General features: G+C 76.9%; 108 protein-coding genes, 1 tRNA gene and 3 pseudogenes (1 of these 112 running past the window's edge). 79 read left to right on the plus strand and 33 right to left on the minus strand.

Features of this window, described 5'->3' with window-relative positions:
* Positions 1–126: 126 nt before the first annotated feature.
* On the minus strand, positions 127–1,014 hold the full coding sequence (locus tag ACRYMN_RS02550; protein WP_432491660.1) for a hypothetical protein: 888 nt from the start codon (positions 1,012–1,014) through the stop codon (positions 127–129).
* Positions 1,015–1,146: 132 nt separating this feature from the next.
* A complete protein-coding gene (locus ACRYMN_RS02555; RefSeq protein ID WP_432491662.1) occupies positions 1,147–2,097 on the minus strand; it encodes a hypothetical protein in 951 nt (316 codons plus the stop codon).
* Between the two features lie 218 nt (positions 2,098–2,315).
* Here ACRYMN_RS02555 and ACRYMN_RS02560 point away from each other — a divergent pair, with 218 nt between their 5' ends.
* From ACRYMN_RS02560 to ACRYMN_RS02595, 8 genes and pseudogenes are all read left to right on the plus strand, one after another.
* Positions 2,316–3,245: a hypothetical protein gene (locus ACRYMN_RS02560; protein WP_432491664.1), complete on the plus strand. Its 930-nt coding sequence runs from the start codon at positions 2,316–2,318 to the stop codon at positions 3,243–3,245.
* Between the two features lie 67 nt (positions 3,246–3,312).
* Complete coding sequence (locus ACRYMN_RS02565; RefSeq protein WP_432491666.1) at positions 3,313–3,927, plus strand: hypothetical protein; 615 nt, start codon at positions 3,313–3,315, stop codon at positions 3,925–3,927.
* Between the two features lie 19 nt (positions 3,928–3,946).
* On the plus strand, positions 3,947–4,723 hold the full coding sequence (locus tag ACRYMN_RS02570; protein ID WP_432491668.1) for a YcnI family copper-binding membrane protein: 777 nt from the start codon (positions 3,947–3,949) through the stop codon (positions 4,721–4,723).
* 142 nt (positions 4,724–4,865) lie between these two features.
* A complete protein-coding gene (locus ACRYMN_RS02575; protein ID WP_432491670.1) occupies positions 4,866–6,137 on the plus strand; it encodes a protein-glutamate methylesterase/protein-glutamine glutaminase in 1,272 nt (423 codons plus the stop codon).
* A gap of 1 nt (position 6,138) precedes the next feature.
* Complete coding sequence (locus ACRYMN_RS02580; protein ID WP_432491672.1) at positions 6,139–6,957, plus strand: CheR family methyltransferase; 819 nt, start codon at positions 6,139–6,141, stop codon at positions 6,955–6,957.
* A 13-nt stretch (positions 6,958–6,970) separates the two neighbouring features.
* Positions 6,971–7,351, plus strand: a complete 381-nt coding sequence (locus ACRYMN_RS02585; protein WP_432491674.1) for a response regulator — start codon at positions 6,971–6,973, stop codon at positions 7,349–7,351.
* Entirely contained in the window at positions 7,348–7,836 is a 489-nt protein-coding gene (locus ACRYMN_RS02590) for a chemotaxis protein CheX (RefSeq protein WP_432491676.1), read from the plus strand. The genes ACRYMN_RS02585 and ACRYMN_RS02590 overlap by 4 nt, the downstream gene beginning before the upstream one ends.
* Positions 7,837–7,838: 2 nt before the next feature.
* A pseudogene (locus ACRYMN_RS02595) lies at positions 7,839–8,198 on the plus strand (response regulator); the annotation flags it as partial.
* 616 nt (positions 8,199–8,814) lie between these two features.
* Here ACRYMN_RS02595 and ACRYMN_RS02600 read toward each other — a convergent pair.
* The 4 genes and pseudogenes from ACRYMN_RS02600 to ACRYMN_RS02615 form a co-directional block, all read right to left on the minus strand.
* On the minus strand, positions 8,815–9,798 hold the full coding sequence (locus tag ACRYMN_RS02600) for a diguanylate cyclase domain-containing protein (protein WP_432491678.1): 984 nt from the start codon (positions 9,796–9,798) through the stop codon (positions 8,815–8,817).
* Positions 9,799–9,854: 56 nt separating this feature from the next.
* A complete protein-coding gene (locus ACRYMN_RS02605) occupies positions 9,855–10,991 on the minus strand; it encodes an EAL domain-containing protein (protein ID WP_432491681.1) in 1,137 nt (378 codons plus the stop codon).
* 151 nt (positions 10,992–11,142) lie between these two features.
* The gene (locus tag ACRYMN_RS02610) at positions 11,143–11,898 is read right to left on the minus strand and encodes a polyprenol monophosphomannose synthase (RefSeq protein WP_432491683.1); all 756 of its coding nucleotides are present in this window, start codon (positions 11,896–11,898) and stop codon (positions 11,143–11,145) included.
* Positions 11,899–12,021: 123 nt separating this feature from the next.
* Positions 12,022–12,216 (minus strand): annotated as a pseudogene (locus tag ACRYMN_RS02615) (DUF1737 domain-containing protein); the annotation flags it as partial.
* A gap of 116 nt (positions 12,217–12,332) precedes the next feature.
* On the opposite strand from ACRYMN_RS02615, the gene ACRYMN_RS02620 reads away from it, so the two are divergent.
* The 7 genes from ACRYMN_RS02620 (at position 12,333) to ACRYMN_RS02650 (ending at position 16,057) form a co-directional block, all read left to right on the plus strand.
* Positions 12,333–12,650 (plus strand): hypothetical protein, encoded by a 318-nt coding sequence (locus tag ACRYMN_RS02620; RefSeq protein ID WP_432491685.1) that lies wholly within the window; start codon positions 12,333–12,335, stop codon positions 12,648–12,650.
* A gap of 112 nt (positions 12,651–12,762) precedes the next feature.
* Positions 12,763–13,593: a DUF892 family protein gene (locus ACRYMN_RS02625; RefSeq protein ID WP_432491687.1), complete on the plus strand. Its 831-nt coding sequence runs from the start codon at positions 12,763–12,765 to the stop codon at positions 13,591–13,593.
* 208 nt (positions 13,594–13,801) lie between these two features.
* Positions 13,802–14,122, plus strand: a complete 321-nt coding sequence (locus ACRYMN_RS02630; protein ID WP_432491689.1) for a hypothetical protein — start codon at positions 13,802–13,804, stop codon at positions 14,120–14,122.
* The gene (locus ACRYMN_RS02635; RefSeq protein WP_432491691.1) at positions 14,119–14,715 is read left to right on the plus strand and encodes a type II secretion system F family protein; all 597 of its coding nucleotides are present in this window, start codon (positions 14,119–14,121) and stop codon (positions 14,713–14,715) included. The genes ACRYMN_RS02630 and ACRYMN_RS02635 overlap by 4 nt, the downstream gene beginning before the upstream one ends.
* A gap of 162 nt (positions 14,716–14,877) precedes the next feature.
* A complete protein-coding gene (locus ACRYMN_RS02640) occupies positions 14,878–15,201 on the plus strand; it encodes a DUF4244 domain-containing protein (protein WP_432491693.1) in 324 nt (107 codons plus the stop codon).
* A gap of 71 nt (positions 15,202–15,272) precedes the next feature.
* A complete protein-coding gene (locus tag ACRYMN_RS02645; protein WP_432491695.1) occupies positions 15,273–15,602 on the plus strand; it encodes a TadE family type IV pilus minor pilin in 330 nt (109 codons plus the stop codon).
* Positions 15,599–16,057, plus strand: coding sequence for an Rv3654c family TadE-like protein (locus ACRYMN_RS02650; RefSeq protein ID WP_432491697.1), 459 nt, complete (start codon positions 15,599–15,601; stop codon positions 16,055–16,057). Before ACRYMN_RS02645 ends, ACRYMN_RS02650 begins: the two co-directional genes overlap by 4 nt.
* A gap of 38 nt (positions 16,058–16,095) precedes the next feature.
* Here ACRYMN_RS02650 and ACRYMN_RS02655 read toward each other — a convergent pair whose 3' ends face one another.
* The gene (locus tag ACRYMN_RS02655) at positions 16,096–18,480 is read right to left on the minus strand and encodes a DEAD/DEAH box helicase (protein WP_432491699.1); all 2,385 of its coding nucleotides are present in this window, start codon (positions 18,478–18,480) and stop codon (positions 16,096–16,098) included.
* 131 nt (positions 18,481–18,611) lie between these two features.
* Here ACRYMN_RS02655 and ACRYMN_RS02660 point away from each other — a divergent pair, with 131 nt between their 5' ends.
* The 10 genes from ACRYMN_RS02660 to ACRYMN_RS02705 all read left to right on the plus strand — a co-directional run bounded on the left by ACRYMN_RS02660 (position 18,612) and on the right by ACRYMN_RS02705 (position 33,047).
* A complete protein-coding gene (locus tag ACRYMN_RS02660; protein WP_242128081.1) occupies positions 18,612–18,980 on the plus strand; it encodes an STAS domain-containing protein in 369 nt (122 codons plus the stop codon).
* 7 nt (positions 18,981–18,987) lie between these two features.
* Positions 18,988–19,407, plus strand: coding sequence for an ATP-binding protein (locus ACRYMN_RS02665; RefSeq protein ID WP_432491701.1), 420 nt, complete (start codon positions 18,988–18,990; stop codon positions 19,405–19,407).
* 132 nt (positions 19,408–19,539) lie between these two features.
* Positions 19,540–21,999: a sodium-translocating pyrophosphatase gene (locus ACRYMN_RS02670; RefSeq protein ID WP_432491703.1), complete on the plus strand. Its 2,460-nt coding sequence runs from the start codon at positions 19,540–19,542 to the stop codon at positions 21,997–21,999.
* A 19-nt stretch (positions 22,000–22,018) separates the two neighbouring features.
* Positions 22,019–23,530, plus strand: coding sequence for a DUF7059 domain-containing protein (locus ACRYMN_RS02675; protein WP_432491705.1), 1,512 nt, complete (start codon positions 22,019–22,021; stop codon positions 23,528–23,530).
* Positions 23,531–23,750: 220 nt separating this feature from the next.
* Complete coding sequence (topA, locus tag ACRYMN_RS02680; protein ID WP_432491707.1) at positions 23,751–26,663, plus strand: type I DNA topoisomerase; 2,913 nt, start codon at positions 23,751–23,753, stop codon at positions 26,661–26,663.
* A 94-nt stretch (positions 26,664–26,757) separates the two neighbouring features.
* Positions 26,758–28,986: a dTMP kinase gene (tmk, locus tag ACRYMN_RS02685; RefSeq protein ID WP_432491709.1), complete on the plus strand. Its 2,229-nt coding sequence runs from the start codon at positions 26,758–26,760 to the stop codon at positions 28,984–28,986.
* Complete coding sequence (locus ACRYMN_RS02690) at positions 28,983–30,158, plus strand: DNA polymerase III subunit delta' (protein WP_432491711.1); 1,176 nt, start codon at positions 28,983–28,985, stop codon at positions 30,156–30,158. Before tmk ends, ACRYMN_RS02690 begins: the two co-directional genes overlap by 4 nt.
* Positions 30,159–30,218: 60 nt before the next feature.
* Positions 30,219–31,751, plus strand: coding sequence for an alpha/beta hydrolase (locus ACRYMN_RS02695; RefSeq protein WP_432491713.1), 1,533 nt, complete (start codon positions 30,219–30,221; stop codon positions 31,749–31,751).
* 76 nt (positions 31,752–31,827) lie between these two features.
* Positions 31,828–31,904 (plus strand) — tRNA-Thr (locus tag ACRYMN_RS02700).
* Positions 31,905–32,021: 117 nt separating this feature from the next.
* Positions 32,022–33,047 (plus strand): Fic family protein, encoded by a 1,026-nt coding sequence (locus ACRYMN_RS02705; RefSeq protein ID WP_432491715.1) that lies wholly within the window; start codon positions 32,022–32,024, stop codon positions 33,045–33,047.
* 9 nt (positions 33,048–33,056) lie between these two features.
* Here the strand turns inward: ACRYMN_RS02705 and ACRYMN_RS02710 are convergent, their stop codons facing one another.
* On the minus strand, positions 33,057–33,344 hold the full coding sequence (locus ACRYMN_RS02710; protein ID WP_432491717.1) for a helix-turn-helix domain-containing protein: 288 nt from the start codon (positions 33,342–33,344) through the stop codon (positions 33,057–33,059).
* A gap of 91 nt (positions 33,345–33,435) precedes the next feature.
* Here ACRYMN_RS02710 and ACRYMN_RS02715 point away from each other — a divergent pair, with 91 nt between their 5' ends.
* Entirely contained in the window at positions 33,436–36,573 is a 3,138-nt protein-coding gene (locus tag ACRYMN_RS02715; protein WP_432491719.1) for a BPTD_3080 family restriction endonuclease, read from the plus strand.
* Positions 36,551–39,247, plus strand: coding sequence for a site-specific DNA-methyltransferase (locus ACRYMN_RS02720; protein ID WP_432491721.1), 2,697 nt, complete (start codon positions 36,551–36,553; stop codon positions 39,245–39,247). The genes ACRYMN_RS02715 and ACRYMN_RS02720 overlap by 23 nt, the downstream gene beginning before the upstream one ends.
* A 440-nt stretch (positions 39,248–39,687) precedes the next feature.
* On the opposite strand, the gene ACRYMN_RS02725 is transcribed toward ACRYMN_RS02720, so the two are convergent.
* Entirely contained in the window at positions 39,688–40,287 is a 600-nt protein-coding gene (locus ACRYMN_RS02725) for a TetR/AcrR family transcriptional regulator (RefSeq protein ID WP_432491723.1), read from the minus strand.
* A gap of 144 nt (positions 40,288–40,431) precedes the next feature.
* Here ACRYMN_RS02725 and ACRYMN_RS02730 point away from each other — a divergent pair, with 144 nt between their 5' ends.
* Complete coding sequence (locus tag ACRYMN_RS02730) at positions 40,432–41,490, plus strand: amidohydrolase family protein (RefSeq protein WP_432491871.1); 1,059 nt, start codon at positions 40,432–40,434, stop codon at positions 41,488–41,490.
* A 40-nt stretch (positions 41,491–41,530) separates the two neighbouring features.
* Here ACRYMN_RS02730 and ACRYMN_RS02735 read toward each other — a convergent pair whose 3' ends face one another.
* The 3 genes from ACRYMN_RS02735 to ACRYMN_RS02745 all read right to left on the minus strand — a co-directional run bounded on the left by ACRYMN_RS02735 (position 41,531) and on the right by ACRYMN_RS02745 (position 45,841).
* Positions 41,531–44,206: a putative bifunctional diguanylate cyclase/phosphodiesterase gene (locus tag ACRYMN_RS02735; protein ID WP_432491725.1), complete on the minus strand. Its 2,676-nt coding sequence runs from the start codon at positions 44,204–44,206 to the stop codon at positions 41,531–41,533.
* Between the two features lie 230 nt (positions 44,207–44,436).
* Positions 44,437–45,450, minus strand: a complete 1,014-nt coding sequence (locus tag ACRYMN_RS02740; RefSeq protein ID WP_432491727.1) for a zinc-dependent alcohol dehydrogenase — start codon at positions 45,448–45,450, stop codon at positions 44,437–44,439.
* Positions 45,451–45,460: 10 nt separating this feature from the next.
* Positions 45,461–45,841, minus strand: a complete 381-nt coding sequence (locus ACRYMN_RS02745) for a hypothetical protein (protein ID WP_432491729.1) — start codon at positions 45,839–45,841, stop codon at positions 45,461–45,463.
* A 390-nt stretch (positions 45,842–46,231) separates the two neighbouring features.
* Between ACRYMN_RS02745 and ACRYMN_RS02750 the strand changes: the two genes are divergently transcribed.
* On the plus strand, positions 46,232–47,557 hold the full coding sequence (locus ACRYMN_RS02750) for a bifunctional o-acetylhomoserine/o-acetylserine sulfhydrylase (RefSeq protein ID WP_432491731.1): 1,326 nt from the start codon (positions 46,232–46,234) through the stop codon (positions 47,555–47,557).
* A 130-nt stretch (positions 47,558–47,687) separates the two neighbouring features.
* Positions 47,688–48,851 (plus strand): homoserine O-acetyltransferase MetX, encoded by a 1,164-nt coding sequence (metX, locus tag ACRYMN_RS02755; protein ID WP_432491873.1) that lies wholly within the window; start codon positions 47,688–47,690, stop codon positions 48,849–48,851.
* A gap of 97 nt (positions 48,852–48,948) precedes the next feature.
* On the opposite strand, the gene ACRYMN_RS02760 is transcribed toward metX, so the two are convergent.
* The gene (locus ACRYMN_RS02760) at positions 48,949–50,337 is read right to left on the minus strand and encodes a cation:dicarboxylate symporter family transporter (protein WP_432491733.1); all 1,389 of its coding nucleotides are present in this window, start codon (positions 50,335–50,337) and stop codon (positions 48,949–48,951) included.
* Between the two features lie 152 nt (positions 50,338–50,489).
* Between ACRYMN_RS02760 and ACRYMN_RS02765 the strand changes: the two genes are divergently transcribed.
* Positions 50,490–51,362, plus strand: coding sequence for an SMP-30/gluconolactonase/LRE family protein (locus ACRYMN_RS02765; protein WP_432491735.1), 873 nt, complete (start codon positions 50,490–50,492; stop codon positions 51,360–51,362).
* Positions 51,363–51,397: 35 nt separating this feature from the next.
* Here ACRYMN_RS02765 and ACRYMN_RS02770 read toward each other — a convergent pair whose 3' ends face one another.
* Together ACRYMN_RS02770 and ACRYMN_RS02775 are read right to left on the minus strand one after the other, a co-directional pair.
* Positions 51,398–51,859, minus strand: coding sequence for a MerR family transcriptional regulator (locus ACRYMN_RS02770; protein ID WP_432491737.1), 462 nt, complete (start codon positions 51,857–51,859; stop codon positions 51,398–51,400).
* Between the two features lie 64 nt (positions 51,860–51,923).
* Positions 51,924–52,430, minus strand: a complete 507-nt coding sequence (locus tag ACRYMN_RS02775) for an inorganic diphosphatase (protein WP_432491875.1) — start codon at positions 52,428–52,430, stop codon at positions 51,924–51,926.
* Between the two features lie 213 nt (positions 52,431–52,643).
* On the opposite strand from ACRYMN_RS02775, the gene dacB reads away from it, so the two are divergent.
* The 8 genes from dacB (at position 52,644) to ACRYMN_RS02815 (ending at position 58,582) form a co-directional block, all read left to right on the plus strand.
* Complete coding sequence (gene dacB, locus ACRYMN_RS02780) at positions 52,644–54,083, plus strand: D-alanyl-D-alanine carboxypeptidase/D-alanyl-D-alanine endopeptidase (protein ID WP_432491739.1); 1,440 nt, start codon at positions 52,644–52,646, stop codon at positions 54,081–54,083.
* 73 nt (positions 54,084–54,156) lie between these two features.
* Positions 54,157–55,290 carry a zinc-dependent metalloprotease gene (locus ACRYMN_RS02785; protein WP_432491741.1) on the plus strand — a complete coding sequence of 378 codons (1,134 nt, stop codon included), beginning with the start codon at positions 54,157–54,159 and terminating at the stop codon, positions 55,288–55,290.
* A gap of 9 nt (positions 55,291–55,299) precedes the next feature.
* Positions 55,300–56,298, plus strand: a complete 999-nt coding sequence (gene tilS, locus ACRYMN_RS02790; protein WP_432491743.1) for a tRNA lysidine(34) synthetase TilS — start codon at positions 55,300–55,302, stop codon at positions 56,296–56,298.
* Positions 56,299–56,334: 36 nt separating this feature from the next.
* Positions 56,335–56,886 carry a hypoxanthine phosphoribosyltransferase gene (gene hpt, locus ACRYMN_RS02795; RefSeq protein ID WP_432491745.1) on the plus strand — a complete coding sequence of 184 codons (552 nt, stop codon included), beginning with the start codon at positions 56,335–56,337 and terminating at the stop codon, positions 56,884–56,886.
* A gap of 61 nt (positions 56,887–56,947) precedes the next feature.
* Complete coding sequence (locus tag ACRYMN_RS02800) at positions 56,948–57,484, plus strand: Uma2 family endonuclease (RefSeq protein WP_432491747.1); 537 nt, start codon at positions 56,948–56,950, stop codon at positions 57,482–57,484.
* 67 nt (positions 57,485–57,551) lie between these two features.
* Positions 57,552–57,758, plus strand: coding sequence for a helix-turn-helix domain-containing protein (locus ACRYMN_RS02805; protein ID WP_432491749.1), 207 nt, complete (start codon positions 57,552–57,554; stop codon positions 57,756–57,758).
* A gap of 18 nt (positions 57,759–57,776) precedes the next feature.
* Complete coding sequence (locus ACRYMN_RS02810; RefSeq protein ID WP_432491751.1) at positions 57,777–58,175, plus strand: nucleotidyltransferase domain-containing protein; 399 nt, start codon at positions 57,777–57,779, stop codon at positions 58,173–58,175.
* Positions 58,176–58,243: 68 nt separating this feature from the next.
* The gene (locus tag ACRYMN_RS02815; protein WP_432491753.1) at positions 58,244–58,582 is read left to right on the plus strand and encodes a hypothetical protein; all 339 of its coding nucleotides are present in this window, start codon (positions 58,244–58,246) and stop codon (positions 58,580–58,582) included.
* Between the two features lie 217 nt (positions 58,583–58,799).
* Here the strand turns inward: ACRYMN_RS02815 and ACRYMN_RS02820 are convergent, their stop codons facing one another.
* From ACRYMN_RS02820 to ACRYMN_RS02830, 3 genes are read right to left on the minus strand one after another with little or no spacing between them, the layout of a single operon-like run.
* Entirely contained in the window at positions 58,800–60,530 is a 1,731-nt protein-coding gene (locus ACRYMN_RS02820; protein WP_432491755.1) for an acetyl/propionyl/methylcrotonyl-CoA carboxylase subunit alpha, read from the minus strand.
* Between the two features lie 8 nt (positions 60,531–60,538).
* Complete coding sequence (locus tag ACRYMN_RS02825) at positions 60,539–62,101, minus strand: 5-oxoprolinase subunit B/C family protein (RefSeq protein WP_432491757.1); 1,563 nt, start codon at positions 62,099–62,101, stop codon at positions 60,539–60,541.
* Positions 62,098–62,895 carry a LamB/YcsF family protein gene (locus ACRYMN_RS02830; protein ID WP_432491759.1) on the minus strand — a complete coding sequence of 266 codons (798 nt, stop codon included), beginning with the start codon at positions 62,893–62,895 and terminating at the stop codon, positions 62,098–62,100. Before ACRYMN_RS02830 ends, ACRYMN_RS02825 begins: the two co-directional genes overlap by 4 nt.
* Positions 62,896–62,919: 24 nt before the next feature.
* Between ACRYMN_RS02830 and ACRYMN_RS02835 the strand changes: the two genes are divergently transcribed.
* The 7 genes from ACRYMN_RS02835 (at position 62,920) to ACRYMN_RS02865 (ending at position 68,683) form a co-directional block, all read left to right on the plus strand.
* Complete coding sequence (locus ACRYMN_RS02835) at positions 62,920–63,246, plus strand: hypothetical protein (protein ID WP_432491761.1); 327 nt, start codon at positions 62,920–62,922, stop codon at positions 63,244–63,246.
* Positions 63,247–63,813: 567 nt separating this feature from the next.
* Positions 63,814–65,781 carry an ATP-dependent zinc metalloprotease FtsH gene (gene ftsH, locus ACRYMN_RS02840; protein ID WP_432491763.1) on the plus strand — a complete coding sequence of 656 codons (1,968 nt, stop codon included), beginning with the start codon at positions 63,814–63,816 and terminating at the stop codon, positions 65,779–65,781.
* 59 nt (positions 65,782–65,840) lie between these two features.
* Positions 65,841–66,407 (plus strand): GTP cyclohydrolase I FolE, encoded by a 567-nt coding sequence (folE, locus tag ACRYMN_RS02845; RefSeq protein WP_432491877.1) that lies wholly within the window; start codon positions 65,841–65,843, stop codon positions 66,405–66,407.
* On the plus strand, positions 66,404–67,273 hold the full coding sequence (folP, locus tag ACRYMN_RS02850; protein ID WP_432491765.1) for a dihydropteroate synthase: 870 nt from the start codon (positions 66,404–66,406) through the stop codon (positions 67,271–67,273). The genes folE and folP overlap by 4 nt, the downstream gene beginning before the upstream one ends.
* Before the next feature lie 47 nt (positions 67,274–67,320).
* A complete protein-coding gene (folB, locus tag ACRYMN_RS02855) occupies positions 67,321–67,683 on the plus strand; it encodes a dihydroneopterin aldolase (RefSeq protein WP_432491879.1) in 363 nt (120 codons plus the stop codon).
* Positions 67,680–68,222: a 2-amino-4-hydroxy-6-hydroxymethyldihydropteridine diphosphokinase gene (gene folK / locus ACRYMN_RS02860; protein ID WP_432491767.1), complete on the plus strand. Its 543-nt coding sequence runs from the start codon at positions 67,680–67,682 to the stop codon at positions 68,220–68,222. The genes folB and folK overlap by 4 nt, the downstream gene beginning before the upstream one ends.
* Positions 68,219–68,683, plus strand: a complete 465-nt coding sequence (locus ACRYMN_RS02865; RefSeq protein WP_432491769.1) for a DUF3180 family protein — start codon at positions 68,219–68,221, stop codon at positions 68,681–68,683. Before folK ends, ACRYMN_RS02865 begins: the two co-directional genes overlap by 4 nt.
* Here the strand turns inward: ACRYMN_RS02865 and ACRYMN_RS02870 are convergent.
* The 5 genes from ACRYMN_RS02870 to ACRYMN_RS02890 form a co-directional block, all read right to left on the minus strand.
* Complete coding sequence (locus tag ACRYMN_RS02870) at positions 68,635–70,179, minus strand: diguanylate cyclase domain-containing protein (protein WP_432491771.1); 1,545 nt, start codon at positions 70,177–70,179, stop codon at positions 68,635–68,637. The two genes, ACRYMN_RS02865 and ACRYMN_RS02870, sit on opposite strands and share 49 nt — an antisense overlap.
* A 97-nt stretch (positions 70,180–70,276) precedes the next feature.
* Positions 70,277–71,230 carry a manganese catalase family protein gene (locus tag ACRYMN_RS02875; protein WP_432491773.1) on the minus strand — a complete coding sequence of 318 codons (954 nt, stop codon included), beginning with the start codon at positions 71,228–71,230 and terminating at the stop codon, positions 70,277–70,279.
* Positions 71,231–71,333: 103 nt separating this feature from the next.
* Positions 71,334–72,956 (minus strand): methyl-accepting chemotaxis protein, encoded by a 1,623-nt coding sequence (locus ACRYMN_RS02880; protein WP_432491775.1) that lies wholly within the window; start codon positions 72,954–72,956, stop codon positions 71,334–71,336.
* Between the two features lie 107 nt (positions 72,957–73,063).
* Positions 73,064–74,086 (minus strand): endonuclease/exonuclease/phosphatase family protein, encoded by a 1,023-nt coding sequence (locus ACRYMN_RS02885; protein ID WP_432491777.1) that lies wholly within the window; start codon positions 74,084–74,086, stop codon positions 73,064–73,066.
* Positions 74,087–74,093: 7 nt separating this feature from the next.
* Positions 74,094–75,308, minus strand: a complete 1,215-nt coding sequence (locus ACRYMN_RS02890) for an ABC transporter ATP-binding protein (RefSeq protein WP_432491779.1) — start codon at positions 75,306–75,308, stop codon at positions 74,094–74,096.
* Positions 75,309–75,364: 56 nt separating this feature from the next.
* Between ACRYMN_RS02890 and ACRYMN_RS02895 the strand changes: the two genes are divergently transcribed.
* Both ACRYMN_RS02895 and ACRYMN_RS02900 read left to right on the plus strand, forming a co-directional pair.
* Positions 75,365–75,937, plus strand: a complete 573-nt coding sequence (locus ACRYMN_RS02895) for a PH domain-containing protein (protein WP_432491781.1) — start codon at positions 75,365–75,367, stop codon at positions 75,935–75,937.
* Positions 75,934–77,487: a PH domain-containing protein gene (locus tag ACRYMN_RS02900; RefSeq protein WP_432491783.1), complete on the plus strand. Its 1,554-nt coding sequence runs from the start codon at positions 75,934–75,936 to the stop codon at positions 77,485–77,487. Before ACRYMN_RS02895 ends, ACRYMN_RS02900 begins: the two co-directional genes overlap by 4 nt.
* A 22-nt stretch (positions 77,488–77,509) precedes the next feature.
* Here the strand turns inward: ACRYMN_RS02900 and ACRYMN_RS02905 are convergent, their stop codons facing one another.
* Together ACRYMN_RS02905 and ACRYMN_RS02910 are read right to left on the minus strand one after the other, a co-directional pair.
* On the minus strand, positions 77,510–77,689 hold the full coding sequence (locus ACRYMN_RS02905; RefSeq protein ID WP_432491785.1) for a hypothetical protein: 180 nt from the start codon (positions 77,687–77,689) through the stop codon (positions 77,510–77,512).
* Between the two features lie 158 nt (positions 77,690–77,847).
* Positions 77,848–78,558 (minus strand): methyltransferase domain-containing protein, encoded by a 711-nt coding sequence (locus tag ACRYMN_RS02910; protein WP_432491787.1) that lies wholly within the window; start codon positions 78,556–78,558, stop codon positions 77,848–77,850.
* A 329-nt stretch (positions 78,559–78,887) separates the two neighbouring features.
* On the opposite strand from ACRYMN_RS02910, the gene rfbF reads away from it, so the two are divergent.
* The 6 genes from rfbF to panC all read left to right on the plus strand — a co-directional run bounded on the left by rfbF (position 78,888) and on the right by panC (position 84,460).
* Complete coding sequence (gene rfbF / locus ACRYMN_RS02915; RefSeq protein WP_432491789.1) at positions 78,888–79,700, plus strand: glucose-1-phosphate cytidylyltransferase; 813 nt, start codon at positions 78,888–78,890, stop codon at positions 79,698–79,700.
* A gap of 25 nt (positions 79,701–79,725) precedes the next feature.
* Entirely contained in the window at positions 79,726–80,775 is a 1,050-nt protein-coding gene (locus ACRYMN_RS02920) for an NAD-dependent epimerase/dehydratase family protein (RefSeq protein WP_432491791.1), read from the plus strand.
* Positions 80,772–81,317, plus strand: a complete 546-nt coding sequence (gene rfbC / locus ACRYMN_RS02925) for a dTDP-4-dehydrorhamnose 3,5-epimerase (RefSeq protein ID WP_432491793.1) — start codon at positions 80,772–80,774, stop codon at positions 81,315–81,317. Before ACRYMN_RS02920 ends, rfbC begins: the two co-directional genes overlap by 4 nt.
* Positions 81,314–82,603, plus strand: coding sequence for an NAD(P)H-dependent oxidoreductase (locus ACRYMN_RS02930; RefSeq protein ID WP_432491795.1), 1,290 nt, complete (start codon positions 81,314–81,316; stop codon positions 82,601–82,603). The genes rfbC and ACRYMN_RS02930 overlap by 4 nt, the downstream gene beginning before the upstream one ends.
* Before the next feature lie 95 nt (positions 82,604–82,698).
* Positions 82,699–83,610 carry a Rossmann-like and DUF2520 domain-containing protein gene (locus ACRYMN_RS02935; protein ID WP_432491797.1) on the plus strand — a complete coding sequence of 304 codons (912 nt, stop codon included), beginning with the start codon at positions 82,699–82,701 and terminating at the stop codon, positions 83,608–83,610.
* Position 83,611: 1 nt separating this feature from the next.
* Complete coding sequence (panC, locus tag ACRYMN_RS02940; protein ID WP_432491881.1) at positions 83,612–84,460, plus strand: pantoate--beta-alanine ligase; 849 nt, start codon at positions 83,612–83,614, stop codon at positions 84,458–84,460.
* 83 nt (positions 84,461–84,543) lie between these two features.
* Here the strand turns inward: panC and ACRYMN_RS02945 are convergent.
* Positions 84,544–85,188 (minus strand): annotated as a pseudogene (locus tag ACRYMN_RS02945) (endonuclease domain-containing protein); the annotation flags it as partial.
* A gap of 110 nt (positions 85,189–85,298) precedes the next feature.
* On the opposite strand from ACRYMN_RS02945, the gene lysS reads away from it, so the two are divergent.
* The 10 genes from lysS to ACRYMN_RS02995 all read left to right on the plus strand — a co-directional run bounded on the left by lysS (position 85,299) and on the right by ACRYMN_RS02995 (position 95,322).
* Entirely contained in the window at positions 85,299–86,825 is a 1,527-nt protein-coding gene (lysS, locus tag ACRYMN_RS02950; RefSeq protein ID WP_432491799.1) for a lysine--tRNA ligase, read from the plus strand.
* A gap of 64 nt (positions 86,826–86,889) precedes the next feature.
* Positions 86,890–87,054: a hypothetical protein gene (locus ACRYMN_RS02955; RefSeq protein ID WP_432491801.1), complete on the plus strand. Its 165-nt coding sequence runs from the start codon at positions 86,890–86,892 to the stop codon at positions 87,052–87,054.
* Between the two features lie 109 nt (positions 87,055–87,163).
* Positions 87,164–87,532 (plus strand): histone-like nucleoid-structuring protein Lsr2, encoded by a 369-nt coding sequence (locus ACRYMN_RS02960; protein ID WP_432491803.1) that lies wholly within the window; start codon positions 87,164–87,166, stop codon positions 87,530–87,532.
* Positions 87,533–87,657: 125 nt separating this feature from the next.
* The gene (locus tag ACRYMN_RS02965) at positions 87,658–88,689 is read left to right on the plus strand and encodes an ABC transporter ATP-binding protein (RefSeq protein ID WP_432491805.1); all 1,032 of its coding nucleotides are present in this window, start codon (positions 87,658–87,660) and stop codon (positions 88,687–88,689) included.
* Positions 88,686–89,543 carry an ABC transporter permease gene (locus ACRYMN_RS02970; RefSeq protein WP_432491807.1) on the plus strand — a complete coding sequence of 286 codons (858 nt, stop codon included), beginning with the start codon at positions 88,686–88,688 and terminating at the stop codon, positions 89,541–89,543. The genes ACRYMN_RS02965 and ACRYMN_RS02970 overlap by 4 nt, the downstream gene beginning before the upstream one ends.
* Positions 89,544–89,729: 186 nt before the next feature.
* Complete coding sequence (locus ACRYMN_RS02975) at positions 89,730–90,371, plus strand: bifunctional 4-hydroxy-2-oxoglutarate aldolase/2-dehydro-3-deoxy-phosphogluconate aldolase (protein WP_432491809.1); 642 nt, start codon at positions 89,730–89,732, stop codon at positions 90,369–90,371.
* Positions 90,368–91,315 (plus strand): carbohydrate kinase family protein, encoded by a 948-nt coding sequence (locus ACRYMN_RS02980; RefSeq protein ID WP_432491811.1) that lies wholly within the window; start codon positions 90,368–90,370, stop codon positions 91,313–91,315. Before ACRYMN_RS02975 ends, ACRYMN_RS02980 begins: the two co-directional genes overlap by 4 nt.
* A gap of 254 nt (positions 91,316–91,569) precedes the next feature.
* Entirely contained in the window at positions 91,570–94,074 is a 2,505-nt protein-coding gene (locus ACRYMN_RS02985; RefSeq protein WP_432491813.1) for an ATP-dependent Clp protease ATP-binding subunit, read from the plus strand.
* A 118-nt stretch (positions 94,075–94,192) separates the two neighbouring features.
* Complete coding sequence (locus ACRYMN_RS02990) at positions 94,193–94,747, plus strand: amino-acid N-acetyltransferase (RefSeq protein ID WP_432491815.1); 555 nt, start codon at positions 94,193–94,195, stop codon at positions 94,745–94,747.
* Positions 94,748–94,830: 83 nt separating this feature from the next.
* Positions 94,831–95,322 (plus strand): gluconokinase, encoded by a 492-nt coding sequence (locus ACRYMN_RS02995; RefSeq protein WP_432491817.1) that lies wholly within the window; start codon positions 94,831–94,833, stop codon positions 95,320–95,322.
* A 46-nt stretch (positions 95,323–95,368) separates the two neighbouring features.
* Here ACRYMN_RS02995 and ACRYMN_RS03000 read toward each other — a convergent pair whose 3' ends face one another.
* Positions 95,369–96,289 (minus strand): HhH-GPD family protein, encoded by a 921-nt coding sequence (locus ACRYMN_RS03000; protein WP_432491819.1) that lies wholly within the window; start codon positions 96,287–96,289, stop codon positions 95,369–95,371.
* Between the two features lie 160 nt (positions 96,290–96,449).
* Here ACRYMN_RS03000 and ACRYMN_RS03005 point away from each other — a divergent pair, with 160 nt between their 5' ends.
* The gene (locus tag ACRYMN_RS03005) at positions 96,450–97,136 is read left to right on the plus strand and encodes a hypothetical protein (RefSeq protein ID WP_432491821.1); all 687 of its coding nucleotides are present in this window, start codon (positions 96,450–96,452) and stop codon (positions 97,134–97,136) included.
* Positions 97,137–97,190: 54 nt separating this feature from the next.
* Here ACRYMN_RS03005 and disA read toward each other — a convergent pair whose 3' ends face one another.
* The 3 genes from disA to ACRYMN_RS03020 form a co-directional block, all read right to left on the minus strand.
* Positions 97,191–98,384 (minus strand): DNA integrity scanning diadenylate cyclase DisA, encoded by a 1,194-nt coding sequence (disA, locus tag ACRYMN_RS03010; RefSeq protein WP_432491823.1) that lies wholly within the window; start codon positions 98,382–98,384, stop codon positions 97,191–97,193.
* Entirely contained in the window at positions 98,308–99,783 is a 1,476-nt protein-coding gene (gene radA, locus ACRYMN_RS03015; protein ID WP_432491825.1) for a DNA repair protein RadA, read from the minus strand. The genes disA and radA overlap by 77 nt, the downstream gene beginning before the upstream one ends.
* A gap of 146 nt (positions 99,784–99,929) precedes the next feature.
* Positions 99,930–100,295 carry a hypothetical protein gene (locus ACRYMN_RS03020; RefSeq protein ID WP_432491827.1) on the minus strand — a complete coding sequence of 122 codons (366 nt, stop codon included), beginning with the start codon at positions 100,293–100,295 and terminating at the stop codon, positions 99,930–99,932.
* 144 nt (positions 100,296–100,439) lie between these two features.
* On the opposite strand from ACRYMN_RS03020, the gene ACRYMN_RS03025 reads away from it, so the two are divergent.
* Positions 100,440–101,642, plus strand: a complete 1,203-nt coding sequence (locus tag ACRYMN_RS03025) for a GGDEF domain-containing protein (protein WP_432491829.1) — start codon at positions 100,440–100,442, stop codon at positions 101,640–101,642.
* A 9-nt stretch (positions 101,643–101,651) separates the two neighbouring features.
* Here ACRYMN_RS03025 and ACRYMN_RS03030 read toward each other — a convergent pair whose 3' ends face one another.
* Positions 101,652–102,353, minus strand: a complete 702-nt coding sequence (locus ACRYMN_RS03030) for a class I SAM-dependent methyltransferase (RefSeq protein ID WP_432491831.1) — start codon at positions 102,351–102,353, stop codon at positions 101,652–101,654.
* Positions 102,354–102,357: 4 nt separating this feature from the next.
* Positions 102,358–103,188 carry a DUF3109 family protein gene (locus ACRYMN_RS03035; RefSeq protein WP_432491833.1) on the minus strand — a complete coding sequence of 277 codons (831 nt, stop codon included), beginning with the start codon at positions 103,186–103,188 and terminating at the stop codon, positions 102,358–102,360.
* A gap of 113 nt (positions 103,189–103,301) precedes the next feature.
* On the opposite strand from ACRYMN_RS03035, the gene ACRYMN_RS03040 reads away from it, so the two are divergent.
* The 6 genes from ACRYMN_RS03040 to ACRYMN_RS03065 all read left to right on the plus strand — a co-directional run bounded on the left by ACRYMN_RS03040 (position 103,302) and on the right by ACRYMN_RS03065 (position 107,782).
* Positions 103,302–104,276, plus strand: coding sequence for a Ppx/GppA phosphatase family protein (locus ACRYMN_RS03040; RefSeq protein WP_432491835.1), 975 nt, complete (start codon positions 103,302–103,304; stop codon positions 104,274–104,276).
* A gap of 10 nt (positions 104,277–104,286) precedes the next feature.
* Positions 104,287–105,111, plus strand: coding sequence for a sugar phosphate isomerase/epimerase family protein (locus tag ACRYMN_RS03045; protein WP_432491837.1), 825 nt, complete (start codon positions 104,287–104,289; stop codon positions 105,109–105,111).
* A gap of 41 nt (positions 105,112–105,152) precedes the next feature.
* Entirely contained in the window at positions 105,153–105,920 is a 768-nt protein-coding gene (gene proC / locus ACRYMN_RS03050; RefSeq protein WP_432491883.1) for a pyrroline-5-carboxylate reductase, read from the plus strand.
* Positions 105,921–106,071: 151 nt separating this feature from the next.
* Positions 106,072–107,187, plus strand: coding sequence for an acetoin utilization protein AcuC (locus ACRYMN_RS03055; RefSeq protein WP_432491885.1), 1,116 nt, complete (start codon positions 106,072–106,074; stop codon positions 107,185–107,187).
* Positions 107,188–107,354: 167 nt separating this feature from the next.
* Entirely contained in the window at positions 107,355–107,555 is a 201-nt protein-coding gene (locus tag ACRYMN_RS03060; protein WP_432491839.1) for a helix-turn-helix domain-containing protein, read from the plus strand.
* 128 nt (positions 107,556–107,683) lie between these two features.
* Positions 107,684–107,782: a 30S ribosomal protein bS22 gene (locus ACRYMN_RS03065; protein WP_012085056.1), complete on the plus strand. Its 99-nt coding sequence runs from the start codon at positions 107,684–107,686 to the stop codon at positions 107,780–107,782.
* Positions 107,783–107,872: 90 nt separating this feature from the next.
* On the opposite strand, the gene ACRYMN_RS03070 is transcribed toward ACRYMN_RS03065, so the two are convergent.
* Positions 107,873–108,679 (minus strand): HAD family hydrolase, encoded by an 807-nt coding sequence (locus ACRYMN_RS03070; protein WP_432491841.1) that lies wholly within the window; start codon positions 108,677–108,679, stop codon positions 107,873–107,875.
* A gap of 69 nt (positions 108,680–108,748) precedes the next feature.
* On the opposite strand from ACRYMN_RS03070, the gene ACRYMN_RS03075 reads away from it, so the two are divergent.
* The 7 genes from ACRYMN_RS03075 to ACRYMN_RS03105 all read left to right on the plus strand — a co-directional run.
* Positions 108,749–109,018 (plus strand): glutaredoxin family protein, encoded by a 270-nt coding sequence (locus ACRYMN_RS03075; protein WP_432491843.1) that lies wholly within the window; start codon positions 108,749–108,751, stop codon positions 109,016–109,018.
* A 195-nt stretch (positions 109,019–109,213) separates the two neighbouring features.
* Positions 109,214–109,987, plus strand: a complete 774-nt coding sequence (locus ACRYMN_RS03080; protein ID WP_432491845.1) for a redox-sensing transcriptional repressor Rex — start codon at positions 109,214–109,216, stop codon at positions 109,985–109,987.
* Positions 109,988–111,322: a glutamyl-tRNA reductase gene (locus ACRYMN_RS03085; protein WP_432491847.1), complete on the plus strand. Its 1,335-nt coding sequence runs from the start codon at positions 109,988–109,990 to the stop codon at positions 111,320–111,322.
* Positions 111,319–112,359, plus strand: coding sequence for a hydroxymethylbilane synthase (gene hemC / locus ACRYMN_RS03090; RefSeq protein WP_432491849.1), 1,041 nt, complete (start codon positions 111,319–111,321; stop codon positions 112,357–112,359). Before ACRYMN_RS03085 ends, hemC begins: the two co-directional genes overlap by 4 nt.
* 185 nt (positions 112,360–112,544) lie before the next feature.
* A complete protein-coding gene (locus tag ACRYMN_RS03095) occupies positions 112,545–114,179 on the plus strand; it encodes a bifunctional uroporphyrinogen-III C-methyltransferase/uroporphyrinogen-III synthase (RefSeq protein WP_432491887.1) in 1,635 nt (544 codons plus the stop codon).
* Complete coding sequence (gene hemB, locus ACRYMN_RS03100; protein ID WP_432491851.1) at positions 114,176–115,186, plus strand: porphobilinogen synthase; 1,011 nt, start codon at positions 114,176–114,178, stop codon at positions 115,184–115,186. Before ACRYMN_RS03095 ends, hemB begins: the two co-directional genes overlap by 4 nt.
* A 48-nt stretch (positions 115,187–115,234) precedes the next feature.
* Positions 115,235–115,343, plus strand: partial view of a hypothetical protein gene (locus tag ACRYMN_RS03105; RefSeq protein WP_432491853.1) — the beginning only. The gene runs 1,160 nt beyond the window's last position; only the first 109 of its 1,269 coding nucleotides appear in the window; the start codon lies at positions 115,235–115,237; its stop codon lies beyond the right edge, outside the window.

Genomic DNA, 115,343 nt, shown 5'->3' on the forward strand with positions numbered 1-115,343 from the left:
CCGCACTACCCCCCCCCCCCCCCCCCCCCCCCCCCCCCCCCCGCCCCCCCCCCCCCCCCCCCCCCCCCCCCCCCCCCCCCCCCCCCCCCCCCCCCCCCGTCCCCGGGCGCCGCGCGCCCGGCGGGCTCAGGACGGGCGCCGGTACAGCGCCAGCTCCTCGGCGCGCACCCGCGGCGGACCCGCCGCCGCACCGTCGTCCGCGGGCAGGTCGGGGGACGCGCCGGCGTCGCCGGCCCGCTCGGCGGCGCTGCCGGCGGCCCCGCGAGCTGAGGCGGCGGTGTCCGCGGTGTCCGCGGCGGCCCTGGCGCCGGCTGGCCGGCCGTCCCCGTGCCCCTCGCCCTCGGTCTCGTCCCCGGCGTCGTCGGCGTCGTCGGGGTCGGCGGCGTCGTCGTCCAGCGCCCCGGCGGGCGCGCGCAGCAGCGCCCACGCGGCTGTCGCGGCCAGCGCGCCGGCCAGCACGACCACGCCCGCCTGCGGCCCCAGGGCCAGGAACGTCGAGACGGCCAGCCACTGCGTCGGCGGCAGCAGGTCGGTGGCCACGGCGGCGAAGCCGGCCAGCGCCACCAGCGACGCCAGGGCGACCGCCACCGCCACCGCGGTGGCGGCCCACCGCGCCCCCGCCCGCGGCACCAGCGGCGCCGGCCGCCCCGCCACGGCCACCGCCGCCAGCACCACCGCTCCCAGCGCCGACGCCAGCAGGGTCGTGTGCGGGGCCTGCCACTGCCACAGCAGCGCCCACCGCTCGGCCAGCAGCTCCAGACCGCCCGGCTCGCGCGGCAGCCCGTCCCCCGGCCCGCCGCCCAGGCCGAAGACCTCGTCCGACTCGCCGCTGAGGAACCGCCGGGCCACCTCCAGCACCAGCACCAGGGGCGCGGCGGTGGCGACCGTCAGCGCCCACCCCCCGAACGCCGAGGTGCGCCGCGCCCGCCGGGGGGCCGCGCCGTCCGGCGGCCGCGGGAGGGCCTTCGGGAGGACCTTCGGGAGGACCTGCGGCTCGACCCCGGGCGCGCTCACGCCCCGACGCTAGCGCCGACGCACCCGCCGCGGCAGGCCCCGCACCAGGTCGGGGCGGCGGGCTGGGGGTGCCGGGCCGGGGGTGCCGGGCCGGGGGCGCCGGGCCGGGGGCGCCGGGCCGGGGGCGCCGGGTCAGGGGCGCCGGTACAGGGCGCGGTCCTCCGCCCGCAGGCGCGGAGGCCCGTCCGGCACCGCCGGGGGAGCGGGTGCGCGGTGCGCGCCGTTCGCCGTTCCGTCGGTGCCGCCGTCGACCGCTCCGTCCACGGCGCCGTCGACCGTTCCGTTCGCGTGGCCGTTCACCGTGCCGTTCGCGTGGCCGTTCGCCGTGCCGTTCGCGTGGCCGTTCGCCGTGCCGTTCGCGCCGCCGCCCCGGGGCGGGCCGGGCTGCGCCGTCGCCGCGCGCGCGGCGGTGCCCGCACCGGCGGGGGAGGGGGAGGCGGCGGGGGAGGTGGGCGTCGTCCGCTGCCCGGGCCGCACCAGCACCACCGCGCACGTCAGCGCCGCGACAGCCGCCAGCAGCGCGGTGCTCACCGGCACGGCCGCCTCCAGCCAGCTCCAGGTGTCCAGCACGAAGAACGGCAGGTCGCGCTCCTCCTGCGGGCGGGCCACCGTGGCCAGCGAGCCGGCCACCAGGCCCGCGGCGACCAGCGCCACCAGCGCGCCGGTGCCCGCGCCCGCCCACCGCTGGGCGCGCCCGGGCACCAGCCGGGCCGGCCGCCCGGCAAGGGCCAGGCCGGTCAGCAGCAGCAGCCCCAGCACCGACGCCAGCAGCGCCGTGCCCACCGGCACCACCGAGAGCATCGTCGACCAGCGGTCCGTCAGGGCCAGGCCGTCCTCGCCGCCCAGCACCTCCCCGCCGCGCAGGCCGAAGCGCTCGCGGTCGCGCGCGCCGCCCAGGAACCGCCGGCAGCTCTCGGCGGCCGCCAGCACCGGCGCCGCCGCCACCACCACGAGCAGCCACCCGGCCGCCCCGCCCCCCTCGTCGTCGTCACCCGCCGCGTCCCCGGCCGCGTCCTCCTCGGAGTGCCCGTCCGGGTCCGCGCCGACGCCCTGCCGATCCTCGTCCTCGCCCCGCCCCGCCATGACCCCGACGGTACGTCCGCCCCGTCCGGCGGGCCCCCGGTGGAGCAGCGCGAGCACGCCGCGTGCGCCGTCCGGCGGGGCCGACGCACCCGTCCGTGTGACGCTGCGTGGTGAGGGACGACACGCGGTGCCAGGGTGTCGGGACACCGCCCGCGCCAGGGTGGGACCCACCGCCCGCGCGCGCGGGTGGCGCCGCGGCAGCCAGGAGGCCCGACCCCATGCACTACTCCCTCGTGAGCTCCCCGGTGCTCGGCTTCGACCTGGTGCGCCTGGCCGCGGGGGAGTCCGTCGCCGAGGTGCTGCTGCGCGCGCTGGACGCCGGGCCCCGCGAGCTCGACGTGCTCGCCGCCCAGCACGACGCCGGGGAGCGCGCCGCGGCGTGGGGGGCGGTGCGCGAGGCCGCCCGGGCCGTGCCGCGCCTGACGGACGTGCTCGGCCAGGTCGCCGGCGGCCTGGTCGACGGCGTCATGGGCGACGACGTGGCCGGCGCGCGCGTGGAGGCCGGCGTGCTGCGCGTGCTGCAGGGCTCCACGGTCGCCGACGCCGACGCGCTGCTGCGCCTGGTGCACCACGACGTGCTGGACTGGACGTGGAGCGCGCCGCTGGAGGGCGGCCCGCGGCTGCGCACCGAGACCGCCGGGTGCGCCGCCGACGTGCTGGCCGACGCCGCCGTCTCCGCCTACCTGGGCGAGCGCCTGCCCGCCGCGGTGCGCCACGTGCTGGTGCGGCCCTACCTGCACGCCTGCCGCGACCTGGCCCCGCTGCCGTCCGTGCCGCGCGACCTGGGCCCGCAGCAGGCCGGGGTGGCCGCCGTGCTGGAGCGCCTGACCCGCCTGGACGGCACCGACCGCGCCTGCCTGCGGGCGGTCTCCGACGCGCACCGCCCCAGCGGCGGGGAGTGGGCGAGCGCCGTGCACGACGCCTCGTGGGCGGTGCACCTGTCCGGGCGGGTGCGCACCGCGGCCGTCGCGCAGCTGCTGGCCGTGCGCGCCTTCCGCGCCGGGGGCCTGGACGCCGCCGACGGCGCGAGCGGGGTGTGGAACGCCGTCAGCGGCGTCGTGCACGCCGAGGTGGTCGCCGACCTGCTCTCCTCCGACGCGCGCGCGGTGCTGCTGCGCCCCTGGGCCGCCGCCTTCGGCGAGGACTGACACCCCGCCGCCCCCGGCCGGGCCCCACCGGCCCGGGCCCGGGCGCGGCGGTGGGTACGGTGGCGCGGTGCGGTCGCCGGACGGGGGTGCCCTGCGCCTGGTCCGCGCGGCGGTCCTGGCGCTGAGCGTCGTCGCCCTGGCCGCCGGCGCCCACGCGGCCTCCGACGAGCGGCTGCCGCCACCGCTGGTGCTGCTGGCCCTGGTGGTGCTCACCTGCTGCGGCGCCGTCGCGCTGACCGGCCGGCGGCTGTCCGCGCCGGCCCTGCTGGCCGTCCTGGGCGGCGGGCAGGCGCTGCTGCACGAGGCGCTGCTCGCCCTCGCCGTGCAGACCGTCGACGTGCCCGCGCACGGGCACCACCAGGTGTGGGTGCCGCTCGCGCCGGCGGTCGACGGCGCGGTCGGCGGCGCGGCCGGCGGCTCGCCGCCGGTGCTGCTCACGCACGCCGCCGCCACCGTCGCGGCGGCGCTGCTGCTCGCGCGCGGGGAGCGCGCGGTGTGGTCGCTGTGGGCGTGGCTGCAGCCGCTGCGGGTGGTGGTGCTCGCGGTGCTTCGGGTGCCGGTGCTGCTGCCGGTGGCGCCGGTGCCGGTGCTCGTCGGGGTGCGCCCGCGCTCGGTCGTGGGGCGCCGCCCGGCGCGGCGGGGTCCGCCGGCGGGGTCCGCCCCCGCCACGACCACCCGCTGAACCACCCCGGAGGACCCCGATGCGTTCCACCCTGCGTTCCACCCTGCGTTCCACCCTGCCCGCCCGCGCCGCCGCGGCCACCGCCGCCAGTGCCGCCGCGCTCGTGCTCACCGCGGCGCCCGCGTCCGCGCACGTGCGCGCGCTGCCCGACTCCACCGCCGCCGGCTCCTACGGCGTCGTGACGTTCCGCGTGCCCAACGAGTCGAACACCGCGGCCACCACGTCCCTGCGCGTCACCCTGCCCACCGGCACCCCCTTCACCCACGTCGCCGTCGAGCCCGTGCCCGGCTGGACGGCCGCGGTGCAGGAGGGGGCGCTGCCCGCCCCGGTGGACGTCGCCGGCGCCACCGTGACCGAGGCGCCCCTGGTCGTCACGTGGACCGCCGCGCCCGGCGCGGGCGTCGGCGTGGGGCAGTTCCAGGACTTCGCCGTGCAGGTCGGCCCGATGCCGGCCGCGGGCACGCGCGTGCTGCTGCCGGCGGTGCAGACCTACGCCGACGGCGAGGTGTCCGACTGGTCGCAGGTCGCCGGCCCGGACGGCGCCGAGCCCGACAGCCCCGCGCCGGGGTTCACGACCACCGCCGCCACCGGCGAGCACGGCACCGCCGCCGGTGGTGGCACCGCCGGCACCGGCACCACCGCGGGCACCGGCACCACCGCCGCCGCCGGTGGCACCGCGGGTGCGGCCCCGGGCGGTGACGGCACCGCCCGCGCCCTGGGCGGGGCCGGGCTGGTGCTGGGCGCCGGGGCGCTGGTCGTGGCGCTGCGGCGCCGCCGCACCCCCGCGCTCGGCTGAGCGCCGCGCCGGTGGGTCCCCGCGGGGCCCCACCGGCGCGTCCGCGCGCGCCACGCCGACCAGGCTTCAGGGTTCCGCCGCTGCCGCCGATGGAGTGGGGAGCCGCCCACCGGGGGCGTGCCGTGGAAGGGTCGGGTGCTTCGTGCGGGAACGGATCCGCGTCCTCGTCGTCGACGACTCCGTCGTCGTGCGGCGCATCGTCACCGACGTCCTCTCCTCCGACCCGGCCGTCGAGGTCGTCGGCACCGCCGCCAACGGCAAGATCGCCCTGGAGAAGATCCAGCAGCTCGAGCCGGACGCGGTCACCCTGGACGTCGAGATGCCCGTCATGGACGGCCTGGAGACGATCAAGCAGATCCGCCGGATCGACCGCCGCCTGCCGGTGGTGATGTTCTCCACGCTCACCGAGCGCGGCGCCGGCGCCACCCTGGAGGCGCTGGCCTCCGGCGCGTCGGACTACGTGACCAAGCCCGCCAACGTGGGCAGCGTCGCGGAGTCCATGGAGTCGGTGCGCGCCCAGCTCATCCCCAAGATCAAGGCGCTGGTGCCCGGTGCCGGGCGCCCGCCGGCCCCCGTGGCCCCGGCGCGCGCCGGTGCGCCCGCCGAGCCGGCCGCCACCCAGCACGCCCACCCCGCCGCGGCGCCCGCCGCCGCCGGGACCCCCGCCGCCGCGGCGCCGGTGCGCCCGCGCGGCGGTGCCGTGCGCACCCCCCGCGCCCTCGTGGTGGGCTGCTCCACCGGTGGCCCCGAGGCGCTGTCCAGCGTGCTGACCCGCCTGCCCGCCGGGCTGGGCGTGCCGGTGCTCGTCACCCAGCACATGCCGCCGGTGTTCACCCGCCTGTACGCGCAGCGCCTGGACAAGGTCAGCCCCCTGACCGTCGTGGAGGCCGTCGACGGCCAGCCCGTCGAGGCCGGCACCGTGTACGTGGCGCCCGGCGACTTCCACATGGAGGTCGTGCGGCGCGGGACCGCCCTGGTCGTCAAGCTGCAGCAGGGTCCGCCGGAGAACTTCTGCCGCCCCGCGGTGGACGTCATGTTCCGCTCGGCCGTCGCCGCCTTCGGCGGCGACCTGCTCGCCCTGGTGCTCACCGGCATGGGCTCGGACGGCAAGCTCGGCGCCAAGGCGATCGCCGCCGCCGGCGGGCAGGTCGTCGTGCAGGACGAGGCCACCTCCGTGGTGTGGGGCATGCCCGGCGCCGTCGCCCGCGAGGGCGTGGCCGACGAGGTGCTGCCGCTGGGCGCGATCCCCGACGCCCTGCTGCGCCGCCTCGGCGGCGCGCGCCCGGCCGCCGCGCCCGCGCGCACCCCCCTGCCGCCGGCCGAGTCCTTCCCCGGCCGCACCCCCCTCCCGGCGGCGACGCCGGTGACCCGCACCGCCGCTGCTGCGGCCCGACCCACGACTGGCAGGTGGTGACATGGCGCTGACCCCCACGACGTTCGAGTGGGTCTGCACGCTCGTCCGCAGGGAGAGCGCGATCGTGCTCGAGAAGGGCAAGGAGTACCTCGTCGAGTCGCGCCTGGTGCCGCTGGCGCGCGCGGCCGGCGCGCCCGACGTCAACGCCTACGTCGACGGCGTGCGGCTGCGCCCGGACCGCCGGGCGCAGACCGCGATCGTCGAGGCGCTGACGACGAACGAGACGTCGTGGTACCGCGACGGCGCCCCGTTCCAGGCGTTCTCCACGACGGTCGTCCCGGCCCTGAAGCAGGCGCGCGCCTCGACCCGCTCGCTGCGCCTGTGGTCCGCGGCCAGCTCCACCGGCCAGGAGGCGTACAGCCTGGCGATCGCGCTGCAGGACTCCGTGGTCGCCGAGGGCTGGCGCGCGGAGATCCTCGGCACGGACATCTCCACGGAGGTGCTGGAGAAGGCCAAGGCCGGCACGTACTCGCAGCTGGAGGTCAACCGCGGCCTGCCGGCCCCGCTGCTGGTGCGCCACTTCACGCGCGCCGGCATGAACTGGCAGGTCAACCCGAACATCCGCCAGATGGTGCGGTTCCAGCAGCTGAACCTCACCAGCAGCTACGCGGCGCTGGGCCAGTTCGACGTGGTCTTCCTGCGCAACGTGCTCATCTACTTCGACCTCCCCACGAAGCGGGACATCCTCGGGCGGGTGCGCAGGGCGCTCCGTCCCGACGGCTACCTCTTCCTCGGCGGGGCCGAGACGACGCTCGGCGTCGACGACAACTGGGAACGGCAACTCATCGGGCGGGTCTCCGTCCACCGGCCGAAGAACTGAGAGGACAAGGGACATGAAGGCACTGGTCGTCGACGACTCCCGCGCCATGCGGAAGATCATCGCGGGTGCGCTGCGCAAGCTGGGCTACGAGACGGTCGAGGCCGCCGACGGCGCCGAGGCGCTCAAGGCGCTGCAGGGCGGTCCGCTGCCCGAGCTGGCGACGGTCGACTGGAACATGCCGGTGATGGACGGCCTGACGTTCGTCACCCAGGTGCGCGCGATCCGCGAGTACCGCTCGATGAGCATCATGATGGTGACCACCGAGGCCGAGCACGGGCAGATCGTGCGCGCCCTGGCCGCCGGTGCGCACGAGTACCTGATCAAGCCCTTCACGGTGGAGGCGCTGGAGGAGAAGCTGGCCCTGCTGGGGCTGCTGCCGGAGGTGACCGCGTGAGCCAGGACACGGGTTTCGAGGCGCAGGAGGCCGTCGACTACGTCGAGGACGAGGCGCTCGCCCAGATCGTCGACCAGATGTGGCAGTCGTACTTCGGCCACGTCGAGCCGCTGCTGCCGGCCTTCGAGCCGCAGGAGGTCCCCGCGCCGGTGCTGTGCGCCAGCGTGGGCATCTCCGGTGCGCGCCCGGGCCTGGTGACCGTGCTGGTGCAGAAGGCCGCGGCGCAGCCGCTGGCCGCCGCGCTGCTGCAGGAGGACGGCGAGCTGACCGACGAGGACGTCTACGACGCCCTCGGCGAGATGGCCAACATCATCGGCGGCAACATCAAGGCCCTGGTGCCCGACGCCGGCGCGCTCGGCCTGCCCGCCATCGCCGAGGCCCCGCCGCTGCCGCGCACCAACAGCCGCTGCGCGGCGCGCCTGGACGCGAACTGGCAGGGGCACTGGATGACGTTCGTGGTGTGGCTGTCCGGGACGGGGGCCTGACGGTGAAGGCTCTGGTGGTCGACGACTCGCGCGTGATGCGCCAGATCGTCATCCGCACCCTGCGCCAGGCCGGTTTCGACTGGGTCGAGGTCGTCCAGGCCGAGAACGGCCGCGAGGGTTTCGAGGCCGTGCGCGCCGAGAACCCCGACATCGTCCTGTCGGACTGGAACATGCCCGAGGCGTCCGGCTACGAGATGCTGCAGAACCTGCGCGGCTCGGGCCTGGACGTGCCCTTCGGGTTCGTCACCTCCGAGGGCTCCGAGGAGATGCGCGAGAAGGCCGCCGCCGCCGGCGCGCTGTTCCTCATCGCCAAGCCGTTCACCCCCGAGGCGTTCGCCGAGGCCCTCTCCCCGGTCCTCGCCGGCGGCACCGTCAAGGCCGCCGCCGCGCCCGCCGCCCCGGCGGCCGAGCGCCCCGCGGTGACGATGGACAAGAGCCCGCTGCCCTCGAACCTGGCGATCCGCAACCTGCTGGAGGACCTGCTCGGCCGCGAGGTCGAGGTCTCCCCGGGTACCCCGTGCCCGGTGGGCGGCAAGCCCGGCGCGGCCGTCGGCCTGTACGTCGACGACCGCCTGCGCTCGGCGGCCGTGGCGGTGTTCGACTTCGCGCTGGCCGCGCACGCCGGCGCCGCGATCGGCCTGCTGCCCCCCGGGGCCAGCGAGGCCGCGATCGAGGACGGCGAGCTGTCGGAGTCGCTGCGCGTGAACGCCAACGAGGTCCTCAACATCATGGCCTCGCTGTTCAACGTCGAGGGTGCCCCGCACCTGAAGCTGCACGCGGCGTACGCGCCCGGCGAGACCCTGCGCCCGGACGTGACCGCCTGGGCCACCGGCACCGGCAGCCGCCTGGACCTGGACGTGCAGGTCGCCCGCTACGGCAAGGGGCGCCTGAGCATCGTCACGCTCTGAGCCGTCCCGCCCCCGGCCCCCGTCGCGCCCGCGCGACGGGGGCCGTCGGCGTCCCGGGGGACCGGCCCGCTCAGCGCGCCGCGGCGCCCGGGCGCTCGTCCACCACCACGACGCTGCCGCGCCCGGTGCGCTTGGCGCGGTACATCGCCTCGTCCGCGGCCCGCAGCAGGCCGGCGCCGGTGCCGGTGCCGCGCAGCACCACGCCCACGCTGGCGCTGAGCACCGCGTCCACCTCCCCGCCCGCCCCCGGGCGCGCCCCGGCGCGCGCGTCGCGCAGCCGGAAGGGGCGGTGCAGCGCCGCCAGCACCCGCTGCGCCGCCGCCAGCGCCTCGCCGGGCGCGGCGACGTCCTCCAGCAGCACCGCGAACTCGTCGCCGCCCAGGCGCGCGAGGGTGCCCGCCCCGCCCAGGCACACGCGGAACCGCGCCGCCACCTGCACCAGCAGGTCGTCGCCGGCGGCGTGGCCGAGGTCGTCGTTGACGGCCTTGAAGCCGTCGAGGTCGGCGAAGAGCACCGCCGCGGCGCCGCCGGTGCGCCCCGCGCGCGCCACGGCCTGCTCGAGCCGCTCGGCGAACAGCCGCCGGTTGGGCAGCTCGGTCAGCGGGTCGTGCAGCGCCGCGCGGGCCAGGCGCGCCTCCAGCTCCCGGTGCTGCGTGACGTCGCGCACGCACACGATCGTGCCCAGCCGCTCACCGCCCGGCCCGAGCAGCGGCGAGACCGTCACGTGCGCGTCGAAGCGGCCGCCGTGCAGGCGGCGGCTGCTCAGCTCCAGGTGCACCACCGCCTCGCCGCGGGCCTCGGCCTCCGCGCGCTCGCGCACGGCGTGCTCGGGCGCGTCGACGAAGGCGCCCAGGTGGTGCCCGAGCAGGTCCGAGGGGGCGCAGCCGTGCAGCGCCGCCAGGGCCGCGTTGGCGTAGACGACGACGTCGGCGGCGTCGAAGACCGCCACCCCCTCGCCCACCTGGTCGGGCACCTGCGCCAGCAGCTCCGGGCGCAGCGGGGCGCACCCCCTCGCGGGGTGAGGGGCCCCGGTGCTCGCCGCGCTGCTGTGCACGTGGTCATCCTGGGTGCGCGCGCTCGCGCACCTCAAGCGGTTCGGCAGGGTCCGGCTCAGGCCCCGCGCCGCACCACCACCGCGGTGGTGTCCGTGGAGCCCGTGCCGGGGCCCGCGGCGGGAGCGGCCAGGAGCAGCGGCGGCGGGGCCGGGCGACCCAGCAGGTAGCCCTGCGCGCAGTGCACGCCCAGGTCGCCCAGCACCGCCAGCTCCGCGGGCCGCTCCACGCCCTCGGCCACCAGCGTGGCGCCCACCTCGGAGACGAAGCCGACGAGGGCGCGCGCCACCGCCCGCCGGGCGGGGTCGGCGTCGATGCCGCGCACGAACGCGATGTCCAGCTTCACCACGTCCGGCGACAGGTGCAGCACGTGCTGCAGGCTGGCGAACCCGGAGCCGGCGTCGTCCACCGCCACGCGCACCCCCGCGGTGCGCAGCGCCCCCGTGCGCCCGGCCAGCGCCGGGTAGTCCAGCACCCTCTCGTGCTCGGTGACCTCCACGACCACCCGCCCGCGCGGGGCGCCCAGCAGCACGTCCAGCGTCTCCTCGTCCAGCAGCGCCTCGGCGGAGGCGTTCACGCTCAGGTACGCCCCCGGCGGCACCGCCGGCAGCAGCTGCAGCGCGGAGCGCACCGCGGCGCGCTCCAGGCGCACCCCGGCGCCCGCCGAGCGGGCGTCGGCGAAGACCTGCTCCGGCGCCCGCGCGAAGCCGTCCTCGCCGCTGAAGCGGCTGAGGGCCTCGGCGCCCACGACCAGCCCGGTGCGCAGGTCCACCACCGGCTGCAGGACCGTGCTGCGCCCGCGCCCGGCGACCATCGCCTCCAGCGACGCCAGCCGCCCGCGGCGCTCGGCGCGCCGGCGCTCGCGGTGGTGCAGCACGCCGGCGACCAGGGCCGCCACCACCCGCAGCGCCTCCACCTGGCGCGGCTGCAGCGCCTCGCGCCCGTCGGCGGGCACCCCCAGCAGCCGCCCGCCGGGCCCGCCGCCGGGCAGCGGCACGTCCACCCCCAGCGTCCCGCGCACCAGGTCCGCGCCGTCCAGCAGCCGGCCGGTCGCGCACGCGTCCAGCGCGCTGGAGGCCTGCTCCACGACGGTGCGCTCGCCCTCGCGCTGCAGGGCCAGCGCCGCCACCGGGGTGCCGAAGATGTCGCGGGCCAGGTCGAGCAGCTGGGCGACGGCGTCCTCGTCCTCGGACACGACGTGCCTCTCCCCTCCTGCCGCCACGGCGCGCGGTCCGCTCCCGCGCGCGGCCCGCTGGGCGCGCGTCGGTGCGCGCGCCCGCGTCCCCCGGCCGCCGGATCCGACCTTGGCAGACGCCGCCGGTCGGGGCAACGCCGACGCGCGCCGCTCAGCGGCGCGCGTCGCGCCCGGTGGGGCCGTGCCGGCGCATCCGCCACACCGCCCCCATCGCCTCCGTGATGATCGCCCCGGACATCTTCGAGGTGCCCGCGGTGCGCTCGGTGAAGAGGATCGGCACCTCGCGCACCCGCGCGCCGCGCTGCAGCGCCGCCAGCGTGGTCTGGATCTGGAACGCGTAGCCGGCGGCCGTGAGCGCGTCGAGGTCCAGCGAGCGCAGCAGCGGCGCGCGCCACGCCTTGTACCCGCCGGTCAGGTCCGCCACCGGCGCGCGCAGCAGCACCCGCGCGTAGGTGTTCGCCCCGCGCGAGAGGGCCTTGCGGTACCAGGGCCAGGCGTCGTCGAGGGCGCCGCCGGGCACGTAGCGCGCCCCGAGCACCAGGTCCGCGCCGGCGGCCAGCTCGTCGAGCATGCGCGGCAGCACCTCCACCGGGTGCGAGCCGTCGGCGTCCATCTGCACCACCGCGTCGTGCTCGCCGGTGCGCAGCACCTCCGCGAAGCCCGCCCGGTACGCCGCGCCCAGGCCGTCCTTGACGGTGCGCGTCAGCAGCCGCACCCGCCCGGCGGGCAGGCCGGCCGCCACCCGGCGCACGATCTCACCGGTGCCGTCGGGGGAGGAGTCGTCCACGACGAGCACGTCGGGGGCGACGGGGCTGTCCAGCAGCCGCTGCAGCATCGCGGCGATGTTGCCGGCCTCGTCGTACGTGGGCAGGACGACGACGGCGCGCAGGGCGTGGGACAACGGCACTCGCTCGGGGTTCGGTCGGGCGGCGGACGCCCGACGCTACCCCAGCGCCCGCACCCGGCAGCGGGCCCCGCCGCCGGGCCCGCTCGCCGGGGCGGCTCAGGCCTGCAGCGGCTGGAAGCGCGGCGCGGGGGCGGCGGGCAGCACCACGGCCTGGGCGGTCACGACGCGCTCGCCGTCGAAGGTCAGGGCGGGCGAGCCGTGCAGCTCGTACCCCTCCGCCAGCGCGGCGCTGACCTTCTCGCAGAAGGCGCGGTCGTCGGTGCCCGTCAGCAGCCGGTAGCGCAGCCGGCCGTCGACCTCGCCGGGGGTGGTGGTCATCGCGGGTGCCTCTCCGTCCGGGGTGCGCCGGCCCCGCCGTCGGCCGGGACCCGGCGCGAACGCTACCGCCGCGCCAGGTCGCGCGCCGGGCCCGGCCCGGTGCCAGGATCGGCGGTGTGAGCGCTGACCCGGACGACGTGCTGGACCTCGACCGCGTGGCGCACGCGGCCCTCGCGATGGAGCCCGGGCAGCTGCGCCGGCTCGTCGCGCGCGAGGGGGGCGGGCCCTGGCTGGCCGGTCCCGACCACGGCGACGGGCGCGCCCTGGACGTGCGCCCGGCCGTCGGCGGGCGCGGGCTGACCGTGGCGCGCGCTGACGCCGTCGAGCTGGTGCGCCGCGTCCTGGACCACCGCCTCCTCGAGGGCTCCCTCGACGAGCAGCAGCACGACCAGATGCTCACCGAGGCCGTCGTGGGCCTGACCGGCACGCGCTGAGGCCCCGCCCGTCGCGCTCCCGCGGCGCCCGCCCGCGCGGGTGCGGCGCCCCGCGCCCCGTGCCACGTTGGGGGCCGACGCCAGCACGGACCACGACGCGAAGGAGCACACCGTGTTCGGAAAGCTCGACACCCCCGAGAAGGTCTTCAGCCACGAGCTGGGGGCGGCGCTGACGATGGAGCGCGACACCCTGGCGATGCTGGAGGACCTGCAGCAGGCCGCCCAGCGCGAGGAGGTCAAGGAGCTGCTGCGCGAGCACGCCGCCGAGACCCGCGTGCAGATCGAGGTCGTCGAGCAGTGCTTCGGCCTGCTCGGCGAGGAGGTCGACGACTCCCCGTGCCCGGTCACCAAGGCCCTGGCCGCCGAGGCGCGCGCGAAGCTGAAGGCGGTCGACGACTCCCTGGCCGACGCGGTCGTGCTCGCCGGCGCCCTGCAGACCGAGCACCACGAGCAGGCCGTGTACGAGAACCTCGTCGTGCACGCGCGCGCCCGCGGCGCCGAGCGCGTGGCGACCCTGCTGGAGTCCAGCCTGGCCGTGGAGCAGCAGGCCGGCTCGCGGGTGCTGGAGCTGATCCGGCGCATCGCCACCACCGGGGTGGCCACCGAGCACCACGGCCGCAGCGCCGGCGCCACGGCGGGCATCGTCGCCGGCGTCGCCGCCACGATCGGCGCGGCCGCCGTGGCCGCCACGCGCGCCTCCCACCACGAGGGCGGCGAGCACGCGGCCACGACCACGACCACGACCACCGCGCCGGTGACCACGACCACCGCGCCGGTCACGACGACCACCACCGGCGGCACCACCGGCGCCACCACCACCGGCGCGACGACGACGGCCGGCACCGGCGCCACCGCGGGCACGGGCGAGGAGCTCAACGACCACGCCCTGCTCGAGCGCATCGAGGTCAGCGAGCACCCCGAGCACGACACCACCGGCCGCTGAGCCACCGGCCCCCGCACCACCGGGGCGGGGGGGGGGGGGGGGGGGGGGGGGGGGGGGGGGGGGGGGGGGGGGGGGGGGGGGGGGGGGGGGGGGGGGGGGGGGGGGGGGGGGGGGGGGGGGGGGGGGCGGGCCAGGGGGCGGGCCGGGGGGCGGGCCGACCGGCGGGCCCGCGGCCGCCGGGGAGGGCGCGCCCGCGGCGGTGCGGGCGGTGTGGCACCTCGTCGAGCGCACGGGAGCCCCGGCGGCGGAGTCGCTGGAGCGCTGCGCCGCGGGGTTGCGCGCGGAGGCCGCCGCGCGCGCCGCGGTGCGCACCGCGACCGCGGGCGCGCGGGTCAGCGCCCGCACCGTCTCCCTGCTGCCCCTGGCCGGCCTGGCCCTGGGCGCCGCGCTGGGAGCGCCGCCGTGGGAGGCGCTGCTCACGTCCCCGGCCGGGCGCGCCTGCGCGCTCGCGGGGGTGCTCCTGCTGCTGACCGGCCGCTGGTGGACCGCGCGCCTGGTGCGCGCGGCGACGGCGGCGGGGCAGCGGTGAGCGCCCTGCCCGCCATCGCCGCGGCGCTGCTGCTGGCGGCCGCCGTGCTGGTGGCCGGGCTCGGGGACCCGCCGGCGGTGCCGCGGCGCGGCCCGCGCGCCCCTGCCCGCCGGCCCCCGCGCCGCCGCCGCGGCACGCCGGACGCGGCCACGGGGCCCGACCCGGCCCTGCTGCTGGAGCTGACCGCGGTGGCCATCGGTGCCGGGCTGCCGCCGGGGCGCGCCCTGGAGCAGGCGGTGCGGGCCGGGCAGGAGGCCGCCGGCTGGGACCTGCCCGCCGACCTGGCGCGCGCGTGCGCGCAGCTGGGTGCCGGTGCCGGCCCCGAGCGCGCCTGGGAGGGCGTGGAGGAGCGGTGGTGGCCGCTGGCCGAGCCGCTGCTGCTGTCGGCGCGCACCGGCGCCTCGGCCGCCGCCCTGCTCGTCTCGGCCGCCGCCGGCTGCCGGGCCGAGCGGGCCCGGGCCGCCGCCGAGGCCGCCGCCCGGCTGGGCTCGCTGCTGGTGCTGCCGCTGGGGCTGTGCACCCTGCCGTCCTTCCTACTGCTGGGCGTGGTGCCGGTCGTGCTCTCCCTGGCCGGTGACGTCCTGACCGGCTGACCGGCTCCACGCGCCCGGCGCTCCCCAGCCCGCTGGGACCGGGCGTTGTCCACACCCGTTGCACCGCAGCGGTTCTGCAGGTGGCCGCGGGGTCCACCGTGGTGACGTGCCGGCGCGCCGCCGGCCGCGAGGGCCGGCCGCGCCGGCGAGGGAGGAGCGAGGGTGGACGAGCGGGTGCACGAGCTGGTGGCCGAGCCGGTCGAGGGCGGAGCCGACGACGGGCTCGAGGAGGTCCTGGACGGGGTGTTCGAGGAGGTGCCCGAGGAGGACGCCGACGAGGTGCCCCAGGAGGACGTCGATGAGGCGTTCGGCGAGGCGTTCGGCGAGGGGCCCGGCGCGCGCGACGCGGGGATGGCCACCGCCGAGTACGCGATGGCCACGCTGGCCGCGTGCGGCTTCGCGGGCCTGCTCATCGCGGTGCTGCGCAGCGCCGAGGTGCGCGGGCTGCTGCTGGGCGTGGTGCGCCAGGCCCTCTCCCTCGGGTGAACCCGCCGGGCCGGGCGCGCCGAGCGCGTCCGACGGGCCGGGCGGGCCGGGCGCGCGGGGACGGCGGCTCGGTGGTCGCCGAGCTGGCCCTGGCCCTGCCGGGGGTCGTGCTGGTGCTGGCCCTCGTGCTGGGCGCCGGGCGCCTCGTGCTGGCGCAGGTGGGCTGCGCCGACGCGGCGCGCGCCGGTGCCCGCGCGGCCGCCCGGGGCGACGAGGCCGCCGCGGTGCGCGCCACCGCGGCGGCGCTGGCCCCCGCCGGCGCCGCGGTCGCCGTCCGCCCGGGCGGTGCCGGCGTCACCGTGGAGGTCAGCTCCACCCAGCGGCTCGCCGGGCCGCTGGGCGGGCGGGTGGTGGTGCGCTCCTCGGCGACCGCCGCCGTCGAGACCGGGGTGCTGCCGTGACCCGCCGCGCGGGCGGCGACGACGGCAGCGGCGCGGTGCTGCTGCTGGGCGTCGTGGCCGTCGCCCTGGCGCTGCTGCTGGCCGTCGCGGGCCTGGGCGCGGCGGTGCTGGCCCGCCACCGCGCCCAGGCGGCGGCCGACCTGGCCGCGCTGGCCGGTGCCGACGTGGTCGTGGGGCGGGTGCCCGCCCCGGCGGGGGGTGCGTGCGCGCGGGCGCAGGGGGTGCTGCGCGCGCACGGCGCCACCGGCAGCTGCGCGCTCGCCGCGGACGGCACCGTGCGCGTCAGCGCCGAGGTGGTCGTCGGCGGCCCGCTGGCGGCCCTGCTGGCCGGCACCCCGGCGCGCGCCCCGGCGCGTGCCGGGCCGGCGGGGGCTGAGGCGACGGGGGCTGAGGCGACGGGGGCTGAGGCGACGGGGGCCGCAGCGGCGGGGACCCCCGACGGGCCGGAGCGGTGAGCGCCGCGGGCACCGGTGCGGCCACCGGCGCCGGCGCGTCAGGCCGGCGCGCCGGCGTCGAGGGCGGCCACCACGACGTCGAGCACGGCGATCGCCCCGGCCTTGTCCAGCGGCTCGTTGCCGTTGCCGCACTTGGGCGACTGCACGCACGCCGGGCAGCCGGTGGCGCAGCGGCAGGCGCGCACGGCGTCGCGGGTGGCGCCCAGCCACTCGCGCAGCCGGTCGTGGCCGCGGTCGCTGAACCCGGCGCCACCGGGCACCGCGTCGTGCACCACCACGGTGGGCAGGCCGGTGTCCGGGTGCAGCGCGGTGGACAGCCCCCCCAGGTCCCAGCGGTCGCAGGTGGCCAGCAGGGGCAGCAGGCCGATGGCGGCGTGCTCGGCGGCGTGCAGGGCGCCGGGCAGGCGCTGCAGCGCGCCGCCGACGGCGTCCTCGGCCACCTGCGCGTCCAGCGACCACCACACCGCGCGGGTGCGCAGCGTGCGCTCGGGCAGGTCCAGCGGCTCCTCGCCGAGCACCTGCCCGGTGCCGGCGCGCCGGCGCAGGAAGCCGGTGACGCGGCTGGTGACCTCCACGACGCCGCGCGAGACCGTCAGCGGCCCGTGCTGCGCGCTGGCCTCCACGGCCAGCACCCGCACGTCGCCGCGGCTGCGCGCGTGGGTGGTGTGCTCGGGGGTCTCGGCGTGCACGAGCGCGACGCCGCCCTCGAGGTCCAGCTCGTCGACGACGTAGGTGCGCCCCTGGTGCACGTGCACGGCGCCGCGGTGCACGGAGGAGTCCGCCGCGGCGGACTCCACGGTGCCCAGCACCCGGCCGGTGCCGGCCTCGACGATCCGCACGGTGCCGCCCGCCCCGCGCAGGTCGGTCAGGTCCGCGGCCCGGTCCGGGCGCGTCCAGTACCAGCCCTGCGCGCGCCGGCGCAGCGCCCCGCGCCGCACGAGCAGCTCCACCACGCCCGCCGCGGCCGGGCCGAACAGCCGCAGGTCCTCCTCGGTCAGCGGCAGCTCCTGCGCGGCGGCGGCCAGGTGGGGCGCGAGCACGTAGGCGTTGGAGGGGTCCAGCACGGTGGCCTCGACGTCCACGCCGAACAGCGCCTCCGGGTGGTTGACCAGGTAGGTGTCCAGCGGGTCGTCGCGCGAGACGAAGACGCCCAGCGCCGGGCGTCCGCGCCGCCCGGCGCGGCCGAGCTGCTGGCGGAAGGAGGCACGCGTGCCCGGCCAGCCGGCGACCAGCACGGCGTCCAGGCCGGCGACGTCCACGCCCAGCTCCAGGGCGCGGGTGCTGGCCATGCCCAGCACCCGGCCCGAGCGCAGGCCCTCCTCCAGCTCGCGGCGCTCCTCGGGCAGGTAGCCGCCGCGGTACGCCAGCACCGAGCCGGCCAGCTGCGGGGCGCTCTCCAGCAGCCGCCGGCGCGCGCCGGCGGCCACCGACTCGGCCCCGGCGCGGCTGCGCACGAACGCCAGGGTGCGCACGCCGCGCGCCACCAGGCCCGCCAGCAGGTCGGCGGTCTCGGCGGTGGCGGTGCGCTGCTCGGCGCGCTCGCCCTCGGCGCCGGTGCCCTCGCCGACCTCCTGCGCCGCGCCGGCCGCGCCCACCGGCGGCGGCTCCCACAGCGCCACCGACACCCGCGGGCGCGCCGAGGCGTCCTCGGTGACGGCGTGCACCTCCACGCCCGTCAGGGCGCGCGCGGTGGCGGCCGGCTCGGCCACCGTGGCCGAGGCGAGCACGAACACCGGCTCGGCGCCGTAGCGGGCGGCCAGCCGGCGCAGCCGGCGCAGCACCGCCGCGGCGTGCGAGCCGAACACCCCCCGGTAGGTGTGGCACTCGTCGACCACGACGAAGCGCAGCCGGCGCAGGAACGGCGCCCAGTGCTCGTGGCCGGGCAGCACCGAGCGGTGCAGCATGTCGACGTTGGTGAGCACCAGCGAGGCGTGCCGGCGCACCCAGCGGCGCACCTCCGGCGGGGTGTCGCCGTCGTAGGTGGACGTCAGCGGCCGGTCCAGGCCCAGCGCGCGCAGCCGGGCGTCCTGGTCGGCGGCCAGCGCCTTCGTCGGCGCCAGGTACAGCGCGGTCGCCCCCCGCTCTCCCAGCCCGTCGGAGGGGGCGCGCAGCGCGGTGAGCACCGGCAGCTGGAACGCCAGCGACTTGCCCGAGGCGGTGCCGGCGGCGAGGACCGTGGAGCGCCCCGCGCGCACGGCCTCGGCGGCCAGCGCCTGGTGCCGCCACGGCAGCCCGCCGGTGCCGCGCTCCAGGGCCGCGACGACCTCCGGGTCCGCCCACGCCGGCCAGGGCACCCGCTCGCCGGCGCGCTCGGGCAGCTTCTCCACGTGCCGCAGCCGGCCGCGGCGCTCGCCCTCCCGCAGCAGCCACCGCCACGCCGGCGCCTGCGGGGGCGCCGCCCCCTCCACCGTCGCCCGGGCCACGGCTCCAGTGTCCCCCCGGGCACCGGCCGGCCCCGCGGTGCTGGGCGCGCCCCCCGTGGAGCGCGATGGTTCAATGCATCAGGGCGTGTCGGCCGGCACGCGCTACGCCAGCAGCAGCGAGGAGGGGTCCTGTGGACCTGTCGGTGACCAGCCGTGAGGAGAGCGGCCGGACCGTCGTCGAGGTGTCCGGTGAGATCGACGTCTACACCGCACCCACCCTGCGCGAGCGGCTGAACGAGCTCGTCGGCGCCGGTCACCACCACCTCGTGGTGGACATGGAGGGCGTGGAGTTCCTCGACTCGACCGGCCTGGGCGTCCTGGTCGGCGGCCTGAAGCGCGTGCGCTCGCACGACGGCTCCCTGCACCTGGTGTGCCAGCGCGAGAAGATCCTGAAGGTCTTCCGCATCACCGGGCTGACGAAGGTCTTCCCCATCCACGACACCGTCGCCGAGGCCATCGCCGCGTCGGCGGCGGCCGACGAGGCCAACGCGACGTCCTGAGCCCGCCGTGCCCACGGTCGGCCTCCGCTTCACCCCGCTCGCCGAGCACGTGCGCACCGCCCGCCTGGTGGCGGTGTCGGTCGCGCGCCGGGCGGGGTTCGGCGAGGACCAGCTCGACGAGATCCGCATCGCCATCGGCGAGGCGTGCGCCCGCGCGGTCAGCGCCGCCGAGGCCGCCGCGGGGCGCGCCGGGCTGGTCGACATGCGCCTGCGCGACGACGAGGACCGCCTCGACGTGACGGTCCTGGGGTGCGGCGAGGACGGCGCCCCTCTGCTGCCGGAGGAGGCCACCGGCTCCCAGGACGCGCTCTCGCTGGCGCTCATGACCGGCGCGGCCGGCACCAGCACCCCCTCCGCCGCCCCCGGCGGGGTGCACCTGAGCTGGGTGCGCGAGCGCACCGGCGCGGTGGTGCAGCCGCTGGGCTGAGGCCGCCGGCCCCCGGCCCGCGGTGCCCAGCACGTCGCAGCACCCCCCGGCGCGCCCCGGCGCGATCAACGTGGCACCCCGGGTGCCCGGGTCCTACGCTGCGTGCACACCGCCACACGTCGAGGAGGACGGATGGGCACGTCCGAGGGACTCTCCAGCACGGGGCAGGGCGTCGTCGGCGCCGTCGCCGTCGTCTCGCTGGCCGCGCTGGTCGCCGCCTGGGTGTTCCGGCGGCAGGTCCTCGCCGCCGGTGAGGGCACCGAGCGCATGCGCGAGATCGCCGGTGCGGTGCAGGCCGGCGCCGCCGCCTACCTGCGCCGGCAGTTCCGCACCCTGGCGTGGTTCGCCGTCGCGGTGGTGCTGCTGCTGCTGGCCCTGCCCGCCGACGGCTGGGACCTGCGCGCCGCCCGCAGCGTCGCGTTCCTCGTCGGGGCGCTGTTCTCCGCCGCGATCGGCTACCTCGGCATGTCGCTGGCGGTGCGCGCCAACGTGCGCGTGGCCGCCGCCGCGCGCGAGGGCGCCGGCGGGCGCGAGCACGGCATGCGCCTGGCCTTCCGCACCGGCGGGGTGGTCGGGATGAGCACCGTGGGCCTGGGCCTGCTGGGCGCCTCGGTGACCGTGCTCGTCTACGGCGACGACGCGCCGACGGTGCTGGAGGGCTTCGGCTTCGGCGCGGCGCTGCTGGCGATGTTCATGCGCGTGGGCGGCGGCATCTTCACCAAGGCCGCCGACGTCGGCGCCGACCTCGTCGGCAAGATCGAGCAGGGCATCCCCGAGGACGACCCGCGCAACCCGGCCACGATCGCCGACAACGTCGGCGACAACGTCGGCGACTGCGCGGGCATGGCCGCGGACCTGTTCGAGTCGTACGCGGTGACGATCGTCGCGGCGGTCATCCTGGGCCGCACCGCCATCGGCGAGGCCGGCCTGGTGCTGCCGCTGCTGGTGCCGGCGATCGGGGCGCTCACCGCGGCGCTGGGCGTGGTGCTGGTGCGCGCGCGGGCGGGCACCTCGGGCCTGACGAGCATCCAGAACGGCTTCTACCTCTCGGCCGCCGTCGCCCTGGTGGGCACGGCGATCGCCTCCTTCGCGTACCTGCCGTCCTCCTTCAGCGGCTTCGAGGGCGCCGACGAGTCCGTGGGGGTGCTCGAGGGCGACCCGCGCCTGGTGGCACTGAGCGCGGTGTTCCTGGGCATCCTGCTGGCGGTGCTCATCCTGTGGATCACGGGGTACTTCACGGGCACGGAGTCGCGCCCGACGCGCGACGTGGCCGGGGCCGCGCTGACCGGCCCGGCCACCGTGGTGCTCAGCGGCGTGGGGCTGGGCCTGCAGTCGGCCGTCTACACCACGCTCGTCATCGCCGGGGCGGTCTACTTCGCGTTCCTGCTGGCCGGCGGGATCCTGGCGCTGGCGATGTTCCTCATCGCCCTGGCCGGTTGCGGGCTGCTCACCACGGTCGGGGTGATCGTGGCGATGGACACCTTCGGGCCCGTCAGCGACAACGCGCAGGGCATCGCGGAGATGAGCGGCGACGTCGACGAGGAGGGCGCCGCCGTCCTGACCGAGCTGGACGCGGTGGGCAACACCACCAAGGCCGTCACCAAGGGCATCGCCATCGCCACCGCGGTGCTGGCCGCCACGGCCCTGTTCGGCTCCTACCAGGACGCGGTGACCGCCCGCATCAACGAGGTGGTCACCGGCCTGGAGGCCCCCTCGCAGTACCTGCAGCGCACCATCGGCGACTTCTCCGTCTCCACCCCCACCACGCTGGTGGGCGTGCTGCTGGGCGCGGCGGTCGTCTTCCTCTTCTCCGGCCTGGCCGTGGACGCGGTGGGCCGCTCGGCCGGCGCGGTGGTGCTGGAGGTGCGCCGGCAGTTCGCCGAGCACCCGGGGATCATGGAGGGCACCGAGCAGCCCGACCACGGCCGCGTGGTGGACCTGTGCACCCGCGACGCGCTGCGCGAGCTGGCCACGCCGGGTCTGCTGGCCGCCTTCGCGCCCATCGCGGTGGGCTTCGGGCTGGGCGTGGCGCCGCTGGCCGGCTTCCTCGGCGGCGCGATCGCCGCGGGCGTGCTCATGGCGGTGTTCCTGTCCAACTCCGGCGGCTCGTGGGACAACGCCAAGAAGCTCGTCGAGGACGGCCGGCACGGCGGCAAGGGCTCCGAGGCCCACGCCGCCACCGTCATCGGCGACACCGTCGGCGACCCGTTCAAGGACACCGCCGGCCCCTCGATCAACCCGCTGATCAAGGTGATGAACCTCGTGGCGCTGCTGGTGGCGCCGGCCGTGGTCACCCTCAGCCTGGGCGAGGGCCGCAACGACCTGCTGCGCTACGGCATCGCGGCGCTGGCCGCCGTCGTCATCGTGGTCGCCGTGGTCGCCAGCCGGAACCGGCGCGTGGACGCCACCGCCCCCACCGCGCCCGGCGACCCCGGCGACCCCGGCGACCCCGGCGACCCCGGCGCGCCGGCCGTGGACGGCCCGGCCGACCCCGCCCACCCGGCCGGCCCCGCGCGCCCCGCCCGCACGGCCGGCCCCGCCGGCGCGGTGGACGCGCGCGAGGGGCGGGGCCTGGGTCTGGGGAAGCCGTGAGCGGTGGCACGATCGGCGGGTGCACCCCCTCGACCTGCTGACCGGCCTGCGCGAGGACCTCGCCGGCGCCGGCTACACCGTCGACGGCGTCGGCGAGCTCGTGGGGGAGGTCGCCTCCGCGGCCCTGGACCGCGAGCAGCCGCTGCCGGCGCTGCGGGCCGCGCGCGCCTCGGGCGCGCCGGCCGCCGTGCTGCTGCGCTGCTGCACGCTGGGCCGCCCCGTCACCCGCGCCGAGCTGGACGCGGCCCTGCCGCGCACCGGCACCGCCGGGGCGGTGGCGCTGGGGCTGGTCGCCGCCGCCGGCGAGGCCCCCGGCGACGAGGTGCGCCCGCTGGTGGACCTGCGCCCCTACGAGGTCGACGACGCCGCCGGGGCGGCGTCGTGGTGGCTGGTCAGCGACCTGGGCGAGCTGGCCACCGGGGAGGCGCTGCGCCCGGACCACGTCCTGGGCGTGGGCGGGGCGTCGCTGACGCTGGCCTCGGCGACGGTGCGCGCGCCGGTGGAGCGGGTGCTCGACGTCGGCACCGGCTGCGGGGTCCAGGCCCTGCACGCCACCCGCCACGCGCGCCGGGTGGTGGCCACCGACACCTCCGAGCGGGCGCTGGACCTCGCGGCCGTCAACGCCGCCCTCAACGGCGTGCGCCTGGACCTGCGGGCCGGCTCGCTGCTGGAGCCGGTCGCCGACGGCGAGCTCTTCGACCTGGTGGTCTCCAACCCGCCCTTCGTGATCAGCCCGCGCCGGCCGGGGGTGCCGCGGTACGAGTACCGCGACGGCGGGATGCCCGGCGACTCGCTGGTGGCGCGCCTGGTGCGCGAGGTCGGCGGGGTGCTCGCCCCCGGCGGGGTGGCGCAGCTGCTGGGCAACTGGGAGCTGCGCGAGGGCGAGCACTGGTCGCAGCGGCTGGAGGGCTGGCTGGAGGGCACCGGCCTGGACGCGTGGGTGGTCCAGCGCGAGGTCGCCGACCCGGCCCTGTACGCCGAGACGTGGATCCGCGACGGCGGCCAGGGGCCCGGGCCGGTCTTCGACGAGCTGTACGCGGCCTGGCTGGACGACTTCGAGGCCCGCGGCGTGAGCGGGGTGGGCTTCGGCGTGGTCACGCTGCGCCGCCCCGAGCGGGCGGGAGCGCCGCTGCGCCGCTTCGAGGAGGTCCTGGCGCCCCTGTCCGACCCGCTGGGCGCCGTCTTCGCCGCGGGCCTGGCCGCGCACGACCGGCTCGCGCTGCTGGACGACGAGGCGCTGGCGGGGACGGCGCTGCGGGTGGCCGCCGACGTCACCGACGAGCGCCACCACGCCCCCGGCGAGCCGGACCCGCGGGTGGTGCTGCTGCGCCAGGGTGGCGGGCTGCGCCGCGCGGTGCAGGCCGACGGCGACCTCGCGGGCCTGGTCGGCGCCTGCGACGGGGAGCTGACGGTCGGGCAGGTCGCCGCGGGCCTGGCGGTGCTGCTGGAGGAGGACCCGGCCGCGCTGCGCGCCTCCCTGCTGCCGCGCGTGCGCCGCCTCGTCGAGGACGGCCTGCTCCTGCTGCCGTGAGCACCGCCGGCCCCGGGGAGGCCCGGCGGAGGCCCGGGGGAGGCACAGGCACCGTCCGGTGGCGGGGACGCGCCGGTTGCACACCGCCGCGGGGACCGTGCGACATTGAAGGCGCCCCGCGTGCGACAGTGCGGGGCGGGTGCGCGCCGGCGGGAGCCGAGCGGACGCGGCCCGGCGCTCGCGGAGCGCGACGAGCAGCACCAGCGGAGAGGCAGGACCAGTGGCGGGCAAGTCGAAGGCGGCGGCGGGGACCGGGGACGGTCTGCGGCGCCTGGTGATCGTCGAGTCGCCCAGCAAGATCGACAAGATCTCGACCTACCTGGGCCCCGGCTACCAGGTCGAGGCCAGCTACGGCCACATCCGCGACCTGCCCCAGCCCTCGCAGCTGCCCGAGGACGTCAAGAAGACCTCCTTCGGCAAGTTCGCCGTCGACGTCGACCACGGCTTCGAGCCGTACTACGTCGTCGACGACGACAAGAAGAAGAAGGTCAACGAGCTCAAGCGCGCCCTAAAGGACGCCGACGAGCTCATCCTCGCCACCGACCGCGACCGCGAGGGCGAGGCCATCGCCTGGCACCTGGTGCAGGCGCTGGAGCCGCGCGTGCCGTACCGGCGCATGGTCTTCGGCGAGATCACCCGCGAGGCCATCCAGCAGGCCGCGCGCGAGCTGCGCGACATCGACGACCGGCTCGTCGACGCGCAGGAGACGCGCCGCATCCTGGACCGCCTCTACGGCTACGAGCTCTCCCCGGTGCTGTGGCGCAAGGTGCGCGCCGGGCTGTCGGCCGGGCGCGTGCAGTCCGTGGCCACCCGCCTGTGCGTGGAGCGCGAGCGCGAGCGCATGGCGTTCCGCGCCGCCGGCTACGCCGACGTCACCGGCGACTTCGCCCCGGCCGGCGAGAGCGCGTTCGGCGCGCGCCTGGTGGCGCTGGACGGCCGGCGCGTGGCCACCGGCCGCGACTTCGAGGACTCCGGGCGGCTGCGCCCGGCCGCGGTGCGCGACGGCGTCGCCCACCTGGACGTCGCCGCCGCCGAGGGCCTGGTGCGCGCCCTGGAGGGCGCCGCGTTCGCGGTGCGCTCGGTGGAGGAGAAGCCGTACAGCCGCCGCCCGGCGGCGCCGTTCATCACCTCCACGCTGCAGCAGGAGGCCTCGCGCAAGCTGCGCCTGAACGCCCGGCAGGCCATGCGCGTGGCGCAGGGGCTCTACGAGCGCGGCTACATCACCTACATGCGCACCGACTCCGTGCAGCTGTCCACGCAGGCGCTGTCGGCGGCGCGCTCGCAGGCGCGCGAGCTGTACGGGGCCGAGTACGTGCCCGACGCCCCGCGCGCGTACGCCTCGAAGTCGAAGAACGCGCAGGAGGGCCACGAGGCCATCCGCCCCGCCGGGGAGATCTTCCGCACCCCCGCGCAGGTCTCCGGCGAGCTGCGCGGCGACGACTTCCGCATGTACGACCTCATCTGGAAGCGCACGGTCGCCTCGCAGATGCAGGACGCGCGCGGCACCACCGCCACCGTGCGCCTGGGCGCGGCGGCCTCCGACGGGCGCGACGCCGAGTTCTCCGCCTCGGGCACGATCATCACCTTCCGCGGGTTCCTGGCCGCCTACGAGGAGGGCCGCGACGAGTCCCGCGAGGCCGACGCGGCCGACGCCACCGACCGCCGCCTGCCGCCGGTGGCGGTGGGGCAGGCGCTGAGCGCCTCGGGCCTGGCGGCCGACGCGCACGTGACGTCCCCGCCGCCGCGCTACACCGAGGCCAGCCTGGTGAAGACGCTGGAGGAGAAGGGGATCGGGCGCCCCTCGACGTTCGCCTCGATCATCTCCACGATCGTGGACCGCGGCTACGTGCGCTACAAGGGCTCCGCGCTGGTGCCCACCTGGCTGGCGTTCGCGGTCACGCGCCTGCTGGAGGAGCACTTCCCCAAGCTCGTCGACTACGACTTCACCGCCGAGATGGAGAACGACCTCGACGCCATCAGCCGCGGCGAGGCCGAGCGCGTGGACTGGCTCACCCGCTTCTACTTCGGCGCCGCCGGCCCGGCCGGCGCCGGCCCGGCCCCGGCCGGTCCCGCCCCCGACGGCGACGGCTCGGACGGGGACGGCTCGCGCGGCCCGGCCGCCTCGGCGGTGCCGGGCATGGAGGGCATCAAGGGCCTGGCCGACGACCTCGGCAAGATCGACGCCCGCGAGATCTCCACCGTGCCCATCGGCGAGGGCATCGTGCTGCGGGTGGGCCGCTACGGGCCCTACCTGGAGGGCCCGGACGCCGACAGCGGCGAGCTGCTGAAGGCCTCCGTGCCCGACGACGTCGCCCCCGACGAGATGAGCGTGGAGAAGGCGCGCGAGCTGCTGACCTCCCAGTCCGACGGCGACCGCGTCCTGGGCCAGGACCCGGCCACCGGCCGCGCGGTCGTGGCGCGCACCGGCCGCTACGGGCCCTACGTCACCGAGCTGGTCGAGGAGGACGAGCCCGCGCCCGCGCCCGCCGCCGAGGAGGGCGCGCCGAGGAAGCGCGCCGCGAAGAAGGCGGTCAAGGCCAAGCCGCGCACCAGCTCGCTGTTCAAGGACATGGCCGTGGAGACGGTCACCCTCGAGCAGGCGCTGCAGCTGCTGTCGCTGCCGCGCGTGGTGGGCGTCGACCCCGCCACCGGCGAGGAGATCACCGCGCAGAACGGCCGCTACGGGCCGTACCTCAAGCGCGGCACCGACTCGCGCACCCTGCCCTCCGAGGACCAGCTGCTGACGATCACGCTGGAGGAGGCGCTGGCGGTGTACGCCCAGCCGAAGACCCGGCGCGGGCAGACCGCCAAGCCGCCGCTGAAGGAGCTGGGCGCGGACCCGGAGTCCGGTCAGCCGATGGTCGTCAAGGACGGCCGCTTCGGCCCGTACGTCACCGACGGCACCACCAACGCGACCCTGCGCAAGGACGACGACCCGGAGACGATCACGCCCGAGCGCGGCGCGGAGCTGCTGGCGGAGAAGCGCGCCAAGGGCCCGGCGCCGAAGAAGACCGCCGCCAAGCGCACCGCCGCCCAGAAGACGGCCGCGGGGACGACCGTGAAGAAGGCGGCCGCGAAGAAGACCGCCGCCAGGGGCACGGCCGCCAGGGCGTCGGCGGCCACCGCCGACTGACCGTCCCCGCCCACCGCGCGGGCCCCGTCCGGCCGATCGGGACACCACCGGTCGGCGGACGGGGAGCGTCCGGTGCGCCACCTACCCTGACCCTGTGAGCGACACCGCGGCGGTCCCCGACCACGACGTGCGGGCGCTGCTGCGCGGCAACGCCGCCTTCCGGCGCATGTGGCTGTCGCTGATGCTCTCCAGCTTCGGCGACTGGCTGGGGATGCTGGCCAAGCTGGGCACGGCCGCGGGCCTGTCGCAGCTGGCCGGCAGCACCGCCACCCAGGCCAGCGTGGCCGTCTCCACGGTGCTGGTGCTGCAGCTGGCGCCGGCGGCGCTGCTGGGGCCCCTGGCCGGGGCGCTGGCCGACCGCCTGGACCGCCGCCTGACGATGGTCGTGGGCGACCTGCTGCGCTTCGCGCTGTTCGCCTCGATCCCGCTGGCGGGGAGCCTGACGTGGCTGTACGTCGCCACGGTGCTCATCGAGCTGGTCACGCTCTTCTGGGGCCCGGCCAAGGACGCCACCGTCCCCAACCTGGTGCCCGCGCGGCAGCTGGAGGCGGCCAACCAGGTCAGCCTGGTGGCCACCTACGGCACCGCCCCGGTGGCCGGGCTGGCGTTCATCGCCCTGACCCTGCTGACCGGCGTGCTCGACAACGTGCTGCCGTTCCTGGCCGGCACCCAGTCGTCGCTGGCGATGTACGTCAACGCGCTGACCTTCCTCGTGGCCGCCGTCGTCATCTGGCGCCTGGACATCCCCCCGCGCGCGCACGCCCCGCGCACCCGCGCCCTGGCGCCGACGCTGTGGCGCGACGTGGTCGAGGGCTGGCGGTTCGTGGGCGGCTCGGCGCTGCTGCGCGGCCTGGTCGGCGGGATGCTCGTGGCCTTCGCCGCCGGCGGCGTCGTCATCGGCCTGGGCAGGGCCTTCGTCACCGGCCTGGGCGCCGGCGACCCCGGCTTCGGCGTGGTCGTCATGGCCGTCTTCGCCGGCGTCGCGCTGGGCGTGTGGCAGGGGCCGCGCTGGCTGGCGGGCCTGTCGCGCCGGCGCACCTTCGGGCTGGCGCTGAGCGCGGCCGGCGCCTCCCTGGTGCTCGTGGCGCTCAGCGGCAACATCGTCCTGGCGGCGCTGATGGTGGTGGCGCTGGGGCTGTTCACCGGCCTGGCGTACGTCTCCGCCTACACGCTGCTGGGCCTGGAGGTCGACGACGACGTGCGCGGGCGCACGTTCGCCTTCGTCGGCGCCAGCACCCGCGTCGTCATCGTCGCGGTGATGCTCGTGGCGCCGTGGCTGGCGCAGCTGCTGGGCGACCGCACCCTGGTGGCGACGCCGACGTGGTCGAAGACGCTGACCGGCTCGGCGCTGACGATGCTCGTGGCCGGCGCGGTCACCGCCGCCGCCGGGCTGGTGGCCTACCGCCACGTCGACGACCGGCGCGGCACGAGCCTGCGCGCGGACCTGGTGCGCGCCTGGCGCGAGCGTGACGGCGGGCCCGCCGCGCGCGCCGCCGCCCGCTCCACCCCGCCGGCCGGCGCCGCCGCCGGCCGCGGCGGCGGGCTGTTCGTGGCCCTGGAGGGCGGGGACGGCTCGGGCAAGTCCACCCAGGCGCGGCTGCTGGCGCAGTGGCTGCGCGAGCGCGGCCACGAGGCCGTCACCACCCGCGAGCCCGGCGGCACCGCCACCGGCGCGGCGCTGCGCGAGGTGCTGCTCGGGCACCGCGAGGGCGCGGCCCTGGACCCGCGCGCGGAGGCGCTGCTGTTCGCCGCCGACCGCGCCCAGCACGTCGCCGAGGTGGTGCTGCCGGCGCTGCACCGCGGCGCGGTGGTGGTCACCGACCGCTACGTGGACTCCTCGCTGGCCTACCAGGGCGCCGGGCGCGACCTGCCCGCCGAGCAGGTCGAGCAGCTCTCCGCCTGGGCCACCGGCGACCTGCTGCCCGACCTGACCGTCGTGCTCGACGTGGACCCGGCCACGGCGGCGCTGCGCCGCGGCCGCGACCCGCAGCGCGCCGGGGAGGACCGCCTGGAGGCGGAGTCGCTCGCCTTCCACGCCCGGGTGCGCGAGCAGTTCCTGCGCCTGGCCGCGCGCGATCCGCGCCGCTACCTCGTGCTCGACGCCACCGCCGCGCCCGAGGAGGTGCAGCGCCGGGTGCGCGAGGCCCTGCAGCCGCGCCTGCCCACCGCCGGCGCCACCGCCGACGCCTCTGCCGGCGCCACCGCCGGCGCCACCGCCGGCGCCTCTGCCGGCGCCTCCGCGGACGCGCCCGCCGGGGCCACCGCCGGCGCGCTCGCCGCGCCGGGTGCGCACGCCGCCGGGGAGCAGGTGCCGGCGCGGTGAGCGTGTGGGACGAGGTCGTCGGCCAGGAGCCCGCGGTGCGGGTCCTGGCCCGCGCCGCGCGCGCCGCCCGCGGTGGGCCCGGCTCGCCCGGCATGACGCACGCCTGGCTGCTGACCGGCCCGCCCGGCTCGGGGCGCTCGGTGGCCGCGCGCGCCTTCGCCGCCGCGCTGGCGTGCGAGGACCCGGCGGAGGTGGGCTGCGGGCGCTGCGCCGGCTGCCGCACCGCGGTGGCCGGCTCGCACGCGGACGTGACCGTCTTCGCCACCGAGCACACGCAGATCCGCCGCGTCGACGTCGAGCCGCTCATCCAGACCGCGCAGCGCCGCCCGTCGGTGGCGCGCTGGCGGGTGGTCGTCGTGGAGGACGCCGACCGCCTCAACGACACCTCCGGCAACGTGCTGCTGAAGACGATCGAGGAGCCGCCGCCGGGCACGGTGTGGCTGCTGTGCGCCCCGGCGGCCGACGACGTGCTCGCCACGATCCGCTCGCGCACCCGGCACGTGCCGCTGCGGGTGCCGCCGGCCGACGCGGTCGCCGAGCTGCTGGTGCGCCGCGACGGCGTGGACCCGGTGATGGCCGCCTTCGCCGCGCGCGCCGCGCAGAGCCACGTCGGGCTGGCCCGGCGCCTGGCGCGCGACGAGGGCGCGCGCCTGCGCCGGCGCGAGGTGCTGCGCCTGCCGCAGCGGGTGGCGGGCGTGGGCGACGCGGTGGTGGCCGCCGGGGAGCTCGTCGACGTCGCCGCCGAGGAGGCCGGCGCCTCCGGCGCCCAGCGCGACGCGGCCGAGCGCGCCGAGCTGCTGCGGGCGCTGGGCGCCGAGGGCGCCGCGGCGCTGCCGCCGGCGGTGCGCGCGCAGGTGCGCCAGCTCGAGGAGGACCAGAAGCGCCGGGCGCGCCGGCACCAGACGGACGTGCTGGACCGGGCGCTGGTGGACCTGCTGGGGCTGCTGCGCGACGTGCTCGTGGTGCAGCTGGGTGCCCCGGTGGACCTCGTCAACCCCGACGTGGCGCAGGACGTGCACGCCATGGCGGACGCCTGCACCCCGGAGGAGACGCTGCGCCGCGCCGACGCCGTGGCGCTGGCCCGCGAGCGGCTGGGGCAGAACGTCGCGCCGCTGCTGGCGGTGGAGGCGCTGGCGCTGAGCCTGCGCCCGGGCGGTGCGCCGCCGGCGTGAGGCTCGCCACGTCGGCGCGCGCGGCACCGGCCGCGCGGCGTCTGCGAGGCTGGGCGCACCATGCGCCGCCGTCCCGCCGCCCTCGCGACCGCCGCCGCCGCGCTCGTGCTGGGCGCCTGCTCGCTGCTGCCGGGCGGCGGGCCCGAGCCGCGGCCGCTGGAGGCCGCCGCGCCGGTGGCCTCCGAGGCGGCGGTCGAGCCGTCCCTGGCCCCCTTCTACGGCCAGCGGCTGCAGTGGGTGGACTGCGGCGGCGGCTTCCAGTGCACCCGGCTGACGGTGCCGGTGGACTACGCCGACCCGGCCGGTGCGACCGCCTCGCTGGCGGTGGTGCGGCTGCGCACCTCCGCCGAGGGCGCCGACCGGCTCGGCTCGATCGTCCTGAACCCGGGCGGGCCGGGCGTGCCGGGCGTGGAGTACGCCCGCGCGGCCACCGCGGTGCTCGGCGACGACGTGCGCGCCCACTTCGACGTCGTGGGCCTGGACCTGCGCGGCACCGGCGGCTCGGACCCGCTGCGCTGCCTGGACGCCGCCCGCACCGACGAGCTCCTGGCGGCCGACAGCAGCCCCGACGACGAGGCGGAGGTGCAGCGCTGGCGCCGGCTGACCGCGCAGGTCGGGCGCGGGTGCGCCGCGACGGGGGAGCTGGCCGCGCACGTGGACACCCGCACGGCCGTGCAGGACCTCGACGTGCTGCGCGCCGTCCTCGGCGACGAGAAGCTCACCTACCTGGGCAAGTCCTACGGCACGTACGTCGGCGCGCTGTACGCCGAGCGGTTCCCGCAGCGGGTGGGCCGCTTCGTGCTCGACGGCGCGATCGACCCGGCGCTGGGCGACCGGGAGGTGGGCCTGACGCAGGCCGCCGGCTTCGAGGCGGCGCTGGGCGCGTACGTGCGCGGCTGCGCGCGCGAGGACGACTGCCCGCTGCCGCAGGACCCGGGCGCGGCGGTGGCGCGGGTGCGCGCGCTGCTGGCGGAGCTGGACCGCCGCCCGCTGCCCACGGACTCCGAGCGCCCCCTGACCCAGGGCCTGGCGTACTACGGCGTCGCCTACCCGCTGTACGCGCGCTCGGCGTGGCCGGAGCTGACGGACGCGCTGCGCGCGGCGCTGCAGGGGGACGGCAGCGGCCTGCTGGCCATCGCCGACGCCTACGCCGGGCGCCGGGAGGACGGCGGCTACTCCGACGACCGCATCACCGCGATCTCCGCCGTGAACTGCCTGGACCGCGCCGAGGTGCGCACCGAGCAGGAGGTGCGCGCCGGCGTGCCGCTGTTCGAGGAGGCCTCGCCCACCTTCGGCGCCTTCCTGGGGTGGGGGGTGCTCACGTGCGTGGACTGGCCGCTGCCGGCGGTGGGCCGCGCGGAGCCGGTGCGCGCCGCCGGCGCCGCCCCGGTGCTCGTGGTGGGCACCACCCGCGACCCGGCCACCCCGTACTCGTGGGCGCAGGGCCTGGCCGGCCAGCTCGCCTCCGCGCGGCTGCTCACCCACGACGGCGACGGGCACACCGCCTACCGCACGGGCAGCTCCTGCGTGGACGAGCTGGTGGAGGCGTACCTGGTGGCCGGCGAGCTGCCCGAGGAGGGCGCGCGCTGCTGAGCCGGCCGGGACACCGGCGGTCGAGCGGGCCCCGTGACGTCCTGTAAGCTCGTGACCCGTGCCCCACGGGGCACGCGCCGCCTTAGCTCAGTCGGCCAGAGCGACGCACTCGTAATGCGTAGGTCCGGGGTTCGATTCCCCGAGGCGGCTCCACCACGAGGCCCGTCCCCAGCAGGGGACGGGCCTTCGTCGTCTCGCACGGCCACCGCTTACTCGTGCGCGTCGTTTGCAACGAGCCTCTGCGCACGAATTGTTCGCTAGGGTGCCGTCGTGCCCTCTCGCGGTCGTGGTCGTCCCAGCCGTGCCGAGGTGTACCAGCGCCTCACCCTCGCCTTAGAGGACATGGCCAAGCGCTTCGGCGGTCTCCCGAGCCCGATGGAGGCCGAGCACATCTGGCGCGACATCTGGCGGGAGGAGGCTCACCACAGCACCGCCATCGAGGGCAACACCCTCCTGCAGCGGGACGTCGACCAGCTCCTGGAGGAGGGGCTGACGGGGCGCAAGGTCAAGCAGCTCAGCGAGTACCTGGAGGTGCGCGGCTACGCGAACGCCGCGGACTGGGTCTACCGCACCGGCATCGACCCGGCCGGTGACTGGTCGACCGGCGAGCTGCTCTCGCTCAACGACGTGCGCCTGGTCCACCACGAGGTCCTCGACCTGGTCTGGCAGGTCTCCCCGCACCCCCACGCGACCCGGGAGGAGGCGCCCGGCAGCTTCCGCCGGCACGAGATCAGGGAGTTCACCGGGGGGATGAAACCGCCGTCGTGGACCGTGGTGCCGGCGGAGGTGGACCAGTGGCTCGCCGACGTCAACACGCTGCGCGACGCCGGTCCTGAGCAGGTCGAGCGCATCGCCGAGCTCCACGCGCGCTTCGAGCGCATCCACCCGTTCCTCGACGGCAACGGGCGCACCGGTCGGCTGCTGCTCAACCTCGTCCTCGTCCGGCTCGGCATGCCACCGGCGATCGTCTACGCCCGCGACCGCGACCGGTACCTGCGGGCCCTGCGCTCCTCCGACGCGGGGGAGCACGGCGCGCTGGGCGAGCTCATCGCCCGCGCGGTGCTGCACAACCTCAACCGCCTGATGCTCCCGCAGCTCGCGGGCCCCAGCCGGCTGGTGCCGATCGCGGCGCTCGCCACGGCGGAGCTGAGCGTGGGAGCGTTGCGGTCGGCTGCCTCGCGGGGTGCTCTGCGTGCCCAGCGCGACCCGCTCGGGCAGTGGCACAGCACCCAGCGCTTCGTCGACGAGTACCTCGCCCAGCGCGGCACGCGGCGCGGACGGCCTCGACAGTCCTGAGCGAGGTGGTCAAGCGCTCCGCTCGCGCGGCGGCAGTTCGTACACCCGGTCGATCAGGTCGGGCAGGGACAGGTGCAGGGCGTCAGCGATGGCGACGAGCGTTGCCAAGGTCGGGTTGAGCGGAGCTCGTGCAGGGCGGTTGCCCAGGCCCGACTCGTAGAGCCCGTAGTGGTTGCGGCTGATGCCCACCGCCTCCGCGACTTCCTCCTGCGTCAAGCCGATCTCGGTGCGCCGCTCCCGCAGCGTCCTCGCCAGCGCCTGCGCCAAGTGGCGTTCGACGGGAGAGGCGAAGGGCACCCGGACAACCTCCGGCGCGCCCTACCGCACTGTCCGCCATCTATAGATGGCATTGTGGGCTCGTGGAGTGCTGCACCGGGGTGGACGGCGCATGTCGCTGATCGACAACCCGATCCTGAACGGGCCCTACGACATCCCCTCCCGGCACTGGCGCTTCGGCGAGGACGGCGGCATCACCGACGAGGTCGTCGAGAGCCGCCGCCCCAGCGAGTCGTGGGTGCCGGTGCCGCGCCCGCGCAAGCGGGGCCGGTCCAAGGTGGCTGAGCAGATCGAGCTGGACCTGCACTGCACCGACGAGCGTCGGGAGCCCAACGACCAGATCGACCGCGTTCGGCGGGCGGTGGGCCTGTGGCGGCAGCGCGGCTACCCCTACGTGACGTCCACCTCGCTGCGCCTGCTGAAGCACTGGTCGGACCCGGAGCGGGACAACCGCGTCCTGTTCGCCCAGCGCGAGGCGGTGGAGACGGCGATCTACGTCGCCGAGGCTGCCGCCCGGGACGGCAACGACTGGATCGCCGCTGAGCTCGCCGGGCACAACGAGGACTACAACCACGCCCTGCCGCGCACGGCCTTCAAGATGGCCACCGGCTCCGGCAAGACGGTCGTCATGGCGATGCTCATCGCCTGGCACACCCTCAACAAGGTCGCCCGCCCGCGCGACGGGCGCTTCTCCCGGCGTTTCCTCGTCATCGCCCCGGGCATCACCATCCGCGACCGGCTGCGGGTGCTGGACCCCAATGACGAGGGCAACTACTACCGGCAGCGTGACGTCGTGCCGGCCGACCTGTGGCCCGCGCTGCGGCGGGCAGAGCTGGTGGTGACCAACTTCCACTCCTTCCAGCTGCGCACCACCGTGGAGGCGCGCGGGGTCAGCGCGGACACCCGCAAGCTCGCCTCGGCCCGACTGGCGGAGGATCCCTTCACCGAGACGCCGGCGATGATGGTGGCGCGGGTGCTGCGCGGGCTGTCCCGCGACGGCGGCCCGCTCGTCGTCCTCAACGACGAGGCGCACCACTGCTACGCGCGCGCCACCGCCGATGTCGAGGGCGCGGTCTCCGAGGCCGACCTCAAGGGCGCGGCGAAGAAGGAGGCGAGCGAGCGCAACCGCGAGGCGGGCGTCTGGTTCTCCGGGCTGGAGCACATCGCGCGCACGATGCGGCTGGGGGTGGTCTACGACTTGTCCGCCACGCCCTTCTTCCTCAACGGCTCCGGCTACCGCGAGGGCTTCATCTTCCCGTGGGTGGTCAGCGACTTCTCGCTGCTGGACGCCATCGAGTCGGGCATCGTGAAGATCCCCCGGGTGCCGGTGGCGGACGACGCCGAGGGCGACCAGGTCACCTACCTCAACCTGTGGGACCACGTCGGCTCGGAACTGCCCAACCGCGTCGTCAAGGGCGCCTCCTACGCCGACCGCGACCTGCCGGTCGCGCTCGACGGGGCCTTGCGCAGTCTGTACGCCTCGTACGAACGCGCCTACGCGCGCTGGGAGAAGCAGCGCGAGGACGACTCGCTACGCGCGGGCTCGACGCCGCCGGTGTTCATCGTGGTGTGCCACAACACTGTCGTCTCGCAGTGGGTGTACCAGAAGATCGCCGGCTGGACGAAGGAGGCGGCCACCCCCGACGGAACCGTCCACGAGGTCCACGTCGAGGGGCAGCTGCCGCTGCTGAGCAACGTCGTGGACGGCCGGGTCCTCGCCAAGCCGCGCTCGATCCTCGTGGACTCCACTCAGCTGGAGCGCGACGACGCCCTCAGCGCCGACTTCCGGGCCGCGGCGGCGGAGGAGATCGAGGCGTTCCGCCGCGAGTTCGCCGCCCGCACCGGCCGCCAGCCCGACGAGCTCGACGACGGGGACCTGCTGCGCGAGGTCCTCAACACCGTGGGCAAGCCCGGCCGGCTGGGGGAGGGCGTGCGCTGCGTCGTCAGCGTCTCGATGCTCTCCGAGGGCTGGGACGCCAACACGGTCACGCACGTGCTGGGCGTGCGGGCCTTCGGTTCGCAGCTGCTGTGCGAGCAGGTCGTCGGCCGCGGGTTGCGGCGCCGTTCGTACGCGGTGAACGAGCAGGGCATGTTCGAGCCGGAGTACGCCGAGGTGTACGGCGTGCCGTTCAGCTTCATCCCCAGCGACCGGCCGCAGGCGGACCCGCCGCCGGTGCGCACCCCCGAGCGGGTCATGGCGGTGCCGGACCGGCGCCCCGCGCGGATCGTCTTCCCGCGCCTGGACGGCTACCGCATCGAGGTGCCCGACCAGCGCCTCTTCGCCGACCTCGACTCGGCACCGCGCTGGACGGTGCGCACGCGGGACCTGCCCACGACCACGGAGGTCGCCGGCCTCGTCGGGGCGGTCGAGGTGCACGACCTCGGCGACCTGCGGCGGGTGCGCGCGCAGACGGTGGCGTTCCACCTCGCCCGGCAGATCGCCCCGCGGTTCACCGAGAAGTCGGTCGGTGACCAGCCGTGGCTCTTCCCCCAGCTCGTGCGGATCGCGGAGGAGTGGCTGGAGGAGAAGGTCGACTACGAGACGAGCACCTTCCCCGGCATGTTCCTCGTCGGGGAGCGGCTGCCGGAGGCGGCGGAGCAGGTGACCCGCTCGATCCACCAGGCCGACGAGGGGCGCGAGCCGCGCGTGTTGCCCGTCTTCAGCGTGGAGGGGCGCGCCGGCAGCACCGACGTCGTGGACTTCACGACCACCAAGCGCGTCATCGCGACCGACCCGGGCAAGTGCCACGTCGACGGCGTCGTCCTCGACGGACAGGGCGGCAACACCTGGGAGCAGATCGCCACCCAGGCGCTGGAGCTGTCCAAGGACGTGGCCGCGTACGTGAAGAACGACCACCTGGAGTTCGCCATCCCGTACGTCCACCGGGGGCGCTCGCGGCGCTACCTGCCGGACTTCATCGCCCGCCTCACCGAGCAGGGTGACGGGATCGAGCGGTACCTCATCGTCGAGGTCTCCGGCGGCAGGAAGTCGCAGGAGGCGCGCTCGGAGAAGGCGTCGACCGCGCGGAACCTGTGGTGCGCGGCGGTCAACAACGACGGCGGCTTCGGCCGCTGGGGGTACGTCGAGATCGACGACCCCGTCACGACGAAGCCCGTGCTCGCCGCCGCCATCACGGCGTTGCGCGCCGACCTGCCGGTCACCGGCCTGCCGAGTGCGCTGGAGCACGTGTTCGAGGACCACCAGGACGAGGACGAGGAGCTCTTCCGTGCCACCCCGCAAGCGCGCTGAGGCGCCCGCAGCCCCCGTCGGCGTCGACTCGATCCGGCACGGCGACAAGCGCACCAACCTGCCTACCGCGGACTCCCGCGACCTCGTCGGTGCGGACGTCACCGCCCCGCGCGTGCTCGACGTGCAGCGCAACACCGCGCTGGACCCGCAGCTCGTCTGGCGCGGGAAGGACGCGCAAGATGAGGCGCTGCGCGTGCCGGCGCCGCCCATCTACATCCAGGAGAAGATCGAGCCGCGAGCCCTCATCGCGGACCTGCGCAAGCAGCGGGTGCCGGAGGACGAGCCGGCGACGCTCTTCGCGGAGTTCGACGGGCTGAAGGACTACGAGACGCTCGAGTTCTACCAGCACGAGGCGAACTGGTCGAACCGCATGATCCTCGGGGACTCTCTCGAGGTCATGGCGTCGCTCGCGGAGCGCGAGGACCTGCGGGGCAAGGTGCAGTGCATCTACATCGACCCGCCGTACGGCATCAAGTTCCAGTCGAACTGGCAGAGGCGGGCCAGCAAGAGGGACGTCAAGGACAAGATCTCTGATGCGACGCGCGAAGTTGAGCAAATTAAAGCTTTCCGAGATACATGGGAGGATGGAATCCACTCCTTTGTGCCATACTTGCGTGACCGAATTTTTGCGGCCCGCGAGCTGCTAAGCGATTCTGGCAGCATTTTTGTGCAAATTGGCGAAGACAACGTGCACCTGGTGCGATCGCTGCTCGACGAGGTATTCGGCCGAGAGAACTTTGTGTCACTGATAACGTATAAGACGACCTCGGGTGCCGGCAGTTTCGCCGGTGGGACCAAGACGCTGGCTTCAATTAGTGACTACTTAATTTGGTACGCCAAGAGTATTGACAGGATCAAATATCGTCAACTATTTCGCGTCAAGAACGCAGGGGGCCAGGGCGCCGGCCAATACACCTGGGTGCAGGATGTTGATGGATCGCGACGGCGCATGTCTCGTGATGAGTCGATCGGTCCAGGTCAGCGGCAGATGAGGGCAGATCAATTGACTTCACAGACGACTCGAGAGGGTCGTACGACGATCTTTCCGGTACAAGTTAACAACAGGACCTTCCTCCCAGCCAAAGGTGGATGGAAGACCAATCAAGATGGTATGCGTAAGCTGCTGTGGGCTGATCGACTGATCCCCGTGGGCTCGACGTTGAGCTACGTCCGATTCTTGGACGACTTTCCTGCATTCTCGTACACGAACATGTGGGAAGATACGGTCACCTCTGGGTTCTCTGACCCAAAATCTTATGTAGTTCAAACGAACACTAAGGTGATCGAGCGCTGCCTACTGATGACCACCGACCCCGGCGACCTCGTCCTTGACCCCACTTGCGGCTCCGGCACCACCGCCTACGTCGCCGAGCAGTGGGGTCGTCGCTGGATCACCATCGACACCTCGCGCGTCGCCCTCGCCCTGGCCCGCCAGCGCCTCATGGGCGCGAAGCTGCCCTACTACCTGCTCGCAGACTCTCCGGAAGGCCGCGCTAAGGAGGCGCAGCTCAGCGGTGAGGCACCCACGACCGGCCCGACGCACCGCAACGTCCGGGGCAACTTCGTCTACGAGCGCGTCCCGCACGTCACGCTGAAGTCGATCGCGAACAACCCGGAGATCCGCGAGGGCATGACCCGCGAACAGATCGACGCGGCCATCGCCCGGCACGCCGAGGTGGAGACGCTCTACGACCGCCCCTACGAGGACCCGAAGAAGGTCCGCGTCGCGGGTAGGTTCACAGTGGAGTCCCTCTCCCCGCACCGCACCCTGTCCTTCGACACCGCGGTGGAGGAGGCCGAGCGCCGCACCACCGACCCGGCGCCGACCGAGGCGCAGGCCGACTCGCCCGGCTACGAGCGCTCCATCCTGGACAACCTGCTCGCCGCCGGTGTGCAGAACGGGCGCACCGCCGAGCGCCTCGTGCTGGAGGACGTCGAGCCGTACCCGGGTGCCGTCGTGCAGGCGGTCGCCACCCGGGTGGCCGCCGAGGAGGGCACGCCGCAGCGCGTGGCCATCGCCATCGGTCCCGAGTACGGCACCGTCAGCTCCGGCTTCGTCAAGGCCGCCGCCCGCGAGGCCGTCAAGGGGCAGGGCAACGACCTCCTGCTCGTGCTCGGCTTCTCCTTCGACGCCAACGCGCTGGAGACGGTGGGGGAGTTCAAGCCCTCCGACCCCTCCGACTTCGCCAGCGTCGTGGACGAGAAGAAGTGGGGCAAGCTGCCCATCCTGCTGGTGCGGATGAACGCCGACCTCGCCATGGGCGACGAACTGCTGAAGAAGACCGGTGCGGGCAACCTCTTCACCGTCTTCGGCGAGCCCGACATCGCGCTGGAGACGACGCCCGAGGGTGTCGTCGTGGAGATCCGCGGCGTCGACGTGTACGACCCCACCACCGGTCAGGTCCGCTCCGACCAGCCCGACTCCATCGCGCTGTGGATGGTCGACACCGACTACGACGGGGAGTCCTTCTTCGTTCGGCACGCCTACTTCTGCGGCGACGGCGATCCCTACACCCGCCTGAGGCGGGCGCTCAAGGACGACATCGACGAGGTGGCGTGGGCCAGCCTGAACAGCACCCGCTCGCGCCCGTTCCCCCGTCCGGAGCAGGGGCGCATCGCAGTCAAGGCCATCAACGACTACGGCGATGAGGTGCTCACCGTCCTGTCCCTCTGATCCCTCGCGCTCCGGTCAGCCTTCAGGCGCGTGATGTGGGTGGTCCCGTCCAGCCTGAAGACCGAGTTGGCCTCCCGGTACCCGGTACCGGGTACCGGGTACCGGGTACCGGGTACCGGGTACCGGTGATCGCTCCGTCGACGATCTAGGCGGGGCGCTCGCCGGTCATCACTTCCGCGGTGATGGACGTCGGCGTGCTGGTGTGCCTGGGCGAGGTGGCCGGGTACTACGCCACCTCGGCGCTGCGCGGCTTCGGGTGAACTCCGCGATGGTGCTGCTGTGGGCGGGCACGGCCCTGCTCGGCGGGGTGTTCCTCGCCGAGGGCGCCGTCGGCTACGGCTGCTACTTGTGCTGCGCCGGCGGCGCGGTCGTCTCCTGCGTCGTGGGCGCTCTGCTGGTGCTGGTGCTGGTGGCGACCTCGCCGGCGGTCCGGGCGGTGCTCACCAGTCGGCGCCCAGGGCGGCCAGGCCCTCGAGGTAGGCGTCGACGTCGACGTCGCCGAGGGCCACGCGCTGCAGCAGGAACCCCGGCACCGTGCCGAACAGCGCCGCGGCGGCCGCCTCCAGGTCCGCGTCCGGGGCCAGGTGCCCGGCGTCGCGCCAGCGGATCAGCACGGCCAGCAGGTCCGCGCGCACGCTGCGGAAGGTGCTCTCGACGACCTGGTGCACCCGCGGGTTGCGCAGGGCCTCGGCCCACGCGCCGACCGCGACGCGGGCCGGGTCGACCTCGCCGGGGCCCGGCTCCTGCGCGACCCGGGTCAGCAGGGCGTGCAGCACGCGGCGGGGGGCCACGGGCTCGGGCGCCTCGCGCGCCCAGGCCAGGGTGCCGGCGACGCGGGTGAGCGCCTGCTCGGCCGCGGCCGCGATCAGCGCGTCCTTGCCGTCGAAGTAGCGGTACACCGCCCCGGCCGACAGGCCGGACTCGCGCACGACGTCGTCCATCGAGGTGGCCGAGAAGCCCTGACGGGCGAAGCAGCGCGTCGCCGCGTCCAGCACCTGGGTGCGGCGCATGGCCAGGTGCTCACCGCTGACCCGAGGCACGCCGGCAGCCTAAGAAGACGAACGTTCGCTTGACAAGTCGAGGCCAGCGAGCGCAGAGTCCGATTCAGCGAACGCTCGTTCGTTTTGTGGCCCGCCGCCCGCCGCGCCCCGCCGCACCCACCCCGTGAGGAGCACGTCGTGAGCATCAAGATCACTGCGCTCGAGGAGCACGTCGCCCTGCCCGTCCTGCTGGAGGCGTGGGCGAGGGCCGGGGTGCCGCAGGTGCCGCAGCTCGGCTTCGGCGACGAGCCCTTCGCCCGTCGCCTGCGCAGCACGGGGGCGGAGCGCCTGGCCGACATGGACGACCAGGGCGTCGACGTCGCCGTGCTGTCCCTGGCCTCCCCGGGGGTGCAGGACCTGCCCGCCGCGGACGCCGTCGCGCTGGCCCGCGAGGCCAACGACGCCCTGGCCGAGGTCGTCGCCGCCCACCCGGAGCGCCTGGCCGCCTTCGCGACCATCCCCACCCCGGCGCCCGAGCACGCCGCCGCCGAGCTCGAGCGCGCGGTCACCCGCCTCGGCTTCAAGGGCGCCATGCTCTACGGGCGCACCGGCGACGTCCTCGCCGACGACCCGCGGCACGACGACCTGTACGCCACCGCCGCCCGCCTGGGCGCGCCGCTGCACTTCCACCCGCAGACCCCCGTGCCGGCGGTGCTGGAGTCCTACTACTCGGACCTCGGCGGCGGGCAGGTGCGCAACGGGCGCGGCGTGGGCATGAGCCTGGCCACCGCCGGGCTGGGCTGGTACTACGACCTGGGCGTGCAGTACCTGCGGATGATCTTCTCCGGCGTCTTCGACCGCCACCCGGACCTGCAGGTCATCGCCGGGCACTGGGGCGAGGTGGTCCTCTTCTACCTGGACCACACCGGGATCATGGCCGACATGACGGGCCTGCAGCGGCCGCTGGTGGACTACTTCCGCCAGAACTTCTCCGTCACCGGCAGCGGGACCGTCTCCGAGCGCTACCTGCGCTGGACCGCCGAGGTCGTCGGCACCGAGCGGATGATGTACAGCACCGACTACCCCTACACCTTCGGCACCCGGCCGGGCGGCTACCCGTACCTGGACACCTCGAACGGCGTGGCCCGCTCCTTCCTGGAGGCGGCACCCTTCAGCGAGGCGGACAAGGCGGCCATCGGCTCGGGCAACTTCGAGCGCCTCACCGCCCACCTCGGCGCCGCCGCGGCCCCCACCGGCGCCTGAGCTCGGGGTGGGGGCGGCGGGCCGGACGCGGGACGGCGGCTCAGGCGCCGGCCGGCGCCAGCGGCGCGGCGCGCCCGGGTAGGCGCGGCGTCGTCAGCTCCGGGGCGGGCACCGCGCGGCCGAAGAGGTACCCCTGCGCGGCGTCGCAGCCGGTGGCGGTCAGCTGCGCCAGCTGCCCGGGCTCCTCCACGCCCTCGGCCACCACGCCCAGGCCGAAGCTGTGCGCGGCGCTGACGACCAGCCGCACGAGCGCGGCGTGCCCGGCGTCCAGGGAGGCCACCAGCCCGCGGTCGACCTTCAGCACGTCCACCGGCAGCCGCGAGAGCTGGCCGATGGAGGTGTAGCCGGTGCCGAAGTCGTCGATGGCCACCCGCACGCCCACGTCGCGCAGGGCGTGCAGGTGCTCCAGCGCCAGCGGCTCGTCCACGAGGACGGTCTCGGTGATCTCCACCGTCAGGCGGGCGGGGTCCAGCCGGGCGGCGCCGAGGGCCTCGACCACGTCCTCCAGCAGCCGCGGGGAGGACAGGTGGCGGCCGGAGACGTTGACCGCCACGCTCAGCCCGGCGCGCTCGCCGCCCTCGGCGTCCCAGCGCACCAGCTGCGCGGTGGCCTCGTGCAGCGCCCAGCGGCCCAGCTCGCACACCAGGTCCGAGCGCTCGGCCACGGGCACGAAGGCGTCCGGCATGACGAGGCCGTGCCCGGGGCGGTGCCAGCGCACCAGCGCCTCGGCGCTGCGCGTGCACCCCGAGGCCAGGTCGAGCACCGGCTGGTAGTGCAGCACCAGCTCCCCCGCGGCCAGGGCCGCGCGCAGCGACTCCTCGGTGGCGCTGCGGGTGGCCAGCTCGGCGCGCACGAGCTCGTCGAAGACCTCCACGACGCCGCGCCCGGCGGCCTTGGCGCGGTAGGCGGCCGCGTCGGCGTCGTGCAGCAGCTGCTCCGGGCCGGCGTCCGGCTCGCTGAGGGCCACGCCCACGCTGGCGCCCACCCGCACCTCGCGCCCGCGCAGGGGCAGCGGCGCGCCGACCGCGTCCACCAGGCGCTGGCCCAGCTCGCGCAGCCCCTCCAGGGCCGCGTCCACGTCCCCGGCGGGCGGGACCGGCACGAGGGGCACGAGCACCACGAACTCGTCCCCGCCCAGGCGGCAGACCACGTCCCCGGTGCGCACGGCCGCGCGCATGCGCCCGGCGACCGCCCGCAGCAGCGCGTCGCCGGCGGCGTGGCCCAGGGAGTCGTTGACGTGCTTGAAGCGGTCCAGGTCCACGAACAGCAGCCCGGTGCGGTGCCCGGCGCGCCCGGCGGCCAGCAGCGCCGCCTCCAGCAGCGCCTGCGTGCGCGCCCGGTTCGGCAGCCCGGTCAGCGCGTCGTGCCCGGCCTGGTGCGCCAGGTCCGCCTGCAGCCGGTCGCGGTCGTGGATGGCGTCGATGAGCTGGACCACCGAGGTGTGCACGACCCGCCCCAGCGGGCCCTCCAGCGGCCGGCGCACCACCTCGGAGTCCAGGTCGCCGCCGGCGACGGCGTGCACCTGGTCGCGCAGCCGGCGCAGCCCGTCGACCGCGGCGGCCAGGCCGCGCGCCACGGTGCGCACCTCCTCCGGCCCGGACTCCTCCACGTCGACGAGCTCGCCGGCGCCCACGGCGCGCGCCTGGGCGGCCAGGCGGGCCAGCGGGCGCGTCAGCGACACGCGCACCACCAGGGTGGCGCCCACGCTGGCCAGCAGCAGCGCGGTGGCCAGCAGCAGCAGCGAGCGCAGCTCGCGCTCGGCCCGCCGGGCGTTCGCGGTGGCGGCCCCGACGGTCAGGTCGGTGGCGGTGGCGACGGCGCGGGCGATGCCCTCGGCGCGGCGCTCGTCGGCGGCCAGCAGCAGCGGCAGGCGCGCCGCGGGTGGGCGCTGCCCGGCGGTGGCGGCGGCCGTCGCGGTGGAGTCCACGGTGCGCGTGCCGCTGCCGGTGGCGGCCGCCCACGCGGTGACCACCTCCGGCGAGCAGGTGCCCACGACGTCGGCGGCGGCCTGCCGGTAGCCGCCCCACACCTCCACGAAGCGCGCGCGCACGTCGGAGCCGGCCGGTCCCGTGCTCAGCAGGGACGCCAGCAGCAGGGGCGTCTGGGAGCCGGCCAGGGTCGCGGCGCGCGAGACGCGCACGAGGTCGACCAGCGCGATCGTCGTGGCGCCGTCCAGCCCGTGCGAGCGGGCGCGGCGCAGGTGGGCGGCGGCCTGCACGCCCAGCGCCTGCGCCACGGCCTGGTAGCCGGTCAGGACGGACTCCGGGGGCCGGTCGCCCAGCGGCGCCGTGCGCAGCGCGGCCAGCTCGGCGGCGGCGCGGTCGGCCTCGGCGCCCGCCCCGGCGCGCCGGGCGCGCTGCAGGGCGGCGTCGACGCGGGCGCGCGCGTCGGCCAGGCGCCGGTCCAGGTCGGGCGCGGCCAGCGCGGCGAGCACCTCCCCGTCCACCTGCGCCGGGCGCGGGCCCGCGACCATGAGCGCGGTGACCAGCGCGGGCGTCACCTCCTGGCTCACGCCCACCCGGGCCGCGTCCAGGGCGACCGCCGCGCGCACCTGCGCCACGGCGGAGTCGACGGCGCGCACCTGCGCGGCGCGCTCGCGCACGGCGGAGCCCACGAGCAGGGCCAGGCCGAGCACGGGCACCAGCACCAGGGCGATCAGCCGCTGCTGCAGGCCGCCGCTGCGACCGCGCCGACCGGGCAGGGACAGGAGGACCACCTCGTGCTCGTCGGCGCGGCACCGGCCGTGCTGCAGCGGTGCGGCGCGGCGGGTGGTCCGGACGAGTGCGCCGGACCACCCGCCCGGTCCAGCGCGCCGGCCCGGCGGAGGAGCGCGGGCACCGTCCAGGGAAGGGGACCGGGGGCGGGGTGCGCAAGCAGAACGGCACGATTCGTGCGCCGGACGTGCGCCGGACGTGCGCGCGGCGCGCCCGGCCGGCGCCCCCGCGCTCAGGGGTGCAGCAGCACCTTCAGCGCGCCGGAGGAGCGGTCGGCGAGCACGTCCAGCGCCCGCGCCGCCTCCTCCAGGGGGAACTCGTGGGTGATCAGCGGGGTGGGGTCGAGCACGCCGGTGGAGAAGGCGCGCACCGCGTACGCCCAGGCGCGGGTGGGGGCGCCGAAGACGGTGAGCACGTGCACGTTGCGCGAGACCAGCTCCAGGGAGGAGAGGTCGTCGGCGTCGGCGGCGGGGATGCCGGTGAGCACCACGCGCCCGCCGCGGCGGGCCAGGCGCACCGAGGCGCGCGCCACCCCGGGCGCGCCGGCGGCCTCGACGACCGCGTCGAAGGTGCCCTCCAGGGCGGTGGCCTCGTCGGTGGTGGTGTAGCGCACCGCGCCGCAGCGGCGGGCCAGCTCCTCGCGCCCGGTGCCGCGGTGCACCACGGTGACCTCGCAGCCCGCGCCGCGCAGCAGCTGCACGGCCAGCAGGCCCAGGGTCCCGGCGCCGACGACGGCCACCTTCGAGCCGACGGTGACGTCGGCCAGCAGCACGGCCTCGGCCACGCAGGCGGCCGGCTCGATGCCGGCGGCGGCGCGCAGGTCGGCGCCCTCGGGCAGCAGGTGCAGGTAGCGCGCCGGGATCGTCAGGTGCTCGGCCCAGCCGCCGGGCAGGGTGAAGCCGGTCTCCTCGTACTCCTGCGGCCAGCCGTCGACGTCGCCGGCCACGGAGGCCGGGGTGCCCTCGGCGGTGCGGATGCCCTGGCCCACGACGGCGCGCCCGAGCAGGCCCTCGGGCACGCCGGCACCCACGGCCGCGACGCTGCCGGACCACTCGTGGCCGGGCACGAGCGGGTAGCGCACGAACTCCGCCGGGCGGGTGCCGGCGAACACCTCGCGGTCCGAGCCGCAGATGCCGCAGTGCGCGACGCGCACGAGCGCCTCGCCCGGTCCGGGCGCGGCCACCTCCACGTCGACGACCTCGAGCCGACCGGGGGAGAGCACGCGCACGGCGCGGGAGAGGGCCATGCGGGGAAACCTAGCGCCGCGCGCCCCCGGCGCCCGCGGCGCCCTCGGTGCCCTCGGCCCGCTCGATGACGTCGGTGAGGGCGGCGACCAGCCGGCGCGCCTCGGGCAGGGACAGCTGGGCGGTGTCGCCGAGGAAGACGCGCGGGCCGAAGCGGCGCAGGACGGTCTGCCCGGCCTCGGCGTAGGCGAGGTCGGTGCACTCCAGGCGCACGGGGCACGGGCGCTCGGCGCCGTCGTCGCCCTCCAGGGGCACGATGCGCGACTCGTAGGCGTGCAGCCAGCCGCCCTCGACCTCCAGCCCGCGCGAGGCCCACGAGGGGGCGTCCCAGCGCAGTACCTGGATCGAGTCGTCCGCGACGGCGGCCTCGGCGGTCGTCCGGTCGTTGTCCATCGTGCTCCTGCTGCTCGGGTCCGGGGGGCGCCGGTCCCGCGTCGACCCCGCACCGGCAGCGCGCCGGCACCGCGTGATCGTGCGTGACCGCATGGTGGCCCTCAGTCGTCGCCCCCAGGGTGCCACGGGTCGAGCGGTTCCGCCTCGTGTCCGGGCAACTACTTTGAGTGAGGAAAACCGGGGAACGGATCACCCTCCGCGTCCACCTCCGCACGCGGCTCGCCGGTGAGTTGCCCCGGCGCGGCGCGCGGCGGCACCATCGTGGCGTGCTGCCCGCCCTCCTCGTGCTCGACCCGTTCTGGCCGGGGCGGCGCCCGTACCTCTTCGACGGCTGGTGTCCGGGCCACGACTGACGCCCCCACCACCCCCGACGGACGAGGAACCCGCACCGTGAGCACCGACGAGACCACCCCCACCGCGCCCGGCGGCACCGCCGCCTGGGGCTTCGACACCCTGCAGGTGCACGCCGGCCAGCAGCCGGACCCGGCCACCGGCGCCCGCGCCCTGCCGATCTACCAGACCACCAGCTACGCGTTCCGCGACACCGACCACGCCGCGGCGCTGTTCGGCCTGACCGAGCTGGGCAACATCTACACGCGCATCATGAACCCCACCCAGGCCGTGGTGGAGGAGCGCATCGCCGCCCTCGAGGGCGGCCTCGGCGCCCTGCTCGTCGCCAGCGGCCAGGCCGCCGAGACGATCGCAGTGCTCAACATCGCCCAGGCCGGCGACCACGTCGTCGCCAGCCCGCGCCTGTACGGCGGCACGTACAACCTCCTGCAGCACACGCTGCCCAAGATGGGCGTGACCACCACGTTCGTCGAGGACCCCGACGACCCGGCCTCCTGGGCGGCCGCGGTGCGCCCGGGGACGAAGCTGTTCTACGCCGAGAGCATCTCCAACCCGGCCGGGGACGTCCTCGACGTCGCCGCCGTCGCCGACGCCGCCCACGCCGCCGGCGTGCCGCTGGTCGTGGACAACACCATCGCCACCCCGTGGATCGTGCGCCCGATCGAGCACGGCGCCGACGTCGTCGTGCACTCGGCCACGAAGTTCCTCGGCGGGCACGGCACCTCCATCGCCGGGGTGATCGTCGACTCCGGCCGCTTCGACTGGGCCGCCTCCGGCCGCTTCCCCGGCCTGAGCACCCCGGACCCCAGCTACCACGGCGTCGTCTTCACCGACGCCGTCGGCCCGGCGGCCTACCTCACCAAGGCCCGCGTGCAGCTGCTGCGCGACCTCGGCCCGGCGGCCTCGCCGTTCAACGCGTTCCTCATCGCCCAGGGCCTGGAGACGCTCTCGCTGCGCATGGAGCGCCACGTGCGCAACGCCCGCGCCGTGGCGGAGTTCCTCGACGGGCACGAGCAGGTGCTCTCGGTGAACTACGCCTCGCTGCCGTCCTCGCCCTGGCACGCCAACGCGCAGAAGTACGCCCCGCGCGGTTCCGGCTCCGTGATCGCCTTCGAGATCGCCGGCGGCCTCGAGGCCGGCAAGCGCTTCGTCGACGCCCTCGTGCTGCACAGCCACGTCGCCAACATCGGCGACGTGCGCTCCCTGGTGGTGCACCCGGCCTCGACCACCCACAGCCAGCTAACGGTGGAGGAGCAGTTCACCTCCGGCGTCACGCCCGGCCTGGTGCGCCTGTCCGTCGGCATCGAGGCCGTCGCCGACATCCTCGCCGACCTCGCCCTCGGCTTCGCCGCGGCCGCCGCCTGAGCGCGGTGCGCGCACGGCACGGGGTGACGCGGCACGGGGCGGGACCGGACGGGATGAGGAGCGGGACGTGGCGGTCGACGTGGTGAGCACCCGGGAGGCGGCGCGGTCGGCGCGCGCCGTGGCGGCGGCCCTGCCGTCGGCGCGCGCGGCGGCACCGCCGCCGGCGACGGGCGCCTGGCGCGAGGGCGACCCCGTCGGCCACCGCCGCTTCGCCGACGTCGGCGACCTGCCCCTGCAGCTGGGCGGGGTGCTGCCGCGCGTGCGCCTGGCCTACGAGACGTGGGGCACCCCCGCCCCGGACGGCTCCAACGCCGTGCTCGTCGAGCACGCCCTGACCGGCGACTCCCACGTCGTCGGCGAGGCCGGCGAGGGCCACCCCACCCCCGGCTGGTGGGGCGAGCTCGTCGGCCCCGGCCGCGCCCTGGACACCGACCGCTGGTTCGTCGTGGCCGCCAACGTCCTCGGCGGCTGCCAGGGCAGCACCGGCCCGGCCTCGGCGCGCCCGGGCACCGCGCTGCCGTGGGGCTCGGCGTTCCCGCGCATCACCGTGGCCGACCAGGTCGCCGCCGAGGTGCGCCTGGCCGACCACCTCGGCGTCGAGCGCTTCGCCGCCGTGCTGGGCGGGTCCATGGGCGGGATGCGCTCGCTGGAGTGGGCCGCCGCCCAGCCCGGCCGCGTGGGCGCCGCCCTCGTGCTGGCCACCTGCCCGGCTTCCACCGCCGACCACATCGGCGCGCAGAGTGCGCAGATCAGCGCGATCGTCGCCGACCCGGGCTGGCACGGCGGCGACTACCACGACCAGCCCGCCGGGCAGGGCCCGCACACCGGCCTGGGCCTGGCGCGCCGGCTGGCGCACCTGACCTACCGCACCGGCGCCGAGCTGGAGGCGCGCTTCGGCCGGATGCCGCAGCCCGGCGAGGACCCCCTGGCCCCGGTGGCGCCGGGCCGCTACGCCGTGCAGTCCTACCTGGACCACCACGCCGCCAAGCTGGTGCGCCGCTTCGACGCCGGCAGCTACGTCGCGCTCACCGACGCGCTGAACACCTGGGACGTGGGCCTGGGCCGCGGCGGCACCGACGCCGCGCTCGCGGCGATCACCGTGCCGATGGTCGTGGCCGCCGTCGACTCCGACCGGCTGTACCCGGTGGCCGACGCCGCGCGCACCGCCGCCAGCCCGGCGGCCGTCGGCGGCCTGCGCCTGGTCACCTCCAGCGCCGGCCACGACGGCTTCCTGGTGGAGTCCGCGCAGATCGCCCCCCTCGTCGAGGAGGTCCTCGCGCTGGGGACGCGCTGACGAGCGGTGCCGCGACGAGGTGCCGCGACGAGGTGCTGCGCTCCTCCCCGCCGCTGGTGACCGGCACCGTCGTCCCGCTGATCGGCGGGCGAGGGGTTCAGCGGGTGCGCGGTACCGGGTCGCCGGCCGTGCCGTCCGCGACGGCGTCGGGTTCGAGGACCTGCGGCTGCGCGCCGTGCGAGGGGTCCATCGACCGCTCGTCGAAGGGCAGCTGCCCGGCCAGCACCCGGCTCGCCCGCTCGCGGTCGACCTGCCCGGTCCAGGTGCCGATGACGACGGTGCCCACCGCGTTGCCGATGAAGTTCGTCACCGCGCGCGCCTCGGACATGAACCGGTCGATGCCGACGATCAGCCCGACGCCGTCCAGCAGCGCGGGGCGGTGCGAGGCGAGCCCGCCGGCCAGCGTGGCCAGGCCCGCGCCGGAGACCCCGGCCGCGCCCTTGGAGGCGATGACCATGAACACCAGCAGCGAGACCTGCTCGCCGATCGAGAGCGGCTGCCCCAGCGAGGTGGCGATGAACAGCGAGGCCATCGTCAGGTAGATCGCGGTGCCGTCGAGGTTGAAGGAGTACCCGGTGGGCACGACGATCCCGACGGTGGGGCGCGAGACGCCCAGGTGCTCCATCTTCGCGATCAGGCGCGGCAGCGCGGTCTCCGAGCTCGAGGTGGACACGATGAGCAGCAGCTCGCGGGCCACGTAGCGCAGCAGGGAGAAGATCGAGACCTTCGCCACCACGCGCAGCAGCAGCCCCAGCACGACGAGCACGAACAGCGCGCAGGTGACGTAGAAGCCGAGCATCACGGTGGCCAGCGCCTTCAGGGCGTCGACGCCGGTGGCGCCCACGACGGCCGCGATGGCGCCGAACGCACCGATCGGCGCCACCCACATCACCATCGCCAGCACCTTGAAGACGATCCGCTGGATCACCTCCACCCCGCGCAGCGCGGACTCCCCGCGCTCGCCGAGGCCCTGGATGGCGAAGCCCACCAGCAGCGCCACGAACAGCGTCTCGAGCACCGAGCCGTCGGTCAGCGCGGAGAACAGGCTGGTCGGGACGATGCCCAGCAGGAAGTCCACCGTGCCGCCGCCCTCCTCGGCCTCGGCGGCGCGCTCGGCGCCCACGCCGCGCAGCTCCTCGGTCAGGCGCAGCTCGGTGGCCGGCAGCAGGTTGCCCACCACCAGGCCGATGACCAGCGCGAACGCGCTCATCACGAGGAAGTACAGGAGGGCGGTGCCGCCGACCCGCCCCACCTGGGCGGCCCTGCGCACCGAGCCCACCCCCAGCACGATCGTGCAGAAGATGATCGGGGAGATCATCATGCGCACCAGGTCCACGAAGCCCTCGCCCAGCGGGTTCAGCGCCACGCCCACGTCGGGGGCGAGGAACCCCACGGCGATGCCGAGGACCACCGCGACGATGACGGCGACGTACAGGAAGTGGGTGCGGTCGCGCCTGCGCGCACCGGGCTGAGCACCTGCGCTCACGGGGTCCTCCTCGGCCGGGGTGGGTGTGGTGGTCCTCACACGCTCTCGCGGCGCGCGCGGGTGCGCACCTCCCGCGCCCGGCGCGTCGCGCACCCGCGCCGCGTCCGCGCCCGCCGCAGCGCCCGGGCCCGCGGCCCCCTAGGGTGCGGGGCGTGGCTGCCGCGGAACGCATCACCGACCGGATCGTCTACCACGGCGAGGGACCGTGCTGGTCGCCCTCGTGGGGCGGTCTGCGCTTCGTCGACATGATCGCCGGCGACGTGCTCACCCTCGCCCCCTCGGGGGAGCTCTCGCGCCGGCACTACGGCGACGTCGCCGCGATCGTGCGCCCGCGCGCCGGCGGTGGCGCGGTCGTGGCCGTCGAGCGCGGCTTCGTCCTCGAGGACGCCGACGGCTCCCTGACGCCGCTGCCGGAGCTGTGGGGCGCGCAGGACGGCCTGCGCATGAACGAGGGCGGTTGCGACCCCGACGGGCGCTTCTACGCCGGGTCCATGGCCTACGAGCAGTCCGGCGGCGCCGGCGACGGGCGCGGCTCGGTCTTCCGGCTGGACCCCGACGGCTCGGTGTCCACCGTGCTGACCGGGGCGACCATCTCCAACGGCCTCGGCTTCAGCCCCGACGGCACCCTGGCCTACTACAACGACACCCCCACCGGGCGCACCGACGTCTTCGACTACGACCGCGAGCGCGGGCTGACGAACCGCCGGCCCTTCGCGCGCCACGAGGGCGGGAGCGGGCCCCTCAACCCCGACGGGCTGTGCGTGGACGCCGAGGGCGGGGTGTGGACGGCGTTCTTCGGCGGCTCCTCGGTGCGCCGCTACGCGCCCGACGGCACCCTCGACGCCGTCGTGGAGGTCGGCGCGCGCCAGGTCACCGCCTGCACCTTCGGCGGCGCGGACCTCGACGAGCTGTTCATCACCACCTCGCGCGAGAACCTCGCCGACGACGACGACCCCGCCGCCGGCAGCCTCTTCCGCCACGTGCCCGGCGTGCGCGGCCTGCCGGCGCTGCCCTTCGCCGGCTGAGCCCGCGGGCCCGCCGGCCCGCCGGCCCGCCGCGCTCAGGGCGCGGCGGCGCCCGGCGGCGCCCCGGCGGCGGGGGCGTCCTGCGCGCGCTCGCGCGAGCGGTCCCCGGAGCGGTCGGCGGCCTCGTCGCGCAGCCGCTGCGCGAACTCCTCGGCCACGGCGAGCTTCCCGCGCAGCTCCTGCACGCGGGTGTCGGCGTCGGCCCGGAAGGCGTCGAGCCGGTCGAGGAGCTCCTCGCGCGGGGTCTCGGAGGCGACCCGGCCGTCGAGGGCGTCCAGCACCCCCAGCAGCCGGCGCATCTCGTCCAGGGAGAAGCCCAGCGGCTTCATGCGCTTGAGCACCACCAGGCGCTGCACGTCCACCTCGGTGTACAGCCGGAAGCCGCCCGGCGTGCGCCCGGAGGGGGTGACGAGCCCGACCTCCTCGTAGTACCGGATGGTGCGGAAGCTGTAGCCGACGCGCTCGACCACCTCGCCGATCCGCATGAGCCCGCTCACCGGCGCCCCCCTCCCCTCGCTGCCGGGGTCCCCCGGGCGGGTGCGCCCGCCCGGGGGAGCCGCCTCAGTGACCGGCGCCCTTGGCGTAGGAGGTGCCCTTCGCGCGCTCGTAGGACGCGGCGATCTCCGCCTCCGCCTCCGCGCGCCCGGACCAGTTCGCCCCCTCCACCGACTTGCCGGGCTCGAGGTCCTTGTAGGTCTCGAAGAAGTGCTGGATCTCCAGGCGGTCGAACTCGCTGACGTCCGTCAGGTCCTGGACCTTCTCCCACCGCGGGTCGCCCGCGACGACGGCGAGGACCTTGTCGTCGCCGCCGGCCTCGTCGCGCATGTGGAACATGCCGATGGCCCGGCAGGTGATGAGGCAGCCGGGGAACGTGGGCTCCTCCAGGAGCACCAGGACGTCCAGCGGGTCGCCGTCCTCGCCGAGCGTGCCCTCGATGAACCCGTAGTCGTGCGGGTAGCGCGTCGAGGTGAACAGCATGCGGTCCAGGCGGATGCGCCCGCTCTCGTGGTCGACCTCGTACTTGTTGCGCTGCCCCTTGGGGATCTCGATGGTCGCGTCGAACTCGATCGGCGTGCTGGTCACGCTGCTCCTCCCGCGGGGTCGCGCGACCCCGTCCTCGTCGGCCGGTCGCCACGTCCGGCGCCCGGCGGTGCGCGCTAGTGTCGCGCAGTCGCGGCCGCACCCCGGACACCGCGGGCGGCGCGGTCCTGACGGGACGCGCGGGCGGTGCCCGGCGGTGCCCGGCGGGGACGGGTGCGAGCGCGGCGGCGAGGAGGACGGGTGGCACGGGTGCGGGCTCCGCTGGCGGGCGCTGCGGCGGCCCTGACCGCGCTGGTGCTGGCCGGCGGCTACGCCGGGCTGGACGTCGCCGGCGCCGTGCCCGGGCCGCTGACCACCACCCCCGCGCCGACCGCGCCGGCGCTGCCCACGGCCCCGGCCGCCGTCGCCCCCACCGCGCCGGCCGCGCCGGTGCTGCCGGCCGCGGACGCCGCCGCGCCCGTGCCCGACCCGGCGGCGCTGGAGCGGCGGGTCGCCCCCGCGCTGGCCGACCCCGCCCTCGGCCCGGCCCCGTCCGCCCTCGTCGTGGACGCCGCCACCGGCGCGGTGCTGCTGGCGCGCGACCCCGACGGCCCGCGCACCCCCGCCTCGGTGACCAAGCTGCTCACGGCGGCGGCCGCCCTGAGCGCGCTGGGCCCCGGCTCGCGCGCGGCCACCCGCGTCGTCGAGGGCGCCGGCGCCGGCGAGGTCGTCCTCGTCGGCGGCGGCGACGTGCTGCTGGCCGCCGGCGCGGGGGACCCCGCGGCCGTGGCCGGGCACGCCGGGCTGGCGGACCTGGCCGACGCCACCGCCGCGGCCCTGCGCGCGGCCGGGCGCACCAGCGCCGCGGTGCGCCTGGACGACTCCGCCTTCAGCGGCCCGGCCGTGCAGGAGGGCTGGGGCGCCGGCGACGTCGCCGCCGGCTTCGTCGCCCCGATCGCGCCGCTAGCCGTGGACGAGGGCCGGCTGGTGCCCGGGCGGGAGGCGCCGCGCGCCGCCGACCCGGCCCTGGGGGCCGCGCAGGCCTTCGCCGCGCTGCTGGCCGAGCGGGGCCTGCCCGCCCCGCCGGGCCCGGCCGGCGCCGTGGCGCGCGCCACCGCCGCGCCCGGCGCGCGCGAGCTGGCCCGGGTGGAGTCGGCCACCACCGCCGAGCAGGTCGAGCTGCTGCTCACCGCCAGCGACAACACCCTCTCGGAGGTGCTGGGCCGGCGCGTGGCGCTGGCGGCGGGGCGCCCGGGCAGCGCCGAGGAGGCCGGCGCCGCCGTCACCGCCGCCGTGGCCGCCCTGGGCGTGGACGTCGCCGGCGTGCGCCTGCAGGGCAGCAGCGGCCTGGGCCGCTCGGCGCGCCTGCCGGCGCGGGTGCTCACCGACCTGCTCGTGCTGGCCGCCTCCGGGCAGCGCCCCGAGCTGTCGGCGCTGCTCAGCGGGCTGCCGGTGGCCGCGGCCACCGGCACGCTGGTCGACCGCTACGGCGGGGCCGCGGCCGCCGGCGCCGGCGTGGTGCGCGCCAAGACCGGCACCCTGACCGGCGTGAGCTCCCTGGCCGGGTACGTGCGCGACGCCGACGGGCGGCTGCTGGCGTTCGCGGTGCTCTCCGACGCCGTGCCCGCCGGCGCCACCTGGGGCGCGCGCCGCGCCGAGGACCTCTTCGCCGTCGCGCTCGCCGGCTGCGGCTGCTCCTGAGGAGCGCTGCGCGCCCGGGACCGGTCGCGCCCCAGGGCCCCGGCGCGGCGCCGCCGCCGCGTAGCGTGCGCGCATGAGCCCTGCAGCGGACGCCGCGCCGGAGACGGCGCGCACCGTCGGCGCGTACGTGGACTTCGACCTGGCCGCGCGCGTGGCCGCCCGCCTGGCCCCGCCCGGCCCCGCCGTCGGGCGCGCGGAGGCCGCCGAGGTCGTCGGCGAGCTGCGCGAGGCCGCCGCCGCGGCCGCCGCGCCGGTGGCCGCCACCGCGCGCCTGCAGCAGGACCCCTCCACCGGCGCCGCGGCGCCGGCCCTGGTGGTGGACCGCGCCTCGTGGGCGCGCGCCAACGTCGAGGCGTTCCGGGCGCTGCTGGCGCCGGTGCCCGTGCCGCTGCCCGAGCCGGGCCGGCGCGGCGCGCGCGCCGGCGGGCGCGCCGACCGCGCCACCACCGCGCTGGGCCGGCGCACCACCGGCGGGGAGACCGGCGCGCTGCTGGCGTTCCTGTCCTCGCGCGTGCTGGGGCAGTTCGACGTCTTCTCCGGCGTGGACGCCGGCGAGCCGGGCCGGCTGCTGCTCGTGGCGCCCAACGTGGTGCAGGTCGAGCGCGACCTGGGCGTGGACCCCGGCGACTTCCGCCGCTGGGTGTGCCTGCACGAGGAGGCGCACCGGCTGCAGTTCGGCGCCACCCCGTGGCTGCGCCGCTGGCTGGCCGGCGAGGCGCGCGCGCTGTCGGAGGACCTGCTCTCCAACCCGCGCGACCTCGGCGAGCGGCTGGCCGGTGCGCTGCGCGGGCTGCCGGAGCTGCTGCGCGGCGGCGAGGGCGCCGGCGCGGGCCTGGCCGACCTGCTGCAGAGCCCGGCCCAGCGCGAGCGGGTGCGGCGCGTGGTGGCGGTGATGTCGCTGCTGGAGGGGCACGCCGACGTCGTCATGGACGACGTCGGACCGCAGGTGGTGCCCACCGTGGCCACGATCCGCGCGCGCTTCACCGAGCGCCGCCGCGGCCGCGGCGCGCTGGACGTGCTCACCCGCCGCCTGCTGGGCCTGGACGCCAAGACCCGCCAGTACGCCGACGGCGCGCGCTTCGTGCGCGGCGTGCTCGGCGACGTCGGCTGGGAGGGCTTCAACGCGGTCTGGCGCGAGCCGGCGGCGCTGCCGACGCCGGAGGAGGTCGCCGACCCCGGCGCGTGGGTGCGCCGGGTGCACGGCTGAGGCGCGCGCGTGGGCGGCCCGCCGGCGCCGGTGGCGGCGGTGCGGGTGGCCGTGCGCGCCGACCTGCGCGCGCTGCGCTCGGCCGGCGCCGCGCCCGGCGCCCTGGTGCTGGCCGCGTGCAGCGGCGGGGCGGACTCCCTGGCGCTGGCGGCGGCGCTGGCGTTCGAGGCGCCGCGCGCGGGCCTGCGCGCCGGGGCGGTGGGCGTCGACCACGGCCTGCACCCCGGCTCGGCGGCCGTGGCGCGCGCCGCGGCCACCGCCTGCGCCGGGCTGGGCCTGGACCCGGTGCTGACCAGCCGGGTGGACGTCGGCCGCTCGGGCGGTCCCGAGGCCGCCGCGCGCGAGGCGCGCTACGCCGCCCTGCGCGCGGCCGCCGACGCCTCGGGGGCGGTGGCGGTGCTGCTCGGGCACACCCTGGACGACCAGGCCGAGACCGTCCTGCTGGGCCTGGCGCGCGGGTCCGGCACGCGCAGCCTGGCCGGGATGCCGGCGGTGCGCGGGCCCTTCCGCCGCCCGCTGCTGGGCCTGCCGCGGGCCACCGTGCGCGCCGCGTGCGCGGCGCAGGGCCTGCGGCCGTGGGAGGACCCGGCCAACGCCGACCGCCGCCTGGCGCGCGCGCGGGTGCGCCACGAGGCGCTGCCGGCGCTGGAGGCGGCGCTGGGCCCGGGCGTGGCCGCGGCGCTGGCCCGCTCGGCGCGGGCGCTGCGCGAGGACGCCGACGCCCTCGACGAGCTGGCCGCGCAGCGCGACCCCTTCCGCGCCGGCGCCGCCCCGCTGCCCGAGCTGCTCGCCGCGCCCGCCGCGCTGCGCCGTCGCTGGCTGCGCCGCGCTGCCCTGGCCGCCGGCAGCCCGGCCGGCGCGCTGTCGGCCGCGCACGTCGACGCGCTGGAGGCGCTGGTGCTGCGCTGGCGCGGGCAGGGCCCGGTGCACCTGCCCGGGGGTGCGAGGGGCCACCGCGCGTGTGGCAGGCTCGTGCTCACGCCCGCGGCGCGGCAGACCCGCGCCTGAGGCGCCCCCACCCGCACCCCCAGCACGGAGGCCCCCGTGGACGCCGCCACCGCCGGCACCGACCTCGCCCACGTCCTGCTCAGCAGGGAGCAGGTGGCCACGAGGGTGGCCGAGCTGGCCGCGCAGCTGGACGAGGACTACCGCGAGAAGGACGTCCTGCTCGTGGGCGTGCTCAAGGGTGCCGTCATGGTCATGGCCGACCTCTCGCGCGCCATGAGCATCCCGCTGTCGATGGACTTCATGGCCGTGAGCTCGTACGGCTCGGGCACCAAGAGCTCCGGCGTGGTGCGCATCCTCAAGGACCTCGACGCCGACATCTCCGGGCGCCACGTGCTCGTGGTGGAGGACATCATCGACTCGGGCCTGACGCTGTCGTGGTTGCTGGCCAACCTCGGCTCGCGCGGGCCGGCGTCGGTGCGCGTGTGCGCGCTGCTGCGCAAGCCCGAGGCCGCCAAGGTCGAGGTGGACGTGGCCTACGTCGGCTTCGACATCCCCAACGAGTTCGTCGTCGGCTACGGGCTGGACTTCGCCGACAAGTACCGCAACCTCGACTGCGTGGCGACGCTGGCGCCGCACGTCTACAGCTGAGGTCGTCCCCGCCGTCCGTGGCATCCTGGTCACAGGCTCCACAGCGTCGGAGGAGGCAGCGGTGGGCACCACCGTCGAGCGGTCCGCACCTCGGACGGTCGTCGCGCACGGGAACGCCCTGGACGACTGGCTCGCGGAGCGGCGCCGGCTGGGTCAGGACGGCCGGGACGAGGTCTGGGACGGGGTCTACCACGTGGTACCGCACGCGCACAGCAGCCACGGACGGCTGGCGTACCGCCTCGGCATCGCACTGGCCGGGCGGGCCGCCGAGCGCGGTCTGTCCCCGATGGGGGAGTTCAATCTCGGGACCGGCGACCGGGACTACCGGGTGCCCGACATGGGCTGGACGTCGACCCCCTTGGAGGAAGCGACCCTCTACGTCCCGTCGGTCGAGGTCGTGGTGGAGTTCGAGTCCCCGGGCGACGAGACGTGGGCCAAGGTCCCGTTCTACTTCGAGCGGGCGGCCGGTGAGGTCTGGGTCATCACCCCGCAGACCCGCTCGGTCCAGGTCCTCACGGGGCCGGACAGCGCGGCGGCGGCCAGCGGGCTGCTGGGTGTCAGCACGGACGAGATCGCTGCGGCGCTGGGGTGGCGCTGAGGTGAGCCGTCAGCTGGCTCATGCATCGCTGTTGCGATAGCACTATCGGTATAACGATACTCAGCTGGTGGACCCGTCGAACCCGCTGCGCACGATCGCGCCGACGGTGGACGCCGACGTCCTCCAGGTCCTCGCCCGGACGCACCGTCCGCTGAGCGGCGCCACGGTCGCCAACCTCGGCGGTCGCTCCTACGCCCGGACGCGTGCCTGCCTGCACCGGCTCGTCGAGCACGGCCTGGTGACCGCGCAGGACGTCGGGTCGGCCGTCCTGTAGGCGCTCGACCGGCAGCACGTGCTCGCCGATGCCGTCCTGGCGGCGGTGGGCTCGACGGCGGCCGTCGAGGCGCTCCTGCTGGAACGGCTGGCCGGCTGGGACCCGCCGGCGCAGGCCGTGGTCGTCTTCGGGTCGTGGGCGCGCGGTGAGGCCGGTCCTGACAGCGACCTCGACCTGCTGCTCGTGCGGAGGGACGCCGTCGACGTCGACGGCGCGTGGGGCGAGCAGGTGCACGCGACAGGGCAGGCTGTGGAAGTGCTGACGGGCAACGCGGTGCAGTTCGTCCAGGTCACGCTCTCCCAGCTGGTGACGGCTGTTCACGAGGACCAGCCATTGATCAGAGGATTGCGCCAGGACGCTCGGGTGCTCGTCGGGCCGCCGCTGCGCGCGCTGCTCGCCGCTGGAGCGACGGCGTGAGTCGCCCGGGACCGCGAACCGGCACCTGCACCCCGGCTGACGCCCGGACCCGGCTGCGGCAGGCGCGGATGCACCTGGAGGCGGCCGAGCTGGTGCAGGCCGAAGAACTGGAGGAGGCGGCTGCTGTCGCCACGGGTAACGCCGTGCTCGCCGCCGTCGCAGCAGCCGATGCCGTCTGCTGCTTCGTGGCGGGAGTGCGGTCCAGCGGCCAGGACCACCGTCAGGCCATCGCCCTCCTGCAGGAGACCACTGGCGATGCGGGGCTCACCAGAGGGCTGCGCGAGGTGCTGGATCTCGAGGACGCAGGGCACTACGGCCTCAGCAACGTCTCGCAAGCCAACTGCACGGCCGCGGTTCGCCGCGCGCGGACGCTCGTCGAGGTTGCTGCAGCACGCATGAATCGATGAACGAGCCACCGACCTCCTGGAGCGGTGCGGGGTGCCCGTGGTGCTCGACCACTCGCGTGGTGACGCCCTGCTGGTGGCTGGCGCAGACGGCGGCCAGTGCCCGGAGTCCGTGTCCGCCGAGGTGGTCGAAGCCTCCTGCGACCGACCCCCGCGCTCGCCGATCGACGCCCTCTGCACGAACGACACCGATCGGCGGACCCGGAGCCGACTGCGACCCTCACCCGATGCGCGCGAGCACCCCGTCGAGGCCGAGCGTGTCGCCTTCCGCAGCGACCCGCCGCAGCGTCCCCGCGCGGTGCGCCGCCACCCGCGACTGCATCTTCATCGCCTCCACGACCGCCACGTCCTGACCCGGCGACACCTCCGCCCCGTCCTCGACCAGCCAGGTGGTCAGCGTCCCGGGGGCCGGGGCGGTCAGCGCGCGCTCGTCCGGCTCGTCCCGCTCGTCCTGTGCCCGCTCGGTCCCGGCGGCGGGACCGGCGGACCCCAGCGCGGCCAGGAGCGTCGCGGGCAGCCCGATGGTGGTCATCCGCCCGTCGATCTCGACGGGGAAGCGCCGCAGCGCGGGCGCCGGGTCGGGGGCGGGGCGCAGCTGGGGTTCCAGCCGCGGCATCAGCTCGGACTCGATCCACTGGGTGCCGACCGCGAAACCCGCCGTCGAGAAGTCGGGTTCGTCCACGACGGCCCGCGCGAACGGCAGCACCGTGGCGACGCCCTCGACCTCGAACTCGGCCAGCGCGCGGCGGGCGCGGGCCAGCGCGGCGTCGCGGTCCGCGGCGTGGACGAGCAGCTTGCCGGCGAGGGAGTCGAAGGCGGCCGGGACGTCGTCACCGGCCTCGACCCCGCCGTCCCACCGGACCCCCGGGCCGGAGGGCACGCGCAACCTCGAGACCCGCCCGGGGCTGGGCAGGAAGCCGCGACCGGGGTCCTCGGCGCTGATGCGGAACTCGAACGCGTGGCCGCGTACCTCGGGGGTCCGCGTGAACGACGGTCCCTCGCCGGCCGCGATGCGGAACTGCTCGCGCACCAGGTCGACGCCGGTGACGAGCTCGGTGACGGGGTGCTCGACCTGCAGCCGGGTGTTCACCTCGCAGAACGACAGCGTCCCGTCCGCGCCCAGCAGGAACTCCACCGTGCCGGCGCCGCGGTAGCGCACCGCGGCGCAGACGTCGTGCGCCGCGGCGTGGATCGCGCGGCGCTGCTCCCGGCTCAGACCGGGCGCGGGCGCCTCCTCGACGAGCTTCTGGTTGCGGCGCTGCAGCGAGCAGTCGCGGTCGCCCACGACCGTCACCCCGCCGCGGCCGTCGCCGAGGAGCTGCACCTCCAGGTGCCGGGGCCGCTCCAGGAACCTCTCGACGAAGCACTCGCCGCGCCCGAACGCGGCCACGGCCTCCCGGGTCGCGGCCTCGAAGGCGCCGGCGACCTCCTCGCGCGTGCGCGCCACCCGCATCCCGCGGCCACCCCCGCCGTGCACCGCCTTGACCACGACGGGCAGGCCGAACTCGTCGGCGAACGCCTCGGCCTCCGCGGCGTCGGCCAGCGGGGACGTCGTCCCCGGGGCCAGGGGGGCACCGGCGGCGCGGGCGATGGCGCGCGCCGTCACCTTGTCGCCCAGGGCCTCGATGGTCTCCGGGGTCGGGCCGATCCAGGTGAGCCCCGCGTCCTCGACGGCCCGGGCGAAGGCGGCGTCCTCGGACAGGAACCCGTACCCGGGGTGGACCGCGTCGGCGCCCGAGGCCCGTGCGGCCGCCAGCAGGGCGTCGACGTCCAGGTACGTCTGCGCGGCGGAGTCGCCGGGCAGCGCCACGGCCGCGTCGGCGAGCCGGACGTGCAGGGCGCCCGCGTCCTGGTCGGCGTAGACGGCGACCGAGCGCAGGCCCACCTCGGCCGCGGCGCGGACCACCCGCACGGCGATCTCGCCGCGGTTGGCGATCAGGACGGTCTCCACGGTGCTCCTCACAGGTCGGCGAACGGGGCGCGCGGGCGGAAGCGGACGCGGGCGCCGGGGGGCAGCTGCCCCACGAGGTCCAGGTGGGCGTCGACGACGGCCCCGATCACGGGGTAGCCGCCGGTCAGCGGGTGGTCCGGGCCGAACAGCACGGGCTGGCCGTCCGGCGGGACCTGGATCGCCCCGGTCACCGCGCCCTCGCTGGGCAGTTCGCCCCCGCGGGCGCGCTCCAGCGGCACGGCGCCCGCCAGCCGCGTGCCCACCCGGTCCGAGCGGGCCGTGACCTCCCACTCCTGGGAGGTCAGCGTCTCCAGCGCCGCCGGCGTGAACCAGTCGGTGCGCGGGCCCAGGACGACCTCGAGCTGCACCGTCCGACCGCTGCGCGGCGGTTCCGCCCGGGGGTGCGGTCCCGGGTGGACGGCGTGCGGGGCGGCCGCGGGGCCGTGCAGCGCCAGCCGGTCGCCGGCGGTCAGCGGGTGCGGCCCCACCCCGGAGAGCGTGTCGGTCGCCAGCGAGCCCAGCGCGGCGGGCGCGTCGAACCCCCCGCGGACCGCCAGGACCGTGCGCAGGCCGGCGCGCGGGGTGCCCAGCCGCAGCTCGTCACCGTCCTCGACGGCGACCGGTCGCTCGAGGGGGACGGGCAGGCGGGTGCCGTCGGCGGCGCGGATGCGCGCGTCGGGGTCCGCGCCGGCCAGGGCGAGCACGCCCGCCCCGCGGAACCTCAGGACCGCCCCGCCCCCGGCGAGCTCCAGGGCGGCGGTGCCCTCGGCGTTGCCGACGGCGCGGTTGGCGGTGCGCAGCGCGGCGCGGTCGGCCACCCCCGAGGCGGGCACCCCCTCGGCCAGGTGCCCGGGGCGTCCCGGGTCCTGCAGCAGCAGCTGCACCCCGGGGGAGACGACCTCGACGGCGCGCGCCGACCCGCGCGGTGCCGGGGGGGCGTCGCGCACGGGGACCACCTCGCGCTCGACCCGCTGGAACCGCACGGTCGTGCCCGGGGCGAGCAGCGCCGGCGGGTCCCGGTCGAGGTCCCACACCCGGGCGTCGGTGCGCCCGATCAGCTGCCAGCCGCCGGGGCTCTCGCGCGGGTAGACGCCGGAGAACTCCCCGGCCAGCCCCACCGACCCGGCGGGGATCCGCGTGCGCGGGGAGGGCCGGCGCGGGACGTCGAACACCTCGTCGTCGGTGACCAGGTAGCCGAACCCCGGGGCGTACCCGGTGAACGCGACCGTCCAGGTCGCCGCCTGGTGCCGACGGACGACCTCCTCGACCGAGCACCCCAGGGCCGCGGCGACCTCGTCGAGGTCCTGCCCGTCGTAGCGGACCTCGACCGTCACGGCCTGCCCGCTGCCGCGCACCTCGGCCGCCGGTTCGACGCGGCGCAGGCGCGCGACGAGGTCGCGGACGGTGGTCCGGCGCGGGTCGAAGAGCACGAGCACCGTCCGGGCGGCGGGCACGACCTCGCGGACCCCGGGCAGGTCGGCGGCGACCAGCGCGGTGAACAGCCGCCGCGCCTCGTCCAGGTCCGCGGCCTCGACCACCACGGCGGTGTCGCCGGCGGGCAGGAACCTCACGACGCCGGCCCGGTGCGCGCTCCCGCGCGGGTGCGCGCGACGAAGGGGGCGATCCCCACGCCGGCGTCGACCAGCGCGGCCCGGGTCGCCGCGGCCATCCCCACAGCCCCCGGGCTGTCCCCGTGCACGCACACGGACTCGGCCCGCACCGGCACGTCCGAGCCGTCGACCGCCTCGACCACCCCCTCCTGCACGAGCCGCACCACGCGCCGGGCCACCAGGTCGGCGTCGTGCAGCACCGCCCCGGCCCGCGAGCGGGGGACCAGGTGCCCGGCCGGGGTGTAGGCGCGGTCGGCGAACGCCTCGGCCGCCGTCGCGAGCCCGGCCCGGTCGGCGACCTCGAGGGCGACCCCGCCAGCCAGGCCCAGCAGCACCAGCGAGGGGTCGACGGCCCTGACCGCCGCGACCACCACCGCCGCGGTCGCCGCGTCCACGGCCGTGGTGTTGTAGAGCGCGCCGTGGGGCTTGACGTAGACGACGGCGTCGCCGACGGAGCGCGCCAGCGCCCACAGCGCACCGAGCTGGTACTCCACGTGGGCCTGCAGCGTCGCGGCCGGCAGGTCCAGGCGCTCGCGGCCGAAGTTCTCGTGGTCGCGGTAGCCGGGGTGCGCGCCGATCGCCACGCCCGCCCGGGAGGCGGCCAGCAGCGTCTCGCGGATGCCCTCGGGGCTGCCGGCGTGGAAGCCGCAGGAGACGTTTGCGCTGCTGACCACGCCCAGCATCGCCGCGTCGTCGGAGACCGGGCGCTCAGGGGTGTTCTCCCCGAGGTCGGAGTTCAGGTCGATGGTCGCCACGGGTGTTGCCTCCGGGGTCGGGCGGTGAGCAGGTCGAAGGCCGGGCCGGTGGAGCGGACGGCCGTGCAGCAGCCGGTGGCTGGGGCCGGGGTCCCGGCCACCGGCAACCACGTCGGGTGGGCGCACCCGCCCGGGACGTCGCGCCGGCGGAGCCAGCCGGTGCAGAGGAACACCGTCGTCCCGATCGGCGGGATCGGCCCGTCGAACCCGCCCACGAGCACCGGCAGCGCGGCCGGCGCGGTGCCGGTGGCCGGGTGGGCGGTGCCGGTGACGAGGACGCCGGTGACCGGGCCGCGGCGGGACCGCCGGCTCGTGCTCACGGCGGGGGTGCTGCTCGCGCGCACCCGCTGAGGGACGGGCACGCCGGCTCCCGAGGACGTGGCGACGTCGCCGCCGGACGGGGCCGCCGGGACGCCGGCGCTCCGGCACCGCTGGTCGAGGACCACGGTGGCACCGGTCGTCGGACGAGCCGTTGCGCCGTGCCGCGCCCGTGGTGGCTCCCGGCTGGACGACGCCCGCAGCCGCGGTGGGGGGGCACCTGCGGTGGCGGGGGTGACCCGCCCCGCCGCCCCCTCCCGCGGGAGCGCCGAGGCGGACGGCACGGCGGCCCGGCGGCCCGGCGGCCCGGCGGCCCGGCGGCTCGGCGCCGCCACCGCCGTCACCGCCGCCGGGGAGTTCCGCCCCGGGCAGCGCCTCTCGGGGGCCGCGCAGGAGCGGGCGGGGGTCGGGACGGCCGGCTGGCCGCCCTTCAGCCCACAGCGAACCCGCGGGCGGCGACCGGAACAGCGGTCCACCGCCGCCCGTTGGTCCCCCTGACAACCGGGCGGACGGCGGCCGGGACAGCGCGTCGGCGCTGCGGTGTACCGTCGAGCGTCTGGCAGGACCGAGCAGGAGGGACAGGGGGCGACCCCTCCACCGATGTCGAACCTCAAGCGTGTAGTCCGCGGCCCGTGGCTGTGGATCGTGGTGGCCGTCGCGGTCGTGGCGATCGGCGCGTCCTTCTTCGCCTCCAGCGGCACCACCGAGGTCCCCACCACCCGCGCCCTGGAGCTCATCCGCAGCGGTGAGGTCGAGAGCGCCACCCTCACCGACCGCAACCAGCGCATCGACCTCCAGCTGCGCGACGGGGTCACCGAGGACGGCGCGAGCACCGTCCGCTCCTACTACATCTCCCAGCGCGGCGACGAGGTCCTCGCCGCCCTGGACGACGCGGGCGTCGAGAGCGTCACCGACGAGGTGCCCACCACCAGCGTCCTGTCGTCCCTGCTCTTCACCGTCGGGCCGATCCTGCTGCTCCTGCTGCTCTTCTGGTGGCTGATGAGCCAGATGCAGGGCGGCGGCAGCCGGGTGATGAACTTCGGCAAGTCCAAGGCCAAGATGATGACCAAGGACACCCCGAAGACGACCTTCGCCGACGTCGCCGGCGCGGACGAGGCCGTCGAGGAGCTGCACGAGATCAAGGAGTTCCTCTCCGAGCCCGCGAAGTTCCAGGCCGTGGGCGCGAAGATCCCCAAGGGCGTGCTGCTGTACGGCCCGCCCGGCACCGGCAAGACGCTGCTGGCGCGCGCCGTGGCCGGCGAGGCCGGGGTGCCGTTCTACTCGATCTCCGGCTCGGACTTCGTGGAGATGTTCGTCGGCGTGGGCGCCTCGCGGGTGCGCGACCTCTTCGAGCAGGCCAAGCAGAACGCCCCGGCGATCATCTTCGTCGACGAGATCGACGCCGTCGGCCGCCACCGCGGCGCCGGCCTGGGCGGCGGGCACGACGAGCGCGAGCAGACCCTGAACCAGCTGCTCGTCGAGATGGACGGCTTCGACGTCAAGGCCAACGTCATCCTCATCGCCGCCACCAACCGCCCCGACATCCTCGACCCGGCGCTGCTGCGCCCGGGCCGCTTCGACCGGCAGATCGCGGTGGAGGCCCCCGACATGGAGGGCCGGCACAAGATCCTGCAGGTGCACGCCAAGGGCAAGCCGATGTCCCCGGACGTCGACCTGCTGGCCGTGGCGCGCCGCACGCCGGGCTTCTCCGGCGCCGACCTGGCCAACGTGCTCAACGAGGCCGCGCTGCTGACCGCGCGCGCCGACGCGAAGGTCATCGACGACGCCGCCCTCGACGAGGCGATCGACCGCGTCATGGCCGGCCCGCAGAAGCGCACCCGCCGGATGAACGAGAAGGAGCTGAAGGTCACCGCGTACCACGAGGGCGGCCACGCCCTGGTCGCGGCGGCCCTGCCGAACACCGACCCGGTGACCAAGGTGACGATCCTGCCGCGCGGGCGGGCGCTGGGCTACACGATGGTGCTGCCCACGGAGGACAAGTACTCCACCTCCCGCAACGAGATCCTCGACCAGCTCGCGTACGCCCTGGGCGGGCGCGTGGCCGAGGAGCTGGTCTTCCACGACCCCACCACGGGCGCCAGCAACGACATCGAGAAGGCCACCGGCATGGCCCGCAAGATGGTCACGCAGTACGGCATGAGCGAGCGCGTGGGGGCCATCAAGCTCGGTTCCGGCGGCGGCGAGGTCTTCCTCGGCCGCGACATGGGCCACGAGCGCGACTACTCCGAGGGCGTGGCCGGCGTCGTCGACGAGGAGGTGCGCCGCCTCATCGAGGCCGCCCACGACGAGGCGTGGGAGATCCTCGTGGAGCACCGGCAGGTCCTCGACGACCTCGTCGTCGCCCTGCTGGAGAAGGAGACGCTGAACCAGGCGGAGCTGGCGCAGATCTTCGCGCCGGTCGTCAAGCGCCCGCAGCGGCCGGTGTGGCTCTCCAGCGAGCGCCGCCACGTCTCCGACCGGCCCCCGGTGGCCGGCCCGCGCGAGCGCGCCGCGCTCAACGGGCACGGCGCGCAGGTCCCGCTGAACCGCACCCACGAGGAGCCGTGACCGGCGGCACCACCGCCGCCGGCGCCGCCGCGCACCCGGACGACGCGCCCCACCCGGGCGTGGACACCGAGCGCGCGGCGGCGGCCGTGCGCGAGTTCCTCCTGGCCATCGGCGAGGACCCCGACCGCGAGGGCCTGCGCGAGACGCCCGCCCGCGTGGCGCGCGCGGCCGGGGAGCTGTTCGCCGGGCTGTGGCAGGACCCGGCCGAAGTGCTCACCACCGACTTCGGCCTCGAGCACGACGAGCTGGTGCTGGTGCGCGACATCGAGGTCCAGTCCACCTGCGAGCACCACCTGCTGCCCTTCCACGGCGTCGCCCACGTCGGTTACATCCCCGGCGAGCACGGCCGCGTCACGGGCCTGTCCAAGCTGGCGCGCCTCGTGGACGTCTACGCCCGCCGCCCGCAGCTGCAGGAGCGGCTGACCACCCAGGTCGCCGACGCGCTGGTGGAGCGGCTGCACCCGCGCGGCGCCATCGTCGTCGTCGAGTGCGAGCACTCGTGCATGACCTACCGCGGCGTGCGCAAGCCCGGCGCGAAGACGATCACCTCGGCGGTGCGCGGCGGCCTGCGCCACCCGGCCACCCGCGCGGAGGCGATGAGCCTGATCGTGGCGGGGCGCCGGTGAGCGCGCCGGCCGCGCCCGCCGCCGCGCTGCCGGCGCTGCTGGCCCCGGGCCGCTGCCGCGTGGTGGGCGTGGTCAACACCACCCCCGACTCCTTCTCCGACGGCGGCCGGCACCTCGCCGCCGCCGACGCCGTCGCGCGCGGCCTGGCCCTGGTGGCCGCCGGCGCCGACGTCGTCGACGTGGGCGGGGAGTCCACCCGCCCCGGCGCCGCGCGCGTGGACGCCGCCGAGGAGCTGGCCCGCGTGCTGCCCGTGGTGCGCGAGCTGGCCGCGCGCGGCGTGGCCGTCAGCGTGGACACGATGCGCGCACCGGTGGCCGCCGCCGCGGTGGAGGCGGGCGCGGTGCTCGTCAACGACGTCTCCGGCGGTCTGGCCGACCCGGACATGGCCCGCACCGTCGCCGCGAGCGGCGCCGGCTACGTGCTCTCGCACTGGCGCGGGCACTCCGACGTCATGACGTCCCTGGCCGTCTACGACGACGTGGTCGCCGAGGTCGAGGCGCACCTGGCGCAGCGCCTGTGGGCCGTGGCCGGACAGGGCCTGGAGCCCGCGCGCGTCGTGCTGGACCCGGGCCTGGGCTTCGCCAAGACCGCCGGGCACGACTGGGCGCTGCTGGCGGCGCTGCCGCGGCTGGCCGCGCTGGGCCGCCCGCTGCTCGTGGGCGCCTCCCGCAAGCGCTTCCTGGGCGCGCTGCTGGCCGGCCCGGACGGCGCCGCCCCGCCGCCGGCGGCGCGCGACGACGCCACCGCGGCCGTCTCGGCGCTGGCCGCCGCCGCCGGCGCGTGGGGGGTGCGCGTGCACGAGGCCGCCGCCTCGGCCGCCGCCGTGCGCGTGGCCCGCGCCTGGTCGCTGGCGGCGGGCGCGTGAGCTCGCTGGAGGCCGCCGGCCCCGTCCTGGGCCCGCACGGGCGGGTGCTGGACCGCGTCGTGCTGCGCGGGCTGCGGGCGGTCGGCCGGCACGGCGTGCTGGAGTCCGAGCGCCGCACCGGGCAGCCCTTCGGCCTGGACGTCGCCCTGCACCTGGACACCGCCGAGGCCGCCGCCGGCGACGACCTGGCCGCCACCGTCGACTACGGCGCGCTGGCCGAGGAGCTGGTGACGCTGCTGACCGGTGAGCCGGTCGCGCTGCTGGAGACCCTCGCCGAGCGGGTGGCCGCCGCGTGCCTGGCCCGCTCGGGGCGGGTGCTGGCCGTCGACGTCGTGGTGCACAAGCCCCGCGCCCCGCTGACGGTGCCCTTCGAGGACGTGGAGGTCGTCGTGCGCCGGGTGCGCGCGTGAGCGCGCCGCCGCCGGGGGCCTCGGGGTCCTCGGGCTCGTCGGGGCCGCTGGTGCCCGTGGTGCTCTCGCTGGGCTCGAACCTCGGCGACCGCGCCGCGGCCCTGCACGCGGCGGTGGCCGCCCTGCGCGCCGCCGACGGCCTGCTCGTCGACGCCGTCTCCGCGCCGCTGGCGAGCGCGCCGGTGGGCGAGGTGCTCGACCAGCCGGAGTTCCTCAACCTCGTGGTGCTCGCCCGCACAGGGCTGTCGCCGCGCGCGCTGCTGCACCTGTGCCGGGAGGTGGAGCGCCGCGGCGGGCTGGACCGCTCCGTGAAGGTGCCCGGCGGGCCGCGCCCGATCGACGTGGACGTCGTCGCGCACGGCGGGACCGTCCTCGACGAGCCGGACCTGGTGCTGCCGCACCCGCGCGCGCACGAGCGCGCCTTCGTGCTGGCCCCCTGGGCGGCGCTGGACCCGGCCGCGGTGCTGCCCGGCCCGCACGGCGGGCCGGTGCGCGAGCTGCTGGCGCGCCTGGCCCCGCCCGGTGGGCCCCTCCCGTGAGGCCCACCCGCCCCGGCGCGCTGCTGGCCGCCGGGTTCCTCGCCGCGGTCCTGGTGTGGTCGCTGCTGCGGGTGTGGACCGCGGGCGGGGGCAGCGAGCCGCAGCTGCTGTGGCGCAGCACCCTGACGATCGTCCTGCTGGCGGTGGCGGTGCTCGCGGTGGGCTGGCCGGTGCGGCAGTGGGTGCGCGGCGAGAAGGCCCGGCGCATCGACGCCCTGCGCGCGGCGCGCACCGCCGTGCTGGCCAAGGCCGCCGCGGCCGCCGGCGCGCTGTTCGCGGGGGCCGCGGCCGGGTTCGCCGTGCACTACCTGCCCACGCTCGGCGTCGGCGCGCGCCTGGAGCAGTTCCTCGTGGCCGTGGCCGACCTCCTCGCCTCCGGGCTGCTGCTGGCGGCCGGGCTGGTCGTGGAGCGCTACTGCCGCGTGCCCCCGGACGACGAGGGGCCCGGCGCCACCGCCTGACGCGGCGCCGCGCCCGCGGGGGAGCCCCCCTCGCACGCCCCGTGCGCGCGCCCCTCGTGGACGTGCCCCTCGTGGACGTGCCCCTCGTGGACGTGCACGCGCCGCCCGCCGGCGCGCTTGGCCCGGTACATCGCCGCGTCGGCGTCGGCGAGCAGCCGCTCCGCCGGGCCCGGCGGCGGCGCCTGCGGGTCGGCCAGGGCCGCGCCCACGCTGACCCCGACGCGGAAGACCCCCGCGCCGGTGGCGACCGGCTCGCGCAGCGCGGCCACCAGCAGCTCCGCCGCGGCGCGCAGCTCCCCGGCCGTCGAGGCCCCCGGGCACAGGACGGCGAACTCGTCGCCGCCCAGGCGCGCCAGCGTCGCGGGCCCGCGCAGGCTCGCGGTGAAGCGCTCGGCGACGTGCTGCAGCACCGCGTCGCCGGCGCGGTGCCCGGCGGTGTCGTTGACCTCCTTGAAGCCGTCGAGGTCGCAGAACAGCAGCCCGGCGGGCCCGTCGGCCAGGGCCCGCTCGAGGCGCTCGTGCAGCAGGACCCGGTTGGGCAGGCCGGTCAGGGCGTCGTGGCGGGCCCGGTGCTCCAGGGCGGTGGCGGCCTCGCGGTGCACGGCGCGCACCTCGGCGTCCAGGCGGGCGCGCTCCTCGCGGTGCAGCACCAGCGGCACGACGACGACGGGCAGCACGAGCGCCAGCAGCTGCGCGTCCAGCGCGGCGCGCTGGGCGGGCAGGTCGTGGAAGGCCCCGATGCCGGCGGCCGTGGCCAGCACGACGGCCGTGCCGCCGAGCACGACGCACACCACCGCCGCGCGCGCGGACATCCGCAGCCCCGCCCACACCGCGAGCGGCGCCATGAGGAAGGCCAGGGAGCTGTTGCCGGGCTGCTCGAACAGCCAGGTGAGCAGGGCGCCGCAGCCGGCCAGGACCGCGACGACCTCCACGGGGCCGGCCTGCGCGGGCACCGGGGGGTCGCGCCGGTCCGCGGTGCGCACCCACACCACCGCCACGGCCAGGGCGCCGGCGGTGTGGCGCACCACCCAGCCCAGCAGCACCGCGCCCTGCGGGCCCAGCCCCAGGGCCAGCACGGCCACACCGGTGATCAGCAGACCGCCGGCCAGCGACCCGCACGCCAGGGCGAGCAGCAGCACCCACAGGTCGCCCGGGCGGCGCAGGCGCGCGCCGCGCGGCTGCAGGCGGCGCTGCACCCAGCAGGCGGTCAGCGCCTCGAGCGCGCCGGCCAGGCCGAAGAGCACCGCGGCCCCGGCGGGCTGCCCGGTCAGCAGCAGGGCGGTCGTGCCGGACAGGACCAGCAGCGCGGCGTCGCGGCGCCTCTCGCGCGGCCGGCGCCAGGACCGGGCCAGCCAGACGAACGCCACCCCGGCGGCCGGCCACACGACGCTGGCGTCGCCCTGCGCGGCGGTGGCCCGCCCGAGCACCACCGCGAGGACGTGCAGCAGGGCGAGGCCGGCCGGGACGGCCGCGCGGCGCAGCCGTGGACGGTTCACCCCCGTGCCATCGGTGCGCGGCGCTGGCGCCTCGATGGGCCGGGGGGGTGGTGCCGCGCGTCGCGGCGGCACCACCCCCGTGCCCCGGGCACGCCCGTCAGCTCTCCAGCGGCCCGTACGTCATCTGCGGCTCGGCCATCTCCAGGTCGGCGGTGGCCTGGATGAGCTCGATCAGCTCCGGGTCCAGGCCCGGCGCGAACTCCTCGTAGCGCTCCTCGGCGACGGTCAGCGGTGCGCCCTCGGGCGCCTGCTCGCTGGCGTCGAGCTCGGTGCCGTCCTTCGACGGCGACAGGCCGCGGTAGACCTTCGCGGCCTCGGAGGCGCCGGTGAGGTCGAACGTGTACTGCTTGGACTGCCAGCCCAGGTCGACCATCTGCTTGACCTCGGGGAACCTCTCCGCGTTCGTCTTCGGGATCGGCAGCAGCTTCTTCCAGTCCACCCCGAGCGTCTCCAGCGCCTTGGCGTAGCCGTTCTCGTGGGCCTGGTCGCGCACGATGAGGTAGCTGACCGTCGAGCGCAGCGTCTTGTTGCTGGACATCTCGTAGATGCGGCACTTCTGCAGCCGGCCGGTGGACTCGAGCATGAGGTTGTACAGCAGGTCCAGCACGAGGTTGCCGGAGTTGTACACGTAGCTGCCGCTCCACGGGTTGCCGGCGGAGTCCACCGGCAGCGCGCCCTGCGCGCCCACGAGGTAGTGGTGGATGTTGCCGTGGTCCAGCGCCACGCTCAGCGGGGTGGCGCCGCCGGCGCCGGGGGTGTCCAGCGGGTCGGTCTGCTTCCCCTGGTAGCGCGGGGAACCGTCCAGCAGGCGGGCGATGGTGGTGCCGATCAGCTCGACGTGGCTGATCTCCTCCGTGCCGATGCCCTGCAGGAGGTCCTTGTAGGGCTTGGCGGCCGCGCCGCGGAAGTTCATCGACTGGAACAGGTACTGCATCATCGTGCGCATCTCGCCGAACTGACCGCCGAGCCCCTCCTGCAGGGCGTTGGCCGCGGCCGGGTCCGGCTCGTCGGCGGCGATCTCGTGGATGAGCTTCTGGACGTGCAGGTACACGGCGCTTCCCTCTCGTCTCGGGGGACCCGCCGGGCGTCCCAGCGCGGCGGGCGCCGCCAGTCTCCTGCCGGGGCGCGGCGCCCGCACGCGGGGAGCGGGGGCCTCAGACGCGGAAGCGGCCCACCAGCTGCTGCAGGCGCTCGGAGGTCTCGCCGAGCTCGCGCACCGTCGCCTCGCCCTCGGCGAGGGAGGCGGTGGTGGTGCGCGTGGCGCCGGCGACCGCGCCGATGCCCCCGGCGATGCCGGTGGCCGCACCGGCGGCCTCGCCGACGCTGCCGCTCATCGTGGCGGTGGTCGCGGTCTGCTCCTCCACCGCCGAGGCGATGGTGCCCTGGTAGTCGCTGATGGTGCCGACGATGCGGGTGATGTCCGCGATGGCCCGCACGGCGCCGCCGGTGTCGGCCTGGATGGTCGTCACCCGGCGGGAGATGTCCTCGGTGGCCTGCGCGGTCTGCTGCGCCAGCTCCTTGACCTCCCCGGCCACCACCGCGAAGCCCTTGCCCATCTCCCCGGCGCGCGCGGCCTCGATGGTGGCGTTCAGCGCCAGCAGGTTCGTCTGCTCGGCGATGGCGGTGATGACCTTCACGACGTTGCCGATCTCGGCGGAGGACTCGCCCAGCTTCGAGACGGTCTCGTTGGTGGCGGCGGCCACCGCGACGGCCTCCTGCGCCACGCGGGCGGCGTCGCCGGCGTTCTGGGAGATCTCGCGGATCGACAGGCCCATCTCCGAGGCGCCGTCGGCCACGGTCTGCACGCTGGCCGAGACGCCCGCTGCCGAGGCGGCGACGACGTCGGCCTGCGCGGCGGCCTCCTGGGCGCTGACGGCGATGCGCGCGGTCACGTGCGAGAGGCGCTGCGAGCTGCGCTGCACGGTGCCGGCGGACTCGCCGAGCTGGCGCACCAGGGCCGCCACACCCTCGCGGGCGCGGTTGACGGCGTCGGCCATCGCGCCGAGCTCGTCGCCCGAGCGCACCTGCGCCGCGACCGTCAGGTCCCCGGCGGCCACCGCGTCCAGCGCGGTGCCCACCGAGGTCAGCTGCCCGCGCACGGTGCGCACCACGAAGGCGGCCAGCGCCCCCGCCAGCGCCAGGCCGACGACGAGCACGCCGAGCACGACCGCGCGCGCGGTGCGCTGCGCCTGCTCGGCCCGCGCGACCGCGGCGCGCGCCTGCTGCGAGTCGGCCTCCTCCAGCGCGTCGATCGCCGCGCCGAAGCCCTCCTCGGCGGCGATGAAGCGCGGGAAGAGCTGGTCGGGGGCGGGCACGGTGAAACCGGCCGGCGGGGCCTGCTGGAACGTCACGACGTCGCGCAGCGCGGCGTGGTCGCCGTACGCGGCGCGCAGGTCGGCCACGGCCCGCGCCGCCTCCCCGCTCGCGCGCACCTCGTAGCGGTCCAGGGCCTCGTCGACCTGCGCGTCGGCGGCGTGGGCCAGGGCGAGGGCGTCGACCCCGCCGGCGGTGCCCGCCTGCCCGGCCAGCATGCAGGCGCGGAACATCGCCGCGATGCCCCCGCGCACGGTGGCGATCTCGCGCATGCCCTCCACGTGCTGGGACTGCACCGCGCGCAGGTCCTCCTCGAGGGCGGCGGAGGTGGACAGCCCCACGGCCCCCACGCCCACGGCGACGGCCGAGGCGGCCAGCACGGACGCGGCGATCTTCGTGCTGACGGAACGGTCGGCGAGCGGGCGGCCGCGCCGGCGGTCGCCGGCGGGGGTGGGTGCGGTCACGGTGCGGCTCCTGGGGCGGGGGCCCCGCTCCTGCGCGGGGACGTCCCCGGGTGCATCGGCACCCCGCCGGGCGCCTTGAGGGCGCTGCCGCGCGCCCCGGGGGCGCGTCAGCGGCGCCAGCGCAGGTCGGCCACCACGGGGGAGTGGGTGCTGCCGCCGGCCTCGCCCTCGGCGTCGGCGACCGGCTCCAGCCCGGCGACCAGCACCGCGTCCACGCGCGCGAAGCCCGGCCCGGCCCCGCGCGTGAACTGCGGGCGGGTGCCCACCGCGCGGTGCACGTCGGTGAGCCCGCCGCCGCCGGGGCCGTCGCCGGTGAGCACCCGCAGCGGCTCGTTGAGGTCGGAGGAGTTCAGGTCCCCGCCCAGCACGACCGGCCCGCGCCGCGCCAGCTCGCGCACCACCGCCGCGTAGCGGCGCGCCTCGGCCACGCGGGTGCGCGCGGCCTCCCCGGTGCCGCCGGCGGGGTTGGCCCGCCGCCCCGACGGGGTGCAGGCCAGGCACGGGGAGGCCAGGTGCACCGAGAGCACCGCCAGCCGCGCCGGCCCGCCCAGCGGGCGCGCGTCGAGCACCACCACCGCGCCGGGGCGCGCGCCCCGCGGCAGACCCGTCACCGGCTCGACCGCGACGATCGGCAGCGTGGACCACACCGCGTCGCCGTCGTCGACGCCGGGGGTGCCGGCCGCGGCGCTCAGCGAGCCGTGCCAGCGGTGCCGGTAGCGCGGGTGCGCCCCCTCCAGCTGCCGGCGCGAGGTGCCGGTGACCTCCTGCAGCAGCAGCACGTCGGGCGCGTGGCGCCCGACGAGCTCGTCCAGCGCGCCCAGCCCGTACCAGCCGGAGGTGTTGAACGCCGCGACCCGCAGGTCCGCCGCGCCGCCGCCGCGCCCGGGCAGCGCGTACGGGCCCAGCAGCGCCCCGGCCGCCACGGCGGGCACCAGCACCGAGGCCAGCACCGTCCACGCCCGCAGCGCCACGGCCACCGGCACCACCACCAGCGCCGGCGCCAGCCACCACGACGCCACCAGCGCGGCCGCGTACGTCGTGGCGGTGCCGTCGCCCAGCACGGCCACGGCGCCCAGCAGCGCGGTCGCGGCGGCGCCGTACAGCAGCGCCGCCCGGCGCAGCGCCCTCACGGGCGGGTCACCGGGCGGCCACGCCGCCGTCCGCGCCCTGCGCGACCGGCACGCCGCGCAGCGCGGTGTGCACCACCTCGGCGGTGAGCACCCCCAGGTACTCCTCGCCCTCCAGCACCGGCAGGAAGCGCAGGTCCTGCGCCAGCAGGGTGGAGAAGGCGGTGCGCATCGTCTCCGCCCGCTGCACCGCCACCGGGAACGGCTGCGTCCAGTCGCGCACCCGCCCGGCCCGGTCGCCGCGCCGCATCGCCTCCGTCAGGGCCCCGCGCGGCACCCAGCCCACCAGCCGGCGCTCCTCGCCCTCCAGCACGACGCCCCACGAGCGCCCGTCCACCTCCAGCGCCGTGGACGCGTAGGCCACGCCGTCGCCGGGCGCCAGCACCGGGGGCGCCTCGAGGTCCTCGGGGCGGATCGGGGTCACCGCCAGGCGGCGCAGCCCGCGGTCGGAGCCGACGAACTCCACGACGAAGTCGGTGGCCGGCTCCGACAGCAGCTCCGCCGGGGAGGCGTGCTGCTCCAGGTGCCCGCCGGTGGACAGCACCGCGATGCGGTCGGCCATGCGCACGGCCTCGTCGAGGTCGTGGGTGACGAACAGCGCCGTCTTGCCCAGCTCGGTCTGCAGCCGGCGGAACTCCGCCTGCAGCCGGTCGCGCACCACCGGGTCCACCGCGCCGAACGGCTCGTCCAGCAGCAGCACGGGCGGGTCGGCCGCCAGGGCGCGCGCGACGCCCACGCGCTGCTGCTGCCCGCCGGACAGCTCGGCGGGGTAGCGCCGCCCGTGCACGGCCGGGTCCAGGCCCACCAGCTCCAGCAGCTCGTCGGCGCGGCGCCGGCGCGCCGGGGCGTCCCAGCCGAGCAGCTTGGGCACCGTGGCGACGTTGTCGCGCACCGAGCGGTGCGGCAGCAGCCCGCCGGCCTGGATGACGTAGCCGATGCCGCGGCGCAGCTCCACCGCGTCGACGTGGGCGGTGTCGCGGCCGTCGACGAGCACCCGGCCGCTGGTGGGCTCCACCAGCCGGTTGACCATGCGCAGGATCGTGGACTTGCCGCACCCGCTGGGGCCCACCAGCGCGACGAGCTCGCCGCGGCGCACGTCCATCGTCAGCTCGCGCACCGCCTCGGTGCCGTCGCGGTAGCGCTTGCCGACCCCCTCGAAGCGGATGGCCGGCTCCTCGTCCGCCCTGTCCGCCGGGCCCGCTGCGTACCCACCCTCGTCCACCACCCCGGGAGCCTCGCGGACCCGGCCGCGCGGCGCAACGCGTCTGGCACGCTGGCCCCGTGGAGCACGGTGCCGGCGGGGGCGACGCGAGCGGGGACGCCGGCGGGCGCGGGGGCGCCCGCGCGGCGGCCGACGGCCCGGTGGAGGCCCCGGTGGACCCCTTCGACCCGCCGGGCGTGACGTGGCGGCGCGTCTCGCCGCGGCTGGTGACCTCCCAGCGCACCGCCGGCACCCTCACCGCGGCACCGGTGGTGCTGGTGCTGCTGGTGCTGGCGGCGCTGCTGACGTGGTGGATCGCGCTGGCCGCGGCGCTCGTGGTGCTGCTGTGGGCGTGGGGGTGGTGGCTCAGCGGGCGGCAGGTGCCCGCCTGGGGCTACGCCGAGCGCGACGAGGACCTGCTGGTGCGCCACGGCCTGCTCTTCCGCTCCCTGGTGGTCGTGCCCTACGGGCGGCTGCAGTACGTCGACGTCGAGGCCGGTCCGGTGGACCGCCGCTTCGGGCTGGCGAAGGTGCAGCTGCACACGGCCTCCTCCGACACCGACGCCGCCATCCCCGGCCTGCCGCCGCACGAGGCCGCCCGCCTGCGCGACCGGCTGGCCGAGCGCGGCCAGGCCCGGCTGGCGGGCCTGTGAGCGACGCACCCGGCGCACCCGGCGCACCCGGCGCACCCGGCGCACCCGGTGCGCCCGGCCCCGGGGACGAGCCCGGGCCGGCGCTGGGAGCGGTCGGCCCCGGCGCCGCCGCGCACCTGGACGCCCCCACCCGCGCCGTGCTGGCCGACCCCGGCTGGCGACGCCTGCACCCGGTCACGCCCGTGCTGCGCGCGTGGAAGATCGTCGCGGCCGTCCTGGCGTTCGCCGTCGTGCAGAACGCCGACGACCTGCTGCGCGCCGACGTCGAGGGCTGGGTGCTGGCGCTGGCGCTGGTCGGCGGCCTGCTGGTGCTCGCCGTCGTCGGCGCCGCCTACAGCGCCCTGGCCTGGCGGCGCACCCGCTACCGCGTCGACGCCGACGCGGTGCACGTCGAGCGCGGCGTGCTCTGGCGCCAGGAGCGGCGCGCCCAGCTGGACCGCCTGCAGGCCGTCGACGTGGTGCGCCCGCTGCTGGGGCGCCTGTTCGGGCTGGCCGAGCTGCGCCTGGAGGTCGCCGGCGGCAGCGGCAGCAAGGTCTCGCTGGCGTACCTGCGCGAGGAGGAGGCCCAGCGGGTGCGCAACGCGCTGCTGGCCGCGGCCGCCGGGGTGCGCGTGGAGCGCGACGCCACCGGCACCCTCAGCGCCCCCGAGGCCCCGCACCGGCGGGTGCTGCACGTGCCGCCGGGCCGGCTCGTGGCCGCCACGCTGCTCTCGTGGGGCAGCGTGGCCGTCGTGCTGGCCGCGGCCGGCCTGGTCACCGGCAGCGTGCTGGGGCGCAGCGCCGCCCCGCTGGCCGCGGCCCTGCCCGGCGCCCTGGGCGTCGGCTCGGCCGTGTGGCAGCGCTTCAGCCGCGGCTTCAACTTCACGGTCGCGCAGTCGCCCGACGGGGTGCGCCTGACGCACGGGCTGCTCGAGCAGCGCTCGCAGACCGTGCCGCCGGGCCGGGTGCAGGCGCTGCGCATCACCCAGCCGCTGCTGTGGCGCCGCCCCGGCTGGTGGCGCGTGCAGGTCAACGTGGCCGGCTACGCCACCGGGCCGGGCGAGGGCGGGCAGGAGGCCACCACCGTGCTGCCGGTGGGCACCGGCGAGGAGCTGGCGCGGCTGCTGGTCGTCGTGATGCCCGCCGTGCCCGCCGGCGGGGACGACCTGGCGGCGGCGGTGCGCGCCGGCCTGGACGGGCGCGACGGCGAGGGCGGCTTCGCGCCGCTGCCGCGCGCGGCGCGGTGGCTGGACCCGGTGGGCTGGCGCCGCGGCGGCCACCGCGTCACCGCGCACGCCTTCCTCGCCCGCAGCGGGCGCCTGACCCGCCGCCTGGACGTGGTGCCGCACGCGCGCACGCAGAGCCTGGGCCTGGAGCAGGGCCCGCTGCAGCGGCGCCTGGGCCTGGCCAGCGTCGCGCTGCACTCCACGCCGGGCCCGGTCAGCCCGCGCGTGGACCACCTCGCGGCGCAGGCCGCGGCGCGGCTGCTGGCCGAGCAGTCCGCCCGGGCGCGGGCCGCGCGCGCCGGCGCCGGGCCCGAGCGCTGGATGACCGGGAGCGCCCCGGCCTGAGCGCGCCCGCCCGGCCCCGCGCTCAGCGCGGGGCGCCGCCCGTGCCGCGCCGGCGCAGCTGGCCGACCGCGGCGTCGATCCTGCGGCGCGTCGCGGGGTCCTTGGCGGCGACCTGCGCGCGCCGCAGCGCCTCCTGCGTCAGCCGGCGCCCCTGGGGCGTGGAGAGGAACTTCGTCACCTTGCCGAGCAGCCCTGCGGCCACTGCACCCGCCTCCTCGTGTCGTGCCGTGCGGTCCCCGCGGCGGGGGACCCCTGCTGACGGAACGCTCTCGCGGGCTCCGCGGTGCCGCCACCGGGACGCCGGCCCACCGGCACCGCGCCTGCCCCGCACCGGCACCGCACCGGCACCCGCCGCGGCGGTCAGTCCTTGCGCAGGACGACCGCGACGTCGGTGACGGTGAAGAGGAACTCCCCGGCGCGCGCGCTGCGGCGCAGGCCCTCGATCCAGCCGGCGGCGCGCGCGGCCAGCTGCGGGTCGTCGGCGACGGCGGCGAGCACGCCGGTGGCGACCTTCCAAGCCACCGAGCCCTCGTCGAAGCGCCGGTGCGGGTCGGCCCAGGAGTGCACCGACTCCACCGCGAAGGGGCTGCGGGCGGCGTGCCGCAGCAGCTTGCGCCCGGCGAAGCCGTCCACGGGCGAGCCCCCGGCGGGCGCGTGCGCGACGAAGCGGTCCAGCAGGGTGCGGGTCAGGGCGTCGTCGTCGCTGGTGAACAGGGCGGTGTCCCAGTCGGAGTGGGCCAGCACGGCCGTGCCGCCGGGGCGCAGCACCCGGTGCACCTCGGCCAGGTGCGCGTCGACGTCGCGCAGGTGCTCCACCGCGTTGAGCGAGACCGCCACGTCGGCGGCGCCGTCGTCCAGCGGCAGGTCGGACAGGTCCGCGATGTGGGCGCGCACCCGGGCGTCGAGCAGGAGGTCGTCGTCGAGGGTGGAGCCGACGTCGACGGCGTGCACCAGGCGCGGGCCGGCGTCGAGCAGGGCGCGGGTGGTGCGCCCCGTGCCGCAGGCGAGGTCGACCGCCACCGAGCCCGCGAACGGGCGGGCGAGCGTGGCGACGTTCTCGAAGCGGCCCACGGCCCGAGCCTAGGCCCCCGGGGTGCCGCCGCGCGGCGCCTCCACCACCCCGGCACCTCCCAGTCACCGTTTCATCGCTGTGCGTAGCAAAAGCGTGCCGGGGTGCGCCCGGACGGGCTGTCTCGCGCCCGGGGGCCGCTTATCACGCTCCGTGCTCGAACCCCTGTAGTAGCCTCGGCTCGCACCTCGACGGGGGACCGGTGGCGCGAATTCGTGGGGGGTTCGATCCGCGGCCGGTGAGCGTCTTCCGAGTGCGGCCCCCACCTGTCCACGGCTCCGCCCCCGGCGGCAGCCGGCCGACGTCGGATCGAGTGAGGGAACGACTGTCCATGAGCGCTGCGACGCCCGTGTCCGAGATCCCGGTGGTCATCCTCTGCGGAGGCATGGGCACCCGGCTGCGCGAGGCCAGCGAGAAGCTGCCCAAGCCCCTGGTCGACATCGGCGGCCGGCCCATCCTGTGGCACATCATGAAGCTCTACAGCGCCCACGGCTTCCGCAAGTTCGTGCTGTGCCTGGGCTACAAGAGCGACCTCATCAAGAGGTACTTCCTGGACTACCGGATCAACGCCGGCGACTTCACGCTCGACCTCTCCTCGCAGGACGCCCCGACCTACCACACCAACGGTGTGCAGGAGGACTGGGAGATCACCTTCGTCGAGACCGGCCTGACCACCGCGACGGCCGCCCGCATCAAGCGCGTCGAGCAGCACCTGACCGCCGACAAGTTCCTCCTGACCTACGGCGACGGCCTCGGCGACGTCGACATCACCAAGACCCTGCGCGACCACGAGGCCGCCGGCCGCATGGCCACCGTCACCGCCGTGCACCCGAGCTCGCGCTACGGCGAGATGCACGTCACCGGCGACACCGTCACCGAGTTCAACGAGAAGCCCACCCTGGCCGACGGCTGGGTCAACGGCGGCTTCTTCGTCTTCGACCGCGCGTTCGCGGACAAGTACCTCGAGGACGACCCGGACATGATGCTCGAGCAGAAGCCGCTGCAGACCGTGGCGCGCGACGGCCAGCTGACGGTCTCCCAGCACGAGGGCTACTGGCTGGGCATGGACACCTTCCGCGAGTGGACCGAGTTCAACAAGCTCTGGGACTCCGGCAAGGCGCCGTGGAAGATCTGGGAAGACTGATCGCGCGAGGAACCGGAGAACCGCTGTGAAGATCGTCGTCACCGGCACCGAGGGCTACCTCGGCTGCCTGCTCGCCCCCACCCTGCTCGACGCCGGCCACTCCGTGGTGGGCATCGACACCGGGTACTACCGCAACGGCTGGCTCTACAACGGCGTCTCCGCCTCCGTAGAGACGCTGGCGAAGGACATCCGCCACGTCACCGCCGAGGACCTCGCCGGCGCCGACGCCGTGGTCCACATGGCGGAGCTGTCCAACGACCCGCTCGGCGAGCTCATCCCCGACGTGACCTTCACGGTCAACCACAAGGGCTCGGTGCGCCTGGCCGAGATCGCCAAGGCCGCCGGCGTGCAGCGCTTCGTCTACATGTCGAGCTGCTCGGTGTACGGCGTGGCCGAGGACACCGTCGACGAGACCTCGCCGGTGAACCCGCAGACCGCCTACGCCGAGTGCAAGGCGCTGGTCGAGCGCGACGTCGCCCCGCTGGCCGACGACGACTTCTCGCCGGTGTTCATGCGCAACGCCACCGCCTACGGCGCCTCGCCGCGCCAGCGCTTCGACATCGTGCTCAACAACCTCGCGGGCCTGGCGTACACCACCGGCGAGATCGCGATGACCTCCGACGGCTCGCCCTGGCGCCCGCTCGTGCACGGCCTGGACATCGCCAAGTCCATCCGCGCCGTGCTCGACGCCCCGCGCGAGGCGATCCACAACCAGGTCTTCAACGTCGGCGACTCCAAGCAGATCTACCGCGTGCGCGAGATCGCCGAGGCCGTCGGGCGCGCGCTGCCCGAGGCGCGCATCACCTTCGGGCAGAGCAACGGCGACAACCGCAGCTACAAGGTGAACTTCGACAAGATCCACGACGCGCTGCCCGGCTTCTCCTGCGACTGGGACGCCGACAAGGGCGCCGCCCAGCTCGTCGAGGTCTTCCGGGCGATCGACCTGGACGAGGCCACCTTCAAGGGCCGCGGCCACACCCGCCTCAAGCAGCTGGAGCACCTCATCAGGACCGAGCAGCTCGACAAGGACCTGTTCTGGCGGCACTTCGCCGGGGCGGAGGGTTCGGCCAAGTGAGGATCAGCACCACCGACGTCGAGGGCGTCGCGATCGTCGACCTCGAGGAGCGCGCCGACGAGCGCGGGTTCTTCGCCCGCACCTTCTGCCGCGACGAGTTCGAGGCGGCCGGGCTGGTGCCCGCCGTCGAGCAGTGCAACCTGTCGTACAACCACCTGGCGGGCACGCTGCGCGGCATGCACACCCAGGTCGACCCCGCCCCGGAGGCCAAGCTGGTGCGCTGCACCGCCGGCGCGATCCAGGACGTCATCGTCGACCTGCGCCAGGGCTCGCCGACGTACCTGAAGCACGTGGCCGTGGAGCTGACGGCCGAGAACCGGCGCGCGCTGTACGTTCCGCCCTACTTCGCGCACGGCTACCTCACGCTGACCGACGGCGCCGAGGTCGTGTACCAGGTGAGCCAGAAGTACACCCCGGGCACCGAGCGCGGCCTGCGCTACGACGACCCGGACCTCGCCCTGCCGTGGGCGCGCGACGTGGCCGTCATCAGCGAGAAGGACAAGAGCTGGACGCTCCTGGCCGACGGGGCGGTGCTGTCGTGATCATCGTCGACAACGCCCTGAAGCAGCGCCAGGCCGAGGGCCGCCCGATCCGCGTCGCGCTCGTCGGCGCCGGGTTCATGGGCCGCGGCGTGGTCAACCAGGTGGTGAACTCCGTGCCCGGCATGGACCTCGTGGCCATCGCCAACCGCACCGTGTCCAAGGCGCGCGACGCCTACGAGCAGGCCGGGGTCACCGGCGTGGTCGAGGCCGACGACGCCGCCGCGGTCGAGCGGGCCATCTCCGCCGGCACGCCCGTCGTCTCCGCCTCCTACGAGGCGGTCGTCGACGCCGGCCAGGTCGAGGCCGTCATCGAGGCCACCGGCAACACCGAGTACGGCGCCCACGTCGTCGTGCGGGCCATCGAGGCCGGCAAGCACGTCGTGCTGCTCAACGCCGAGGTCGACGGCACCGCCGGCCTGGCGCTGCGCACGCGCGCCGAGAAGGCCGGCGTCGTCTACACCGGCGCCGACGGCGACCAGCCCGGCGTGCAGATGAACCTGCTGCGCTTCGTGCGCTCCATCGGCGTCACCCCGCTGGTGGCCGGCAACATCAAGGGCCTGCAGGACGAGTACCGCAACCCCACCACCCAGGAGGGGTTCGCGAGGAAGTGGGGCCAGGACCCGTACATGGTGACGAGCTTCGCCGACGGCACCAAGGTGTCGTTCGAGCAGGCCCTCGTCGCCAACGCGGCCGGGTTCACCGTGGAGCGGCGCGGCATGCGCGGCGCCGACCACCACGGGCACGTCGACGAGCTGACCGGGAAGTACGACGTCGAGCGGCTCAAGGAGCTCGGCGGCGTCGTGGACTACGTCGTCGGCGCCAAGCCCGGCCCGGGCGTGTACGTCCTGGGCACCCACGACGACCCCAAGCAGCAGCACTACCTGAACCTGTACAAGCTCGGCGAGGGCCCGCTGTACTCGTTCTACACGCCGTACCACCTGTGCCACTTCGAGGTGCCGCTGACCGTGGCGCGCGCGGTGCTCTTCCGCGACGCGGCCATCGTCCCCGGCGACACCGTCACCGTCGAGGTCGTCACCACCGCCAAGACCGACCTGGCGGCGGGCAGGACGATCGACCGCCTCGGCGGCTACGACACCTTCGGCGTGGCCGAGCGCTACGACGTGACGAAGGCGCAGGACCTGCTGCCGATGGGCGTTGCGGAGGGCTGCGTCCTCACGCGCGACGTGAAGAAGGACGAGGTCCTCACCTACGCGGACGTCGTCCTGCCCGAGGGTCGCCTCATCGACGCCCTGCGCGCCGAGCAGGCGGCGATCCTGGCCCGCTGAGCCGCCGGCCACCCCTCGCGCGGCACCCGGAACCCGCCGCGGTCGTGCCCGACCGCGGCGGGTTCCGCGCGTGCGGCACCGGTTAGGGTTCCGCGGTGGACTCCGCCGGGCGCCTCGACGTCGCCGTCGTGGGCGCCGGCCGCGTCGGCCCGGTGCTCGGCGCCGCGCTGCGCGCCGCCGGGCACCGCGTCACCGGCGTCGCCGCGCGCACCCGCAGCGCCGCCGAGCGCGTCGAGGCCCTGCTGCCGGGCGTGCCGTGGGTCGAGCCGGCGCGGGCGATGGCCGCCGACCTCGTGCTGCTGGCCGTGCCCGACGACGCCCTGGCCCCGCTGGCCGCCGAGCTGGCCGGCTCCGCCCGGCCCGGGCAGCTCGTCGTGCACACCTGCGGCCTGCACGGAACGGCGGTGCTGGCGCCCCTGACCGCCGCGGGGGCCCTGGCCGCCGCGCTGCACCCGGCCATGACGTTCACCGGCACCTCGCTGGACCTGACCCGCCTGCGCGGGGCCGCCGTCGCCGTCACCGCGGCGCCGCTGCTGCTGCCCCTCGCCGACGCCCTGGTGCGCGAGTGGGGCGCGGTGCCGGTGCCCGTGGCGGAGGGCGACCGCCCGCTGTACCACGCGGCGCTGGCGCACGGCGCGAACCACCTGGTCACCCTCGTCGCGCAGGCGCTGGAGGCCGCGCGCGCCGTCGTGGGCGACGCCGCCGCGGACGTGCTGCGCCCCCTGCTGGGCGCCGCCCTGGACAACGCGCTGGGCGCCGGCGACGCCGCCCTGACCGGGCCCGTCGCGCGCGGCGACGCCGGCACCGTGGCCGCGCACCTGCGGGTGCTCGCCGAGCGCGCGGGGGAGGGCACCGCCGCCGCGTACGCGCAGCTGGCCCTGGTGGCCGCCGACCGCGCCGCCGCCGCGGGGCGGCTGCCGGCACCGGCCGCGCGGGCCGTGCGCGCGGCCGTCGAGGAGTCCCGGGCGGGCGCCGCCCGGCGAGGTGAGGAGCAGGACCGTGGCTGAGATGGCCGTGGCGCGCACGCGCGCCGAGCTGAGCGCCGCCCGGGCGCGGCTGGAGGGGCCCGTCGCGGTCGTCATGACGATGGGGGCGCTGCACGCCGGGCACGCCACCCTCGTCGCCCGCGCCCGCGAGCGCGCCGCCTCCGTGGTGGTGACCGTCTTCCTCAACCCGCTGCAGTTCGGGCCGGGGGAGGACCTGGCGCGCTACCCGCGCACCCTGGACGCGGACCTGGAGCTGGCCGCCTCCCACGGCGCCGACCTCGTCTTCGCCCCCGCCCCGGACGTGGTCTACCCCGACGGCGAGCCGGGCGTGCGGGTCAGCGCCGGGCCGCTGGGCTCGGTCCTGGAGGGCGCCAGCCGCCCCGGCCACTTCGACGGCGTGCTCACCGTCGTCGCCAAGCTGCTGCACCTGACGCGCCCGGACGTGGCGCTGTTCGGGCAGAAGGACGCCCAGCAGCTGCTGCTGGTGCGCCGCATGGTGCGCGACCTCGACCTCGGCGTGGAGGTCGTCGCCGTGCCCACGGTGCGCGAGCCCGACGGGCTGGCGATGTCCAGCCGCAACCGCTACCTGACCCCCTTCGACCGGGAGGTGGCGCTGGTGCTGCAGCGCGCGCTGGCCGCCGGCGCGGCCGCGGCCGCCGAGGGGCCCAGCGCGGTGCGCCGCGCCGCGCGCGACGTGCTGGTCGCCGAGCCCGCCGCGCGCGTGGACTACCTGGCCCTGGTGGACCCGCACGACCTCGCCGACGTGCCCGAGCACCACCGCGGCGAGGCCCTGCTGGCCGTGGCCGCCCGCGTCGGCGCCACCCGCCTCATCGACAACGTGCCCCTCGTCGTCGGCCGCGGGGAGGGCTGAGCGGACAGCGGCCGGCCCGCGGCGAGCACGTCGACCACCGCGTCGACGAGCCGCTCGCGGCGGCGCAGCACGTCCTCGTACGTGAACCGCAGCACCACCCGGCCCCGCCGGGCCAGCTCCACGTCGCGCCGCCGGTCCTCGCGGAAACCGGCCCGGTCGGCGTGGAAGGCGAAGCCGTCCAGCTCCACGACGAGCCAGCCGCCCACGAGCAGGTCGACGCGGCCGACGCCCTCGTGCGCCACCTGCACCCGCACCGGCAGCCCGCGCAGCCGCAGCTCCACGCGGACCACCGACTCCAGCAGCGAGTCCGACCGCGCGTCGGCGTGCGCGGCCAGGCGTGCGCGCGGGTCCCCGCGGCCGAGGTGCCCCACGGCCGCGGAGAGGTCCTCCGCGGTGAGCAGGCCCCGGCGCAGCGCGCTGTCGCACACGGCGACCGCGTCGGGCAGGTCCAGGCACCGCGCGCAGTCCAGCACGGTGGTCAGCACGTCGACGACCCGTTCCCCGGCGGGGCGCCCGCGCCGGTGCACCACCGTGCGGGGCCGTTCCAGCCGGCTGCCGCGCGCGCAGCGCACGTGGGGCTCGGCGGGCGGCTGCAGCAGGTCCAGGCCGTGCGCCCGCGCGGCTCCCCCCAGCCGTTCGAGCGCGCTCACGGGTTCCACGCGGCACAGGTTCGTGCACCTGCGCGCTGCCCGGACGTCCCCGTCCACAGGCGGACAGCGGTGCTGCACACCGGCGGCGCCCCGCGGCGCGTCGGCGCCGCCGGCGCGGCGCGCCGGTCCCGGACCGCAGCACCGCTGTCCGGTCCGGGGCGCCCGCGGCGCGCGGATAGCCTTGCGGCGTGAGCGAGCAGCAGGGACGGTCGGTGGACGCGGGGGGCGACGAGGGGTTCGAGGACCTGCCCGAGCAGGTGCGGGTCCGCCGCGAGAAGCGCGAGCGCATCCTGGCCGCCGGCGGGGAGGCCTACCCCGTCTCCGTGCCGCGCACCCACTCCCTGGCGCAGGTGCGCGAGGGCTGGGCGCACCTGCAGCCCGGCGAGGAGACCGACGACGTCGTGGGCGTGACCGGCCGCGTGGTGTTCCTGCGCGGTACCGGCAAGCTCGTCTTCGCCACCCTGCAGGAGGGCGACGGCACCCGCCTGCAGGCGATGCTCTCGCGCGACGGCGTCGGCGAGGACGCGCTGGCGGCGTGGAAGGCCGACGTCGACCTCGGCGACGTCGTCTTCGTGCGCGGCCGGGTGGTCTCCTCCAAGCGCGGCGAGCTCTCGGTGATGGCCGGCTCCTGGCTGATGGCGGCCAAGGCGCTGCGCCCGCTGCCGGTGCTGCACAAGGAGATGTCGGAGGAGGCGCGCGTGCGCCAGCGCTCCGTGGACCTCATCGTGCGCGAGCAGGCCCGCACCACCGTGCGCGCGCGCTCGGCCGTGGTGCGCTCCCTGCGGCGCACGCTGGAGGAGCGCGGGTTCCTCGAGGTCGAGACGCCGATGCTGCAGACCCTGCACGGCGGCGCCAGCGCCCGGCCGTTCGTCACCCGCTCGAACGCCTTCGACACCGACCTGTACCTGCGCATCGCCCCCGAGCTGTTCCTCAAGCGCTGCGTCGTCGGCGGCATCGAGCGCGTCTTCGAGATCAACCGCAACTTCCGCAACGAGGGCGCGGACTCCACGCACTCGCCGGAGTTCGCGATGCTCGAGGCGTACCAGGCGTGGGGCGACTACGACTCCATCGGCGAGCTGACCCGCACGCTGGTGCAGACCGCGGCGCAGGAGGCCTTCGGCACGCAGGTGGTCACCCTGGCCGACGGCTCGCAGTACGACGTGGGCGGGGAGTGGGCCTCGATCTCGATGTACCCCTCCCTGTCGTCCTCGCTGGGCGAGGAGGTCACCCCCGGCACCCCCCGCGAGCACCTCGTCGCCGTCGCGGAACGGCTGGGGATCGCGGTGGACACCGCGCGCTGGACCCACGGAAAGCTCGTCGAGGAGCTGTGGGAGCACTGCGTGGCCGATTCCCTGCAATCCCCGACGTTCGTGCGCGACTTCCCGGTGGAAACGTCGCCGCTGGTGCGCGCGCACCGCGCGCTGCCCGGCGTGGTGGAGAAGTGGGACCTGTACGTGCGCGGTTTCGAGCTGGCCACCGGCTACTCGGAGCTGGTCGACCCGGTGGTGCAGCGAGCGCGCTTCACCGAGCAGGCCCGCCTGGCCGCCCTGGGCGACGACGAGGCCATGCGCGTCGACGAGGACTTCCTGCAGGCGCAGGAGCACGGCATGCCGCCGTGCGGCGGCATGGGCATGGGCGTGGACCGCCTGCTCATGGCCCTGACGGGCCTGGGCATCCGCGAGACCATCACCTTCCCGCTGGTCAAGCCCCGCTGAGCGCCCCGCGGCGGCCCGCCGGCTCCCGCGGGGCCGGCGCCGCCGCCGGACGTACCCTGGGGTCGTGGACGCCCTCGCCGCGCTGCTGCCCCCCGCGGGTCTGCTCGTGCTCTTCCTGCTGCTGATGCGCTCGATCCTGCACGCCGACCGCCGCGAGCGCGCCGCGGCCGCCGCGGCGCGCGCGCGGCACGAGCAGGAAAGGGCCTCGCGCGAGGGCGGCGCTTCCTGAGGAGCCTTCCCGGCCTTTTTGACAGGAATGCGGGAAAGGCGCCAGACTGCCGTGGCGGCCGCATTCCTGCGCGCCGCGCGCGGAATCGATCCCGAAAGGGTGCCCACCGATGGCTCAGAGGGTCCAGGTCCTGCTCGTCGACGACATCGACGGCGGGGACGCCGCGGAGACGCTGACGTTCTCGCTCGACGGCGTCGACTACGAGATCGACCTGTCCGAGGAGCACGCCGGCGCCCTGCGCGAGTCGCTGGCGACCTGGGTGGGCCACGCGCGCAAGGTCGCCGGCCGCTCCTCCGGCGCGCCGCGCCGCGCCGGCGGCCGCTCGGGCGCCTCCCGCCAGGCCGCCCCCTCGGGCCCCTCGCGCGACACCGGCGCCGTGCGCACCTGGGCGAAGGAGAACGGCTACACCGTCTCCGACCGCGGCCGCATCTCGGCCGACGTGCTGCGCGCGTACGACGACGCGCACTCCGCGGGCTGACGCCGCGCCCGCGCGGGCGCGCCCCCTGGCGGACCCCTGCCCACCCGGTCGACCGATGCCGCCGCGCCGCGCGGTGCGGCAGGCTCGGGGCCGTCCCGCTCACGACCACCAGGGAGGGCCCGCTCATGATCGAAGCGGTCGGCCTGCGCAAGGTGTACGGCAAGAAGGTGGCCGTGCACGACCTCAGCTTCACCGTCCGGCCCGGCATCGTCACGGGCTTCCTCGGTCCCAACGGCTCGGGCAAGTCCACCACCATGCGGATGGTCCTGGGCCTGGACCGCCCCACCGCCGGGCACGTCCTCGTCGACGGGCGCCCCTTCGCCGAGCACCGCGCCCCGCTCTCCGCGATCGGCGCCCTGCTGGACGCCAAGGCCGTGCACACCGGCCGCTCGGCGCTGAACCACCTGCGGGCGATGGCCGCCACCGCCGGGATCCCGCGCCGGCGCGTGGACGAGGTGATCGACCTCGTGGGCCTGCGCGAGGTGGCCTCCAAGCGCGCCGGCGGCTTCTCCCTGGGCATGGGCCAGCGCCTGGGCATCGCCTCCGCGCTGCTGGGCGACCCGTCGACCGTGATGTTCGACGAGCCCGTCAACGGCCTGGACCCCGACGGCATCCTGTGGATCCGCAACCTCATGAAGGACCTCGCCGCGCAGGGCCGGGCGGTCTTCGTCTCCTCGCACCTGATGAGCGAGATGGCGCTGACGGCGCACCACCTGGTCGTCATCGGCCGCGGCCGGCTCATCGCCGACGAGAGCGTGCAGTCCTTCGTCGACCGGGTGCAGCCGCGCGGGGTGGTCGTGCGCTCCCCGCAGGTGGAGGAGCTGACGGAGCTGGTGCGCGCGGCCGGCGGCACGCTGCGCCCGCTCGAGGACGGCTCCTTCGACGTGCGCGAGCTCAGCGCCGAGCGCATCGGCGACGCGGCGGCCGCGCGCGGCGTCGCCCTGCACGAGCTGACCACCGTCAAGGCCTCCCTGGAGGACGCGTTCATGGAGCTGACCGCCGGCGCCCTGGAGTACCAGGCCCACGCGCCCGGCACCGGGCTCACCACCGGACCCGGCACCGGGCCCACCACCGGACCCGCCGACGGGTCCGCCGCCGTCCCGCCGCCGGTCAGCGCCGAGCGCGCCCGGCCCGTCGCCGAGGAGGTGTCGCGGTGAGCAGCGCGACGACCGAGCGCAGCGCCCCGGGCGCACCCGTGCCGCAGTACGTGCCCACCGAGCACCGGGTGACCTTCGCGGGCCTGCTGCGCTCGGAGTGGATCAAGTTCTGGAGCGTGCGCTCCGTGGTGACGACCATGCTGGTCTCCGTCGTGGCGATCGTCGGCCTGGGCGCGCTGCTGTCGTGGGCGGTGGCCTCCTCGCTGGCCGACCCCGGCGCCGGGCGCACGCCCGGCCCGCCCGGCATCGACGCCACCGGCGCCTCCCTGCAGGGCGCGCAGCTGGCCAGCCTGGCCCTGGCCGCCGTCGGCGTCATCGTGATCGCCGGGGAGTACTCCACCGGCATGGTGCGCACCTCCTTCACCACCGCCCCCGGGCGCCTGGGCGTGTACGCGGCCAAGGCCCTGGTCCTGGCGGTGTCGGTGGCCGTCGTCGCCGGGCTGGCCGTCTTCGCGGCCTTCTTCGTCGGCCAGGCGGTGCTGGACACCCAGGACGCCGGCGCCTCGATCGGCGACGACGGCGTGCTGCGGGCCGTGCTCGGCCACGTGGCGATGGTCGTGGGCTTCGCGCTGGCCGGCCTGGGGCTGGGGGCGCTGCTGCGCAACTCCGCGGGCGCCATCTGCACGGTCGTGGCCGCGATCTTCGTGGTGCCGCTGCTGCTGATGGCCCTGCCGGAGTCCTGGGGCGGGGAGGAGGTGCGCGCCTACTGGTTCAGCAACACCGTCACCAACGTCACGACGGTGCCGCAGCAGGCCGAGTTCCTCGGCGTCGGGGCCGGCCTGGCGGTCTTCGCCGCCTGGGTGGCCGTCCTGCTGGGGCTGGGGGCCGCGGCCCTGAGGAGCCGGGACGTCTGAGCCTCGCGGGGCGGGGCGTGCGAGCACGAGGAGGGGCCGCGCGGGGCCTTGACCGTGATCGCGGACCTCCGCAGGCTGTGCGCACGAGGAGCGCGCGGACCGGCTCGAGGGTGACGGTCCACGGGCTCGCCCGTCGGGACCGCCACCGCCGTCCCGTCGCCGGCCGCACCCGTGGAGGACCCCGCCGTGACCGCTCCCGCCCCGGCCCTGGGCGCCGCCGGGCTGATCGAGGCCCTGCGCCCCGTCCCGCTGCTGCCGGTGCTGCGCCTGTCCAGCGCCGAGGAGGCCGTGGCCCTGTCCGCGCGCCTGGTCGGGGCGGGGCTGCGCGTGCTGGAGCTGACGGCGACGACGCCCGGCTGGGACGAGGCGGTGCGGGCCGTGCGGGCCGAGCACCCGGACGCGGTGGTCGGCGTCGGCACGGTCACCACCGCCGCCGACGCCGAGCGGGCGCTGGCGGCGGGGGCGCGCTTCCTCGTCAGCCCGTGGCCGGCCCCGCACGTGCGGCCCGTGGCCGCCGCCGCCGGGGCCGCCTTCCTCGAGGGCGGCTGCACCCCCGCGGAGGTGGCCGACGCGGTCTCGCGCGGCCCGGCGAAGGTGTTCCCCGCCCACCTGGGCGGGCCCGCATACGTGCGCTCCCTGCTGGCGGTGCTGCCCGGCGCGCACCTCGTGCCCACCGGCGGGGTGCGCCTGGAGGACGTGCCGCAGTGGCTGGCCGCCGGGGCGGTCGCGGTGGGCATCGGCTCGGACCTGACCGCCCCGGGCGACGTGGGCGAGCGGGTGCGCGAGCTGCTGGCCCGCACCCGCGGCGCCGGGGACGGGCGCGCGTGAGCACCTTCGACGTCCTGGTCCTGGGGGAGGTGCTCGTGGAGCTGTCCGCCCCCGGCGACCTGCACGACGGCGCCGAGCTGCGCCTGGGCTTCTCCGGCGACGCGCTCAACGCCGCCGCCGCGGCCGCCGCGGCCGGGGCGCGCACGGCGCTGCTGGCGCGCGTGGCCGACGACGAGCTCGGCGCTGCCCTGGAGCAGCGGGTCGCCGCCCTGGGGGTGAGCACCGAGCTGCTGCGGCGCGTGCCGGGCCAGCACGGGGTGTACTTCGTCGCCGCGGACCCGAGCGGGCAGCGCGAGTTCGTCTACGTGCGCCGCGGCAGCGCCGGCTCCACCCTGGAACCGGCCGACGTGGACGCCGCCCGGGTGCAGGACGCCGGCGTGGTGCTGGCCGGGGGCATCGCCGCGGCCGTGTCCGCCTCCGCCGCCGCCGCGGTCGAGCACGCCGCCCGGCGCGCGCGCCGCTTCGTGTACGACCCGAACTTCCGCCCGCGCCTGACGAGCGCGCAGGACGCCGCCGCCGCGCTGGCGCGCGTGGCACCCCACGCGGAGGTCGTCACCCCCGCCTGCCCGGGGGAGACCTCGGCGCTGCTGGGCACGGACGACCCGGTGGAGGGCGCGCGCCGGGTGCGCGCGCTCGGCGCGCGGGTCGCGGCGGTCACCCGCGGCGCCGACGGGGTGCTGCTCGACGACGGCTCCGGCCCGCTGCACGTGCCGCCGCTGCCGCCGCCGGCGCTGGTGGACCAGACCGGCGCGGGCGACACCCTCGTCGGCACCGTCGCGGCCCGCCTGGCGCTGGGCGACGACGTGGTGACGGCGGTGCGGCTGGGGTGCGCGGCCGCGTCGCTGTCCCTGCGGGGGCGCGGCGGCACCGGGCACCTGCCCCCGCTGGCCGAGACCCGCGCGCACCTGACCGCCCACGCGGGGCCGGCGGGCGGGCGCCGCTGACGGGTGGGCCGGGGAGGGGCCGGGGAGGGGCCAGGGGGGACCGGGAGGGGGCCGGGGAGGGTACGCCAGCAGCGAACGACCTGGCGGAACAGCACCTCCCGGGCGCAGGTTGGTCCAGGAGACGGGGTCGCGACCCCCTCACGGACGCCCGCGGCGACGCGGACGGGGTGAAGGTGTCGTGGCCCGGGTCTAGCATCGGAGTGGTCCGTGGGGGACAGCCCCCCGAGGACCCGACCACCCGCGAGGAGCGCCGCATGTTCGAGAGGTTCACCGACCGCGCCCGACGGGTCGTCGTCCTGGCCCAAGAAGAGGCCCGGATGCTCAACCACAACTACATCGGGACCGAGCACATCCTGCTCGGCCTGATCCACGAGGGCGAAGGCGTCGCCGCCAAGGCCCTCGAGTCGCTGGGCATCTCCCTGGACGCGGTCCGCGAGCAGGTCCAGGAGATCATCGGCCAGGGCCAGCAGGCCCCGTCCGGTCACATCCCCTTCACCCCCCGCGCCAAGAAGGTGCTCGAGCTGTCCCTGCGCGAGGCGCTGCAGCTCGGCCACAACTACATCGGGACCGAGCACATCCTGCTCGGCCTCATCCGCGAGGGCGAGGGCGTCGCCGCCCAGGTCCTCGTGAAGCTCGGCGCCGACCTCAACCGCGTGCGCCAGCAGGTCATCCAGCTCCTCTCGGGCTACCAGGGCAAGGAGCCCGCCACCGCCGGCGGGCCGCAGGAGGGCACCCCCTCCGGCTCCCTGGTCCTGGACCAGTTCGGCCGCAACCTCACCCAGGCCGCCCGCGAGGGCAAGCTGGACCCGGTCATCGGCCGCGACCCGCAGATCGAGCGCGTCATGCAGGTCCTGTCCCGGCGCACCAAGAACAACCCGATCCTCATCGGCGAGCCCGGCGTCGGCAAGACCGCCGTCGTCGAGGGCCTGGCGCAGTCCGTCGTGCGCGGTGAGGTGCCCGAGACTCTCAAGGACAAGCAGATCTACACCCTCGACCTCGGCGCGCTCGTGGCGGGCTCCCGCTACCGCGGCGACTTCGAGGAGCGGCTGCGCAAGGTCCTCAAGGAGATCCGCACCCGCGGCGACATCATCCTGTTCATCGACGAGATCCACACCCTCGTGGGTGCGGGTGCCGCCGAGGGCGCCATCGACGCCGCCAGCATCCTCAAGCCCATGCTGGCCCGCGGCGAGCTGCAGACCGTCGGCGCCACCACGCTGGACGAGTTCCGCAAGCACATCGAGAAGGACCCGGCCCTGGAGCGGCGCTTCCAGCCCATCCAGGTCCCCGAGCCCACGCTCCCGCACGCCATCGAGATCCTCAAGGGCCTGCGCGACCGCTACGAGGCGCACCACCGCGTCTCCATCACGGACGCCGCGCTGGTGGCGGCCGCGACGCTGGCCGACCGCTACGTCAACGACCGCTACCTGCCCGACAAGGCGATCGACCTCATCGACGAGGCGGGCGCGCGCCTGCGCATCCGCCGCATGACCGCTCCGCCGGACCTGCGCGAGTTCGACGAGCGCATCGCCGACGTGCGCCGCGAGAAGGAGTCCGCGATCGACGCGCAGGACTTCGAGAAGGCGGCCTCGCTGCGCGACAAGGAGAAGAAGCTCCTGGCGCAGAAGGGCGAGCGCGAGAAGCAGTGGAAGTCCGGCGACATGGACGTCATCGCCGAGGTCGACGAGGAGCTGATCGCGGAGGTCCTGGCCACGGCCACGGGCATCCCGGTCGTCCGGCTGACCGAGGAGGAGTCCACGCGCCTGCTCAACATGGAGGCCGAGCTCCACAAGCGCGTCATCGGCCAGAACGACGCGATCAAGGCGCTGTCCCAGGCCATCCGGCGCACCCGCGCCGGCCTGAAGGACCCCAAGCGCCCCGGTGGCTCGTTCATCTTCGCCGGCCCCACCGGCGTCGGGAAGACCGAGCTGGCCAAGGCGCTGGCGGAGTTCCTCTTCGGCGACGAGGACTCGCTCATCCAGCTCGACATGAGCGAGTTCTCCGAGAAGCACACCGTCTCGCGGCTGTTCGGCTCCCCGCCCGGCTACGTCGGCTACGAGGAGGGCGGCCAGCTCACCGAGAAGGTGCGCCGCAAGCCGTTCTCGGTCGTGCTGTTCGACGAGGTGGAGAAGGCCCATCCGGACATCTTCAACTCGCTGCTGCAGATCCTCGAGGACGGTCGCCTGACCGACTCGCAGGGCCGCGTGGTGGACTTCAAGAACACCGTGATCATCATGACCACCAACCTCGGCACCCGGGACATCTCCAAGGGCGTCGGCACCGGTTTCGCGGCGGGCAGCCAGACCGTCCAGACCAACTACGACCGCATGAAGGCCAAGGTCAACGACGAGCTCAAGCAGCACTTCCGCCCCGAGTTCCTCAACCGCGTCGACGACATCGTCGTCTTCCCGCAGCTCACGCAGGACGAGATCGTCCAGATCGTCGACCTGTTCGTGAAGCGGGTGGACGACCGCCTCAAGGACAAGGACATGGGCATCGAGCTCACCCCGTCCGCCAAGAGGCTGCTGGCGACGCGCGGGTACGACCCCGTGCTGGGCGCGCGGCCGCTGCGCCGCACCATCCAGCGCGAGATCGAGGACGTGCTGTCCGAGAAGATCCTCTTCGGGGAGCTGCGCACCGGCCAGATCGTCTCGGTGGACACCGAGGGTGAGGGCGCGGAGGCGAAGTTCACCTTCGAGGGCACCAGCAAGGAGGACGTGCCGGTCACGCTCTCGCTGGACAAGTCCGCCGACGGCCAGTGACGGCCTGACGCACGACCACGACGGCCCGGCACCCCCGCGGGGGGTGCCGGGCCGTCGTCGTCCCCGCCCGCGTCACCCGGCGGGGCCGGGCCCGGCCGCCTCTGCCAGGATCGGCGCTGTGAGCGGCACCCCACGCGTCCGGCCGGCGCGCACCGCCGACGTGCCGGCGGTGCGCGAGCTCGTGGAGGAGTACGCGCGCCGGCGCATCCTGCTGGCCAAGGAGCTGATCACCCTCTACGAGTCGGTGCAGGAGTTCGTCGTCGCCGAGGTCGACGACCCCGCCGCGCCCGGCGGCACCCGCGTCGTGGGCTGCGGCGCGGTGCACGTGCTGTGGGAGGACCTCGCCGAGGTGCGCACCCTGGCCGTGGACCCCTCGGTGCGCGGGCGCGGGGTCGGGCACCTGCTGCTCGAGGCCCTGCTCGCCCGCGCCGCCGACCTCGGCGTGCGCCGGCTGTTCTGCCTGACCTTCGAGACCGCCTTCTTCGCCGCGCACGGCTTCCACGAGATCGACGGCACCCCGGTGGAGCCGCAGGTGTACGCGGAGATGCTGCGCTCGCACGACGAGGGCGTGGCGGAGTTCCTGGACCTGGCCAGGGTCAAGCCCAACACGCTCGGCAACACCCGGATGCTGCGGATCGCCGCCGCGGCCGAGCTCGAGGAGGCAGCGCCCTGAGCACCCCCGACCCCACCGGCCCCACCGGCCCCACCGCCGAGCCCGCCGCCGAGCCCGCCGCCGGCCCGGTCGCGCTCGTCGTCATGGGCGTCTCCGGCAGCGGCAAGACCACCGTGGCCCGCGGCGTCGCGCAGCGGCGCGGCTGGGAGTTCGCCGAGGGCGACGACTTCCACCCGCCGGCCAACGTGGCGAAGATGCGCTCGGGGACCCCGCTGCAGGACGAGGACCGCTGGCCGTGGCTGCGCGCCGTGGGCGCCTGGATCGGCGAGCGCGAGGCGCTGGGGCGCTCGGTGGTCGTCACCTGCTCCGCGCTCAAGCGCTCCTACCGCGACCTGCTGGCCGAGGGCCGCCCGGCGGTGCGCTTCTGCGAGCTCGTGGTGCCCGAGGACGTCCTGGCCGAGCGCCTGGCGCACCGCACCGGGCACTACATGCCCGCCTCGCTGCTGCGCAGCCAGCTGGCCACCCTGGAGGACCTGCAGCCGGACGAGCCGGGCTTCCGCGTCTCCACCCTGGGCGGACCCGACGCGGTGGTCGCCGAGGTGCTGCGCCGCCTGGAGGTGCTGCGCCCCCTGTGAGCCCCGCTCGCCGGAGCCCGCCCGCGCGGGCGGGGGAGCGGCGCCGTCAGGAGGAGGGCAGCGCGAAGCGCCCGTCCGCCAGGGGCTCGACGAGCCCGTCGGCGACCAGGCCGTCCAGGCAGCGCGCGCGCTGGGCCGCGTCGGTGGTCCAGGCCGCCTCCAGCTCGCCCGCGCCCACGGGGCCGTCGGCGGCGCGCAGCACCGCCAGCAGCCGCCCGCGCACCTGCCGGTCGGTGCCGGCCCAGCGCTGCACCCGCTTGGCCGGGCCGTCGTGCGCGGGGCGCCCGGCGGCCACCCACGCGCAGCGGTCCAGCAGCGGGCAGGCCGGGCAGCGCGGGGAGCGGGCCGTGCACACCAGCGCCCCCAGCTCCATGACCCCCACCGACCAGCGCGCCGCCGTGGCCGGGTCCTGCGGCAGCAGCGCCTCGGCCAGGCGGGTCTCACCGGCCGTCAGGGCGGGCGCGGGCTCGGCGGCGCCGCCGACCGCGCGCGCCTGCACGCGCCGGACGTTGGTGTCGACGACGGCGTGCCGGCGGCGGAAGGCGAAGGCGGCCACGGCCGCGGCGGTGTAGGCGCCCACGCCGGGCAGCGCCAGCAGCGCGGCGTGGTCCTCGGGCACCTCGCCGCCGTGCTCGGCGGTCAGGGCCGTGGCGGCGGCGTGCAGGCGCAGCGCCCGGCGCGGGTAGCCGAGCCGGTCCCAGGCGCGCACCGCCTCCCCGGGCGCGTCGGCGGCCAGCGCCGCGGGCGTCGGCCAGCGCTGCAGCCACTCGCGCCAGCGCGGCAGCACCCGCGCCACCGGCGTCTGCTGGAGCATCACCTCGCTGACGAGCACCCCCCACGGCGAGCAGCCGGGCTCGCGCCAGGGCAGGTCGCGCGCCTCGGCGGCGTACCAGTCCAGGACGGCGCGGTGCAGGCCGTCCAGGGTCGCGGGGTCCTGGGGGGTGGCGGGCGCGGGCGTGCTGGGCATCGCGCGGATCCTCGCACGCGCCCGGCGCGGCGCCGCCTCCCCCCGCAGCCCTCGGCGCACCGTGGTCGTGCGAGCACCTGGGGTCACGGCGGGGCGACACGCCGCCGCGGGGCGGCGCGCCTGCCCGCCACCCCCGCGCGCTGCGCCTACCTTCGCTGCGGTGAGCAGCGTGCTGCACCCCGTCGGCCCCGAGCGCCGGGCGACCTACTGGCGACGTCGCCTGGTGGCCGTCCTCGTCCTCGTCGTGCTCCTCGGCGCGCTCGCCCTGGGCGTGCGCGCCCTGCTGCCGCAGGCGCCCGCCGGGGCGGCCGCCGCCCGCCTGGACCCCGCGCGGGTCTCGCCCACCGCGGTGGCGGCCACGCCCTCCCCGGAGCCCACCGCCGGCGCCACCGCGGACGACACCACCGACGCCACCGCCCCGGCCACCGCCGCCGCGAGCACCCCGGCGGAGACCGGGCCGTGCGCGGGCGAGGCGCTGGAGGTCGTGCTCACCACCGACGCCCCCACCTACGGGCCGGGCGTGACGCCGCGCTTCGCGCTCACGGTGCGCAACGCCTCGGACGTGCCCTGCACCGCGGAGGTCGGCAGCGGCACGCGCTCCTTCGTCGTCGAGGACGCCTCGGGCGCGCGGGTGTGGTCCACCGACGACTGCCAGGAGGCCACCTCGGCGCAGGTGCGCGAGCTGGAGCCGGAGGGCACGCGCTCGATGACGACCGCGTGGTCGCGCCAGCGCTCCGCGGCGGGCTGCCCCGAGGACCAGCCGGCCGCCGGGCCGGGCACCTACACCGTGCGCGCGACCTGGGGCGAGCGCTCCGCCGAGCCGGTCGCGATCAGCCTCGCGGGCTGACGCGCCGCCCGGCGCGCGGGCCCGTTCGCGGCGGGCCCGTTCGTGGCGGCCGGGTCAGACGTAGCGCTCGAGGATGCTGGACTCCGCCAGCCGGGACAGGCCCTCGCGCACTGCGCGGGCGCGCTGCTCGCCGACGCCGTCGACCGTCATGAGGTCGTCGATCCCCGCGGCCAGCAGCTTCTGCAGGTCGCCGAACTGGTCCACCAGGCGCTCGACGATCGCGCCGGGCAGGCGCGGCACCCGGTGCAGCAGGCGGAAGCCGCGCGGGCTGACCGCGGAGTCCAGGGAGTCGCCGCCCACGGAGAAGCCGAGCACCCGCGCCACCTGGCTGAGGTCGACCAGCTCCGTGGAGTGCAGCTGGGCCAGGGAGTCCAGCACGACCTCCAGCGGGCCCTCGTGCCGGCCGGACTCCAGGTAGTCGCGCACCACCAGCTCGCGGTCCGGGCCGACGCCGCCGATCAGCTCGTCCAGCTGCAGGGACAGCAGCCGCCCGTCCACGCCCAGCTCTACGACGTAGCCGGCGATCTCGTCGGCGATGCGCCGGACCATCTCGATGCGCTGCACCACCGAGCAGACGTCGCGGACGGTGACGAGGTCCTCGATCTCCAGCGCGGACAGCGTGCCGGTGACCTCGTCCAGGCGGGCGCGGTAGCGCTCCAGCGTCTGCAGCGCCTGGTTGGCCCGGCCCAGGATGGCGTCGGAGCCCTCCAGCACGTAGCGGCGCGAGCCCACGTACACCGCGACGATGCGCATGGACTGCGAGACGGAGATGACCGGGTAGCCGGTCTGCTTGGCCACCCGCTCGGCCGTGCGGTGCCGGGTGCCGGACTCGCTGGTCTCGATGGAGGAGTCCGGCACCAGCTGCACGGCCGCGCGCAGGATGCGGCTGACGTCGCGGTCGCAGACGATCGCGCCGTCCATCTTGGCCAGCTCCCGCAGGCGGGTGGCGGAGAACTCCACGTCCAGCGCGAAGCCGCCGGTGCTCAGCGCGTCCACGACGCGGTCGAAGCCCAGCACGATCAGCGCGCCCGTGCGCCCGCGCAGGATGCGCTCGAGGCCGTCGCGCAGCTCGGTGCCGGGGGCGACGGCCGCCAGCGTCGCGCGCAGGATCTCCTCGGGAGTGCGGTCTGCGGTCGCCACCGGTCCTCCCTCCGGACGTGTCGGCGGGAGTCTAGCGGCGGGACCGCTCCCGCCCGCCGCGCCCTTCCCCGCGGCCCCCGCCGGAGCCGTCGGCACCACCGGCACCACCGGCACCGTCCTCGTCGCCCGCGCCCATGCCGGCGTGCACGACCGCCTCGGCCAGCGTGGCGGCCTCCAGGACGCGCACGCCCGCCGGCGCCTTGCCCTCGGGCACCGAGCCGGCCGGCACCACGGCGGTGGTGAAGCCCAGCCGGGCGGCCTCGGCCAGCCGGCGCGGCACGCCCGTCACCCGGCGCACCTCCCCGGCCAGGCCGACCTCGCCGAAGGCGACCAGGCCCGCGGGCAGCGGCTGGTCCACCGCGGCGCTGGTCACGGCCAGCGCCGCGGCGAGGTCCACGGACGGCTCGGTGAGCTTCACGCCGCCGACGGTGGCGACGTAGGTGTCGCGGTTGCCCAGCGCCACGCCCAGGCGCCGCTGCAGCACCGCCAGCACCATCGCCACGCGGCTGGACTCCAGCCCGCCGGTGACGCGGCGGGCGTTGCCGGCGGAGGTGTCCGTGGCCACCAGGGCCTGCAGCTCGGCCAGCAGGGGCCGGCGCCCCTCCAGCGTCACCGTGATGCAGGTGCCCGGCACGGGCTGCGGGGTGCTGGAGACGAACAGGCCGCTGGGGTCGGGCAGGCCGACGATGCCGTCCTCGCCGAGGTCGAAGCAGCCGACCTCGTCGGTGGGCCCGTAGCGGTTCTTCACCGCGCGCAGCAGCCGCAGCCGCGAGTGCCGCTCGCCCTCGAACTGGCAGACCACGTCCACCAGGTGCTCCAGGGTGCGCGGGCCGGCGATCGAGCCGTCCTTGGTGACGTGGCCGACCAGCAGGGTGGCCGTGCCGCGCCGCTTGGCCACGGCGATGAGCGCACCGGCGACCTCGCGCACCTGCGAGACGCCGCCCGCGGCGCCCTCCACCTGCGCGGAGGCCACCGTCTGCACCGAGTCGACCACCAGCAGGTCCGGCTCGGCCTGCTCCACGTGGCCCAGCACGGTGGCCAGGTCGGTCTCCGAGGCCAGCAGCAGCCGCGGGTGCAGGGCGCCGATGCGCTCGGCGCGCAGGCGCACCTGCGCGGCCGACTCCTCGGCCGTCACGTAGAGCACGGTGCGCCCGCCGGCGGCCACCCGCGCCGCGGCGTCCAGCAGCAGCGTGGACTTGCCCACGCCGGGCTCGCCGGCCATGAGGACCACCGCACCCGGCACCAGGCCGCCGCCGAGGACACGGTCGAGCTCGTCCACGCCCGTGGGCGCGGCCCGGGCGGCCTCGACGTCCACCTCGCCGATGGGGCGGGCCGGCTCGCGCACCTGCGCGGGCACCGTGGTGCGCACCGCCGGGGCACCGGCCTCCTCCACCGAGCCCCACGCCTGGCACTCGCCGCAGCGGCCCACCCACTTGGCCGTGGTCCAGCCGCACTCGGCGCAGCGGTACGTCGGCTTGGCGGGGCGGGCGGGGCTCTTCACGGGCACGGTCGACACCGTAGGCGCCGCCCCCGACACGCCCCGGCCGACGGGCCGGGCGCCCCCGGCCGGTCGCCCCGGCCCGGGCGCGAGCGGCCCGGACGCGACGGGACCCGCCGCCCCGAGGGGGTGGCGGGTCCGCGGCGCTCGGGGGGTCAGCTGCCGTAGAGCGTCTTCATCGTCGTCATGAGCAGGCCCAGCACGCCCAGCACGAAGCTGGGCACGAACGCGATGATGGCCGCGCCGATGCTGCCGGTCTTGCGGTAGAGCAGGTACGCGGAGAACACCATGACCAGCGCGCCGACGGCGGTGAACGCCAGGCCGAGCACGATGCGGGTGTTCGAGGCGCCCTGGTAGGGGTCGTAGCCCAGCAGGGCCAGCGGCACCAGGGAGCCGATGAGCAGGCCGGCGAGCCAGATCAGCAGCGCCACCACGGTGCCGCGCTCCGGCTTCGACCAGCGGATGGGCGCGGTGGCCCGCTGCTCCTCGTGGCGCGCGGGCGGGGCCGAGTGCGTGCTCATGGGCACATCATCCACGCTGCGGCGCCCCGGCGGCCACCCCGGGTGCGTCCCGGGTGAGCCCCGGACGCGGCCGGCGCCGCGCACCGTGCGCCGCCCGGGTGACACCGGCTGCGCGCACCCCGCCGGCGTGCCGATGCACCCGGGGTGAGCAGCGGTGGCGCCGGCCCCGGCGGGAGCGCGCCCCGGCGCCCGCACGGGCTCCTCGGCGGGGTGCGCCGCTTCCCGCCCGCGCGCGAGCGCGCCTTCCAGGCCGGGCGCGGCGCCGCCCGCTCGCGCTCCTTCGTCCTGACCGCCCTGGCCGGGGTGGTGATCTTCGACCTGTACGCGCTGCTCGACGCGGCCTTCGCCCCGCAGGTGCTCGGGCTCTCGCTGGCGCTGCGCCTGGGCGTGGTCACGCCCGTCACGCTGCTGGTGCTGGTGGTCCGCGCCCGGCGCCTGGCGCGCTGCCCCGGCTCGCGCGCCGAGGGTCCCCTGGTGGCGCTCACGGCCGCCCTGCAGGTGGCGTGCCTGGGCGTGGTCAGCGCCGCGGGGCCGCCCGACCTCGCCGGCGCGTACTTCCTCGGCGCGCACGTGCTCGTCCTGCTCCACGTCGTGCTGCTGCGCTCGGACGCCCGGCACGCGGCCCTGGTGGCCGGCACGCTGCTCGTGGCGTTCGCCGTCGCCGAGCTCGCGGCCGCGGACGTGGACCCGGTGCTCAGCGCGGCCAGCCTGGTCTCCGTGGCCGTCAGCGGCGCCTTCGGGGTCTCGATGGCCGTGGGGCTGGAGTCCAGCGAGCGCGCCGCGTCCACGGCCCGCGAGCGCGAGGCGGAGCTGGTGGCCGAGCAGTCCCGGCTCATCGCGGCCCTGGCCTCCGCGAACGCCGAGCTGGCCGAGACCGCCCGGCGCGACGGGCTCACGGGGCTGCTCAACCGCCGGGGCCTCGACGAGCGGCTGCGCGCCCCGGGCGCGGCCGCGCACCACCTCGTCATGCTCGACGTGGACCACTTCAAGGCGTACAACGACCGCTGCGGCCACGAGGGCGGCGACGAGTGCCTGCGCCGCGTCGCCGCGGCGCTGAGGGCGGCGCTGCGCCCCGGCGACGCGCTGGCCCGCTTCGGCGGCGAGGAGTTCACCGCGCTGCTGCACGACGGCGACGCGGCCGGCGCCCGCGCGAGCGCCGAGCGCCTGCGCGCCGCGGTGCGCGCGCTGCAGCTGCCCCACCCGGCGCGCCCGGACGGGGTGGGCGTGGTCACCGTCAGCGTCGGCGTCGCCTCCGGCGGGACGACGGCCACGCTGCTCGGGCGCGCCGACGCGGCCCTGTACGCGGCGAAGTCCGCCGGGCGCGACCGCGTCCGGGTGGCGCCGTGAGCGGCGCCCTCACCAGCGGCGGTGCCGCAGCACGACCGCGTAGTCCACGCGCAGGCCCTCGTGCGCCGCGAGGAACCGCGCGGCCAGGGCGGGGGTGAACTCGATGCGCACCACCGCCTCGAGGTCCTCGCGCCGCTCGAACTCCCACGCCACGTCCAGGCGCTCGCACGCCCAGCCGCGGCGGGCGAAGAAGCGGTCCACCGCCGCCTGGTCGTAGCCGGGCAGCGCCGTGGAGAACCACCCGCCGAACGTCGAGCGGGTGGCGTCGTTGTCCACCACGAACGCGGCCCCGCCCGGGCGCACCACCCGGTCCAGCTCGGCCAGGCCCGGCTCGCAGCCCGGGCCGAAGAAGTACGCCCAGCGCGCGTGCGCGACGTCGACGCTGGCGTCGGGCAGCGGCAGCGCCCCCGCCGCGCCGTGCAGCACCCGGACCCCCGGCAGGCCGCGCACCCGCTCCAGCGCCCGGCGCAGCAGCGGCGGGTGCGGCTCGACGCCGGTGACGCTGCGCGCGGCGGCCGCGAAGCGCGGCAGGTGGAAGCCCGTGCCGCAGCCCACGTCGAGCACGTCGGCGCCGTCCCAGCCGCGCACCGCCGCCATCGCCGCCTCGATGCGCCCGCCGCGGTCGACGGCGAGGTTCTCCAGCTCGTAGACGTCGGGGGAGCCCCACACGTTCGGGCTGGGGACCACCCCGGGCGGGTCCGCGGGGCTCACCGGCTCACCGGCGCGCGCGCCGGCGGTCGGCCGGGTGCACCGTCAGCGGCAGCAGCCGGCGGTGCTCGCCGCCGGAGCGCGTGCGCGCCACCAGCGCCTCGCAGTGCCGGGCCAGCTCCTCGTAGGCGCCGTCGCCGACCAGCTCGCGCAGCTCCGCCTCGGCGCTGCGGAAGAGCGGGCGGGTGCCCACGTGCGCGGCCGGGTTGGAGGTGCAGTACCAGTCCAGGTCGTGCCCGCCCTCGCCCCAGCCGCGGCGGTCGTACTCGGTGATCGTCACCTCGAGGTACTCGGTGCCGTCGCCGCGGGTGACGGTGCGGTAGGAGCGCTTCAGCGGCAGCTGCCAGCACACGTCGGGCTTGAGGGTCAGCGGCTGCACCCCCTCCGTCACGGCCAGCAGGTGCAGCGCGCAGCCGGCGCCGGCGGCGAAGCCGGAGCGGTTGGCGAAGACGCAGCCGCCGTCCAGCACGCGCGTCTTGCGCGCGCCGTCCTCCACCTCCGTCCAGCCGCCGGCGCGGCCCTCCTCGACGTGCTGCCAGGTGGCCGGCGTCAGGCGCTGCACGGCCGCGGCCACCCGCTCCTCGTCGGCGGGCTCGGTGAAGTGCGCGCCCAGCGCGCAGCAGCCGACGTCCGGGGCGTCGGCGTGGATGCCGGGGCAGCCGGCGCCGAAGATGCACGTGTAGTCCGACGTCAGCCACGTCAGGTCGCAGCGGTAGACGGTGCCCGGCGGGGCCAGCGGGTCCTCGGCGACGTCGGCCGGCTCGGGGAACTCCACCCACAGCCGGGGACCGTCCAGCGGCGTCTCGCTCACCGGGTCGGGCAGGGGGGCGACGGGCACCGCACGAGGGTAAGCGCGCCGGCGGGCGGGGCGGTGGGCGCGCGGTGGGCACGCGCGGCGGGCGCCCCGCCGCGCGTGCGGCGCCGCCGCCGCGGTCCCCTAGGGTCTCGCCCATGCGCTTGGGCGTCCTGGACGTGGGTTCGAACACCGTGCACCTCCTCGTGGTGGACGCCCACCCCGGCGCGCACCCGCTGGCGGCGGACTCCACCCGCCGGCTGCTGCGCCTGGCCGAGCACCTCGACGCCTCCGGCGCGGTCAGCGCCGAAGGCGTCGCCGCGCTGACGGAGGCCGTCGAGGAGGCCGCGCGCGCCGCCGAGGACGCCGGCGTGGAGGAGCTGCTGGCCTTCGCCACCTCCGCCGTGCGCGACGCCACCAACGGCGAGGAGGTCCTCGCGCACGTCGCCGAGCGCACCGGCGTGCGCCTGGAGGTGCTGCCCGGCACCGCCGAGGCGGACCTGACGTTCCTGGCGGTGCGCCGCTGGTACGGCTGGTCGGCCGGCCGGCTGCTCGTGCTCGACATCGGCGGCGGCTCGCTGGAGGTCGCCGCGGGCCTGGACGAGGCGCCGGACGTGTCGTTCTCCCTGCCCCTGGGCGCCGGGCGCCTGACCCGCGACCGCCTGCCCGGCGACCCCCCGTCGAAGGAGGCGGTGCGCGAGGTGCGCCGGTACGTGCGCCAGCAGATCGCCGCCCGCGTGCGCGACGTCACCCGCGTCGGCGCCCCGGACGCGGTGGTCGTCACCAGCAAGACGTTCCGCAGCCTGGCGCGGCTGTGCGGCGCCGCCCCCAGCGCCGAGGGCCCGCGGGTGCGCCGGGTGCTGCGGCTGGCGGACCTGAGCGAGCGCGTGCCGGAGCTGGCGGGCACGACGCACGCCCAGCGCGCCCAGCTGCCCGGCGTGGCGGTCGAGCGGGCCCCGCAGCTGCTGGCCGGCGCCCTCGTCGCCGAGGCCGCCTTCGAGCTGTTCGGCGTGGAGGAGGCGCTCGTGGGCCCCTGGGCGCTGCGCGAGGGGATCATCCTGCGCCGCCTGGACGCCACCGCCGCCGAGCGCGGCGCGGTGCCGGGAGCGCGCGCGGGAGCGGGGGCGCTCTAGGTTGGAGGGCATGGACCTCCAGCACGGCGGGCCGATCCCGGTCGGGTTGTCGACCTCCTGCTCCTACCCGGAGTCGACCACCGCCGCCTTCGAGATCGCGTCCCGCCTGGGCTACGACGGCGTGGAGGTCATGGTCTGGACCGACCCGGTCAGCCAGGACGCCCGTGCCCTGCAGCGCCTCGTGGAGCACTTCGGCGTGCCGGTGGTCTCGGTGCACGCCCCCACGCTGCTGCTGACCCAGCGCATCTGGGGCCGCGGCGACCCGTGGGGCAAGCTGGAGAGGTCGTGCGAGCTGGCCGCCGAGCTGGGCGCGGGCACGGTGGTGGTGCACCCGCCGTTCCGCTGGCAGCGCGAGTACGCGGCCGGGTTCGTCGAGGGCGTGCGCGAGCTGGAGGAGCGCTCCGGGGTGCTGCTGGCGGTGGAGAACATGTTCCCCTGGCGCGCGCGCGGCCGCGAGGTCGTCGCGTACGCGCCCGGCTGGGACCCCACCGGCGTGGACTACCGGCACCTGACGCTGGACCTCTCGCACGCGGCCACCTCCGGGCGCGACTCCCTGGAGCTGGCGCACGCCTTCGGCGGGCGGCTGGCGCACGTGCACCTGTGCGACGGCTCCGGCTCCCTCAAGGACGAGCACCTCGTGCCCGGCGACGGCGCGCAGCCGTGCGCGGAGGTGCTGCACCACCTGGCCGCCACCGGCTTCACCGGCGGGGTCGTCGCCGAGGTCAACACCCGCCGCGCGCGCGGGCGCGCGGCGCGCGAGCGCGAGCTGGCCCGCACCCTGGAGTTCGCCCGCCGGCACCTGGCGCCGGCGCCGGTGGGGGAGGGCAGCGCGTGAGCGCCCGGCCCGGCCCGCTGGCCCTGGTGGGCGCCGGGGTGATGGGGCAGGCGCTGCTGGGCGGGTGGCTGCGCGCCGGCCGCGCGCCCGGCGACGTGCTGGTGGTGGACCGCCGCGCCGGGCGCGCGGCGGAGCTGCGCGAGCGCTTCGGGGTGCGGGTGGTCGAGGACCCCGCGGCCGTGCGCGAGGCCGCCACCGTGGTGGTGGCCGTCAAGCCGCAGGACCTGCCCGACCTGCTGGGCTCGCTCTCCCCGCACCTGGCGCCCGGCGCGCTGGTGGTCTCGCTGGCCGCCGGCGTGACCACCGCCGTGATCGAGGCGCACCTGCCCGCGGGCACCGCGGTGGTGCGCGCCATGCCCAACACCCCCTCGAAGGTCGACGAGGGCATGGCCGGGCTGGCCGGGGGCCGGGCGTGCACGGACGCGGACCTGGCCGAGGCGGAGGACCTGCTGCGCGCGTGCGGGCGCACCGTCGTGCTGGCCGAGAAGCACATGGACGCGGTCACGGCCCTGTCCGGCTCCGGCCCGGCGTACGTCTTCTACCTGGTGGAGGCGATGGTCGAGGCCGGCGTGCTGCTGGGCCTGCCGCGCGCGACGGCCACCGAGCTGGTCGTGCAGACCGTCGTGGGCGCGGGGGCGGTGCTGCGCGGCACCGGCGAGCACCCCACCGTGCTGCGCGAGCAGGTCACCTCCCCGGCGGGCACCACGGCCGCGGCGCTGCGCCGGCTCGACGAGGAGGGCGTGCGCGCGGCGCTGGTCTCCGCGGTCGAGGCGGCCTGGCGCCGCTCTCGGCAGTTGTCCGGGGACTGAGGGTGGCTAGGGTTCCCGCGTGCTCCCCGCCAGCCCCGCGCCGCGCACCCGCCCGCAGGCCCCCGCGGTGACGCCCGCGCCGGCCCCCGAGGACGTGCAGGTCGTGTGGGACCCCGTCTTCAACCGCTACGACTTCGGCCGCTGGCACCCGATGGCGCCGGTGCGCCTGGACCTGACCGCCCGGCTGTGCGCGGCGCTGGGCCTGTTCGGGGCGCCCGGGGTGCACGTGGTCTCCGCCCGCCCGGCCGACGACGACCTGCTGCGCACGGTGCACGAGCCGGAGTACGTGGCCGCGGTGCAGGCCGCCTCGGCGGACCCGCGCACCGCGCAGGCGGTCTTCGGCCTGGGCACCGAGGACGACCCGGCGTTCCCGGGGATGCACGAGGCGGCCGCGCGCATCGTGGGCGGCTCGGTGGACGCTGCGCGCGCGGTGCTGGCCGGGCGCGCGCAGCACGGGGTGAACTTCTGCGGCGGCATGCACCACGCCAAGCCGGGCTGCGCCAGCGGCTTCTGCGTCTACAACGACGCGGCGGCCGCCATCCGGGCGGTGCTCGACGAGGGCGCGCGCAGGGTGGTCTACGTCGACCTGGACTGCCACCACGGCGACGGCACCGAGGCGGTCTTCTGGGACGACCCGCGGGTACTGACGATCAGCGTGCACGAGTCGGGCACGACCCTCTTCCCGGGCACCGGCTTCCCCGACGAGCTGGGCGGCCCGGGTGCGCTGGGCTCGGCGGTGAACCTGGCCCTGCCGGCGGGCACGCGCGACGCGGGCTGGCTGCGCGCGGTGCACTCGGTGGTGCCGCAGCTGGTGGAGGCCTTCGAGGCGGACCTGCTGGTCACCCAGCACGGCTGCGACACCCACGCGCTGGACCCGCTGGGGCACCTGGTGCTCTCGGTGGACGCCCAGCGGGTGGCGGCGGCCTCGATGCACGCGCTGGCGCACTCGGCGGTCGGCGGGCGCTGGCTGGCGCTGGGCGGGGGCGGCTACGAGGTGGTCGACGTGGTGCCGCGCACCTGGGCGCACCTGGTGGCCGAGGCCGCGCACCGGCCGCTGGACCCGCTCACGCCGCTGCCGGCGCCCTGGCGCGAGCACGTGGCGCAGGTGGTGGGCCGCGACGCGCCGGCCACCATGACGGACGGCGCCGACGGGGCCTTCACCGGCTGGTCCTCCGGCTACGACCCCGACGACCCGGTGGACCGGGCCGTCCTGGCCACCCGCCGCGCCGCCTTCCCGCTGCACGGCCTGGACCCCGACTTCGACTGAGCGTAGCCGCAGGTCACTCGCTGCTCAGGTCACTCTCGGTGACTCAATGGACACGCATCTCTTCCACGGGCGTCACTCGTGCCCCTACAGTGGTGGGCGGGACGCGCCCCCACTCCCCGTCCGGGAGGCCGGCGGGCCGCTGGCGCGAGGTGGAAGGTGCTGTGGGGATGCCTGAGGACCGTCCGCTGTCCGACGTCCGGTTCCTGACCGTGGCGGAGGTGGCGTCGATGATGCGCGTGTCGAAGATGACCGTGTACCGGCTCGTGCACGGCGGCGACCTGCCCGCGGTGCGGGTCGGCCGCTCCTTCCGCGTGCCCGAGGACGCCGTGCACGAGTACCTGCGCCAGGCCTACGTCGACACCGCCTGACGCACCGCCCGGGCACGCCGCCCGGGCGGGCGGCTCGACGGGGCTCCCCGCCCCGGTACGATGGGGGACGGTTTGCCGCGTCAGCGCGGCCGTACGCGAGAACCACCCGTCGAGTGAGCGAGGACCCCTTGGGCTCTGTCATCAAGAAGCGCCGCAAGCGCATGGCGAAGAAGAAGCACCGCAAGCTGCTCCGCCGCACGCGCCACCAGCGTCGCAACAAGAAGTGAGCTGAGCACCACCGCCGGCACGGGCGGGTCCCCCCGGGGGCCCGCCCGTCCGCGTCCCCGGCCGTGTGCCCGGTGGTGTCCCCGGCGGCGTCAGCCGGCGCGGCGCACCAGCCCGGCCAGCGCCACCCCCGCGGCCGCGCCCAGCGCGGCGGCGCCGGCCCCCGCGCCGCCCGCGCGCACCGCCCAGCGCGCCGCGCGCCGCCACCGGCGCAGCTCGTGCACCTCCCAGCCGTGCCGCGCCGCGTGCCGGCGCAGCGCCCCGTCCGGGTTGACCGCCACCGCCCGGCCCACCGCCGTCAGCATCGGCAGGTCGTTGGCCGAGTCCGAGTAGGCCGTGCAGCGCGCCAGGTCCCAGCCGGCGCCCGCGGCCAGCGCCCGCACCGCCGCCGCCTTGGCCGGCCCGTGCAGCGGCTCGCCCACCAGGCGCCCGGTGTAGGTGCCCCCCACCGTCTCGGCCACCGTGCCCAGCGCGCCCGTCAGCCCCAGCCGGCGCGCCACCACCTCCGCCAGCTCCACCGGCGCCGCCGTCACCAGCCACACCTGCTCCCCGGCCGCCAGGTGCCGCTCGGCCAGCGCCCGCACCGCCGGGCGCACCTGCGCACCCAGGTGCTCGTCGTAGACCTCCTCGCCGATGGCGCGGATCTCCGCGCCGGAGTGCCCGGCCACGAACGCCAGGGCCAGGTCGCGCACCTCCACCAGGTGCCCGTGCACCTCCCCGCGCACCGCGAAGCGCAGCGCGCGGCGCGCGAAGCCGCCCAGCTCGCGGCGCGAGAAGAACCCCCGCGCGCGCAGGCCGCGCGCGAAGTGGAACATCGACGCGCCGCGCACGAGCGTGTTGTCGAGGTCGAAGAACGCGGCGGCGCGCGGGGCGGGCCCCGTCGCCCGGGCAGCGGCCACCCGCGCATCGTAGGCCGCCGCGCGCGCCCCGGCCGCGGCGCGCGCGGGGGCGGCGGGCACGATGGCCCCGTGCAGCAGGGGTCGGGGGTCGTGCTGGTCTCGCGCGCCGGGTGCCACCTGTGCGACGAGGGCCGCGAGGTGCTGCGCCGGGCTGCCGCGGCCGCCGGGCGCCCCTGGAGCGAGGTCGACGTGGACGCCGACCCCGAGCTGCTGCGGCGCTACTCCGACCGCGTGCCGGTGGTGCTGGTCGACGGCGTCGAGCGCGGCTTCGGGCGCCTGGAGGAGGCGCACCTGGCCGCCGCGCTGGCCGGGCGGCGCTGGTGGCGCCGCCGGCGCTGAGCGCCGCGCGGGCCGCGGGCGCCGGTGTGGCGAGGCAGACACCGCGCGACTTTGTGCACGCCTTCACAAACGCCTAGTCTGCTGGTGGCGCCGCCAGGACGGCGCTGCCGGCCACCAGGCCGGTGAACGGTCCGGCGAGCACGCCGGCGAGCGCGTACGAGGGTGCCGGGTCTGACCGCAGTGGACGAGCACGAGGTGACCAGCGCGCGCCGCGGCGCCGCGGACGGCAACACCCGTCCCCTGGTGGGCGGCGGTCCCGTCCCCGAGGCCACGGTCGCGCGCCTGCCGCAGTACCTGCGGGCCCTGGCGGCGCTGGCCGAGGCGGGCGCGCGCACCGTCTCCTCCGAGGCGCTCGCCGAGGCCGCCGGCGTCGGCTCGGCCAAGCTGCGCAAGGACCTCTCGCACCTGGGCAGCTACGGCACCCGCGGCGTGGGCTACGACGTCGCCGAGCTGCACCGCCACATCGCCGACCGGCTCGGGCAGGCGGCCAGCTGGCGCGTGGTCATCGTGGGCGTGGGCAACCTCGGCCACGCCCTGGCCGGCTACAGCGGCTTCGCCTCGCGCGGCTTCACGGTGGTCGGCCTCTTCGACGACGACCCCTCGGTGGTCGGGCGGGTCGTCGGCGGCCTGCGCGTGCGCCCCCTCGACGAGCTCGCCGAGGTCGCCGGCGAGCCCGGCTCGGCCATCGCCGTGCTGGCCGTGCCCGCGCGCAACGCCCAGCAGGTGTGCGACCGCCTCGTGGCGGCCGGCACCCGCAGCATCCTCAACTTCGCCCCGACCGTGCTGCGCGTCCCCGACGGCGTGGACGTGCGCAAGGTCGACCTCGCCTCGGAGCTCCAGATCCTCGCCTTCCACGCCCAGCGCCGGGCCGCCGGCGCCACCCCCGACGTCCCCGGGCGCGGTGCCGACGGCACCGGCGCCGCCCCGCTGCTGCCGCACGCGCTGCGCCGCGTCGAGGAGGTGGTCTGAGTGACCCTGATGGTCGTGGGCCTGTCCCACCGCACGGCGGCCCTGGAGGTCCTCGAGCGCGCCTCCCTGGACCCGGCCGCCGCGGCGAGCACGGTCTCCGCCGTGACGGCCTGCCCGCACGTGGAGGAGGCGTTCGTGCTCTCCACCTGCAACCGGGTGGAGGTCTACGCCGAGGTCACCCGCTTCCACGGCGGCGTGGCGGCCGTCGGCGAGGCGCTCTCGCGGCGCATCGGGCTGCCGCTGGACGAGCTGGGCGACCAGCTCTACGTGCACTACGAGGACGCCGGCGTCGAGCACCTCTTCCGGGTGGCGTGCGGGCTGGACTCCATGGCGGTGGGCGAGGCGCAGATCCTCGGCCAGCTGCGCTCGGCGCTGCGCGAGCTGCACGCCTCCGGGCGCGGCGGCGGCGCGCTGGACCGCCTGCTGCAGACGGCGCTGCGGGTGGGCAAGCGCGCCCACTCCGAGACCTCGCTGGACGCCGCCGGCGCCTCGCTGGTCGACGCCGCGATCGCGCGCGCCGAGGCCGTGCTCGGCCCCGTGGCCGGGCGCAGCGCGCTCGTCGTGGGCGCCGGCGCGATGAGCGCGCTGGCCGCCACCACGCTGGCCCGCGCCGGGATGGGCGTCGTGGTCGCCAACCGCACGCCCGAGCGCGCCGAGCGCCTGGCCGCCGCGGTGGGCGGGCGCGCCGCCGGCCTGGACGCGCTGCGCGCCGAGGTCGCCGCGGCCGACGTGGTGGTCAGCTGCACCGGCGCCGTCGGGCACGTGCTCGACGTCGCGGTGGTCGCCAGCGCCCTGCTGGACCGCCCGCACCGGCCCCTGCTGCTGGCCGACCTGGCCCTGCCGCGCGACGTGGACCCCGACGTGGCCACGCTGCCGGGCGCGCACCTGGTGGACCTGGAGGGCCTGGGCGCGGACCTGGCCGGCACGGCCGTGGCCGACGACCTGCGCGCGGTGCGCACCATCGTCACCGAGGAGGTCGCCGCCTACGCGGCCTCGCTGCGGGTGGCCGACGTGGCTCCCACCGTGGTGGCGCTGCGCGCGCAGGCCCGGCACGTGGTGGACACCGAGATGCGCCGCCTGGCCGGGCGCGTCGAGCTCGACGACGCCACCCGCGCCGAGGTGGACCGCGCCGTGCACCGCATCGTGGAGAAGCTGCTGCACACCCCCACCGTGCGGGTGAAGGAGCTGGCCGAGGAGCCCGGCGGCGCCGGGTACGCCGCGGCGCTGCGCGCCCTGTTCGACCTGGAGGTCGTCGGGGGCGCGGCCGGTGCGCCGCGCGCGGGCGGGGCGCCGCTGTCGGGCAGCGTCGCCGAGGCCGTGGGGAGGACCCCGTGACGCGCGCGCTGCGCCTGGGCACCCGGCGCAGCGCCCTGGCCACCACCCAGAGCGGCTGGGTCGCCGACGCGCTGCGCGCGCGCGGCACCGCCGTGGAGCTGGTGGAGATCACCACCCGCGGCGACACCGACCGCGCCCCGCTGGCCGTCATCGGCGGCACCGGCGTCTTCGTCTCCGCGCTGCGCGAGGCGCTGCTGGAGGGGCGGGTGGACCTGGCCGTGCACTCCCTGAAGGACCTGCCCACCGCCGCCGCCGAGGGCCTGGCGCTGGCCGCCGTGCCGGCCCGCGAGGACCCGCGCGACGTCCTCGTCGCCGCCGGCGGGCGCACGCTGGCGCAGCTGCCCGCGGGCGCGCGGGTGGGCACCGGCTCCCCGCGCCGGCGCGCGCTGCTGCTGGACGCGCGGGCGGACCTGCGGGTGGTCGCCGTGCGCGGCAACGTCGACACCCGCCTGGCGATGGTGACCTCCGGCGAGCTGGACGCGGTGGTGCTGGCCGCCGCGGGCCTGTCCCGGCTGGGGCGCCTGCACGAGGCTACCGAGCTGCTCGACGCCGCCGCGTTCGTGCCCGCCCCCGGCCAGGGCGCCCTGGCCGTGGAGTGCCGCGCCGACGACGCGGAGGTGCTCGCCGCCCTCGCGCCGCTGGACTCCCCGGCGGACCGCCTGGCCGTCCTCGCCGAGCGGCACCTGCTCGCGGGCCTGGAGGCCGGCTGCTCGGCGCCCGTGGGCGCCCACGCCGTCGCGCGCGGCGCCGGCCTGCACCTGACGGCCGCCGTGCAGGGCCCGCACGGCCTGGTGCGCCGGGAGGTCACCGCCCCGGCCGCCGACGCCCGCGCCGCCCGCGGCCTGGGCGAGCGCACCGCCGCGCAGCTGCTGGCCGGCCCGCTGGCCGGCGCGGCCCGCACCCCGGACCCCGCCGCCGGCCCCGCCCGGGCCGCCGCGGCACCCGCCCGCCCCGTCGCCGTCGGCGGCGGGGCGCAGGAGCACACCCCGGACCGAGCCCCGGCCGGTCCACGTCCCGACCCGGAGAGTGGCTCGTGAGCACGACGACGAACAGCCCGGTCCTCGAGACCGTCCAGCGCACCGGCGAGCTGCCGGCGGTGCCGGCGCCCGCCGCCGCCGCCCCGGAGGTCGAGGTCCTCACCGCGCCCGGCGCCGCCCCCGGCGCCGCGCCGGAGGTCGGGACGGGGCCCGACGCCCCCTCCGGCACCGGCACCGGGTCCGCTGTGCCCGCGCGCCAGCGCCGCGGCTCCGGGGCGGCCGGCTCCGGCCCGGCCCGCCGGCTGGGCCACGTCTCGTTCGTCGGCGCCGGCCCGGGCGACCCGGGCCTGCTGACGCTGCGGGCCGCGGAGCTGCTGGCCGCCGCCGACGCGGTGGTCGTCGACTGCGCCGCCCACCAGGCGCTGGTGGCCCAGCACGCCCGCGCGGGCGTGCTCGTGGTCGACACCGCCGCCGCGGCCGGCGAGGACGCGCCCGCGCGCGCGGCGCGCGCCAAGCTGGTCGTCAAGGCGGCCCGCACCGGCGGGCGCGTGGTGCGCCTCATGGACGGCGACCCCTCCACCTTCGGCGGCCTCGTCGAGGAGATCACCGCCTGCCGCCGCGCCGGCGTGGCCTTCGACGTCGTGCCGGGGGTCTCCGCGGTCAGCGCGGTGCCCGCCTACGCCGGGGTGCCGATGACCGCCCCCGGCACCACGAGCGTGCACGTGGTGCACCCCGCGGGCCGCTCGGTGGACTGGTCGCACCACGCCGGGGCCGACTCCACCGTGGTGGTGCTGGGCACCGGCGACGACATCGCCGCGGCCGCCGTCGGCCTGCTGGCGGCCGGGCGCGCGCCGTCCACCCCGGTGGCGCTGACCTCGCGCGGCACCACGACGACGCAGTCGACGACCACCACCACGCTCGGCGAGCTGGAGCCGATCGCCACCGCCGTCGACGGTTCGCCCACGACCGCCGTGGTCGGCGACGTCGTCAGCCTGCGCGAGCAGGCGTCCTGGTACGAGACGAAGCCGCTGTTCGGCTGGCGGGTGCTGGTGCCGCGCACCAAGGAGCAGGCGGGGGGCACCACCGCGCTGCTGGCCGAGCACGGCGCCACCGCCGAGGTCGTGCCCACCATCTCGGTGGAGCCGCCGCGCACGCCGCAGCAGATGGAGAAGGCCGTCAAGGGCCTGGTGACCGGTCGCTATGAGTGGATCGGCTTCACCTCCGTCAACGCGGTGCGGGCGGTGCGCGAGAAGTTCACCGAGTACGGCCTGGACGCGCGCGCCTTCTCCGGCCTGAAGGTCGCCGCGGTCGGCGGGGTGACCGCCGACGCGCTGCGCGAGTGGGGCATCGAGCCGGACCTGCTGCCCGAGGGCGAGCAGTCCGCCACGGGCCTGCTGGCCGCGTGGCCGCCCTACGACGAGGTGCTCGACCCCATCGACCGGGTCTTCCTGCCGCGCGCGGACATCGCCACCGACACCCTGGTGGCGGGCCTGCAGGAGAACGGCTGGGAGGTCGACGACGTCACCGCGTACCGCACGGTGCGCGCGGCGCCGCCGGCCGCCCCGGTGCGCGAGGCGATCAAGACGGGCGCCTTCGACGCGGTGGTCTTCACCTCCAGCTCCACGGTGCGCAACCTCGTGGGCATCGCGGGCAAGCCGCACCCGTCCACGGTGGTTGCGTGCATCGGCCCGGCCACGGCGCGCACCGCCGAGGAGCACGGCCTGCGCGTGGACGTGCTGGCCGCCGAGCCCAGCGCCGCCTCCCTCGTGGAGGCCCTGGCCGCCTACGGCGAGGAGCTGCGGGCGGCCGCGGCCGAGGCCGGCGAGCCGGTGCTGCGGCCCAGCCAGCGCAAGTCCGCCGCGCGCCGGCGCACCCGGTGAGCGCCCTGGAGCCCACCCGCCGGGCCGTGCCGGCGCTGCCGGTGCGCCCGCGCCGGCTGCGCTCGACGCCGGCGGTGCGCCGGCTGGTCACCGACGTGCGCCTGCACCCGGGCGACCTGGTGCTGCCGGCGTTCGTGCGCGAGGGCCTGGACGAGCCGCGCCCGGTGCGCACCCTGCCCGGCGTGGTGCAGCACACCCGCGCCTCGCTGGTGGCCACCGCGAAGGAGGCCGTCGCGGCCGGCCTGGGCGGGATCATGCTCTTCGGCGTGCCGGAGCGGCGCGACGCGGTGGGCTCGGGCGCCGACGACCCCGACGGCGTCCTGAACGTCGCGCTGGCCGACGTGCGCGAGGCGGTGGGCGACGAGCTGGTCGTCATGGCCGACCTGTGCCTGGACGAGTTCACCGACCACGGCCACTGCGGCGTGCTCGACGAGCGCGGCCGGATCGACAACGACGCCACGCTGGAGCGCTACGCCTCGATGGCGCTGGCGCAAGCCGCGGCGGGCGCGCACCTGCTGGGCCCCAGCGGCATGATGGACGGGCAGGTCGGGCACCTGCGCGCCGTCCTGGACGACGCCGGCCGCGACGACGTCGCGATGCTCGCCTACGCGGTGAAGTACGCCAGCGCCTTCTACGGCCCCTTCCGCGAGGCCGTGGACTCGCAGCTGACGGGGGACCGGCGCACCTACCAGCAGGACCCGGCCGCGAACGTCGCCGAGGCGCTGCGCGAGCTGCGCCTGGACCTCGCCGAGGGCGCGGACCTGGTGATGGTCAAGCCGGGCCTGCCGTACCTGGACGTGCTGCGCGCGGTGGCCGACGTCGCCGACGTGCCGGTGGCCGCCTACCAGGTCTCCGGCGAGTACGCGATGGTCGAGTTCGCCGCGCGGGCCGGGGCGCTGGACCGCGAGCGGGTCGCGCTGGAGTCGCTGCTGGCGCTGCGCCGCGCCGGCGCGCAGGTGCTGCTGACGTACTGGGCCCTGGAGGCCGCCCAGGGCTGGCTGGGCTGAGGCGCGCGCGCCGTGCGCCACCCCCGGGCGGCGTCGTGGGCGTCGTGGGTGTCGTGGGCGAGCGCGGCGGTGCTGCTCGCCGTCCTGGCGCGATCGCTGCTGACCTCCGCCGCGGCCGTGCGCGAGGCGGTGCGCGCGGCGCGGGGCCCGTTCCAGG

It is taken from the genome of Kineococcus gypseus (assembly GCF_050871305.1).
In the GTDB taxonomy this organism is placed as follows: Bacteria; Actinomycetota; Actinomycetes; order Actinomycetales; family Kineococcaceae; genus Kineococcus; species Kineococcus gypseus.

Excerpts from the sequence above, each read along its gene's own strand:
- ACRYMN_RS02745 (WP_432491729.1), bottom strand. The coding sequence starts at position 45,841 with ATGGACAACGACCGGACGACCGCCGAGGCCGCCGTCGCGGACGACTCG.
- ftsH (WP_432491763.1), top strand. The coding sequence starts at position 63,814 with ATGTCGAACCTCAAGCGTGTAGTCCGCGGCCCGTGGCTGTGGATCGTG.
- ACRYMN_RS02570 (WP_432491668.1), top strand. The coding sequence starts at position 3,947 with ATGCGTTCCACCCTGCGTTCCACCCTGCGTTCCACCCTGCCCGCCCGC.
- ACRYMN_RS02740 (WP_432491727.1), bottom strand. The coding sequence starts at position 45,450 with ATGGCCCTCTCCCGCGCCGTGCGCGTGCTCTCCCCCGGTCGGCTCGAG.
- ACRYMN_RS03045 (WP_432491837.1), top strand. The coding sequence starts at position 104,287 with ATGGACCTCCAGCACGGCGGGCCGATCCCGGTCGGGTTGTCGACCTCC.
- ACRYMN_RS02965 (WP_432491805.1), top strand. The coding sequence starts at position 87,658 with ATGATCGAAGCGGTCGGCCTGCGCAAGGTGTACGGCAAGAAGGTGGCC.
- ACRYMN_RS02815 (WP_432491753.1), top strand. The coding sequence starts at position 58,244 with ATGCACCTGGAGGCGGCCGAGCTGGTGCAGGCCGAAGAACTGGAGGAG.
- ACRYMN_RS02785 (WP_432491741.1), top strand. The coding sequence starts at position 54,157 with ATGAGCCCTGCAGCGGACGCCGCGCCGGAGACGGCGCGCACCGTCGGC.
- ACRYMN_RS02715 (WP_432491719.1), top strand. The coding sequence starts at position 33,436 with ATGTCGCTGATCGACAACCCGATCCTGAACGGGCCCTACGACATCCCC.
- ACRYMN_RS02960 (WP_432491803.1), top strand. The coding sequence starts at position 87,164 with ATGGCTCAGAGGGTCCAGGTCCTGCTCGTCGACGACATCGACGGCGGG.
- ACRYMN_RS02585 (WP_432491674.1), top strand. The coding sequence starts at position 6,971 with ATGAAGGCACTGGTCGTCGACGACTCCCGCGCCATGCGGAAGATCATC.
- ACRYMN_RS02995 (WP_432491817.1), top strand. The coding sequence starts at position 94,831 with ATGGGCGTCTCCGGCAGCGGCAAGACCACCGTGGCCCGCGGCGTCGCG.
- ACRYMN_RS02580 (WP_432491672.1), top strand. The coding sequence starts at position 6,139 with ATGGCGCTGACCCCCACGACGTTCGAGTGGGTCTGCACGCTCGTCCGC.
- proC (WP_432491883.1), top strand. The coding sequence starts at position 105,153 with ATGGGGCAGGCGCTGCTGGGCGGGTGGCTGCGCGCCGGCCGCGCGCCC.
- ACRYMN_RS03055 (WP_432491885.1), top strand. The coding sequence starts at position 106,072 with ATGGCGCCGGTGCGCCTGGACCTGACCGCCCGGCTGTGCGCGGCGCTG.
- ACRYMN_RS02695 (WP_432491713.1), top strand. The coding sequence starts at position 30,219 with ATGCGCCGCCGTCCCGCCGCCCTCGCGACCGCCGCCGCCGCGCTCGTG.
- ACRYMN_RS02555 (WP_432491662.1), bottom strand. The coding sequence starts at position 2,097 with ATGGCGGGGCGGGGCGAGGACGAGGATCGGCAGGGCGTCGGCGCGGAC.
- ACRYMN_RS02985 (WP_432491813.1), top strand. The coding sequence starts at position 91,570 with ATGTTCGAGAGGTTCACCGACCGCGCCCGACGGGTCGTCGTCCTGGCC.
- ACRYMN_RS02560 (WP_432491664.1), top strand. The coding sequence starts at position 2,316 with ATGCACTACTCCCTCGTGAGCTCCCCGGTGCTCGGCTTCGACCTGGTG.
- ACRYMN_RS03040 (WP_432491835.1), top strand. The coding sequence starts at position 103,302 with ATGCGCTTGGGCGTCCTGGACGTGGGTTCGAACACCGTGCACCTCCTC.
- ACRYMN_RS02670 (WP_432491703.1), top strand. The coding sequence starts at position 19,540 with ATGGGCACGTCCGAGGGACTCTCCAGCACGGGGCAGGGCGTCGTCGGC.
- panC (WP_432491881.1), top strand. The coding sequence starts at position 83,612 with ATGGCCGTGGCGCGCACGCGCGCCGAGCTGAGCGCCGCCCGGGCGCGG.
- ACRYMN_RS03000 (WP_432491819.1), bottom strand. The coding sequence starts at position 96,289 with ATGCCCAGCACGCCCGCGCCCGCCACCCCCCAGGACCCCGCGACCCTG.
- rfbF (WP_432491789.1), top strand. The coding sequence starts at position 78,888 with ATGAGCGCTGCGACGCCCGTGTCCGAGATCCCGGTGGTCATCCTCTGC.
- ACRYMN_RS03060 (WP_432491839.1), top strand. The coding sequence starts at position 107,355 with ATGCCTGAGGACCGTCCGCTGTCCGACGTCCGGTTCCTGACCGTGGCG.
- ACRYMN_RS03020 (WP_432491827.1), bottom strand. The coding sequence starts at position 100,295 with ATGAGCACGCACTCGGCCCCGCCCGCGCGCCACGAGGAGCAGCGGGCC.